80 protein-coding genes and 1 pseudogene (1 of these 81 running past the window's edge) are annotated in these 83,255 nt (G+C 64.2%); 48 read left to right on the top strand and 33 right to left on the bottom strand.

From position 1 onward, the window contains the following. The 9 genes from sppA to DT068_RS05265 form a co-directional block, all read right to left on the bottom strand. Window positions 1-608, bottom strand: the 5' portion of a protein-coding gene (sppA, locus tag DT068_RS05225; protein ID WP_119388716.1) for a signal peptide peptidase SppA. 343 nt of this gene lie to the left of the window's left edge; 608 of the gene's 951 nt are visible here — the first part of the coding sequence; it begins with the start codon at window positions 606-608; the stop codon falls past the left edge of the window. Window positions 609-722: 114 nt separating this feature from the next. Further along, window positions 723-2,441 carry a 30S ribosomal protein S1 gene (gene rpsA, locus DT068_RS05230; RefSeq protein ID WP_119388717.1) on the bottom strand — a complete coding sequence of 573 codons (1,719 nt, stop codon included), beginning with the start codon at window positions 2,439-2,441 and terminating at the stop codon, window positions 723-725. A 297-nt stretch (window positions 2,442-2,738) separates the two neighbouring features. Then, a complete protein-coding gene (locus DT068_RS05235) occupies window positions 2,739-3,539 on the bottom strand; it encodes a hypothetical protein (RefSeq protein ID WP_119388718.1) in 801 nt (266 codons plus the stop codon). Between the two features lie 169 nt (window positions 3,540-3,708). Next, entirely contained in the window at window positions 3,709-6,135 is a 2,427-nt protein-coding gene (gene gyrB, locus DT068_RS05240) for a DNA topoisomerase (ATP-hydrolyzing) subunit B (protein ID WP_119388823.1), read from the bottom strand. Between the two features lie 14 nt (window positions 6,136-6,149). Further along, window positions 6,150-7,289 (bottom strand): DNA replication/repair protein RecF, encoded by a 1,140-nt coding sequence (recF, locus tag DT068_RS05245; protein ID WP_119388719.1) that lies wholly within the window; start codon window positions 7,287-7,289, stop codon window positions 6,150-6,152. Between the two features lie 47 nt (window positions 7,290-7,336). Continuing rightward, on the bottom strand, window positions 7,337-8,449 hold the full coding sequence (dnaN, locus tag DT068_RS05250) for a DNA polymerase III subunit beta (protein WP_119388720.1): 1,113 nt from the start codon (window positions 8,447-8,449) through the stop codon (window positions 7,337-7,339). Between the two features lie 125 nt (window positions 8,450-8,574). After that, window positions 8,575-10,011, bottom strand: coding sequence for a chromosomal replication initiator protein DnaA (gene dnaA / locus DT068_RS05255; protein WP_119388721.1), 1,437 nt, complete (start codon window positions 10,009-10,011; stop codon window positions 8,575-8,577). Between the two features lie 607 nt (window positions 10,012-10,618). After that, the gene (gene rpsT / locus DT068_RS05260) at window positions 10,619-10,882 is read right to left on the bottom strand and encodes a 30S ribosomal protein S20 (RefSeq protein WP_119388722.1); all 264 of its coding nucleotides are present in this window, start codon (window positions 10,880-10,882) and stop codon (window positions 10,619-10,621) included. A gap of 130 nt (window positions 10,883-11,012) precedes the next feature. Beyond that, window positions 11,013-11,738, bottom strand: coding sequence for a hypothetical protein (locus DT068_RS05265; RefSeq protein WP_162914010.1), 726 nt, complete (start codon window positions 11,736-11,738; stop codon window positions 11,013-11,015). Window positions 11,739-11,923: 185 nt separating this feature from the next. Between DT068_RS05265 and DT068_RS05270 the strand changes: the two genes are divergently transcribed. After that, entirely contained in the window at window positions 11,924-13,240 is a 1,317-nt protein-coding gene (locus tag DT068_RS05270; RefSeq protein ID WP_119388724.1) for an Hsp70 family protein, read from the top strand. Then, window positions 13,237-13,989, top strand: coding sequence for a sulfite exporter TauE/SafE family protein (locus tag DT068_RS05275; RefSeq protein WP_368904442.1), 753 nt, complete (start codon window positions 13,237-13,239; stop codon window positions 13,987-13,989). The genes DT068_RS05270 and DT068_RS05275 overlap by 4 nt, the downstream gene beginning before the upstream one ends. A 61-nt stretch (window positions 13,990-14,050) precedes the next feature. Here DT068_RS05275 and DT068_RS05280 read toward each other — a convergent pair whose 3' ends face one another. Next, a complete protein-coding gene (locus DT068_RS05280) occupies window positions 14,051-14,824 on the bottom strand; it encodes an enoyl-CoA hydratase (RefSeq protein ID WP_119388726.1) in 774 nt (257 codons plus the stop codon). Window positions 14,825-14,866: 42 nt separating this feature from the next. Continuing rightward, on the bottom strand, window positions 14,867-15,760 hold the full coding sequence (mutM, locus tag DT068_RS05285; protein ID WP_119388727.1) for a bifunctional DNA-formamidopyrimidine glycosylase/DNA-(apurinic or apyrimidinic site) lyase: 894 nt from the start codon (window positions 15,758-15,760) through the stop codon (window positions 14,867-14,869). A 118-nt stretch (window positions 15,761-15,878) separates the two neighbouring features. Here mutM and ubiE point away from each other — a divergent pair, with 118 nt between their 5' ends. The 5 genes from ubiE to DT068_RS05310 are packed head-to-tail and all read left to right on the top strand — an operon-like array spanning window position 15,879 to window position 20,732. Next, window positions 15,879-16,643 carry a bifunctional demethylmenaquinone methyltransferase/2-methoxy-6-polyprenyl-1,4-benzoquinol methylase UbiE gene (ubiE, locus tag DT068_RS05290; protein WP_119388728.1) on the top strand — a complete coding sequence of 255 codons (765 nt, stop codon included), beginning with the start codon at window positions 15,879-15,881 and terminating at the stop codon, window positions 16,641-16,643. Next, window positions 16,643-18,205 carry a 2-polyprenylphenol 6-hydroxylase gene (gene ubiB, locus DT068_RS05295; protein WP_119388729.1) on the top strand — a complete coding sequence of 521 codons (1,563 nt, stop codon included), beginning with the start codon at window positions 16,643-16,645 and terminating at the stop codon, window positions 18,203-18,205. The genes ubiE and ubiB overlap by 1 nt, the downstream gene beginning before the upstream one ends. 39 nt (window positions 18,206-18,244) lie before the next feature. After that, a complete protein-coding gene (gene coaBC, locus DT068_RS05300; RefSeq protein WP_119388824.1) occupies window positions 18,245-19,492 on the top strand; it encodes a bifunctional phosphopantothenoylcysteine decarboxylase/phosphopantothenate--cysteine ligase CoaBC in 1,248 nt (415 codons plus the stop codon). Beyond that, the gene (dut, locus tag DT068_RS05305) at window positions 19,489-19,929 is read left to right on the top strand and encodes a dUTP diphosphatase (protein ID WP_119388730.1); all 441 of its coding nucleotides are present in this window, start codon (window positions 19,489-19,491) and stop codon (window positions 19,927-19,929) included. Before coaBC ends, dut begins: the two co-directional genes overlap by 4 nt. Beyond that, entirely contained in the window at window positions 19,929-20,732 is an 804-nt protein-coding gene (locus DT068_RS05310; RefSeq protein WP_119388731.1) for a HesA/MoeB/ThiF family protein, read from the top strand. The genes dut and DT068_RS05310 overlap by 1 nt, the downstream gene beginning before the upstream one ends. A gap of 259 nt (window positions 20,733-20,991) precedes the next feature. On the opposite strand, the gene grpE is transcribed toward DT068_RS05310, so the two are convergent. Then, window positions 20,992-21,543 carry a nucleotide exchange factor GrpE gene (gene grpE / locus DT068_RS05315; RefSeq protein ID WP_368904443.1) on the bottom strand — a complete coding sequence of 184 codons (552 nt, stop codon included), beginning with the start codon at window positions 21,541-21,543 and terminating at the stop codon, window positions 20,992-20,994. Between the two features lie 187 nt (window positions 21,544-21,730). Here grpE and DT068_RS05320 point away from each other — a divergent pair, with 187 nt between their 5' ends. Next, window positions 21,731-22,438: a glutathione S-transferase family protein gene (locus tag DT068_RS05320; protein WP_368904444.1), complete on the top strand. Its 708-nt coding sequence runs from the start codon at window positions 21,731-21,733 to the stop codon at window positions 22,436-22,438. Here DT068_RS05320 and DT068_RS05325 read toward each other — a convergent pair. The 3 genes from DT068_RS05325 to hrcA form a co-directional block, all read right to left on the bottom strand. Further along, complete coding sequence (locus DT068_RS05325) at window positions 22,395-23,300, bottom strand: LysR family transcriptional regulator (protein ID WP_119388825.1); 906 nt, start codon at window positions 23,298-23,300, stop codon at window positions 22,395-22,397. The two genes, DT068_RS05320 and DT068_RS05325, sit on opposite strands and share 44 nt — an antisense overlap. Window positions 23,301-23,521: 221 nt before the next feature. Beyond that, window positions 23,522-23,926: a GFA family protein gene (locus DT068_RS05330; RefSeq protein WP_119388734.1), complete on the bottom strand. Its 405-nt coding sequence runs from the start codon at window positions 23,924-23,926 to the stop codon at window positions 23,522-23,524. Next, complete coding sequence (hrcA, locus tag DT068_RS05335; protein WP_119388735.1) at window positions 23,923-25,014, bottom strand: heat-inducible transcriptional repressor HrcA; 1,092 nt, start codon at window positions 25,012-25,014, stop codon at window positions 23,923-23,925. The genes DT068_RS05330 and hrcA overlap by 4 nt, the downstream gene beginning before the upstream one ends. Before the next feature lie 112 nt (window positions 25,015-25,126). Between hrcA and DT068_RS28490 the strand changes: the two genes are divergently transcribed. The 6 genes and pseudogenes from DT068_RS28490 to hemW all read left to right on the top strand — a co-directional run bounded on the left by DT068_RS28490 (window position 25,127) and on the right by hemW (window position 30,473). Further along, window positions 25,127-26,326, top strand: coding sequence for a metallochaperone AztD (locus DT068_RS28490; protein ID WP_119388736.1), 1,200 nt, complete (start codon window positions 25,127-25,129; stop codon window positions 26,324-26,326). Between the two features lie 11 nt (window positions 26,327-26,337). Further along, window positions 26,338-27,552, top strand: coding sequence for a zinc metallochaperone GTPase ZigA (zigA, locus tag DT068_RS05345; RefSeq protein ID WP_119388826.1), 1,215 nt, complete (start codon window positions 26,338-26,340; stop codon window positions 27,550-27,552). Window positions 27,553-27,620: 68 nt separating this feature from the next. Further along, entirely contained in the window at window positions 27,621-28,334 is a 714-nt protein-coding gene (gene rph, locus DT068_RS05350; RefSeq protein ID WP_119388737.1) for a ribonuclease PH, read from the top strand. Then, window positions 28,331-28,696 (top strand): annotated as a pseudogene (locus DT068_RS28290) (VOC family protein); the annotation flags it as partial. The gene rph and the pseudogene DT068_RS28290, both read left to right, overlap by 4 nt. 33 nt (window positions 28,697-28,729) lie before the next feature. Beyond that, window positions 28,730-29,341, top strand: coding sequence for an RdgB/HAM1 family non-canonical purine NTP pyrophosphatase (gene rdgB / locus DT068_RS28295; RefSeq protein WP_368904462.1), 612 nt, complete (start codon window positions 28,730-28,732; stop codon window positions 29,339-29,341). Next, window positions 29,328-30,473: a radical SAM family heme chaperone HemW gene (hemW, locus tag DT068_RS05360; RefSeq protein WP_119388739.1), complete on the top strand. Its 1,146-nt coding sequence runs from the start codon at window positions 29,328-29,330 to the stop codon at window positions 30,471-30,473. Before rdgB ends, hemW begins: the two co-directional genes overlap by 14 nt. Before the next feature lie 135 nt (window positions 30,474-30,608). Here the strand turns inward: hemW and DT068_RS05365 are convergent, their stop codons facing one another. Further along, a complete protein-coding gene (locus DT068_RS05365) occupies window positions 30,609-31,751 on the bottom strand; it encodes a penicillin-binding protein activator (RefSeq protein ID WP_162914011.1) in 1,143 nt (380 codons plus the stop codon). Window positions 31,752-31,834: 83 nt separating this feature from the next. On the opposite strand from DT068_RS05365, the gene rsmI reads away from it, so the two are divergent. The 3 genes from rsmI to gshB are packed head-to-tail and all read left to right on the top strand — an operon-like array spanning window position 31,835 to window position 34,020. After that, the gene (gene rsmI / locus DT068_RS05370) at window positions 31,835-32,740 is read left to right on the top strand and encodes a 16S rRNA (cytidine(1402)-2'-O)-methyltransferase (protein WP_119388741.1); all 906 of its coding nucleotides are present in this window, start codon (window positions 31,835-31,837) and stop codon (window positions 32,738-32,740) included. Continuing rightward, complete coding sequence (locus DT068_RS05375; protein WP_119388742.1) at window positions 32,700-33,080, top strand: YraN family protein; 381 nt, start codon at window positions 32,700-32,702, stop codon at window positions 33,078-33,080. The genes rsmI and DT068_RS05375 overlap by 41 nt, the downstream gene beginning before the upstream one ends. Window position 33,081: 1 nt before the next feature. Then, window positions 33,082-34,020, top strand: coding sequence for a glutathione synthase (gshB, locus tag DT068_RS05380; RefSeq protein ID WP_119388743.1), 939 nt, complete (start codon window positions 33,082-33,084; stop codon window positions 34,018-34,020). A gap of 4 nt (window positions 34,021-34,024) precedes the next feature. On the opposite strand, the gene DT068_RS05385 is transcribed toward gshB, so the two are convergent. Next, complete coding sequence (locus tag DT068_RS05385) at window positions 34,025-34,312, bottom strand: hypothetical protein (RefSeq protein ID WP_119388744.1); 288 nt, start codon at window positions 34,310-34,312, stop codon at window positions 34,025-34,027. A gap of 136 nt (window positions 34,313-34,448) precedes the next feature. Here DT068_RS05385 and DT068_RS05390 point away from each other — a divergent pair, with 136 nt between their 5' ends. Beyond that, the gene (locus DT068_RS05390) at window positions 34,449-35,981 is read left to right on the top strand and encodes a YifB family Mg chelatase-like AAA ATPase (RefSeq protein ID WP_119388745.1); all 1,533 of its coding nucleotides are present in this window, start codon (window positions 34,449-34,451) and stop codon (window positions 35,979-35,981) included. Between the two features lie 136 nt (window positions 35,982-36,117). Here the strand turns inward: DT068_RS05390 and DT068_RS05395 are convergent, their stop codons facing one another. The 4 genes from DT068_RS05395 to DT068_RS05405 all read right to left on the bottom strand — a co-directional run bounded on the left by DT068_RS05395 (window position 36,118) and on the right by DT068_RS05405 (window position 38,695). Then, on the bottom strand, window positions 36,118-37,050 hold the full coding sequence (locus tag DT068_RS05395) for an ATP-grasp domain-containing protein (RefSeq protein ID WP_119388746.1): 933 nt from the start codon (window positions 37,048-37,050) through the stop codon (window positions 36,118-36,120). Continuing rightward, window positions 37,047-38,156, bottom strand: coding sequence for a glycosyltransferase (locus tag DT068_RS05400; RefSeq protein WP_119388747.1), 1,110 nt, complete (start codon window positions 38,154-38,156; stop codon window positions 37,047-37,049). Before DT068_RS05400 ends, DT068_RS05395 begins: the two co-directional genes overlap by 4 nt. Before the next feature lie 46 nt (window positions 38,157-38,202). After that, a complete protein-coding gene (locus tag DT068_RS27915) occupies window positions 38,203-38,352 on the bottom strand; it encodes a hypothetical protein (protein WP_162914012.1) in 150 nt (49 codons plus the stop codon). 67 nt (window positions 38,353-38,419) lie between these two features. Next, window positions 38,420-38,695, bottom strand: coding sequence for an HPr-rel-A system PqqD family peptide chaperone (locus DT068_RS05405; RefSeq protein ID WP_119388748.1), 276 nt, complete (start codon window positions 38,693-38,695; stop codon window positions 38,420-38,422). Between the two features lie 65 nt (window positions 38,696-38,760). Here DT068_RS05405 and DT068_RS05410 point away from each other — a divergent pair, with 65 nt between their 5' ends. After that, window positions 38,761-39,651, top strand: coding sequence for a glycosyltransferase family 10 domain-containing protein (locus tag DT068_RS05410; protein WP_119388749.1), 891 nt, complete (start codon window positions 38,761-38,763; stop codon window positions 39,649-39,651). A gap of 129 nt (window positions 39,652-39,780) precedes the next feature. Further along, on the top strand, window positions 39,781-40,506 hold the full coding sequence (locus DT068_RS05415) for an outer membrane protein (RefSeq protein ID WP_119388750.1): 726 nt from the start codon (window positions 39,781-39,783) through the stop codon (window positions 40,504-40,506). Between the two features lie 196 nt (window positions 40,507-40,702). On the opposite strand, the gene DT068_RS05420 is transcribed toward DT068_RS05415, so the two are convergent. Together DT068_RS05420 and DT068_RS05425 are read right to left on the bottom strand one after the other, a co-directional pair. After that, on the bottom strand, window positions 40,703-41,431 hold the full coding sequence (locus DT068_RS05420) for an outer membrane protein (protein ID WP_119388751.1): 729 nt from the start codon (window positions 41,429-41,431) through the stop codon (window positions 40,703-40,705). Window positions 41,432-41,598: 167 nt separating this feature from the next. Next, window positions 41,599-42,657, bottom strand: coding sequence for an alpha/beta hydrolase family protein (locus DT068_RS05425; protein ID WP_119388752.1), 1,059 nt, complete (start codon window positions 42,655-42,657; stop codon window positions 41,599-41,601). Window positions 42,658-42,779: 122 nt separating this feature from the next. On the opposite strand from DT068_RS05425, the gene DT068_RS05430 reads away from it, so the two are divergent. Further along, a complete protein-coding gene (locus tag DT068_RS05430; protein WP_119388827.1) occupies window positions 42,780-43,166 on the top strand; it encodes a ribose-phosphate pyrophosphokinase in 387 nt (128 codons plus the stop codon). A gap of 12 nt (window positions 43,167-43,178) precedes the next feature. Here DT068_RS05430 and DT068_RS05435 read toward each other — a convergent pair whose 3' ends face one another. After that, window positions 43,179-44,030: an EamA family transporter gene (locus DT068_RS05435; RefSeq protein WP_119388753.1), complete on the bottom strand. Its 852-nt coding sequence runs from the start codon at window positions 44,028-44,030 to the stop codon at window positions 43,179-43,181. Between the two features lie 85 nt (window positions 44,031-44,115). On the opposite strand from DT068_RS05435, the gene DT068_RS05440 reads away from it, so the two are divergent. The 3 genes from DT068_RS05440 (at window position 44,116) to olsB (ending at window position 47,626) form a co-directional block, all read left to right on the top strand. Continuing rightward, window positions 44,116-44,583, top strand: coding sequence for an Lrp/AsnC family transcriptional regulator (locus DT068_RS05440; RefSeq protein WP_119388754.1), 468 nt, complete (start codon window positions 44,116-44,118; stop codon window positions 44,581-44,583). 139 nt (window positions 44,584-44,722) lie between these two features. Continuing rightward, the gene (locus DT068_RS05445) at window positions 44,723-46,582 is read left to right on the top strand and encodes a response regulator (RefSeq protein WP_119388755.1); all 1,860 of its coding nucleotides are present in this window, start codon (window positions 44,723-44,725) and stop codon (window positions 46,580-46,582) included. A 153-nt stretch (window positions 46,583-46,735) separates the two neighbouring features. After that, complete coding sequence (gene olsB, locus DT068_RS05450; protein ID WP_119388756.1) at window positions 46,736-47,626, top strand: l-ornithine N(alpha)-acyltransferase; 891 nt, start codon at window positions 46,736-46,738, stop codon at window positions 47,624-47,626. Window positions 47,627-47,773: 147 nt separating this feature from the next. Here the strand turns inward: olsB and DT068_RS05455 are convergent, their stop codons facing one another. After that, on the bottom strand, window positions 47,774-50,050 hold the full coding sequence (locus DT068_RS05455; RefSeq protein ID WP_119388757.1) for an NADP-dependent malic enzyme: 2,277 nt from the start codon (window positions 50,048-50,050) through the stop codon (window positions 47,774-47,776). A 252-nt stretch (window positions 50,051-50,302) separates the two neighbouring features. On the opposite strand from DT068_RS05455, the gene mutS reads away from it, so the two are divergent. The 3 genes from mutS to murJ all read left to right on the top strand — a co-directional run bounded on the left by mutS (window position 50,303) and on the right by murJ (window position 57,421). After that, window positions 50,303-53,005, top strand: coding sequence for a DNA mismatch repair protein MutS (gene mutS, locus DT068_RS05460; protein WP_119388758.1), 2,703 nt, complete (start codon window positions 50,303-50,305; stop codon window positions 53,003-53,005). Further along, on the top strand, window positions 53,002-55,752 hold the full coding sequence (locus DT068_RS05465; protein WP_119388759.1) for a [protein-PII] uridylyltransferase: 2,751 nt from the start codon (window positions 53,002-53,004) through the stop codon (window positions 55,750-55,752). The genes mutS and DT068_RS05465 overlap by 4 nt, the downstream gene beginning before the upstream one ends. Before the next feature lie 88 nt (window positions 55,753-55,840). Beyond that, a complete protein-coding gene (murJ, locus tag DT068_RS05470) occupies window positions 55,841-57,421 on the top strand; it encodes a murein biosynthesis integral membrane protein MurJ (protein WP_119388760.1) in 1,581 nt (526 codons plus the stop codon). On the opposite strand, the gene DT068_RS05475 is transcribed toward murJ, so the two are convergent. Continuing rightward, a complete protein-coding gene (locus tag DT068_RS05475) occupies window positions 57,375-58,043 on the bottom strand; it encodes a GNAT family N-acetyltransferase (protein WP_368904450.1) in 669 nt (222 codons plus the stop codon). The genes murJ and DT068_RS05475 overlap by 47 nt on opposite strands. 91 nt (window positions 58,044-58,134) lie before the next feature. Between DT068_RS05475 and DT068_RS05480 the strand changes: the two genes are divergently transcribed. The 3 genes from DT068_RS05480 to DT068_RS05490 all read left to right on the top strand — a co-directional run bounded on the left by DT068_RS05480 (window position 58,135) and on the right by DT068_RS05490 (window position 60,762). Then, entirely contained in the window at window positions 58,135-59,013 is an 879-nt protein-coding gene (locus tag DT068_RS05480) for a LysR family transcriptional regulator (protein ID WP_119388761.1), read from the top strand. A 65-nt stretch (window positions 59,014-59,078) separates the two neighbouring features. Next, the gene (gene trpS, locus DT068_RS05485; RefSeq protein WP_119388762.1) at window positions 59,079-60,119 is read left to right on the top strand and encodes a tryptophan--tRNA ligase; all 1,041 of its coding nucleotides are present in this window, start codon (window positions 59,079-59,081) and stop codon (window positions 60,117-60,119) included. Between the two features lie 85 nt (window positions 60,120-60,204). Next, a complete protein-coding gene (locus DT068_RS05490; RefSeq protein WP_119388763.1) occupies window positions 60,205-60,762 on the top strand; it encodes a NifU family protein in 558 nt (185 codons plus the stop codon). Window position 60,763: 1 nt separating this feature from the next. Here the strand turns inward: DT068_RS05490 and DT068_RS05495 are convergent, their stop codons facing one another. Together DT068_RS05495 and DT068_RS05500 are read right to left on the bottom strand one after the other, a co-directional pair. Beyond that, a complete protein-coding gene (locus DT068_RS05495) occupies window positions 60,764-61,057 on the bottom strand; it encodes a type II toxin-antitoxin system RelE/ParE family toxin (protein ID WP_119388764.1) in 294 nt (97 codons plus the stop codon). After that, entirely contained in the window at window positions 61,054-61,362 is a 309-nt protein-coding gene (locus tag DT068_RS05500) for a type II toxin-antitoxin system RelB/DinJ family antitoxin (RefSeq protein WP_119388765.1), read from the bottom strand. The genes DT068_RS05495 and DT068_RS05500 overlap by 4 nt, the downstream gene beginning before the upstream one ends. Window positions 61,363-61,455: 93 nt before the next feature. Between DT068_RS05500 and tsaB the strand changes: the two genes are divergently transcribed. Further along, window positions 61,456-62,553: a tRNA (adenosine(37)-N6)-threonylcarbamoyltransferase complex dimerization subunit type 1 TsaB gene (gene tsaB, locus DT068_RS05505; RefSeq protein ID WP_119388766.1), complete on the top strand. Its 1,098-nt coding sequence runs from the start codon at window positions 61,456-61,458 to the stop codon at window positions 62,551-62,553. Continuing rightward, the gene (locus DT068_RS05510) at window positions 62,550-63,320 is read left to right on the top strand and encodes a lysophospholipid acyltransferase family protein (protein ID WP_368904451.1); all 771 of its coding nucleotides are present in this window, start codon (window positions 62,550-62,552) and stop codon (window positions 63,318-63,320) included. Before tsaB ends, DT068_RS05510 begins: the two co-directional genes overlap by 4 nt. Here DT068_RS05510 and DT068_RS05515 read toward each other — a convergent pair. Beyond that, complete coding sequence (locus DT068_RS05515; RefSeq protein WP_119388767.1) at window positions 63,300-63,905, bottom strand: TetR/AcrR family transcriptional regulator; 606 nt, start codon at window positions 63,903-63,905, stop codon at window positions 63,300-63,302. The two genes, DT068_RS05510 and DT068_RS05515, sit on opposite strands and share 21 nt — an antisense overlap. A gap of 99 nt (window positions 63,906-64,004) precedes the next feature. Between DT068_RS05515 and DT068_RS05520 the strand changes: the two genes are divergently transcribed. The 5 genes from DT068_RS05520 to DT068_RS05540 all read left to right on the top strand — a co-directional run bounded on the left by DT068_RS05520 (window position 64,005) and on the right by DT068_RS05540 (window position 68,875). After that, a complete protein-coding gene (locus DT068_RS05520) occupies window positions 64,005-64,973 on the top strand; it encodes a DMT family transporter (protein WP_119388830.1) in 969 nt (322 codons plus the stop codon). A 44-nt stretch (window positions 64,974-65,017) separates the two neighbouring features. Continuing rightward, complete coding sequence (gene miaB, locus DT068_RS05525) at window positions 65,018-66,349, top strand: tRNA (N6-isopentenyl adenosine(37)-C2)-methylthiotransferase MiaB (RefSeq protein WP_368904452.1); 1,332 nt, start codon at window positions 65,018-65,020, stop codon at window positions 66,347-66,349. Between the two features lie 101 nt (window positions 66,350-66,450). Next, on the top strand, window positions 66,451-67,428 hold the full coding sequence (locus tag DT068_RS05530; RefSeq protein ID WP_119388768.1) for a PhoH family protein: 978 nt from the start codon (window positions 66,451-66,453) through the stop codon (window positions 67,426-67,428). After that, the gene (gene ybeY, locus DT068_RS05535; RefSeq protein WP_119388769.1) at window positions 67,425-67,892 is read left to right on the top strand and encodes an rRNA maturation RNase YbeY; all 468 of its coding nucleotides are present in this window, start codon (window positions 67,425-67,427) and stop codon (window positions 67,890-67,892) included. Before DT068_RS05530 ends, ybeY begins: the two co-directional genes overlap by 4 nt. Beyond that, window positions 67,889-68,875: a hemolysin family protein gene (locus tag DT068_RS05540; protein WP_119388770.1), complete on the top strand. Its 987-nt coding sequence runs from the start codon at window positions 67,889-67,891 to the stop codon at window positions 68,873-68,875. Before ybeY ends, DT068_RS05540 begins: the two co-directional genes overlap by 4 nt. A 71-nt stretch (window positions 68,876-68,946) precedes the next feature. Here the strand turns inward: DT068_RS05540 and DT068_RS05545 are convergent, their stop codons facing one another. Beyond that, the gene (locus DT068_RS05545) at window positions 68,947-69,936 is read right to left on the bottom strand and encodes a 2-hydroxyacid dehydrogenase (RefSeq protein ID WP_119388832.1); all 990 of its coding nucleotides are present in this window, start codon (window positions 69,934-69,936) and stop codon (window positions 68,947-68,949) included. A 183-nt stretch (window positions 69,937-70,119) separates the two neighbouring features. Here DT068_RS05545 and DT068_RS05550 point away from each other — a divergent pair, with 183 nt between their 5' ends. After that, window positions 70,120-70,734, top strand: a complete 615-nt coding sequence (locus DT068_RS05550) for an SH3 domain-containing protein (protein WP_368904453.1) — start codon at window positions 70,120-70,122, stop codon at window positions 70,732-70,734. A 1-nt stretch (window position 70,735) separates the two neighbouring features. Here DT068_RS05550 and irrA read toward each other — a convergent pair whose 3' ends face one another. Beyond that, a complete protein-coding gene (irrA, locus tag DT068_RS05555) occupies window positions 70,736-71,146 on the bottom strand; it encodes an iron response transcriptional regulator IrrA (RefSeq protein WP_119388771.1) in 411 nt (136 codons plus the stop codon). A gap of 173 nt (window positions 71,147-71,319) precedes the next feature. On the opposite strand from irrA, the gene fabA reads away from it, so the two are divergent. The 4 genes from fabA (at window position 71,320) to DT068_RS05575 (ending at window position 76,147) form a co-directional block, all read left to right on the top strand. Then, a complete protein-coding gene (gene fabA / locus DT068_RS05560; RefSeq protein ID WP_119388772.1) occupies window positions 71,320-71,835 on the top strand; it encodes a 3-hydroxyacyl-[acyl-carrier-protein] dehydratase FabA in 516 nt (171 codons plus the stop codon). Between the two features lie 18 nt (window positions 71,836-71,853). Continuing rightward, window positions 71,854-73,071, top strand: a complete 1,218-nt coding sequence (gene fabB, locus DT068_RS05565; protein WP_119388773.1) for a beta-ketoacyl-ACP synthase I — start codon at window positions 71,854-71,856, stop codon at window positions 73,069-73,071. 82 nt (window positions 73,072-73,153) lie between these two features. Then, a complete protein-coding gene (gene fabI / locus DT068_RS05570) occupies window positions 73,154-73,972 on the top strand; it encodes an enoyl-ACP reductase FabI (protein WP_119388774.1) in 819 nt (272 codons plus the stop codon). 105 nt (window positions 73,973-74,077) lie between these two features. Further along, a complete protein-coding gene (locus tag DT068_RS05575; RefSeq protein WP_119388775.1) occupies window positions 74,078-76,147 on the top strand; it encodes an oxidoreductase in 2,070 nt (689 codons plus the stop codon). Here DT068_RS05575 and DT068_RS05580 read toward each other — a convergent pair whose 3' ends face one another. Next, window positions 76,148-76,750: an alpha-ketoglutarate-dependent dioxygenase AlkB family protein gene (locus DT068_RS05580; RefSeq protein WP_119388776.1), complete on the bottom strand. Its 603-nt coding sequence runs from the start codon at window positions 76,748-76,750 to the stop codon at window positions 76,148-76,150. A 250-nt stretch (window positions 76,751-77,000) separates the two neighbouring features. Between DT068_RS05580 and dnaK the strand changes: the two genes are divergently transcribed. Both dnaK and dnaJ read left to right on the top strand, forming a co-directional pair. Next, window positions 77,001-78,929, top strand: a complete 1,929-nt coding sequence (gene dnaK, locus DT068_RS05590) for a molecular chaperone DnaK (protein ID WP_119388778.1) — start codon at window positions 77,001-77,003, stop codon at window positions 78,927-78,929. 94 nt (window positions 78,930-79,023) lie between these two features. Continuing rightward, window positions 79,024-80,181, top strand: a complete 1,158-nt coding sequence (gene dnaJ, locus DT068_RS05595) for a molecular chaperone DnaJ (RefSeq protein WP_119388779.1) — start codon at window positions 79,024-79,026, stop codon at window positions 80,179-80,181. A gap of 82 nt (window positions 80,182-80,263) precedes the next feature. On the opposite strand, the gene DT068_RS05600 is transcribed toward dnaJ, so the two are convergent. Further along, window positions 80,264-81,031, bottom strand: a complete 768-nt coding sequence (locus DT068_RS05600; RefSeq protein ID WP_119388780.1) for a potassium channel family protein — start codon at window positions 81,029-81,031, stop codon at window positions 80,264-80,266. A 60-nt stretch (window positions 81,032-81,091) separates the two neighbouring features. Between DT068_RS05600 and DT068_RS05605 the strand changes: the two genes are divergently transcribed. From DT068_RS05605 to DT068_RS05620, 4 genes are read left to right on the top strand one after another with little or no spacing between them, the layout of a single operon-like run. After that, window positions 81,092-81,379: a DUF1330 domain-containing protein gene (locus tag DT068_RS05605; RefSeq protein WP_119388781.1), complete on the top strand. Its 288-nt coding sequence runs from the start codon at window positions 81,092-81,094 to the stop codon at window positions 81,377-81,379. Between the two features lie 2 nt (window positions 81,380-81,381). Continuing rightward, window positions 81,382-81,672 (top strand): DUF1330 domain-containing protein, encoded by a 291-nt coding sequence (locus DT068_RS05610; protein ID WP_119388782.1) that lies wholly within the window; start codon window positions 81,382-81,384, stop codon window positions 81,670-81,672. Further along, window positions 81,669-82,469 (top strand): 4-hydroxy-tetrahydrodipicolinate reductase, encoded by an 801-nt coding sequence (gene dapB / locus DT068_RS05615; protein ID WP_119388783.1) that lies wholly within the window; start codon window positions 81,669-81,671, stop codon window positions 82,467-82,469. Before DT068_RS05610 ends, dapB begins: the two co-directional genes overlap by 4 nt. Window positions 82,470-82,472: 3 nt before the next feature. Beyond that, a complete protein-coding gene (locus DT068_RS05620; RefSeq protein WP_119388784.1) occupies window positions 82,473-83,093 on the top strand; it encodes a 2,3-bisphosphoglycerate-dependent phosphoglycerate mutase in 621 nt (206 codons plus the stop codon). The last annotated feature ends 162 nt before the right edge of the window (window positions 83,094-83,255 follow it).

Raw genomic sequence — 83,255 nt, forward strand, 5'->3', positions numbered from 1 at the left:
AACCAGGCGAAGCTGTCCTGCACCATCTGGTTGGATACTTCCCGGGCCTTGTCGGAGAGGGGCTTGAAGGGCGACGGCTCGGCCTTGAGGTCGCCCGACTTGATTTCCTGCATCTGGACGCCGATCGTCTCGAGCAGCTTCGACACTTCGGCCCACTGGAAGATGACGCCGATCGAGCCGGTGATGGTGTTGCCGCGGGCGACGATATGGTCGGCGGCGATGGCGGTGATATAGCCGCCCGACGCCGCGACGGTGTCCATGACGGCGGCCACCGGCTTGTCCTTGGCGATCTTGCGGATCGCCTCATAGATCGCCTCGGAGCCCGCGGTGGTGCCGCCGGGGCTGTCGATGCGCACGATCAGGCCCTTCACATGGCCGGCCTTGGCGATGTCGTCGAGGAGATCGAGGGTCGGCTGGTCACCGGTGATGAGGCCGGTGATCCGGATCCTGGCGATATGGTCCTGGCGCTTCGAAAGGTCGAAGCCGCCGAAGCTCGCGGCCAGCGCCAGGAGCCCGCCGATGAAGAGAAGGATGGCCGCCACGCGCCAGAAGGTCAGGCGGCGCTTCAGCCGCCTCCGGTCGATGATGAGTTCAGCTTCGGTCGCCATCGCGCGAGGGTCCTCGTGAATATCGGTCAGAACCGGTTTTCGGACAGCCCGATGCGCAAATTAAGGCATGAAACGGAAGGGGCCGGGCGTTGCCGCCCGGCCCCTTTGTTGGGATCAGTTCTTGGACTCGGCGTCCTTCTTGGCCTTGTTGAGCGCGGCGCCGAGAATATCGCCCAGCGAGGCGCCCGAATCGGACGAGCCATACTGCGCCACCGCCGCCTTCTCATCGGCGATTTCCAGCGCCTTGATCGAGACGGTGATGCGGCGGGTCTTCGAGTCGATCTGGGTGACCTTGGCATCGACCTTCTCGCCGACCGCGAAGCGCTCGGGGCGCTGCTCGGACCGGTCGCGCGCCAGATCGGCGCGCTTGATATAGGCGGTCATCTCGGAGCCGGCGATCTTCACATTGAGGCCGTTCTCCTCGACGCCGACGACTTCGCAGGTGACCGTATCGCCCTTCTTGACGCCGGCCAGGCTCTCCATCGGATCGCCCGAGACCTGCTTGATGCCGAGCGAGATGCGCTCCTTCTCGATGTCGACATCGAGAACCTGGGCGCGCACGTGATCGCCCTTCTTGTAGTCCTTGATCGCGTCCTCGCCGGAGCGCTTCCAGTCGAGATCGGAGAGATGCACCATGCCGTCGACATCGCCGTCGAGGCCGACGAACAGGCCGAATTCGGTGATGTTCTTGATCTCGCCTTCGACGAGCGAGCCCGAGGGATGCTTCTCGGAGAAGCTCTCCCACGGATTCTGCTGCACCTGCTTGAGGCCGAGCGAAATGCGCCGCTTGGCCGGATCGACTTCGAGGACCTGCACCTGGATCTCTTCCGAGGTGGAGAGGATCTTGCCCGGATGCACGTTCTTCTTGGTCCAGCTCATTTCCGAGACATGGACGAGGCCTTCGATGCCGTCTTCCAGCTCGACGAACGCGCCGTAGTCGGTGATGTTGGTGACGCGGCCCTTGACCTTGGCGCCGATCGGGTATTTGGCGGCGACACCATCCCACGGATCCTTGTCGAGCTGCTTCATGCCGAGCGAGATGCGCTGCGTCTCGGGATTGATGCGGATGATCTGCACCTTGACCGTCTGGCCGACCGACAGCACGTCGGAGGGATGATTGACGCGCTTCCAGGCGATGTCGGTGACATGCAGCAGGCCGTCAATGCCGCCCAGATCGACGAACGCACCGTAGTCGGTGATGTTCTTGACCACGCCGTCGACCACCTGGCCTTCGGTGAGGTTCTGGACCAGCTCGGAGCGCTGCTCGGCGCGGGTCTCTTCCATGATGGCGCGGCGCGACACGACGATATTGCCGCGGCGGCGGTCCATCTTGAGGATCTGGAAGGGTTGCGTGACATTCATCAGCGCGCCCACATCGCGGATCGGACGGATATCGACCTGGCTGCCGGGCAGGAAGGCCACGGCGCCGCCGAGATCGACGGTGAAGCCGCCCTTGACGCGGCCGAAGATGACGCCGTCGACGCGCTCATTGTTGGTGGAGGACTGCTCGAGGCGGGTCCAGGCTTCCTCGCGGCGCGCCTTGTCGCGCGACAGCACGGCTTCGCCGAGCGCGTTCTCGATGCGCTCGAGATAGACTTCGACCTCGTCGCCGGTCTTGAGCGCCACATCCTTGCCGGGCTGCGAGAATTCCTTGAGGGCGATGCGGCCTTCGGTCTTGAGGCCCACATCGATGATCGCGAAGTCGTTTTCGACGGCGACGACGCGGCCCTTGACGACCGAGCCTTCGGCGGAGGTGCCGGTGCCGAAGCTTTCGGCAAGCAGGGCTTCGAAGTCGGCGCGGGTCGGATTGAGGGTATCGGCAGTTTTTGCCATGTGATCAGGTTTCCTGAGTAATCGAGGCTGGCCCACGGCTATGTCCGCAGGACCTCCCGCAAGGCGCCGTCACCAAAATAGGTGCCAGGCGGGCAAACCACGTCATTTCCGGCATACGGGGCCAACCAGGCTTTGGGCGCGAGTATGGTCCGGAAACAGTTAGGGGCGCTGCCGGTTCGACCGATGGCGCCCCGTGAGCGCGCCCGTCTAAGCGGGCGGCCTGGAACGGGGGGTCTATAGCGAAAGAGGGCCCCGGGGGCAAGCTTTCCCGGCATCTTTCTGGCCCGGCGGAATGCCCTATTTGGGGACATTCCGGCACTTCGTCGTCGTCTCGAAGAAGGGCGGATAGGCCAGCACGGTTTCGGTCGTGGTGCAGACGCGCTTCATGCATTGCGTCTTGAGGGCGGCCTGCCGGGCCTCTGTCTGCTGCCCGCTCTTCTTCAGCTGGCCGCCCATGCACCATTTGAAATGGGCGTTCCAGTCCTTGCTCCAGGCGCCGCCGGCAAAGTTGCATTTGCGGGCAAGATTCTCATTCTGCTGGGCGACGGCGGTGGCGGCATATTTGGCGCACTCATCCTTCATCTTCTGCTCACCGGCGGTCTTCTGTGCGGTGAAGCAGCCGGCCAGCTGCTGGTTGCGGCTGTTGTTCTCGGCAACGCGTTTTGCCGGTCCGGCCTTGAGGCACCAGCCGAAATGAGCGGCGAAATCCTCGGACCACGCGCCCCCCTTGAGGCCGCAGGCTTTCGCCTTGTTGGCTTTCTGCTGCTTGACGGCCTCGGCCGCATAGGCCTGGCAGGCCTCTTGGCTTTCCTGCGGTTTCTTCGCGCATTTGGCGAGCGCGGCCTTGCGGGCCTTGTCCTCGGCCGTGAGCTTCGCCATGGTCGCCGTCTGGCACCAGGCGAAATGCCCGTTGAGATTGGCAGACCACTGGCCGCCGGTGAAGCCGCACTTCATCTGGATATTCTGTTCCTGCTGGGCGACCGCCAGGGCGGCATAGGCCCCGCAATTGAGGTGCTGGGTGGCCTGGGCGTCTTGCGGAAGGGCGGCAAGCAACAGGATGCCCGCGCCGCCGAGCGAGCGCATATCCGGCCGATTCATGAATCATCCTAGCCCTGACCCGATGCGGTCTCGGCGAGGTGGAATGCCGGTGCGCCGGCTCAGTCAGGGTTCCGGCGGACTGCGGTGAGGAAGTTCACCTGAAGACGGCACCAGAAGCAGGCATCTTATACCAGAATTGCCGTCAGGTCATGATCCATCGGGCGGGGCCTTAAACGTCCAGATTGGCCACAGAGAGCGCATTCTCGCGGATGAAATCGCGCCGCGGCTCCACCACATCGCCCATCAGCTTGGTGAAGATGTCGTCCGCCTCATCGAGCTCGCTCACCTTGACCCTGAGCAGCGAGCGTACATTGGCGTCGAGCGTCGTCTCCCACAGCTGCTCGGGATTCATCTCGCCCAGCCCCTTGTAGCGCTGCATGCTGATGCCCTTGCGCCCGGCCGCGAACACCGCTTCCAGGAGGTCGATCGGCCCATGGATGGTCTTCTCGCCGTCCTTGCGGCGCAATTTGGCGGGCCTCGCATAGATGTCCTGCAGATGCGCCGCCTTCTTGTCGAGACGGATGGCATCGGCCGAGCCGATGAGCTTGGCATCGACCGACCAGCTTTCCTTGACGCCCCTGACCTCGCGGGCGAAGACGAGGCCGCCATCGGAGGTCGTGGCCCCCGTCCAGCCGCGCTCGGTCTCCTCGGCGATGGCATCGAGCCTTTTCGCGATATAGCTCGCCGCCGTCGTCGCATTGTCGACATGGGAGAGCACTTCCGGATTGAGGACGCCCGCGATCGCCGCCTGCTCGATCACGCTGCGCGAATAGCGCGAATGGAGCGCATCGAGGGCCGCCCTGACCGACAGCGCCTCTTCGACGATCTGGCGCAGGTCGGCGCCGCCGCGTTCGGCACCCGAGGCGAGCACGAGGCTCGAGCCTTCGAGCCCGGTATCGATGAGATAGTTCTCCAGCGCCTTGCCGTCCTTCAGATACTGCTCGGAGGAGCCGCGCTTCACCTTGTAGAGCGGCGGCTGCGCGATGAAGAGATGGCCGCGCTCGATGATCTCCGGCATCTGCCGGTAGAAGAAGGTGAGCAGCAGCGTGCGGATATGGGCGCCGTCGACATCGGCGTCCGTCATGATGATGATCTTGTGGTAGCGCAGCTTGTCGGGCGAGAATTCCTCGCGCCCGATGCCGGTGCCGAGCGCCGTGATGAGCGTGCCGATCTCGGCCGAGGACAGCATCTTGTCGAAGCGGGCGCGCTCGACATTGAGGATCTTGCCGCGCAGGGGCAGCACCGCCTGGTTCTCGCGGTTGCGCGCCTGCTTGGCGGAGCCGCCGGCCGAGTCGCCCTCGACGATGAAGAGTTCCGATTTGGCGGGATCGCGCTCCTGGCAGTCGGCGAGCTTGCCGGGAAGGGACGAGATATCGAGAGCGCCCTTGCGCCTCGTCAGCTCGCGCGCCTTGCGGGCTGCTTCGCGCGCGGCAGCCGCCTCCACCACCTTGCCGACGATCTGCCGGGCATCGCCCGGATGTTCCTCGAACCAGGAGGAGAGTTCTTCGCCGATCAGGCCTTCCACCACCGGGCGCACTTCCGAGGAGACGAGCTTGTCCTTTGTCTGCGAGGAGAATTTGGGATCGGGCACCTTGACCGAGAGCACGCAGGTGAGCCCTTCGCGCGCATCATCGCCGGTCAACGCCACCTTCTCCTTCTTGGCGATGCCGCTCGAGGTCGCATAGCCATTGATGACGCGGGTGAGGGCGCCGCGGAAGCCGGCCAGATGGGTACCGCCGTCGCGCTGCGGGATGTTGTTGGTGAAGCACAGCACATTCTCATGATAGCTGTCGTTCCACCACAAGGCGCATTCGACGGTGATGCCGTCCTTCTCGCCGCGCATCATGATCGGATCGGTGACGAGGGCCTGCTTGGTGCGGTCGAGATAGCGCACGAAGGCCTGGATACCGCCTTCATAGAAGAGCTCGACCTCCTTGGGCTCGACGCCGCGCCGGTCGGACAGCACGATGCGCACGCCCGAATTGAGGAAAGCGAGCTCGCGCAGGCGATGCTCGATGGTCGCATAGTCGAATTCGGTCTTGGTGAAGATCTCGGGCGAGGGCAGGAAGGTGACTTCGGTGCCGCGCTTGTCATGGCTGTCGCGCACCACCGCCAGCGGCGCATCGGCGACGCCGTTGGTGAAGCTCATCGCGTGCTCCTTGCCGGAGCGCCAGACGCGCAATTTGAGCCAGATCGAGAGCGCATTGACGACCGATACGCCGACGCCATGCAGGCCGCCCGACACCTTGTAGGAATTCTGGTCGAATTTGCCGCCGGCATGCAACTGGGTCATGATGACCTCGGCCGCCGAGACGCCTTCGCTCGGATGGATGTCGGTGGGTACGCCGCGGCCGTTGTCGGAAACGGTGCAGGAGCCATCGGCATTGAGCGCCACGATGACGCGGTCGCAGAAGCCGGCGAGCGCCTCGTCGACGGCATTGTCCACCACCTCATAGATCATGTGATGAAGGCCCGACCCGTCATCGGTATCGCCAATATACATGCCCGGGCGCTTGCGCACCGCATCAAGGCCTTTCAGCACCTTGATGGCGTCGGCGCCGTAATCCTCGGCCTGTTTCTTGATCGGATCAGCCATCATCGGATCAGCCATCACTGCCTCGTCACTATCCCTGCCTCCACATGGAGGAAATCTGCATCTTTGCCAAGCCCGTTGAAGAGGGCTTCATCCGTGCCCGTCATGAAGCTCTGGGCCCCCAGACTCTTGAGCGTTTCGAACAATCCCGCCCGCCTTTTCCGGTCAAGATGAGCCGCAACTTCGTCAAGAAGAAGGACGGGGGCGGCCCCGCTTTCCTCCTTGACGGAGGAGGCCTGGGCCAGGATCAGGCCGATCAGCAGGGCCTTCTGCTCGCCCGTCGAGCAGAGCGCCGCCGCCATGGATTTGGGCTCATGCGTCACCAGAAGATCGCTCCTGTGCGGACCCGAAAGCGTGCGTCCCGCCGCTTTGTCCAGGCCCCGCGATTCGAGGAGAAGTCTACGATATTCATCCTCCGCCTGCACAGCCGGCATGGCCTTGAGGCGGTCTTCGAGATCGCCCTGCAGGCTCAGGATACTGGCGGGAAAAGCACTCCCCTTAAGTAGGAATTTAATGTGGTTTTGCAAGGCCTGGACGGCGTGAAGGCGGGCCGCCGCTATGGCCGCCGCGGCCTCCGCCATCTGCGCCTCGAGGCCCGAAAGCCACACCCCGTCGGGGCGCATGTCCTCGAGCAGAAGATTGCGCTCGCGCATCAGCTTCTCGAAGACGAGCACGCGCGCGCCATGCTCGGCGTCATTGGCCGTGACGAGGCGGTCGAGGAAGCGGCGCCGGTCGGAAGCCGGTCCGGCGAACAGCCGGTCCATGGCGGGCGTCAGCCAGATGACCTTCATGTGATGGCTGAGGATTCCGGGGCTCTTCTGGGGCATGCCGTCAACCACCACTTGCCGGGTCTGGCTCGAGCCGTCGCCTTCCGGCATCCACTGCGTGCCGAGCCGCGTCTCGCCCTCGGGCGAGGCCACCTCTGCGGCGATGGCCCAGCCGCGAGTGGCGCCCTGGCGGGCCAGGTCCTCGAACAGGGCGCCGCGCAGCCCCCGCCCGGCGGCGAGCAGCGAGACGGCCTCGATGAGATTGGTCTTGCCGGCGCCATTGGCGCCGGTCAGCGCGACGAGACCCGGTCCCGGATCAAGCCTCAGCGCAGCGTAGTTGCGGAAATCGGTGAGCGTCAGGCGGGTGACGACGAAAGAGGACGAAGCCATTCACGCTTCTTATACTCTCTCCGGCCGCGCCGGGCGAGCGGGATCGCTCACACCCGCATCGGCATCAGCACATAGAGAGCCTGGTCGTCGGAGGGGTCGAGCACGATGGTGGGCGAGCCCGCATCGGCCAGCTGGAACCGCGCCGTATCGCTCTTGATCTGCGATGCGATGTCGAGGAGGTAGCGCGAATTGAAGCCGATATCGATCGGATCCGACTCGTAGCTGGCGGCGATCTCTTCCTCGGCCGAGCCTGAATCGGGATTATTGACGGTGAGCACCACGCGACCATCGCCGACATTGAGTTTAACCGCACGTCCCTTTTCGAAGGAAATGGTCGAGACCCGGTCGACGGCGCTGGAGAACAGCTTGGTGTCGACATCGAGCGTCTTGTCGTTGTTGCGCGGGATGACCCGCTCATAGTCCGGGAAGGTGCCGTCGATCAGCTTGGAGGTGAGGGTGAGCCCATTGAAGGAGAAGCGGATCTTGGAGGAGGACAGCGCGATCTCGATCTCGCCCTCATCGCTCTCGATCAGCTTGACGAGCTCCAGCACCGTCTTGCGCGGCACGATGATGCCCGGCATGCCCGTAGCGCCGGCGGGCAAGTCCACTTGCGCCCTGGCCAGGCGGTGACCGTCGGTCGCCACCGCTCTCAGCGTCTTGTTGGCGGCAACCTCATGCAGATAGATGCCGTTCAGGTAATAGCGGGTCTCTTCGGTCGAGATGGCGAAACGGGTCTTCTCGACGAGGCCCTTGAGCTCGGCCGCCGACAAGGTGAAGCGGTTGGCAAGCTCGCCGGCATTGAGATCGGGAAAGTCCTCCGGCGGCAGCGACTGCAGCGCGAAGCGCGAGCGTCCCGCCTTGATCGAGACGCGCCCCGTATCGGGGCCCTGGTCGAGCTCGAGCTGCGCGCCGTCGGGCAATTTGCGCACGATGTCGTAGAGCATGTGGGCGGCGACCGTCACCGCGCCCTCCTGAGCCACCTCGGCAGGAACCGTCTCGATGATCTCGATATCGAGGTCGGTGGCGGTAAGCTTGATCGCCTCGCCCTTGGCCTGGACCAGCACATTGGACAGGATCGGGATGGTATTGCGTCTTTCGACCACGCTTTGCACATGGTTGAGGGCCTTGAGAAAGGCCGATCGCTCGATAGTCACCCGCATAGTATCTTTGTCCTGTCTTCATCCAAGCGCGCGATCTGACGGAAAACCGGTACCCACTTTTCCTGATCGCGCGCTACCGCCCGGGCCGCAGACATTGACGCCTTTGCGGCCCGCGCGCAAGACCGTTACTGTTGTTCGATAAGCCTGATCAGGAGAGCGACTTCGCGGGCGAGCCGGTCGTCGCTTTTCATCAGTTCCTCGATCTTGCGCACCGCATGGAGCACGGTCGAATGGTCGCGGCCGCCGAAGCGCCGGCCGATTTCGGGCAGGGAGCGGGGGGTAAGCTTCTTCGCCAGATACATGCCGACCTGACGCGGCACCACCACCGAGCGGGCGCGGCGCGGCGACAGCAGATCGGCGCGCGCCACATTGTAGTGGCGCCCGATCACTTTCAGGATGTCGTCGATGCGCACCCGGCACTGGTCCGGATTGGCCGACATGTCGCGCAAGACCATGGCCGCGAGATCGACCGACAAGGGCGCATGCGAGAATTGCTGATGCGCGATGACGCGGTTGAGCGCCCCTTCGAGCTCGCGCCCGCCGCCCTGCACCTTGTTGGCGATGAATTCGACCACATCGGGATCGACGCGGATGAGGGGGTCGCGCTGGGCCACTTCGGTGAGGCGTCGCGCCAGGATCTCGCGCCTCAGATCGAGTTCCGGCAGCTCGATATCGACGACCAGGCCGCCCATCAGCCTGGAGCGCATGCGCTGGTCGATGGCGTCGAGCTGGGCCGGCGGCGCATCGGCGGCGATGACGATCTGGCGCTTGGCGTCCACCAGCGAGTTGAAGGTGTGGTAGAATTCCTGCGTCATCGACTTGCCCTGCAGGAACTGGAAGTCGTCGATGAGCAGCACGTCGATCGACTGGAAGAAATCCTTGAAGCCGATCGTGTCACGCGACCTGAGCGCGCCGATGAAATGATACATGAAGCGTTCGGCGGTGATGAACAGCACTTTGCGCTCGGGATGGCGCTCGCGCACCCGCCAGGCGATCGCGTTGAGGAGATGCGTCTTGCCGAGGCCTGCCGCCGAATGGATGAACAGCGGATTGAAGCTGACCGGCAGGCCTGGCTGCGATTCCGAAATGCGCTGGGCCGCCGCATGGGCCAGGCGGTTCGAGCCGCCGGTGATGAAGCTGTGGAAGGTCTGGTTGGGATCGAGCGGCGAGCCGCGCTCGCTGGTCGATTGATGCAGGACCTGGCTGGGTGGCGCCATATTGCCGCGATTGGCGGGTTCCGGCTGCTCGTCCTGCGGAATACGCCGGTCGGCGACGTCCTGTGGCCGCTGCGGCACGCCGCGCGTGCGTACTTTGACATGCACATTGTCGAGATGACCGAGCTCGGCTTCGCTCGCCTTCAGCAGCTTCTGGGCGTAGTGCGTCTCGATCCAGTTGCGCAGGAAGCGGGTAGGCACCGAAACCGCGAGGCGGCCATCGGTGCATTCCTCGGGCTCCATGCGGGCAAACCAGCTCGTATACAGGTCATCGCCCAGTTCCGCTTTGAGCCTTTGCGCAATTTTGTCCCAGCTCTGCTTGAGCCCGGTTGCCGCCGCATCTGTCATCACACCTAAACCCCTTCTTTTCTTGTACTCGAGCGATTAGCCGCGCTTTCGGCACGCAAACTCCCATCTTGCGGATCGACTGATCCGCAAGTTATGCTCCTTTCCGGCTCGAACGAACCTAAGGTGAACTAAAGCTAGAGAACTCGGTCACTCTTTGAGCCCCGCATGTGACCTTCACTGACTTACCCATCTACTTTGTGCCGCAGCCCCTCGGCAGCGCCCAAAGACCATACCCACAAGCCCTCGCGCGTGACAACTGAACTTGCTTGGCGTTCCGTATACGGATTTTTCTTTTGGTGCCGTGCGAGTTGTCGTTCGCGTCATGATGAGGGACGACAAGTAGTTGACTCGCATGCAGGATTCATTCGTCCGGCCGGTACAGATGCGAAAAAACCACAGTTGCCACAAAAATTCGATTCCGCCATTTTGGCCAAGGCGGTTTTGCCGGCCTCCATCTTCTTGCTCCCGCTCACTCCGCTAACGCCATGAAAGATAACGGAAATTATTGCGCCAACTTATCAGCTGACTGAACAAGAAAAACGGCGCGTCCGGGGATGTCCGGCGCGCCGCCTGTGGATGGCCGGGAAACCGGCCATATATCAGAACGTTACTTGATCGCTTTGACGCGCTTGGCGAGCCGCGACACTTTGCGTGCAGCCGCGTTCTTATGCAGCACGCCTTTTTGTGCACCGCGCATGAGCTGCGGCTCGGCCGCCTTCAGCGCTGCTTCCGCCGCGGCCTTGTCGCCGGACTTGAGTGCTTCCTCGACTTTACGCACGGACGAGCGCACCTGGCTGGTGCGGTTCTTGTTGATGACGGCACGGCGAGCTGCAACGCGTGTCGCCTTTTTCGCCGAACTGGTGTTCGCCATGAAATCACTTCCTGAAAGTTGAAACCGGTCGATATTGGTTCAATGCAAAATGCCGCTGGCTGCTGGAAAGCCCGCGGCTGCCTATCCCCTTCATCGGATGGGCGGCTTATAGTCGCCCGCAGCAGGCCCGTCAATTGCCGCTTCGCGCCGCCGCGAGGGCTGCGGCGAAGGCGGTTTTGAGGCCGGGATCGCTTTCAGCGCGCGTCATCCGCTCCAGCCGCCCCCTGATCGCCATATGGTCTTCAGCGCTGAGATGCGTCCGGATCATCGGATAATGCCGGGCCAGGGCCTGGGCGAGGGCAATGAGTTGATCGCTGGTGAAGGCGGGCGCTTCGGCGAGGGTATCGAGCGTGCCCTGGAGCGTGGTGGCGATGGCGCTGCTGCAGCATTTGCCGGCGCTCGCGTCCGAGAGGTCGAGAGCGGCCAGCCGGTCGATCAGATAGAGCCGGAAGATCTGGATCTGGGTGAGCTCGTTCTGGACATCATCGCCGAGCGCCACGGCATAGCCATAGCGGCCGCGGAACTCGCCGGTCGCCGACAGGATGGTCAGGATCTGCCGGCGCTTTTCGGCTTGCGCGAGCGGGCTTGCCATCAGGCTTTCGATATTGCGGCGATCGATCAGCCGGTCGAAATAGGCTTGCGTCTTGGGATTGCCGAGCCGCGGCAAGGTGATGGCGCCATTGTGGACGGCGAAGATCGCCTCGACATATTCCCCCGATGTCCACTGTCCATCCGCGGATAGACTTGGCGCGCCTTGCGGATTGGCGGCCGCGGGAAGGGGGCTCAGGGCAACCGCCACGCTCGTCGCCATCACGGCGGCAGCTCGTCTGACTCCTGCCGATCGAAGGGGGCCCATGTCCGCTCTCCAGCTCACCACCGGCAATTTAGCTCATTTCCGGGTGTGCCGCATCTCCCGCATTGCTCTCCCCGCTTTGTGTGCTATCTACGCGCCAATCCCAGTGCTCATCCCTGTCCCGCGCCGAGGCGAAGCTCAAACTTCGTTTCGCGACCGGGCCGCTGCCGCCCCTTAACGAGACTGTCATGCCAACTGCCCTTGATGACATTTCGATCGGCATAGATTTCGGCACGACCAATACGGTGGTGGCGCTGGCCGGGCCCGATGGCGAGGCCTCAGCCCTCCAGTTCGATCATGCCGGCATCGTGCACCGCACCTACAACACGGCCTTGTGCTTCTGGGAGGACCATGAGGGTGGGGGCTCGAGGCTCTCGGTCGCCGGTGGCCCCTGGGCCATCGAGCAGTTCCTGCAGGGTCTCGCCGCCCATCGTTTCATCCAGTCCTTCAAGACCTTCGCCGCCAGCTCGCTCTTCACGCAGACGCGCATCTTCCGGCAGACGTTCCGCTTCGAGGATCTCCTCGCCACGTTCCTGCGCGTGCTTTCGCGCAATGCCGGCCCGTCCTTCTCGCTTGCCGCCAGGACCGTCGTCATCGGCAGGCCGGTGCGCTTCGCCGGCGCCAGTCCCGATGACGATCTGGCGATGCGGCGCTATCGCTCGGGCTTCGGCGGGCTCGGCATCGCCAAGGGTCATTATGTCTATGAGCCGGTAGGGGCGGCTTTTTCCTTTGCCCGGCAATTGCGGCAGGACGCGACCGTGCTGGTCGCCGATTTCGGCGGCGGCACCAGCGACTTCTCGGTCCTGCGCTTCGAGAAGCGCGACGGGCATTTTCGCGCCCGGCCCCTCGGCCATGCCGGCATCGGCATTGCCGGTGATGCCTTCGACTACCGCATCATCGATCATGTCGTGTCGCCGCGCCTCGGCAAGGGGGCATCCTATCGCTCCTTCGGCAAGACCCTGACGATGCCGAACGGCTATTACGCGAATTTCGCCCGCTGGAATCAGCTTGCGGTGATGAAGACGTCGGGCGAGCTCAAGGAGCTCAGGCAACTGGCACGCCAGGCGGTCGATCCGGCGCCGCTGCTCGATCTCATCGATATCGTCGAAAACGACCTGGGATTTGCCCTCTATCGCGCGGTCACCGCGACCAAGATCGCGCTCTCCTCCGCCGAGCGGGCGCCATTCGATTTCCGCCACGGCGATCTCGTCATCGGTGAAACGATCACCCGGGGTGATTTCGAAACCTGGATCGCCGAGGATGTCGAGGCGATCGCGGCGACCGTCGACAAGGCGCTGGCCGATGCCGGGCTTGCCGCAAGTGAGATCGACAAGGTTTTCCTCACAGGGGGATCGTCTTTCATCCCGGCGATCTGGAAGGTGTTCGGCGCCCGCTTCGGCGAGGCGCGCCTGACCACGGGCGATCAGTTCGAATCCATTGCCTATGGGCTTGCCTTGATCGGGCGTTCGCCCGGTCTGGCCGACTGGACCGTGGGAGGCCAATGATGCTCGCCGGCGACGTGACCCTCGCGCACTATCTCCTGGTTGCGGCGGTTGCGTTCCTGGCTGCGATCATTGGCGGTGTGGCAGGTTATGGCACCGGTCTGCTGCTGCCGCCCATTTTGGTGCCGATCATCGGGCCGCAAGTGGTGGTTCCGGTGATCGCCGTCTCGGCGCTGATGACCAATGGCAGCCGGCTTCTTGCTTTCCACGCCTCCTTCGACAAGATACGCGCCATCACCATCACGCTGGCGGCTCTGCCCTTCTGCGCGCTGGGCGCCTGGCTCTATACGATGCTTTCGAGCGGCCATGTCGCCGTGCTGATTGGTGCGGTGCTTATTCTGCTCGTGCCGGTGCGCCGCATCCTGACCGGCCTTCATGGCCATCTGCCGCCCAAGGGTGTCGCCGCGGCGGGTGCCGCCTACGGGCTCCTCGTCGGCGGCACCACGGGATCGGGTGTCGTGCTGCTGTCGATCCTGCTCGCCGCCGGGCTTCAGGGTTCAGCCGTCATCGCCACCGATGCCGGCATCTCGCTCGTCCTTGGCGCCATCAAGACACTGGTCTTCCAGACGGCGGGCGTCCTGCCGCTTTCCTCATGGATCATGGCCGTGGTGATCGGCATCGCGGCACTGCCCGGCGCCTTCATCGCCAAGCGCCTGGCGCGGCATCTCTCGCTCAAGGCGCACACCAACATCCTCGATGCGGTGGTGATCCTGGGCGGCACGCTCCTCATCATTCAGGGGATGCGGCTCTGAAGCATCGGACCGAAAAGTGCGCAGCGGTTTTCGGATCACCCGATGCGCAAGAGAAAAAGCCTCACTTATGCCTGAAGGCGGGTTTGCGCTTCTCGATGAAGGCCGCCATGCCTTCCTTCTGATCCTCGGTGGCGAACATCGAATGGAACAGGCGGCGCTCGAAGCGCACGCCCTCGGCAAGCGTCGTCTCGAAGGCGCGATTGACCGCTTCCTTCGCCATCATGGCGATGGGCTGCGAGAAGGAGGCGATCTTCCTGGCAGCGGCGAGGGCTTCCTCGACGAGCTTGTCGGCCGGCACCACGCGTGAGGCGAGGCCGCAGCGTTCGGCTTCCGCCGCATCCATCATGCGGGCGGTGAGGATCATGTCCATCGCTTTCGCCTTGCCGACATAGCGGGCGAGGCGCTGGGTGCCGCCGGCACCCGGCATGACGCCGAGCTGGATTTCCGGCTGGCCGAATTTCGCCGTGTCGGCGGCGATGATGAAGTCGCACATCAGCGCAATCTCGCAGCCGCCGCCCAGCGCGAAGCCAGCCACCGCGGCGATGACCGGCTTCCTCTGCTGCGCCACGCGGTCCCAGCTCGCGAGGAAATCACCGAGATAGGCCTCCATATAGGATTTGGACGCCATCTCCTTGATATCGGCGCCGGCGGCAAAGGCTTTCTCGCTGCCGGTGATGACGATGGCGCCGATCTTCGGATCGCCATCGAATGCCGTGAGCGCCTCGCCGAGTTCACGGATAAGGGCCGCGTTCAGCGCATTGAGCGCTTGCGGCCGGTTGAGCCTGATGAGGCCCACCGCATCATGGGTTTCGACGATGATGTTCTCATAGGTCATGGCGTCTCTCGCTCGCAGCCGGACAGGGAAGCGAGAGATAGGCTATTTCTGGCACCGGGGACAATAGAAGGTCGAGCGGCCCGACTGCACGATGCGCCTGACGGTGCCGCCGCAGCGCTTCTTGCGGCATTTCTCGCCTTCCCGGTCGTAAACGGCGAAGACCTGCTGGAAGGAGCCTTTCTCGCCCTGTGGCTGGATGAAGTCCCGCAAGGTCGACCCGCCGGCAGCGATCGCCTCCTTAAGGATGGCGCGGATGTGACGCACCAGATCCTCGAGCCGCGGATCATAGCCCTTCTTCTTCACCAGGCTTCCGGCGCGCCTTTTGGGCGAAAGCCCTGCGCGGTGCAGCGCCTCGCAGACATAGATATTGCCGAGGCCGGCAATGAGCGTCTGGTCGAGGAGGGCTGCCTTGAGCGGCGCCTTCTTGCCCCTGAAGGCTTCCGCCAGATAGGGAGCATCGAATTCGTTGCCGAGAGGCTCGACGCCGATCCCGGCAAGGAGCTTGTGGCCCGCAAGACCCGTCTCGTCGATGAGATCCATGAGGCCGAAGCGCCGGGGATCGGTATAGACGATGCGCAAGCCATCCTCGCGCGTGAAGACGACATGGTCATGCGGGCCTTGGCCGCCATCAGGCGGCGTACTCTCGTCATAGAACTCACCGAGCGCCTGCATGCGGCCTTTGCCATCGATGATGGTGAAGCGACCTGACATGCCGAGATGCAGGATCAAAACGTCGCCGCCTTCCAGGTAAGCCAGGATATATTTGGCCCGCCGCATCAGGCGCAGCACCTGGCGTCCTTCGATGCGCCTGGCGAAATCGGCGGGGAAGGGAAAGCGCAAATTGGCGCGGGCGAGCCGCACCTGCGCGATGCGCTGCCCGGTGAGCACGGTTTCGAGGCCCCGCATCACGGTTTCGACTTCAGGAAGTTCTGGCATGGGCTGCTGCCGGGTCTGTTGGACGTTAACTCATGGCTTAAATAGGCTTTGTGCCGGATCATGTCAGTAGAGCTGTCGCCATGGCATTCGGAACCATCCTGTTCTATGGTCCGCCGCCATGACAGACACCCCCAAGGAAACCGCCCCTTTCGGCTTTCGCGATGTCGCGGAAGCGGAGAAACAGGGCCTTGTGAACGAGGTCTTCTCCAAGGTCGCGGAGCGCTATGATCAGATGAACGACCTCATGTCGGCGGGTCTCCACCGGCTGTGGAAGGACGATTTCGTCACGCTGCTGTCGCCGCCTAAGGGCCCTCGGGAGTTCAGCGTCATCGATGTCGCGGGCGGCACCGGCGACATCGCATTCCGCATCGCCCGGGCCGGAGGCTCCGGCACCCGCATCACCATTGCCGACATCTCGCCGGAAATGGTGGCGGAAGGCGCCAAGCGCGCCGATCAGGAGGGTTTTTCCGATCAATGCCGCTTTACCGTCGGCAATGCCGAGGCGCTGGCCTTCCCCGACAAGAGCTTCGATGCCTATACGATCGCTTTCGGCATCAGGAACGTCACCCATATCGACAAGGCGTTGAAGGAGGCGCACCGGGTGCTGAAGCCGGGCGGCAAGTTCCAGTGCCTCGAATTCTCCCATGTCGATGTGCCGGGCCTTGCTTCCGTCTATGACGCCTATTCCTTCACCGCCATTCCGGCCATCGGCAAGGTGGTAACGGGCGACGGCGCTCCCTATCGCTATCTGGTCGAGAGCATCCGCACTTTCCCGGATCAGGAGAAGTTCGAGACGATGATCCGGGAGGCGGGCTTCAGTCATGAAGGCCACCGGAATCTCTCGGGCGGCATTGTCGCCATCCATTGGGGTTGGCGCATCTGATGGGGTTTTTCGGTCACGTCTTCCGCCTTGCCCGTGCCGGTTGGGTGCTGGCGCGCCATGACGCCTTTCCTCCGCCCGAGGACGCAGCTTTGCTGCCCTTGGCCGCGCGTGTGGGCTTGCGCCTGGCGCGGCTTGTCGCCTCGAAATCACATGGTAACGGCAAGTTGAGCGGGGCGCTTGCCGAACTGGGGCCGAGCTATGTGAAGCTCGGCCAGTTCCTGGCGACGCGGCCCGATATGGTGGGCAGGGCGCGCGCCGCCGAACTGCGCTCGCTGCAGGATCGCTTGCCGCCCTTCGACATGGAAACGGCGCGCCGGACGATCAGGGCCAATCTCGGCCGCGGCGCGGATGAGATCTTCAGCGAGTTTGGTCCGCCGGTCGCCGCCGCCTCGATCGCGCAGGTCCACCGCGCCAAAACGCGCGAGGGCCGCGATGTGGCGGTGAAGATCCTGCGCCCCGGCATCGAGCAGCGCTTTGCCCGCGATCTGTCGGATTTCTTCTTCGCCGCGCGGATGATCGAAAGGATGAGCGCGCCGGCCCGCCGCCTGCGCCCGGTCGATGCCACCGAGACATTGGCGCAGTCGGTCAGGCTCGAGATGGATCTGCGCATGGAAGCCTCGGCCATGAAGGAGATGGCCGCCAATGTCGAGAATGACCCGGGGTTTCGCGTGCCCAAGGTCGAGTGGCCCTTGACCGCGAGACAGGTTCTCACCACCGACTGGATCGATGCGACGCCGCTCTCCGACATGGCGGCGCTGAAGGAACGCGGCCTCGATCTCGACCGTCTCGCCGACACGGTGATCCAGAGCTTCCTGAGACATGCCATTCGCGACGGCTTCTTTCATGCCGACATGCATCAGGGCAATCTCTTCGCCGATGCGCAAGGCAATCTCATCGCGGTCGATTTCGGTATCATGGGGAGACTTAACCCGAAGGAGCGCCTGTTCCTCGCCGAGATCCTCCATGGCTTCATCATCCGCGACTATGCCCGCGTCGCCCAGGTGCATTTCGATGCGGGCTATGTGCCGGCGCATCAGGACCCTGCCGTCTTCGCGCAGGCGCTGCGCGCCATCGGCGAGCCGATCATGGACCGTCCCGCCCAAGAGATCTCGATGGCGCGGCTCCTCACCCAGCTCTTCGAGGTGACCGGCCAGTTCGACATGGCGACCCAGCCGCAATTGCTGCTGCTGCAGAAGACCATGGTGGTGGTCGAAGGTGTGGCCCGCATGCTCAACCCGCATTTCAATATGTGGGTTGCGGCCGAGCCCGTGGTGCGCGACTGGATCGAGAAGAAGCTCGGGCCCCTGGGGCAGATCGAAGGGGCGGCGGAAGGTGCAGCCTCGCTCGGCCGCCTCTTTACCACCTTGCCCGAAATGCTGGGCCAGGCGCAGGCCGCCACCCATATGCTGGCCGACATGGCGAATGCCGGCGGCATCCGCCTCGACAAGGAGACGACCGAGGCGCTCGCCGCCGCCCAGGCCCGCCATTCGCGCGCGGGCCGCTATGCGCTCATCGCAGGGGCGCTCGCCTTGATTGCCATCGCCTTGAGCCTGATCTTTTGACAAATCCGTTCCGCGCGCTGATTGGGGTATAGTGACATGATGACAACACTGTCCGGCAGAAGCGTTCTTCTCATCATCGGGGGCGGCATCGCCGCCTATAAGAGCCTCGAGCTGATCAGGCTCTTGAAGCAGCGTCAGGCCAAGGTCACGGCGATCATGACCAAGGCCGCCGAGCAGTTCGTCACCCAGCTGTCGGTGGCGAGCCTGACGGCCGAGAAGGTCTATACCGATCTCTTCAGCCTGACCGATGAGGTCGAGATGGGCCATATCGAATTGTCGCGCTCGGCCGATCTTCTGGTCGTGGCGCCGGCGAGTGCCGATCTCATGGCCAAGATGGCGCAGGGCCTCGCCAATGACCTCGCCTCCACCACCTTGCTCGCGACCGACAAGAAGATCCTCATCGCGCCTGCCATGAATGTGCGCATGTGGCAGCATAAGGCGACCATGCGCAATCTCAGCGTCCTCAAGGCCGATGGCGTGCGCGTGATCGGTCCCAATGACGGCGAGATGGCCTGCGGCGAATATGGCCCGGGCCGCATGGCCGAGCCGGTCGAGATCCTGGCGGCGATCGAGGCGCATTTTGCCGGCAGCGCGCTGCCTCTGGCAGGTGGCGCCGCCACCACCCGTGCGCTCACCGGCCGCAAGGTGCTGATCACCGCCGGGCCGACCCATGAGCCGATCGATCCGGTGCGCTATATCGCCAACCGCTCTTCCGGCAAGCAGGGCTATGCGCTGGCTGAGGCCGCCGTGGCCTTGGGGGCCGAGACGGTCCTGGTTTCGGGTCCGGTCAATTTGCCCATTCCGCCCGGCGCTCAGATGATGCCGGTCGAGACGGCGGCCGAGATGCTTAAAGTCGTCGAGGCCGAGCTTCCCGCCGATATCGCGATCTTCGCTGCGGCCGTGGCCGACTGGCGCGTGGCGTCCACTGCCGATCAAAAGATCAAGAAGGGCTCGGGCGGCCTGCCCGACCTCAAGCTCGCCGAGAATCCCGATATCCTGAAGACCGTGGCGGGAGCCGCCAAGGCGAAGCGGCCGAAGCTGGTGGTGGGCTTTGCGGCCGAAACCGAGAATGTCATCGCCAATGCCAAGGCGAAGCTCGCCAAGAAAGGCTGCGACCTCATCGTCGCCAATGATGTGAGCGCCGAGAAGGGCGTCATGGGCGGCGACAGGAATACCGTCCATCTCGTCTCCGCATCGGGTGTCGAGAGCTGGCCCGAGCTCGACAAGAGCGAAGTGGCGCGCCGCCTGATGGAAGACTTCGCCCGCCGGCTCGGAGCAAAATCATGACCGACGTCGCCATTCTGCGCCTGCCGCATGCGGAAGGCCTGGCGCTTCCCGCCTATGAGAGCGAGCATGCCGCCGGCATGGATCTGCGCGCCGCCGAGGACGCGATCCTGCCGCCGGGCGGGCGCGCTTTGGTGGCGACCGGCTTTGCCATTGCGCTGCCGCACGGTTTCGAGGCGCAGGTGCGCCCGCGCTCAGGGTTAGCCGCCAAGCATGGCGTCACCGTGCTCAATGCGCCGGGAACGATCGATGCGGATTACCGTGGCGAGATCAAAGTCATTCTGGTCAATCACGGTGAAGCGGCCTTCGCCATCAAGCGCGGCGACCGCATCGCCCAGATGATCGTGGCGCCGGTGACGCGGATCAGGCTCAGCGAGCAGGCGAGCCTGTCGGACACCGCGCGGGGCGCAGGCGGCTTCGGCTCGACGGGTCGAACCTGATGAAGCTCTCGAGCGAGGAGCTGGAGCGCTATGCCCGGCATATCGTGCTGCAGGATGTGGGCGGACCCGGCCAGCAGAAGCTGAAACAGGCCAGGGTCCTGGTCATTGGCGCGGGCGGCCTGGGTGCTCCGGTGCTGCTCTACCTCGCCGCCGCCGGCATCGGCACGCTGGGCGTCGTCGACGATGATGACGTGTCGCTCTCCAATCTGCAGCGCCAGGTCATTCACGCCTCATCACGCATCGGCAGGCCCAAGACCGACAGCGCCGCCCAGACCCTCAACGATCTCAACCCGCATGTGAATGTGGTGGGCCACAGGACGCGCATCGACGCATCGAATGCCATCGACCTCATCGGCCAGTATGACATCGTCGCCGACGGCTCGGACAATTTCGCCACCCGCTTCCTGGTGAGCGATGCCTGCTATCTGGCGAGGAAGACGCTGGTCGCCGCCGCCGTCGGCCAGTTCGACGGCCAGCTCTCGACCTTCAAGCCGCATCTGAAGGACGCGGACGGCGTGCCTTGGCCCACCTATCGCTGCCTGCATCCCGAAGCGCCGCCGCCGGGCCTGGTGCCTGCCTGCGAGGAGGCGGGCGTCATGGGCGCGCTCACCGGCATCATCGGCTCCATCCAGGCGATGGAGGTGATGAAGGAGATTTTGGGCATCGGCGACAGCCTGGCCGGCAAGCTCTTCATGTATGACGCGCTTTCGGTGCGCGCCTATGTGACGGCGCTGCCGTGGAACCCCGACAATCCGCTCAACGGCCGCAACGCGACGATCAGGGATCTGTCGTCGCACCGATAGGGTGGACAAGTGGCCCCACCCCAAACCGTCATCCCGGCGAAAGCCGGGATCCATTGAAGCCTCTGCGGCGAGCAGAGCTCATCGCATTGCACGAATTTAGGAGATCCCGGCTTTCGCCGGGATGACGATACTGGGGATTGAAAGCGCGGTGACTTACCCCGTGGCTTGCCGCGTTTCCCGGCAAAGTGGAATCACTTTGCCGACAAGGAAACGCGCAAAATCTTTGCGAGAGCAAATCCTTATCGCCTAAGTCTTCAACTTAGGCGGGATTTGCTTTCGCGACGCCCACCAGCGCCGGGCGCAGTACCCGCTCGCCGATCTTGAAGCCGGCCTGCATCACCTGCACCACGGTGCCCGGCGGCTGCTCATTGGTCGGCACCTCGAACATCGCCTGGTGGAAATGCGGGTCGAATTTCTCGCCCATCGGGTCGACGCGCTTGATGTTATGGCGCTCGAACACATTGAGCAATTCGCGCTGGGTCATCTCGACGCCGGCGATCAGGTTCTTGACCGGCTCGGTCGCCTCTTTCAGATGGTCGGCCTCGGCGGTGGCGAGGGCGCGATCCATATTGTCGCTGACGCTCATGATGTCGCGGGCGAAATTGCTGGCGGCATAAAGCGTCGCCTCAGCCTTCTCGCGCTCGGTGCGCTTGCGCAGATTGTCCATCTCGGCGAGCGTGCGCAGAAGCTGATCCTTGAGCTTGCCCGCCTCTTCCTTCAGGCTCACGATTTCCGCATCGCGCGGATCGGTTTCGGCAAGGGTAACGGGATCGGCTTCCGGAACTTCCGGCGCCGCCGTCTCTTCAGCCATGGTTTCTTTACTCGCGTTCTGGGCCATAACGATACTGAACTCTCGGTCGGTGCAATGGGGTTTCGGGCCCGGATATCAGGGTTCGGGGCGGAAAAATCAAGTCTTTCCCGGAAGCGTCAAGGTCAACTGACAGGATCGGACATTTGGCTTCGCGATAGAGGGCAGAATGTCATTTGGGAGGAAGAAAATGCCCGCCAAACCCCCGCAGATGCGGCTTTATTCGGGACCTTTGAGCATGTTCGGCGCCAAGGCCCAGATCGCCGCCCTGGAGAAGGGCCTCGCCGTCGAGCTCGTCATGGTGCCCTTCGACATGGCGCGGCTCTATGAGCCGAAGCACCCCGACGTGCTGCGCATCAACCCCAAGAAGCAGGTTCCGGTCCTTATTCATGGTGAGGTCGAGATCTTCGATTCGAGCCAGATCTTCGAATATTTCGAGGATGTGCAGCCTGAGCCGGCGCTGTGGCCGGGGACGCCCGGGGCGCGCGCCAAAGCGCGTCTCCTCGAGCTCAAATCGGACGAGGTCTTCTTCCCGCCGGTGATCCGGCTCATGGGCCTCCAGGACAGGCCGGACGATCCTGCGGCGGTTGCCGCGCGCGAAGCCTGCGCTCTTTACTATGCCGGGATGGAACGCCATCTCGGCGATGTCGATCATCTGGCGGGCCCATATTCCTTCGCCGATATCGCCTTCTACATGGCGCAGCTTTTCGCCGCCCGCATGGGCGCGCCGATGACGCAGGCGACACCGAGGCTCATCGAATGGCGGTCGCGTATGACGGCGAGGCCGGCCGTGCGCGAGGTGGCGGGCGCGATGGCGCGCTTCCTCCTCTCGCATCAGCGGCCCTTGCCGGATTTCATGAAGCCGCTTGCCATGGCGGATGCGCGAATTCCGCGATGAGGAAATCGACGAAGGCGCGCACGCAGGGCGACAGAAGTCGCCGGCTCGGATAGACGATGGTGATCGGCGCGCCTTCCGGATGATTGTGCTCATCGAGCAGCATCCGCAGTCGCCCCGACCTTATATCCGGTCCGACCAGCAGCTCCGAGATGCGGATGATGCCCATGCCGGCAAGCGCCAGCCGGCGCAGCGCTTCGGTGCTGTCGGCGCGCACCGGGCTCTTGATGCGCAAGGTGCGGACGCCTTCGGGGCCTTCGAACTTCCACGTGTTCAGTTCGCCCCGCGTGGTGATGCCGAGGCAGATATGGCGCTCGAGATCGTCGGGCGATTGCGGCACGCCATGTCTTTCCAGATAGACGGGTGCCGCGCAGACCACCCGGCGGTTGGGCGCCAGCCGGCGCATGATGAGCCTCGAGTCCGCGCGCATGGTGACGCCGACCGCGACATCGACGCCTTCCGCGATGAGATCAATGATGGCATCGGTGAAGCTGAGCTCCATTTCGATCTGCGGATAGCCTTCGCGGAAGCGCGCCAGCAGGGGCACGAGGATTCGGTGGCCGAAGGCGCTGGGCAGGTTGATGCGCAGAAGGCCACGCGGCTCGGCGCCGGGCCGGATCGCCAGTTCCGCCTCCTCGATATCGGCAAGGATGCGGCGCGCCGCCTCGGCATAGGCGATGCCTTCCGCCGTGAGGCCGATGCGCCGCGTCGAGCGCTGCACCAGGCGGATGCCGAGCCGCTCCTCAAGACGCGCGATGATCTTGCTGACGGCGGAAGGGGCGAGGCCGAGCTTGCGGGCGGCGGCGGAGAAATCGCCTTCATCCACGACGGTGAGGAAGATTTCCATGCTTTCCGGTCGTTCCATGATCTGTTCCATTTCGTCACAAATAAATGGAACTAATAGCATATTATCATCTGTTCGGGAGAGAATAGGTTTTCTGGAGGTCAATCTCCGGAACTTGCACATGCAGGACCTGCGGCACTTCCCTTATCGAGACAGTCTGGAGCTCCATTTCTGGGCGCGAAGGGAGCGCAGCGCCGCGATGGCGGCCTGCTGCGGGCAGATCCTGGCCTGGCTCCTTAAGCTCAGTCGAGATGCTCGAGATCCGGCAGCCCGCCGAGATCGACCCAGCGATGCCGCCTGATGCCATAGACCGAGACGCGCGGTGCCGGAAACTTCGGATCGGCAAAGGCGCCGACCGCGACGGCGAAAACGCCCGGCACGCCGCTCAGCTCCCAATAGATGGTCGAGCCGCAATGCGGGCAGAAATTGAAGGTGACGGTGCCGCCGCTGTCGCCCTGGCGGGTGAAGGACCGGCTTACGCCCTCGATGCGCGTCACCGCCTCCCTGGCGAAACGCGCATTCATGCTGAAGGGCGCGCCGGTTCGCCTCTGGCAGTCGAGGCAATGGCAGATCGAGACGCGCAACGGCTCGCCCTCGCAGGTGACGCGCAATTGCCCGCAGGCGCAGGAGGCTTGCCGGCCTGTCACGTGATCAGCCGTCCGATGATGCGCGCCGTATAGTCGACCATCGGGATGATGCGGGCATAGTTCATCCGCGTCGGCCCGATGATGCCGAGCGCGCCCACGATCTTCTCCTCGCTGTTACGATAGGGCGCGACGATCAGGGATGAGCCCGACATCGAGAAGAGCTTGTTCTCGGCGCCGATGAAGATGCGCACCCCTTCGCCGGTCTCGGCTGAGCCCAGAAGCTGGATCAGGCCCTTCTTGTTCTCGAGATCGTCGAACAATTTCCGGATGCGCTCGAGGTCGTCGAAGGCGGTGAGGTTCTCGATGAGATTGCCCTGGCCCTTGACGATGAGCGTGCGGTCGTCGTCCTCGGTATTGCCCGACCAGGTGGCGACGCCATCGGCGATCACTCTTGCCGTGAGCTCGTCGAGCTCGGTCCGCAGCGTCGCGATCTCCTCCTGCATCAGGCGCTGCACTTCGGCGATCGTCTTGCCCTGCATGCGGGCCGAGAGATAGTTGGAGGCCCTGGTGAGCGAGGAGGGCGGCAGGCCCGCCGGCAGGTCGATGGCGCGGTTCTCGACGGTGCCGTCCTCGGCGACCAGGATGACGAGGCCGCGGCCGGGAGCGAGGCTCACAAATTCGATATGCTTGAGCCGCGCATTGCTCTTGGGCGCCACCACGAGGCCGGCGCAATGCGACAGGCCCGAGAGCAGCGTGGTCGCCTCGCCCAGCACCTCCTCGACCCGGCGCGAGCGGTTGGCCCCGGTCATCTGCGCATCGATGCGGGCGCGCTCTTCGGGCGAGATCGAGCCCACTTCGAGCAGCGCATCGACGAAGAAGCGCAGGCCCGCATTGGTGGGCATGCGCCCGGCGCTGGTATGGGGTGAATAGATGAGGCCCGAATCTTCGAGATCCATCATCACATTGCGCACCGAGGCCGGCGACAGGCTGGAGGGCAGGATGCGCGAGATGGTGCGCGAGCCCACGGGCTCGCCGGTGTCGAGATAGGTTTCGACAAGCCTGCGGAAGATATCGCGCGAGCGCTGGTCGAGTTGGGCCAACCCCTGGACGCGTTCGTCGATGAGGGGCTTCTGCGGATGGATGCTCATAGGTGGAATCTAGAAATCGTGAGGGGGGCGGTCAACTCAAGGGTCTTGCGCATCCAGGATAATCCAGTATTGTTATGTTATAACATTGCATAATTGAGAAGGAAGTGACCCGATGAAGCTGTCCCTGACGCGCCAACTCCTCGCCTGTGCCGGACTTCTGGCGTCTGCCGCAGCGCCTGGGCTTGCCGCCGAGCAGGACCATTGGCGGGTTTTCGTCGCCGATCACAGCGCCGCCACGGTGCGCGCCATCGACGTCGGGACCGGGGCTGTGCTCGCCACCATCAGCACGCTGGGACCGGCCGCCTTGCAGGCGAGCAAGAGCGGCAGGACGGTTTTCGCGGTCCAGTCGGATGCCGACCGCGTCTCCGCCATGGCGAGCGGTGTCGCCCTCGATGACCATGGCGACCACGGCGATCTCAAAGTGTCGCAGCCCTATCTGCTCAACGCCACCTCGAGGGGCGCGCGCCCCGTCCATTTCATCGAGCATGACGGCCAGATCGCCATTTTCCATGACGGCGACGGATCGGCCGCCATTGTCAGCGAGGCGCAATTCATCAAGGGCAAGCTGGCGCCGAGAGACGTGAAGACGGCAAGTCCGCATCACGGGCTCGCTGTGCCGCTGGGCGACAAAACACTGATCTCCATCCCGGATCCGCAAGACCCCGATGCGCTGCCCATCGGCATGCGCCTCCTCGACAAGGATGGCAAAATGCTTGCCGACCATGCCTGCCCGAGCCTTCATGGCGAGGCATCCTCGGGCCATCTCCTGGCGATCGCCTGCGCCAAGGGCCTGATTCTCGTCGACACGCAGAAGCAGGAGCCGCAGATCAGCTTCCTGCCCTATCCGCCGTCTCTGCCCGAAGGCAAGGCGACGACGCTCAGGGGCGCCGAGTCGCTGCGCTATTTCATCGGCAATTATGGGCCCGACGCGATCATCCTCATCGATGTCTCGGCCAGGGAACCGTTTCGTCTGATCAAGCTGCCATCGCGCCGCGTCGACTTCGCCATCGATCCGCGGAATTCCGAGCGCGTCTATGTCTTCACCGAGGACGGCTTCCTGCACCGCATCGACGCGATAAAGGGAGAGATCACGAGAAGCGCCAGGCTCACCGAGCCCTACAGCATGGATGGCCACTGGCGCGATCCGCGGCCGCGTCTCGCGGTGGCGGGCGAGGAGATCGTGGTGAGCGATCCGCTCGCCGGCGCCTTGCTCGTGGCCAATCCCGAGACGCTGGCCGAAAGCCGCCGCATCGAGACCGGCGGCATGCCCTATGGCCTCATCGCCATTGGCGGCGCCGGCGAAGTCCATTGACGGTGCTCATGATGCAGGACAAGCGCCTTCCCGTCACCGTGCTCTCGGGCTTCCTGGGCGCCGGCAAGACGACGCTCCTCAATCACATCCTCAACAATCGCGAAGGCCGGCGCGTCGCGGTGATCGTCAATGACATGGGCGAGGTCAATATCGATGCCGATCTCATCCGCGCCGGCGGCGGCGATCTCGCGCGCCGCGAGGAGAGGCTCGTCGAGATGACCAATGGCTGCATCTGCTGCACCTTGCGCGAGGATCTTCTGTCGGAGGTGCGCCGCCTGTGCGCGGAAGGGCGCTTCGACTATCTCCTCATCGAAGGAACCGGCATCGCCGAGCCGCTGCCCATTGCCGCCACCTTCGCCTTCCGCGACGAGGCGGGCTGCTCGCTCGCCGACGTGGCGCGCCTCGACACGATGGTGACGGTCGTCGATGCCGTCAATCTTCTTGGCCATTATTCAAGCCGCGATTTTCTGCGCGAGCGGGGGCAGGCGGCCGACGAGGGTGACATGCGCACCCTCGTCGATCTGCTTGTCGACCAGATCGAATTCGCCGATGTCGTGGTGATCAACAAGATCGCGGATGTGACGGCGGAGCAGCGCGATCACGTGCGCAAGATCGTGCGCGCCCTGAATGCCGATGCGCGCCTGATCGAGACGAGCTTCGCGCAGGTGGCGCTGGACGATGTCCTCGCCACGCATCGCTTCGATCATGACCGGGCCGAAGAGCATCCGCTCTGGTTCAAGGAGCTGCACGGGCATGCGGGCCATGTGCCGGAAAGCGAGGAATATGGCATTGCGAGCTTCGTCTATCGGGCGCGCCGCCCCTTCCATCCGGCGCGGTTCAATGGTTTCCTGGCGCGGACATGGCCAGGTCTCATCCGCGCCAAGGGTTTCTTTTGGCTGGCGACGCGCCCCGATTGGGTGGGCGAGATGAGCCTGGCCGGCTCGATCTGCCGGACCGAAGGGATGGGCTTCTGGTGGGCTGGGGTGCCTCAGGACCGTTGGCCCGATCATCCCGAATGGCGCGGGCAATTGCAGGCGCGCTGGGCGGAAGGCTGGGGCGACCGGCGCCAGGAGCTGGTCTTCATCGGCTCAGGCCTCGATGAAGGGGCGATGCGGACGGCGCTCGATGAATGCCTGATCGGGCCGCAGCAGCCTATGCGTTTTCGCCCCGCGGATTATCGCGATCTCAGGGATCCGTTCCCGAAATGGCGGCGTAGCGCGGCGTGAAACGGCATCTGTTCATCCGTCAAGGGAGCCGCTAGAACCTCCCCCATTCAATCGAATGAGGAGTGACTATGCGGCCGTCCGGGCGGAAGCCCCAAGAATTGCGTAAAGTGAGTTTCGAGCGCGGCTTTTCCAAGCATGCGGAAGGTTCCTGCCTCGTGCGCTTCGGCGACACCCATGTGATGTGCCTGGCGACCGTCGAGGAGAAGGTGCCGCCCTGGCTGAAAGGCGCCGGCAAGGGCTGGGTCACGGCCGAATATGGCATGCTGCCGCGCGCCACCGGCGAGCGCATGCGCCGCGAGGCCACGCAGGGCAAGCAGTCGGGCCGCACCCAGGAGATCCAGCGCCTGATCGGCCGCTCGCTGCGCGCCGTGGTCGATCTCGTCGGCCTCGGCGAAAAGCAGATCACGCTCGATTGCGATGTCATCCAGGCCGATGGCGGCACCCGCACCGCCGCCATCACCGGCAGCTGGATCGCGCTCCACGACGCGCTCAGATGGATGGAAGCGCGCGAGATGTTCAAGGCCAACCCGTTGCGCGACCATGTCGCTGCCATCTCCTGCGGCATCCACAATGGCGCGGTGGTGCTAGATCTCGATTATGACGAGGACTCGACCGCCGAGACCGACGCCAATTTCGTCATGACCGGTCAAGGCGGTATCGTCGAGGTGCAGGGCACGGCGGAAGGCGAGCCCTTCTCGCAGGAGCGCTTCCTCGAGCTCATGGCGCTGGCGAAGGCCGGCATCGGCGAATTGGTGGCGCTGCAGAAGCAGGCGGTCGCATGAAGGCGAAAGCCATCCTCGAGACCATCCTCTATGGCGAGGACATTGCTGCCTTGCGCCGGTTCTATGAAGGACTGCTCGGGCTCAAGGTGCGCCGCGAGCTCGAAGGCCAGTTCGTCTTCTTCCATTGCGGCGAGAGCATGCTGCTCGTCTTCAATCCGGCCGTCTCGGCGGTGAAGCCAAAATCCTTCATCTCGGCGCCGCCGCATGGCGCCAAGGGCGCGGGCCATGTCTGTTTCTCCGCTACGGCTGAGGAGCTCGATCGATGGCGCGACCATCTCGCCGGCCACGGCATCGGACTTGAAGCCGATTTCGAATGGCCGGGCGGCGGGCGCTCGATCTATTGCCGCGACCCCGCCGGCAATTCGGTCGAATTCGCCGAGCCCCGCATCTGGGGCCTGGAGCGCCGGAGTTTGCGCAATCAGAAGCTCGTCGTTGCCTCGCATAATCCCGGCAAGATCAGGGAGATCGGCGAGCTTCTGGGACCCTATGGCGTCGAGGCTGTTTCGGCCGGAAGCCTGGGCCTGTCCGAGCCCGAGGAGACCGGCACCACTTTCGAGGCCAATGCGCAGCTCAAATCCGAAGCGTCGGCGCGAGGCTCGGGTCTCGTGGCACTGGCCGATGATTCAGGCCTCTGTGTCGATGCCCTGAATGGCGATCCCGGCCTCCATTCGGCGCGCTGGGCCGGCCCCTCCAGGGACTTCGCCCTCGCCATGCGCAATGTCGAGGAGAAGCTGCAGGCCCAAGGCGCCACATCACCTTCCCTGCGCAGGGCGCATTTCGTCAGCGTGCTCTCCGTCGCCTGGCCCGATGGCCATGTCGAGAATTTCCGCGGCGAGGTGTATGGCACGCTGGTCTGGCCGCCGCGCGGCAGCTACGGCTTCGGTTATGATCCGATGTTCCTGCCCGACGGCCATGAGCAGACCTTCGGTGAAATGGATCCCGACGCCAAGCATGCGATCTCGCACCGCGCCGTGGCGTTCCGGAAGCTTGTCGATGCGCTCTTCTGAACCAGGCTTCGGCGTCTATGTGCACTGGCCCTTCTGCAAGGCCAAATGCCCCTATTGCGATTTCAACTCGCATGTGCGCCATGCGCCGGTCGATGCGATGTCCTTCGCCGAAGGACTGGTGCGCGAGCTTTCCTGGTTCGGCGAGCGAACGCAGAAGCGCGAGGTGGCGAGCATCTTCTTCGGCGGCGGCACACCCTCCTTGATGCCGCCCGCGGCAGTGGCCCATGTGCTGGATGCAATAGCGAAACTGTGGCCGCTGTCGCCCGAGGCCGAGGTGACGCTCGAAGCCAACCCGACCAGCGTCGAGGCCGGAAATTTCGCTGGCTATCGTTCGGCCGGCGTCAACCGCGTCTCGGTTGGCGTCCAGGCGCTCGATGCGGAGGACCTCAAGGCGCTGGGCCGCCAGCATTCGGTCGAGGAAGCGCTCGCCGCTTTCCGCCTGGCGGCCAGGATCTTTCCGCGCGTCTCCTTCGATCTCATCTATGCGCGCCCCGGCCAGACGCGCGAGGCCTGGACGGCCGAGCTTGCCCGCGCGCTCGCCGAGCAGCAGGGGCATATGTCGCTCTACCAGCTCACCATCGAGGAGGGCACCCGCTATGCCGATCTTTACGCGGCGGGGAAGCTCATCGTGCCCGACGAGGAGACGGGCGCCGATCTTTACGACATCACCCAGGAGCTCACCGCGCAAGCGGGATTGAACGCCTATGAAGTGTCGAACCATGCCTTGCCCGGCCATGAATCGCGCCACAACCTGATCTACTGGCGCTATGGCGACTATGCGGGCGTCGGCCCCGGTGCCCATAGCCGCATCGGCCAGGGCTCGGACCGTTTCGCCTTGTCGACCGAGCGGCATCCCGAAACCTGGCGCGCCCGGGTCGCAGCCGACGGTCATGCTGTTGTCGAGGAGACACGCATCGAGACCGCCGACCAGGCTGCCGAATATCTGCTGATGGGCCTGCGCATCGCCGACGGCATCGACCTTGCGCGCTATCGCCAGTTGTCGGGGCGCAGCCCCGCGCATCTGGCCGAGCTCACCGAGATGGGCCTCGTCAGCTTGCGCGGCGACCGCCTGATCGCGACCCATGCCGGACGCCGCGTGCTCAATGCGGTGATCTCGCAGCTGGCGGCGTGATTGGCCGTCGGTTTCAGGGAAAGAACAGGGATTGCAGGGCAGAAAATGCCCACCCCGGCGTTATCAAAGGGTCGGCGTTTGGGAGCAGGGAATTCGAAGGGAGTTCGCCTGTCCAGCCCGCAACGCGATGCGCCGCTAGTACCCCGCCCCGAATCGGCTGGGAGCTTGCGCCACCACTTCCGGTCCGCTGGGCGTCATCTGCAGGATCGACAGGCCGCGTTCGATGAGGCCGTTCGAGCGGAAGCGGAAGAGGCCGTTCTGGCCCTGGAAGCCGCCGCTGCTGGTGATCGCCGCCGAGGAGAAGTCGCCGCTGCGGGCAAGCCCTGCGGCGAGGCTCACCGCATCATAGGCGAGGCTCGCGATGCGCGGCGGCCTCGAGCCATAGACACCGGAATATTTGCTGTTGAAGCGCTCGACCATGTCGGGCGCAACACCCGCATACCAGCCGCCCTGCGCGATCGGTGTGGCGCGCGTGACACTATCGTCCCACAGGCCGGTGCCGAGGATCGTCACCCTTTGCGGCGTGATGCCGTTCTGCTCGAGAGCGCCGCTCAGCGCGCGCAAGGCCTCGCCGCCTTCCGGGATGAGGAGCGCATCGATGCCGCGTGACGTGTCGTTCACATCCTGGGCGATGCGCTGTGCTGCGGCGGTGCTTGACTGGCCGCGCGCATAGGGCTGGCTCGCCGCGATCTGGACGCCGCTCGAGCCCGCCGAGCGGTTGAGGGCGGCCTGGACATTGCTGCCATATTGCGTCTGCGGATAGAGCAGCGCCACGCTGCGCTTGCCCTGAGAAGCCGCATAGCGCACCACATTCGCCACTTCCTCTTCCGGCAGGAAGCTCATGAGATAGGTGCCCTGGCCCGCGACGCTGCTGGCCGAGGAGAAGGCGATGATATTGGCGCGGCCCTGGACGGCGGTCTTGACCGCCTGGACCTCGGGCGCCAGCAGCGGACCCAATATGAGCTCGGCCCCCTCATTGAGGGCGGCCTGGGCGGCCGCCTGCGCGGTGCCGGCGGAGCCGCCCGAATCCTTGGTGATGAGCGTGACGCCGGACCCGCCCATGTCGGTCAGGGCCAGCTCGGCCGCCTGCTTCATCGCCTGGGCGATGCGCTTGGTCTCGCCCGAGGCCGAGAGCGGCAGCAGCAGCGCGATCTTGCGCCCGCTCGCCGCCTGCCGGGTGAGCTGCTCGCCCTTGACGCCGGCGTCGTTGAACATGTCGCCCATCTTGGAGGAGGTGCAGGCGGCCAGCATCAGGGCGAGGAAACCCATGAGCAGCATTCGCCACTGCCACAAGCCGCGCTGAGGCGCTATTGTCGCCGCCATAGAGTCACTCAGTCCCGTCAATGTCCCCAACTCCACCCATGTCCACAAAGCCGCCGGCCGGCCGCCGATATACCATAAAAGGGGTCGTCTTCGAGGCCGAAAGCCTGGCGCCCGGCCTCCATGTGACGGCGACGCCGATTGGTCATCTTGCCGACATTTCGTTAAGGGCGGTTAACGCGCTGGCCGCGGCGGACGAGATCCTATGCGAAGACACGCGCGTCACCGGGAAACTGCTCCATCGCTATGGCATTACAACCAGGCTTGTTCCCTATCATGATCATAATGCGGCGAAACTGCGGCCCCGCATTCTGGCGGCGCTGGCCGACGGCAAGGCACTGGTCCTGGTGAGCGATGCCGGGACCCCGCTCATCTCCGATCCCGGCTTCAAGCTCGCCCGCGCCGTCATCGCCGAAGGCCTGTCGCTGCATGTCATTCCGGGGGCTTCCGCTCCCCTGGCAGCGCTCACGCTCTCGGGCCTTCCCTCCGACCGCTTCATGTTCGCGGGCTTCCTGCCGGAAAAGCAGGGTGAGCGGCGGCGCCTGCTTGAAGCGCTCAAGGCCGTGCCCTCGACGCTCATCTTCTTCGAGAGTCCGCATCGCATCGTCGCGTCGCTTTGCGATATCGCCGATCTGTTGGTCGGGCGCGACGTGGCGGTGACGCGCGAATTGACCAAGCTGCATGAGGAGGCGCTGCGCGGACCGGCGGCGGAGATTGCCGCGGTGCTCGAGGCGCGCGAGGCGATCAAGGGCGAGATCACGCTGGTCGTGGCGCCGCCGGGCGAGGCGGCCCCACCCGCGGCCGAGGACATCGACAAGGCGCTGCTCGATGCTTCCACGCATTTGCCGGCAGGCCAGGCCGCCGCCGAGATCGCCCATCGCTTCGGCCTCGCCAAGAGGGATCTCTATGCCCGCCTCCTCGCGCTCAAAGACAAGACGGCGCAATGAGCGGCGCGGCCGCTGGGCCGAGCGCCTGGCGGAAGCGAGCTTGCGCCTCAAGGGCTATCGCCTGCTGGCGCGCCGCTTCAAATCGGGCCCGGGCGAGGTCGACCTCATCATGCGCAGGGGCGAGGTCACCGCCTTCATCGAGGTGAAGGTGAGGGCCAATGCCGACCTCGCCATCGCGGCGGTGAGCGATTTCCAGATCCGCCGCATCGCCGCGGCGGCGCGCATCTGGATGGCGAAGGACCCCAGGGCCGCCTTGGGCATCTGCCGCTTTGACATCGTCGCGGTCTCCCCCTACCAGTGGCCGCGCCATATCCCCAATGCCTTCACCGTGGAAGACTGAAATGAAGCTTCGTGTTGCCGTGCAGATGGATCCGATCGAGAGCATCGATATTGCGGGCGATTCGTCCTTCGCCATCATGCTCGAGGCGCAACAGCGCGGATATGAGCTCTTCTATTACCAACCCAGGGGACTGGCGCTGAAAGGCAGGACGCTGTTCGCCACCGGCCATCCCATCGCCTTGCGCGACGAGAAGGGCAACCATGTCACGCTGGGCAAGGAGGAGCGCGTCGATCTCGGCGCCTTCGATGTGGTGCATATGCGCCAGGATCCGCCCTTCGACATGAACTACATCACCATCACCCATATGCTGGAGCATATCCATCCGAAGACCCTGGTGGTGAACGACCCGAAGGAGGTGCGCAACGCGCCGGAAAAGCTCTATGTGGTGGAATTCGCCGATCTGATGCCCCCGACGCTGATCACCCGCGATCCGCGCGAGCTTGCGGATTTCCGCAAGGAGCATGGTGAGATCATCCTCAAGCCCCTTTACGGCAATGGCGGCGCCGGCGTCTTCCGGCTCGCCGGCGAGGACCAGAATTTCGGCTCGCTGGTCGAGCTGTTCACCCAGAACTTCCGCGAGCCCTTCATCGCGCAGCGTTATCTTCCCGAAGTGCGCAAGGGCGACAAGCGCATCATCCTGGTCGATGGCGAGATTGCCGGCGCCATCAACCGCGTGCCGGCGGCGAATGAGAACCGCTCCAACATGCATGTGGGCGGCAAGGCCGAGCCCACCGAGCTGACCAGGCGCGAGCGCGAGATGTGCGAGCGTCTGGGCCCCGACTTCAAGAAGCGCGGCCTCATCTTCGTCGGCATCGACGTGATCGGCGACTATCTGACCGAGATCAATGTCACCTCGCCGACCGGCATCCGGCAGGTGAAGCGCTTCGGCGGGCCGGATATCGCCGCGCTGATATGGGATGCGATCGAGGCGAAGCGGTGATCACCTAGTCAGGGTGTCTTTCGCGAGCTTTTTCAGACGCGAAGCTGGCACGCGCCTTGGCGTCGGTTCTCAGGCCTCTCAACGCGCACCATTGCACAAAGCTTTCGGGCTCGAGGTCAATTCTCTCGATCAGATGTCCTTCCTCCCGCATGCGATGCTCGACCTTTCGAACTGAGCTTCGCCATTCTTCGTAGGTGTCGTGAAGGGCATGCGCATCAGCAAATATGGCTTTGAGCGCCACCCAATCTTTGCGTTTGAACCAGGGAATGCCGATGATCAACCCGACCGCCATTCTGTGTAATTAATTTCCGGAGAGATTGCCCAGCCGCGACTGAATAGGCCAGAGGCATTTGGTTGATGTTCCCGAAACGTTCTTGACGATTGACCTGACCTCGGGATAGACTTCTTGCAGCTCAACGGGGGCTCCCATGACGGCGCATGCAACGACGGTCGCCTTCCAGGGCATCGAGGCTGTGCCGGTCGATGTCCAGGCCCAGTTTTTGTCGGGCCAGGTGCAGTTCAACATCGTTGGGCTCGCCGACAAGGCGGTGGTGGAAAGCCGCGAGCGGGTGCGTGCGGCGCTCTTTGCGGTCGGCCTGGCGCTCCCCGGCAAGCGGCTTGCCGTCAATCTGTCGCCTGCTGACCTGCCCAAGGAAGGCAGCCATTACGACCTCCCCATCGCGCTGGCCGTTCTCGCGGCACTGGGCGTGCTGCCGCAGGATTTCCTCAACCGCTATGTCGTGATCGGCGAGATGGGCCTCGATGGCGCATTGGGCGCCGTCACCGGGGCGCTGCCGGCGGCGATCGCCGCCCATTCCCGCGGCCTCGGCCTCATCTGCCCGAAAGCCTGCGGGCCGGAAGCCGCCTGGGCCGGCGATGAGCTCGATCTCCTGGCGCCCCACACCATCATCCAGATCCTCAATCATGTGAAGGGCGCCCAGATCCTGGCGCGCCCGAAGCCCGGCATCGCCGAGGACGGGGTGAAGCTTCCCGATCTCAAGGACATCAAGGGCCAGGAAGCGGCCAAGCGGGCGCTCGAAGTGGCGGCGGCCGGCGGCCATCACATGCTGATGGTGGGTCCTCCCGGCGCCGGCAAATCCATGCTGGCGCAGCGCCTGCCCTCGATCCTGCCGCCCATGGATGCGCGCGAGATGCTGGAAGCGAGCATGATCGCCTCGCTCGCGGGCGAGCTTGCCGAAGGCAAGGTGACGAGGAAGCGGCCTTTCCGCTCGCCGCATCATTCGGCCAGCATGCCCGCACTTGTCGGCGGCGGCCTCAAGGCGAAGCCGGGCGAGATTTCGCTGAGCCATCACGGCGTCCTCTTTCTCGATGAGCTGCCTGAATTCCAGCCGCGCGTGCTCGACGCCTTGCGCCAGCCCCTGGAGACGGGCGACACGCAGGTGGCGCGGGCCAATTATCACGTCACCTATCCGGCGCGCTTCCAGCTCGTCGCCGCGATGAACCCCTGCAAATGCGGCATGGCGGGCGAGCCCGGCCATGTCTGCCGCAAGGGGCCGCGCTGCGCCGGCGATTATCAGGGCCGCCTGTCGGGCCCGCTCATCGACCGTCTCGATATCCAGATCGAATTGGGCGCGGTGCGCGCCGCCGATCTGGCGCGCCCGCCGCCGCAGGAAGGCAGCGCCGAAGTGGCGGAACGCGTGGCCAAGGCCCGCGATCGCCAGCGGGCACGCTTCGCAAAACTGGGCCATGCGCGGATCGCGACCAATTCGCAAGCCGACGGTGCACTTCTCGAAGAGATCGCGCGGCCCGACGATCAGGGTCTACGCATCCTGCAGGAGGCGTCGGAAGCGATGATGCTGTCGGCGCGCGGCTATCACCGCGTGCTGCGCGTGGCGCGCACCCTCGCCGATCTCGACGGCGAAGAGCGCATCGGCCGTCTCCATATCGTCGAGGCGCTGAGCTACCGCCAGAAGCTGGCGGCGTTCCGACAGGCGGCGTGATTCGCGGCGTGATTCATGGTGAAGTCAGATCAATATTCCACCTGCCGCCGGAAGTCGATTCCACCGTGGACAATACGGGATCCAGCACATGGCGGATCCTCGAGGTCGAACTTCCACCGCCCGACGAGATCCCGGCTCATTCCGCCTCGGCCCGCGTGCGCTCGACGAGAAGGCGGGCGCAGAGGCGGAAGGCATCGAAATAGGCCGACAGATCGTCGGTGCCGAGCCGGTCCTTGTACATCTGCGCGTTCTTGCTGGAGAACATCCAGGTGCCGCCGCCCGGATTGATTTCGAGAAGATGAAGCCCGCCCTCCTTGTCGCGCAGAATATCACAGGCCTGCAGCGCCACCTCCGGCATGGCTTCATAGGCCTTGGCCGCAAAGGCCAGCATGTCGGGCTCCTCGGTGACATGGGCCGTCATGTCGGGCGGCGCCGGCAGGAAATCAGGCACTGCGAACGGCCCGATCCTCCCGGCGAGCGCCAGAGGCTTCGTCGCGCGGCGCAGATAGCTGAAGATCGGCGCGCCGAAGAGCGTGAGCACGCGGCAGCTCATCGCATGGCCGCAATCGATATAGGCCTGCGCCACCATCGGCGCACGGCGGCCGGGATGGTCTTTCGGATAGTCTTCCGGCGGCCGGTAACGCACACTCTCCGTCAGGTGCAATTCGATTCCCTGGCCCCAGGCGGCATAGGCGTAGGATGCCTTCACGATCGTATGAGGCCCGTAGTCTTCCGGCGACAATGTCGTGCCGGGGCGGATCTCCTCGAAGCGCGGCACGCGCATGCCGCCGGCGGCGAGCTTCTGCATCTCGACGAGCTTGGACATCGGTTGCCCGGCATAGACCTTGCCGCGCGCCGGCGCGAAGGCGAGCAGCCTGATCGGCGAGAAGACGAGGCTCGGCCGCGCCGCCGCTTTCTTGCGCGTATAAGATGAGGGCATCTCGTTCGAGACGATGAACACTTCGATATCGGGCGCCAGTTCTTCGACATGGCGCTTGATCGTCTCGAAGTCGGCGATCGCCTGCCATCCCGCGCTATGGACAAGGACGAGATGGAAATTGGCCGTCATGGAACAGCGCTCGCGGCGAGCGCCTTGGCCCTTATGCGGTAAGAGAGATTATCGGGCGCGAAGCGCGCGGCCTTCTCGAACCAGGCTGCGGCCTCGGCATGCCGGCCGAGGCGCAGCGCCGCAACCGCCGCCAGCTCGCAGGCCTGCTCTTCGAAGATACGGCGATCGAAGGCCAGCATCCGATCGGTGAGCGCGTCGGGATCGATGGCGGCAAGGCGCCGCGCGATGGCGAACGCTTCTTCCGGCCGGCCGGTGGCAAGAAGCGCGCGGCCGTGCACGAAAACGAGGGCGTGGTCCTCCGGCACGCGCGCCAGCCCGTCCGTGATAAGCGCCAGCGGATCTTCGCCTTCCTCGATCGCGCGACGCGCCAGGAACTGTATGATCAGGCTGGCGGCGGCATGCTGCTTGTCGGAAGGCCGGCGTTGGGCGGCGGCGAGGCCGGCGAGCGCCGCGGTTTTGGCTTCTTCCGGGCGGCCCATCGCCGCCTGCGTCTCGGCGAGATGCTGCCACAGATAGGCGCGGTCGGGATCGGCGCGCACCGCCTCTTCGAGGAGTACCCGGTTACGTGCATGCTTATGCGCCTGCGCGCCATCATATCCCAGATGATCCAGCTCGACCTCGGTCTGCTGGATGGCAGGGCCCTCGCGGGCGCTGATCGCGCGGATGATGGGCTCGACCGTCTCGTGGATGCGGCCTTCGAAGCGCAGGCGCGGATCGCTGCGGAACAGCCGCCATTCGCGATAGCGCGTATAGCCTGTCTTTGGCCTGAAACGCACGAGGCCGGCAAGCGCGCCGGCGTCGATGTAATCGCCGAGCGCGCCGCCGGACGGCAAATTCAGGCGCTCATCGGCATCGATATAGAGCACCCATTGGGTGCGCACCGCATCGAGGCCCTTGTTGCGCGCGGCGGCGAAGTCGCCCGTCCATGGATGATGCAGCAGCCGGACACCGGCGGTGCTGTTGGCGATATCGATCGTTGCATCGCGCGAGCCGGTGTCGACGATGACGATCTCATCGACGCGCCCCGCGAGCGAGGCCAAGCAACCCGGCAGGAAATGCTGCTCGTCACGCACGATCATGGCGGCGCAGACGCTCACCCGGGTCATGGCGCGCCCCGCCGCATCATGGGGCGGTCGCTGTGCTCGGAAATCTTCAGCCGTTGCCGGTCGAGGCCATCTGATCGATCGGCTTCACATCGTCGAGCGCGTAGGAGAGGATCTTCGGCGCTTCATACCTGGCGCCGGCAAGTGCCGCCACTTTCTTCAGCGCATCCGGCATCGCGTTGGTGGAAATGACAGCCATGTCACAGCCCTTCTCTGCCTCGGGTCCATCCCTGCGACGCTACTTGTAATTACGGCGCCGTGGACTGTCAACGCACGGCCTCGATGAGTCCCTCGGCGCGGAGGGAGGCGAGACAGGCTTCGACATCGGTCTTGGGAGGAGTCGCGAGGCCGAAGGCGGTGGCAAGTACCGAGGCGATGGCGTCGGCGTCATGCGCGCCATCGCAGAGTTCGAAGACCGCCGCAGCGGTAGGGTTCAGAAAGTGGACCTTTCCGCGTGCGCCGTCGCTGACGAAATAGCCGTCTTCGATCTCATCGCGGATAAGCCCGCCGATACGGCGGTAGAACGGTTCAGCTTTCGTCATACGGCGAAATTCTTATCGCCTTGCCCGTGATTGAGCAATTGCGCGCCGCTCGCTAGGTTCTCACGATGCTGATCCTGATCCACGATTCGATGGGCGGGAACCTGCCCAAGGCGCCATACCCGCCGGAAGTGGAGATCACCATCGACCGGGCGCGCCTCGCCGAGGCGGATGTCGTGATCTTTCATCTTCCCGACTGGAGGCAGGGCCAGATGATCGTCAGGTCCGAATGGGACTGGCGGTTCCCTTTCGAGAAACGGCCGGGGCAGCGGTGGGTCGGCTGGTCGATGGAATGCGATGAACATTACCCTTGGTCGCGCAATATCAGGTTCATGCGCCATTTCGATTTGACAATGACCTACCGGCTCACCTCGGACGCGCCGGTGACCTATGTGATCCCGAGTATGATGGTCGAGGCCTTCCGCCGCCCGCCACTTGAGAAGTACCAGCCGGTCCTGGCCGCGTCTTTCGTGTCGAGCCGGTTCGACCATAGTGGACGCCAGGCCTATTTGCGGGAACTGGGACGGCATATGACGATCGATTCCTATGGCACTTTCATGCGCAACCGCGTCCTGCCCGATGATCGCGGCATCCCGTCCAAGCTCGCCGCCATTGCACATTACCGCTTCACCATCGCTTTCGAGAACGCCTGCAGCCGGGACTATGTCACTGAGAAGTTCTTCGAGCCCCTGCAGGCCGGTTCCGTGCCGGTCTATCTCGGGGCGCCGAATATCGAGGATTTCGCCCCTGGCGAAAATTGCTTCATTAGTGCGGCCGACTTTCCGGACCCGGGGAAATTGGCCGCATTTCTCAAGGAGCTGGCAGCGGATGAAGCCGCCTATTCGGCCTATTTCGCTTGGCGACAAGAACCCTTTCGCCAGAGCTTCAAGAGGCTCCTGGACCTGGAGGCCGAGCCCTGGCTGTACCGGATGTGCCGGGCGCTTCGGACGCTCCGATGAGGATGCGAACAGTGCCTTTAATGTTACACCGTCGATACAATCGCCCCGATCCATCCCCCGGCACTTGACGGTTCCCGACCGTATCGTCAGAGTGCCTGCGAGGAATCGGGGGCCTCCAGGGGACTTTTCATGGTCAATAAGTTTATTTTGACAGGCGCCGGTGTCCTTCTGGTGAGCGCCAGCATGAACGCCGCTCGAGCCGCCGATATCTCCGAGCCCGGAGTCTATGACTGGACCGGGCCGTTCATCGGTTTGCAGGGCGGCTACGCCTGGGGCAACAACGATACATCGACCGAGAACTCGGAGAATGGTCCGCCACCCTTCGAGTTTGAAGAGGACAGCGGTTCCTTGGATCTCGATGGCTTCGTCGGCGGGCTTCATGCCGGATACAATTGGCAGTCGGATAGCCTGATCCTCGGCGTCGTGGGCGATATCGAATACGCCGACATGAAGGGCGATACCGAAGTCTCGATCAACGACTTCGCACTTTCGGATCTCGATGGTGAGATCGACTGGCTGGGCTCACTCAGGCTGCGCGTCGGCTTCGCGGCTGATCGTGCGCTCTTATATGCAACGGGCGGCCTTGCGGTTGGCGGCGCCGAGCTCTCGATCGACAACAATATCTCGGACACGAACGCCGACAACCAGGAAACCAAATGGGGCTGGACGATCGGCGGCGGTGTTGAATATGCCGTCACCGACGCGCTGAGCGCGTTCCTCGAATATCGCTATACCGATCTCGGCAAGATCGAAGTCGAGCTCGACCTTCCCGAAGGCCAGAGGGAAAGCGAGGCCGACCTGGAATTTCATGCCGTTCGCGCCGGTCTGAGCTGGCATTTCGGCAATTCGATGTAAAAGCGGCGAGTGCCATGCGCGGACATGGCCTCCATAAAGTGTGACCAGCCTTTTCGGTTCAGCAACAAAGGCTGGAGCATTTCCCATTCAAACTCGGTCAGACCATATCGTCGGTGCGGTATGGCACCCCCCTTCGGAGCTTGGACCATCTCTCGGTCATTTGCCTGCCGTTTGCGAGTATACGACCCAGGTCAGGCTAGAAATGGAAATTGATGCCCGCCTTCACGACATTCAGGCTGTTGCTGAAGCGTACATTATTCCCGTCCAGGTTCGTCACCGAGGTGTTCTCGAAGTCGCTATAATTATACTCGACGAAAGTCGACAGGGAATCGCTGAAGGCAAATTCGATGCCGCCTCCCACCACATAGCCCAGCAGCGTCTTCGAAAATGATGCAAGGTCCGAGGGATCCACCACGCCGCCAAAATCCAGATCACCCGCGGATTGTTCGATCTCGGCTATGGCCAAGCCGCCCTTCGCATAGAGCAAGACCCGGTCAGCCGCAAATCCGAGGCGACCGGCAAGTGCGCCCTGGAAGCCATATTCGACGCTGGCATGATCGTCATCAACGATGCCGTTCGAGTTCTCACCCACAAACACGACAGATGACTCATCCGTGAAATTATAGGCAATTTCCGCCTCGACGCCAAAGACGAGAGCATTCACCTGCCAATTGTAGCCAACGTCGAGGCCTCCCACAAAACCATCGGGGTCGAGGTCAAACGTCAAGCCTTCCGCTCCTTCGTCAAAGAAGCCACTTCCGCGATCAGAAGCATCTGAATCACCAAACGCGTAGCCGCCAAAAGCGCCGATATACGGCCCAGACCAGTCATGAGGTGAAGAAGCAACAGGGTCCGCAGCGAGCCCAGCACCCGACAAAGCCACCAAAACAATCGTTGATGATGCCGCCAGCAGGAATACTCTCATTGCCCGACTTCTCCCGTTGCTCGGCCAAAGCTTACCTGAAACAAAATCTGCCGGTAGGGCAAATAGCCGGTGAGGCGCGGTTTCGTCCGTCCTGTTGCCGAAATATCACTTAGCGTAAGGTATGAGCTGCCCCGGAAGCTGGCGGCCTTCCGCCGGGCAGCGTCAGGTCATTTCTCCGGCAGCGATTTTCCCAGAAATGCAGTGATCATCCGGACAGTCTCCTCATGGATCGCCTGCCGCCCGCGCGTCCCACCGTCCCTGCAGACGAACTCTTCGCCGGGAGCTTCTTCCCGGATGATCTCGACGGCGCCAGGCTTGCAGATCTGCATGAAGCTGAAATGCAGCGAGTCGGCGATCTCTTCATAGGGCGATGTCGCCTTCGGAAGATGTTGCGCGATATAGCGGGAATCCTCGTTGGTCGCGGCGATCTGGCCTTGGGTAGCGGTGGCCTTGTCGACATCGGCGCCGGCGGCGATCACCAGGAAGGGAACGCGCATACGGGCGAGGCTTTCGAGTGTGAAGCCGCGCGCGGGTCCCAGATCGAGCGTCACCGCCGCGCCGATCCTCTGGTCGCTCAGATCGCCGCGCAGCGTCTCGGTGGCGCCGGCGCTTTGCCCGAGGCCGAGCTCGGCGAAGACCTTGCAGGCGACGGCCCCGAAGCGCTTGTCGCAATCGGGCATGATGAGATCGGCATCGAAACGGGCGCCCGCGATCTCGGCGGCGGTCCAGCCGCCGAGCGAATGGCCGATCGCGGCGATGCGGTCGCGGGCGATGCCGCCGGCAAGCTGCGGATCGGCGATGAGCGCGTCGATGCTGCGGCTGAGGTCGCGCGGCCTTTCCCACAGCCGCGCCGCCTTGGCGGGATCGCGGTCGCGGAATGTGGTGCCGGGATGATCGGGTACGGCGACGACATAGCCTTTCTGCGCCAGGGCACCCGCGAGCCAGCTCAGATTGCGCCAGCTCCCGCCATAGCCATGCGACAGGACGATGAGAGGATGCGCATCCTGTTGGGGAACCGCGTCCTTGATGGCGGCGACACCATAGAAGACGCCATTCTCGGCGACATTGACCAGGGGCCCTGCAGCATCGGTCGGGTACCACAGCGCCACATGCAAAGGCCGGCTGGCATCGGCGACGGTGATTTCCTTGAATCCGATCTGGTCGCCAGCCAGGACGGCGGTGGCCGAAAGGACCGTGGTGAGGAGGGTGGCAGCAAATTTCAGCATGAGGGTCTCCGGTGGATGGGATGACCTGTCCTGCCCGAGAGTCTGGTGCTTGCGAGACCTCGAACGCGATCGAGGACCTGTGGCGCCGCCTCTTACAATGCTAGTTTGCCGCGATGGGCCGGATGCGAGACAGTCACAGCTCCTTCGACGAGATTCCCGGCACGCCGCTCAGCGATGTCAAAGCGGTGCGGGCCCTCCTGATCGCGGCCGCGCGCGAGCACCGCGAGATGAGCTATTCGGAGCTGCTGATGGAGCTCGGCCATCGCTTCACCCGCCCCAAGATGCGGGCTCTGTGCCGTGCTCTCGATACGATCGATGAGACCGGCCGCGATGCGGGTGAGCCCGAGCTCGCGGCCCTGGTGGTGCGTGAATCGGACCGTTTGCCGGGTCAGGGCTGGTGGGTCGGGAAGGTCAATCGCCTGGGCTATGAAGGCCCCTGGACCGGCAAGGAGGCGCTCGCTTTCGTGAGGAGCCGGCAGCAGCTCGCTTTCGATCACTGGAGCAAATGAGCAAGAGATCGCTCAAGCCTCGACCTCCGCCGGCCGGTGCAGGCCGACGCCCAGGATGACGAGGATGATGCCGGCCATATCAAGCGGACCTGGAATCTGCCGCAGCACGAGGGCGCCCGTCACCGCGGCAATGGCCGGCAGCAAGGTCAGCATCAATGCGAAGCTGGCGCGCGGCAGCCGCGCCATGGCGAGCTGATCGCAAATATAGGGAATGACGGAAGAGGAAATGCCGACCCCGATGCCGGCCAGGATGAGGAGTGGATGGGCGAGGAGCCGCGTCGCCTCGCCGAGGCCGAAGGGTAGTGCTGCGATGAAGGCGATGGCCATGGCAGCCCCCAGCCGCTCTATGCCGGAAGCGCCGCCCTGCCGCGCCAGCCTGTGTCCGACGATCACATAGAGCGCGAAGAGAAGCGCATTGGCGAAAGCGAGGCCAAGCCCGATCAGGTCGCTCGAATACTGAAAGCCGATCAGCAGCAGGACGCCCGTGACGGCAAGGCCAAGGGCGAGAAGGTTGCGCGCCGAGCGCAGGCCCAGAAGCGCCACCGCGATGGTGGCGGCGAATTCGATCGCGGCGACAGTGGCGAGCGGCAGCTGGTCGATCGCCAGATAGAAGCAGCCATTCATCGCGGCGAGGATGAGGCCCATCAGCAGGATCAGCCGGCGCGCCCCGGGCTCCGCTTCGGCGAGTGTCCGCCATGGTCTGATCCACAGGCTGAAAATGAGGGCGGCCGAGGCGATGCGCAGCCATGCGACGCCCAAGGGTGACATCTGGGCGAAAAGCAGCACGGCGAAGGAGGGGCCCAGATAATGGAACAGGGCGCTCACCAGGAAATAGGCATGGGGCGGCGGGGTGGCGGCTTTCATGTCCGGAGAATGCCCGGATATCCGGCGAAAACGACTGATATATCCAGGTATCTATGATAGTATGTCAGGCAATTGAGGTTTGAAAATGAAGAATAGCCGAAGAATCGCAAGTGCTGCTCTTGACGCCGCCGACCGCCGGATCCTCGGCGCTCTTGCCGACAATGCCCGCATCTCGCAGGCCGATCTCGGCCGCCTGCTCGGCATGTCGGCGCAAAGTGCGGCCGATCGCCTGCGCCGGCTCGAGGATCTGGGCGTGATTGCGGGCTTCACCGCGACGCTCGATCCCGCGGCCCTGGGCCTTGCCGTCGGCGCCTATATCCGCATCCGCCCCGCCATGGGCGAATTGCCACGCGTCGCCGGCCTTCTCGCCGATATGCCGGAGATCGTCGAATGCGACCGCATCACCGGCGATGACTGCTTCATCGCCAAGGTCTTCGTGGCCGGGATCGAGGATCTCGAGCGTGTCATCGACCGGCTCATTCCCTATGCGCAGACCAATACCTCGATCATCCAGTCCTCACCGGTGCGCCGCCGCGCGCCCGGATTTTCCTGATCGGCGCGCGCCCCGGCTGGCGCGCTTGTTGCAAATTTACCCTTTATTGACTCTCATTTGAGCCGGTAGGCATTTCCTAATGCGCCTATGCGATCTAAATGATTAACAGGCGTCAGAACGATAAAGCGGCAGGCCCTTCATGGAGTCTACCCGAGGACAGGATCGACCACCCGAGCACGGCGCGGCCCCCACCGCGGCGCTCGCCGCCTTGGCCGAACCGGGCATCCGCTTCAGTCCGCTGCAATTCGCGCTCGGCACGCTCATGGCGGCGGCGGGCCTCGTCTTCTGCGTCCATCTGATCTTCGGTCCGGCCGGACTGGCCAAAGCCTGGTGGCCGCTCGGCCTGTTCTTCACTCTGGTGATCGCCATCGCCGTCTATTTCGGCAAGCGCGCCTCCGACCGGCGGCGCGAGAATGTCGAGGCGGTGCTCAACGGCCTGCAGCAGGCGCGTGCCGAGGCCGAGGCCGCCAACCAGGCCAAGAGCCGCTTCCTGGCCGCCACCAGCCATGAGATCCGCACGCCGATGAACGGCATCATCGGCATGAACAGCCTTTTGCTCGACACCGATCTCAATCCCGAGCAGCGCAACTATGCGGGCGCCGTCGATGCTTCGGCGCGCTCGCTGCTGTCGATCATCGACGAGATACTCGATATCTCCAAGATCGAATCGGGCCGCGTCGCGCTGACGCCGGACTGGATCGATCCCCTGGTTCTCGCCGAAAGCGTGACGGAGCTTCTGGCTCCCCGCGCCCATGCCAAGGGCATCGAGATCACCTGCTCGGCGGCACCCGGCCTGCCGCCGCGCATCCTGGTGGATGAGTTGCGCTTCCGCCAGATCCTGCTCAATCTCGCCGGCAACGCCATCAAGTTCACCGAAGCCGGCGGCGTCGCGATCACGCTTTCCACAGGCCCCTGCGACGGCGATTCGGAGCAGATCAATTTCATCGCCGAGATCGCCGACAGCGGCATCGGCATGACGGCCGAGGAGCAATCGCGCATCTTCGAGGAATTCACGCAGGCCCGCCAGGACACGGCGCGCCGTTTCGGCGGCACCGGCCTGGGCCTCTCGATCTCGCGCAATCTCGCCCTTGGCATGGGCGGCGCGATCACGGTGACGAGCGAGCGCGGCAAGGGATCGCTGTTCCGCGTCACCTTGCCTTGCGTCGGCGTGCGCAATGAGGGACCGTCCGATCCGCTGAAAGGCCGCATCTATGAGCTCGCTCTGCCGCCCGGGCCGACGCTCGTCAGCCTCGAGACGACGCTCGCCGGGCTTGGCGCCACGACCCGCCAGGTCGCGACCGAGGCCGCCTTGCGCCAGGCCTTGCGCAAGCCGCACTCCGCCAGTGGCCTCATTTGCGATTCTTCCCATTCGGCGACGCTCGCCGTGTGGCGCGCCGCCCATGAGCGCAAACGCCCGACCGGCAAGCCCGTCTTCATCCTCCTCCAGGCGGAAGAGCGCCGCGCCTTGCGCGATTTCCTCGAGCCGCCATTCGCGGGCTACCTGCTCAAGCCGCTCCGGCGTTCGACCTTGCTGCGCCAGCTCGTCCAGAGCGACGACCAGACGATCGCCTCGGCCGTCAGCGATCTGCGCCGCATGGCATCGACCAAGAAGGAGATGCCGCATCTCACGGTCCTGCTGGCCGAGGACAATCCGGTCAATGCGCTGCTGACCCGCACCTTGCTCGAAAAGTCGAGCCACTCCGTCCATCACGTGACCAACGGGAAGGGCGTGCTCGATTATATTGCCGCGGGCGGCCGTCCCGACCTCATCATCATGGACGTGCGGATGCCGGAGCTTGACGGGCTCGCCACGGCGCGCCTGCTCAGGGCGGGCCCCGCGCCCGACATTCCGATTCTCGCTCTGACCGCCAATGCCAGCGCCGCCGACCAGGCCGAATGCCTCGCGGCCGGCATGAACGGCCATATGGCGAAGCCTTTCGACCGCCAGGATCTCGACGAAGCCATCGCCCTGCTGACGGCGCGCCGTCCCGCCGCTTGACCGAGCGGGAAGCGCATTTTTCTCAACAACTTGTAATGTTTGTGCGCCATGACCTTATGGCGATAAGGTGAATGGGACGAACTTTCCTTGTCCGCCGGTCTGTGGCACTGTGGCCCTCGCCGGCGACGGGCCGGTTTGCGGAGGCAGGGCTTGATGTCCGTATCTTCTCTAGCGCCTCGCCCCCGCGGTGGGGCGCCAAGGCGCGAGGAAATCGTCCCGGGATTCGTCCTCGGCAGCAAGGCTGACCTGACCGTCAGACTGGCCGATGGCGCGGTCGATATCGATGCCGCCCAGCATCTGCGCTATCGCGTCTTCTACGAGGAGCTGGAAGCGAGGCCCGATGCCCAGGCCCAGGCGACGCGGCGCGATGCGGACCGCTATGATGCGATCTGCGATCATCTGCTCGTGGTGCGCAAGGGCCTGGCTGTCGGGCCCGATGAGATACGCGTCGCCGATGGCGAGGTGGTCGGCACCTATCGCCTGCTGCGGCAATCGGTGGCCGAGCGCACCGGCGGCTTCTATACCCAGGACGAGTTCGACATCGCTCCTTTGATCGCCCGCCATAGCGGGCTCAAATTTCTCGAGCTGGGCCGCTCCTGCGTCCTCAAGCCCTATCGCACCAAGCCGGTGGTCGAGCTTCTGTGGCAGGGCATCTGGAATTATGTCCGCCTCTATGATCTCGACGTGATGCTGGGCTGCGCCAGCCTGGAAGGCACCGATCCCGCCCATCACGCCATGGCCTTGAGCTTCATGGCGCAGAACTCCGCCGCCCCCGCCGAATGGCAGGTGAGCGCGCTGCCGGAGCGCCGGATCGAGATGAATCTGATGCCGCCGGCCAAGGTCGATGCCAAGCGCGCGCTGCGCATGCTGCCGCCGCTCATCAAGGGCTATTTGCGGATCGGCTGCTATGTCGGCGAAGGCGCGGTGATCGACCGCCAGTTCAACACCATCGACGTGCTGATCATCCTGCCCGTCTCGCAGATCAACCCGCGCTACTTCTCCTATTTCGGGCAGCCGGGCGACGATCCCCTGGCGCAGTTGTAATACGAGCACTGGCCCGAATGTATCAAACTTATTTCGTCATCCCGGCGAAAGCCGGGACCCAATCAATAAGACAAGCCGGGCGGCGCTTCGGATGCGTCACCAATTAACTGGGTCCCGGCTTTCGCCGGGATGACGGAGATTGGCGGCCTATCGGTTGATATCGTAAGCGGCGATCGCCGCCAGATTGACGATGTCGGTCGCGGTCGCCGACATGGAGGCGATCTGCACCGGCTTGTCGAGGCCGGTGAGCAGGGGACCTACGACGGTGACGCCGCCCAGCTGCTGCAGCATCTTGGTTGAGATCGACGCCGAATGCGCCGCCGGCATGACCAGCACATTGGCGGGGCCGGTGAGACGGCAGAACGGGTAGAGCGCCATCGCCTCGCGCGACAGCGCGACGTCGGCGCCCATCTCGCCATCATACTCGAAATCGACATTGCGCTTGTCGAGGATGGTCACCGCCTTGCGCACATATTCCGAGCGCTCGCCCCTGGGATAGCCAAAGGTCGAATAGGAAAGCAAGGCGACCTTGGGCTCATAGCCGAAACGGCGCGCGACGCCGGCGGCTTCCTGCGCGATATCGGCCAGTTCCTCCGCCGAGGGCAATTCATGGATGGATGTGTCGGCGATGAACACGGTGCGCCCGCGCACCAGCGCCATGGAGACGCCGATCGGCTTGTGTCCCGGGCGGTTGTCGATGGCGCGCCTGACATTGTCGATGGCGACGGAGAAGTTGCGTGTCAGGCCGGTCACCACCGCGTCGGCGTCGTTCAGCGCCAGCATGCAGGCGGCGAACACATTGCGGTCGTTGTTGACGAGGCGCTGGCAGTCGCGGAACAGGAAGCCGTTGCGCTGCAGGCGTTCATAGAGATAGTTCGCATAATCGACATTGCGCTCGGAGAGCCTGGCATTGGTGATCTGCACACTCTCATGCAGCTCGACCGCATTGGCCTTGAGCGCCTCTTCGATGTGGGCCTCGCGGCCGATGAGGATGGGCGTGCCGAGGCCGTTATTGGCGAAGCTGTTGGCGGCGCGGATCATGCGGTCTTCCTCGCCTTCAGCGAAGACCACGCGCTTCGGATTGGAGCGCACATGCTCGAAGATGTTCTGCAGCGTGCCGGCAATCGGATTGAGGCGGGCCGAGAGCTCGTCGGCATAGGCGTCGAGATCGGCGATGTGCTTGCGCGCCACGCCCGAATCCATCGCCGCACGCGCCACCGCGACCGGAATGCGCGAGATGAGGCGCGGATCGAACGGCACCGGGATCAGGTAGCCCGGGCCGAATTGCAGGCGCGAGCCATGATAGGCGGCCGCCACCTCGTCCGGCACTTCCTCGCGCGCCAGCGCCGCCAGCGCTTCCGCCGCCGCGATCTTCATCTCGTCGTTGATGGTGCGGGCCCGCACATCGAGGGCGCCGCGGAAGATATAGGGGAAGCCCAGCACATTGTTGACCTGGTTCGGATAGTCGGAGCGCCCGGTCGCCATGATGGCATCGCTCCTCACCGTGGCCACGTCCTCGGGCGCGATCTCGGGATCGGGATTGGCCATGGCGAAGATGATCGGGTTCTTCGCCATGCTCTGCACCATCTTCGGCGTCAGCGCCCCGGCGGCGGAAAGGCCCAGGAACACATCGGCACCCTCCATGGCCTCGGCGAGCGTGCGTGCCTTGGTCTCGATCGCATGCGCCGATTTCCACTGGTTCATGCCCTCGCTGCGGCCCTTGTAGACGACGCCTTTCGAATCCGCGAGTATGACGTTCTGCGGCGGCACGCCCATCGACTTGATGAGCTCGATGCAGGCGATGGCGGCAGCGCCCGCGCCATTGCAGACGAGCTTGACGTTCTTGATGTCGCGCTTGGTGATGGCGAGCGCGTTGATGAGGGCGGCGGCCGAGATGATCGCGGTGCCGTGCTGGTCGTCATGGAACACCGGTATGTCCATGAGCTCGCGCAATTTCTGCTCGATGATGAAGCATTCCGGCGCCTTGATGTCCTCCAGATTGATGCCGCCGAAGGACGGTCCCAGATAGCGCACCGCGCCGATGAACTCGTTGACGTCCTTGGTGTCGACCTCGAGGTCGATCGAGTCCACATCGGCGAAGCGCTTGAACAGCACAGCCTTGCCTTCCATCACCGGCTTGGAGGCGAGGGGGCCGAGATCGCCCAGGCCCAGAATGGCGGTGCCGTTGGTAATGACCGCGACGAGATTGCCCTTGGCCGTATAGTCATAGGCGGTGTCGGGATCCTCGGCGATCTTGCGCACCGGCACGGCCACACCCGGGCTGTAGGCTAGCGAGAGATCGCGCTGGGTCGCCATCGGCTTGGTCGGGTTGATTTCCAGTTTCCCCGGCTTGCCGCGCTGATGGAAAAGCAGTGCTTCCTGTTCGGTGAAGCTCGGCCGGGCGGCCCGTTTCTCAGTGCTCATGTAATCCCCATTTTTAGGCGGCTGACACTAGAGGCTGCTACCGCCGATCTCAAGGTCATTGATTCCGCCGCAACTTGTCGTAACTAGTGTGCGAACGCGAAGTTCCTGCTATTCAGGCCGCATGTATTTCAGGAACTTCGCGTTCAAAAGCACACTAGAATCATTAGATTCGCTGGTGTCCCTTTGGTTCGCAAGTTCGCTCAGAGGGGCCGCCACGAGCAGGCGAACTTGCGAACCGGGACACCAGCCCCGATGAACGACATGAATGCCCCCCGGGATGCTGTCGCGGCGACACCGATGATGGCCCAGTATCTCGAGATCAAGGCGGCCCATCCGGGCTGCCTGCTGTTCTACCGCATGGGGGATTTCTACGAATTGTTCTTCGCCGACGCGGAAGCCGCTTCCCGTACGCTCGGCATCGCGCTCACCAAGCGCGGCCGGCACCAGGGCGAGGATATCCCGATGTGCGGCGTGCCGGTGCATTCCTCCGACCAGTATCTCGAAAGGCTGATCCGCGCCGGCCATCGCGTCGCCATTTGCGAGCAGATGGAAGATCCGGCCGAGGCCAAGAAGCGCGGCTCCAAATCCGTGGTCCGCCGCGACGTCATCCGCCTCATCACGCCGGGCACGCTCACCGAGGACACGCTCCTCAAGGGGGCCAGGAACAATTTCATCGCAAGCCTCGCACGGGTCAAGGCGGATTCGAGCCTGGCGCTCGCCTTCGCCGATATCTCCTCGGGCGAGCTCGTCGTCATGCCGGTCGCGGCGGAGCGGCTTTCCGCCGATCTCGCGGGACTCGAGCCCGGCGAGATCATCTATCCGGACGGCCTGGCGGAAGCGGGCATGGCGGCGCTCGAAGCGAGTGGTGCCGCGCTCACGCCCTTGCCGGCGAGCCGCTTCGACAGCGCCGAGGCCGAGCGGCGTCTCAGGAGTCATTTCGGCGTGTCGGCGCTGGAGGGCTTTGGCGCCTTCACGCGCGCCGAAGTCTCCGCCCTGGGGACGCTGCTCGATTACGTGCTTCTGACCCAGGTGGGGCGCGTGCCGGTGCTCAGAGCCCCCAGGCGCGACGAGCCTGCCGATCAGATGATCATCGATCAGGCCACCCGGCTCAATCTCGAGCTGACCCGCAGCCTCGCCGGCGACAGCGGCACGAGTCTCCTGGCGACGCTCGATCGCACCGTCACCGCGGTGGGCGCCAGGCTCCTGGCGCGAAGGCTCGCGGCACCCCTCACCGATCCGCAGGCGATCGCCGCGCGGCTCGATTCGGTCGGCTATTTCGCCGAGACGCGCGACCTGCGCGAGGAATTGCGCAAGAGCCTGCGCCAGTTTCCCGATATCGAGCGCGCTCTGTCGCGCCTGGCGCTGGCTCGTGGCGGTCCGCGCGATCTGGCCGCCATCCGCGACGGGCTCGCGGCGGCGCAAAGGCTCGATGAGCGTCTGCGCGATCCGCAAGGGCTTGCAGCACTCCCGGCCGAATTGGCGGCGGCGCAGTCGGTCCTGGCGGATGGGCCGCAGGAGCTCTTCGCCGATCTCGCCGCGGTGCTGGGCGATGAGCTGCCGCTCAATGCGCGCGATGGCGGCTTCGTCAGGGCAGGCTTCGCATCCGAGCTCGACGGCAATCGGCAATTGCGCGACGAAACGAAGAAGGTCATCGCGCAATTGCAGGCGGACTACGCTTCCGAGACCGGCATCAGGTCGCTCAAGATCAGGCACAACAACGTTCTGGGTTATTTCATCGAGGTGACGGCGCAGAATGCGGGGCCGCTTCAGGCGCCACCCCACAACGCGAAGTTCTTCCACCGCCAGACGATCGCCAGCGCCGTGCGCTTCGTCACCCAGGAACTGTCCAGCCTCGAGGAGCGCATCGCATCGGCCGCCAATCGCGCTCTGGCGCTCGAGCTCGAGATTTTCGAGCGGCTGTGCGCCGCGGTCAAGGATCAGTCGCAGCGCCTATCGGCGATCGCCGAGGCGATCGCGCGCGTCGATGTCGCGACCGCGCTGGCCGAATTGAGCGCCAGGCGCAATTATGTGCGCCCCGTTGTCGATCGCTCCTTGCGCGTCGATATCGAGCAGGGCCGCCATCCGGTGGTCGAAGCCATGCTGGCGCAATCGGGCGGAGCGCCCTTCGTCGCCAATGATCTCACCTTGGCCGGCGACGACAAGCGCATCTGGCTCCTCACCGGGCCGAACATGGCCGGCAAATCGACCTTCCTGCGCCAGAACGCGCTCATCGTCATCATGGCGCAGATGGGGTCCTTCGTGCCGGCCAAATCGGCGCATCTCGGCATAGTCGACCGCCTGTTCAGCCGCGTCGGCGCCGCCGATGACCTGGCGCGCGGGCGCTCGACCTTCATGGTCGAGATGGTCGAGACGGCCGCCATCCTCAACCAGGCGACCGAGCGCTCCTTCGTCATTCTCGATGAGATCGGGCGCGGCACCGCCACCTTCGACGGGCTCTCGATCGCCTGGGCGGCGGTCGAGCATCTGCATGAGATCAACCGTGCCCGCGCCCTCTTCGCCACCCACTATCACGAGCTCACCGCGCTGGCCGGCAGGCTTGCCGGCGTCGCCAATGCCACCGTCAAGGTGCGCGAATGGCAGGGCGATGTGGTGTTCCTGCATGAGGTGGCGCCGGGCGTCGCCGACCGTTCCTATGGCATCCAGGTGGCAAAGCTCGCCGGCCTTCCCGCGCCCGTGATCGCGCGCGCTTCCGAGGTCTTGAGCATTCTCGAAAAGAAGGACGAGCCGGGGACGGGGGCGGATTCGCTGTTCGCCGACCTGCCGCTGTTCTCGGTGGCGCGCCCGCGCGCGGCAGCGCCGCCCGCCGCGGCAGGGCCGAGCGATGTCGAGAAGCGCCTTGCCGGGATATCACCCGATGAATTGTCGCCGCGCGATGCCCTGGCCCTGCTCTATGAGCTGCGCGCTATGCTGGCGCAGCAGCGGCAGCCGCAATGACGCAAGCCGCAAAGCCCGGGGCTCTGGTGGATGGCGCGGCGCTGCGCGCCCGCCTCGCAACGCTTGCGCCCGGCACCGACCTGCGCAAGCGCGTCGTCGATATCCTGAAAGAGACGATCGCCGCAGCGCGCACCGAGGCCGAGCGCCGCCTGATGGCCGACGGCCGGGGCACGCAATGCGCCATGCTGCTGTCCGCGGCCCAGGACGAGGTCATCCATTCGCTCTTCGACTTCGCCGTGAGAAAGCTCTACCGCGCCTCCAACCCCTCCGAGGCCGAACGCATCACCGTCGTCGCGGTCGGCGGCTATGGCCGCGGCACCCTGGCGCCCGGCTCCGACATCGATCTGCTCTTCCTCCTGCCCTACAAGCAGACCGGCTGGAGCGAGAGCGTCATCGAGTTCATCCTCTATGCGCTGTGGGATGCGCGCCTCAAGGTCGGCCATGCCACCAGGAGCGTCGATGACTGCATCAGGCTGGCGCAATCGGATTCGACCATCCTCACCTCCATCCTCGAGGCGCGCTTCATTTGCGGCGAGCCGTCGCTGTTCGAGACGCTGACCAAGCGCTTCCGCAAGGAGATCGTCGCCAAGAGCGCCAAGACTTTCGTGGCGAGTAAGCTCTCGGAGCGCGACGAGCGGCATTTCAAGGCGGGCGAGAGCCGCTATCTCGTCGAGCCCGATGTGAAGAACGGCAAGGGGGGCTTGCGCGACCTTCACACGCTGTTCTGGATCGCCAAGTTCCTGTCCGGCGCCAATTCGACCAGGGAGCTCGCCGAGAAGGGCGTATTTACCCGCGAGGAGCTGGCCCTTTTCGAGAAGAGCGAGGATTTCCTCTGGGCGGTGCGCTGCCATCTGCATTTTGTCGCCAAGCGCGCCGAGGACCGGTTGAGCTTCGACCGCCAGCCCGATCTCGCCGAGCGTCTGGGCTACAAGGCGCATGGCGGCTTGAAGCATGTCGAGCGCTTCATGAAGCACTATTTCCTCGTCGCCAAGGATGTCGGCGACCTGACCCGCATCTTCTCGGCGTCCCTCGAAACCCGCCAGATGAAGGCGACGCCGGTCTTCGGCCGGGTGCTGGGCCGCTTTTCCACGCGGCGCTCGGGGTTGATCGAGGGGGCGCATGATTTCCGCATCGAGGCCAATCGGCTGACCATCGCCGATGAGGGCGTGCTGGTCGCCAAGCCGGTGAACATGATCCGGCTCTTCGCCCTTGCCGCCGAGCGCGACCTCGAGATCCATCCCGATGCGCTCAAGGCGGTCAGGCGCAATCTGGCGCGCATCGACAAGCAGGTGCGCGCCGACCCCGCGGCCAATGCGCTGTTCCTCGGCATGCTGACCGAAGCGCGCGATCCCGAGACGGCGCTGCGAAGGATGAACGAGGCGGGCGTGCTCGGCCGCTTCATCCCGGAATTCGGCAAGATCGTCGCGATGATGCAGTTCAACATGTATCATCACTACACGGTCGACGAGCACCTGATCCGCGCCGTCGGCATCCTGGCGGCGCTCGAGCGCGGCCGCTTCTCCAACGACCATCCGCTGTCGACCGAGATCTTCCCCACCGTGTCGAGCCGGCGTGTGCTCTATGTCGCGGTGCTGCTGCACGACATCGCCAAGGGCCGCAAGGAGAGCCATTCGATCGCCGGCGAGCGGGTGGCGAAGACCCTGTGCCCGCGCCTCGGCCTCACCGCGCCCGAGACCGAGACCGTAGCCTGGCTGATCCGCTACCATCTCCTGATGAGCGAGACCGCCCAGATGCGCGATCTCAACGACTTCAAGACCATTCTCGATTTCGCCAATGTCGTGCAATCGCCCGAGCGCCTGAAGCTTCTGCTCATCCTCACCGTCGCCGACATCCGCGCCGTCGGCCCTTCCGCCTGGAACGGCTGGAAGGGCCAGCTGCTGCGCACGCTGTATTTCGAGACCGAGCCCGTTTTGTCGGGCGGCCACACCAGCATCTCGCGCAAGGAACGCGTCGCCGAGGCGCAGGCGAAATTCTTCGCCCATTATCCCGACTGGACGGCGGAGCAGAAGACGGCCTATGCGGCGCGCCACTATGATCCCTACTGGCTCAATGTCGACACCGACCGGCAGGTGGCGCATGAGAAGCTGATGGCGCGCGCCAGGGCGCAGGGCGAGCCGGTGGCGACCGAGGTCAGGACGGACGAGTTCACCGCCATCACCGAGCTGACCATCCATGCGCCCGATCATCCGCGCTTCCTGGCGCTGATCACCGGCGCCTGCGCCGCCGCCAATGCCAATATCGCCGGCGCCCAGATCTTCACCACCGCCGATGGTCTGGCGCTCGACACCATTCTCATCCAGCGCCAGTTCGCCAACAGCGAGGATGAGCGCCGCCGCGCCGAGCGGGTGGCGGCGCTGGTCCGCCAGGTGCTGAAAGGCGAGGTCAGGATCAAGGACCTGATCGCCAAGGTGCAGCACCCGGAAGCCCGCCTGCAGGCCTTCACCATCGCGCCGCGCGTCATCATCGATAACGACTCGTCCAACCTGTTTACCGTCATCGAGGTCAACGGCCTCGATCGCGTCGGCTTCCTCTACGACCTGACCGAGGCGCTCTATCACCTCAATCTCAATATCGGCTCGGCCCATATCACCACCTATGGCGAGCGCGTCATCGACGTCTTCTATGTGACCGACCTGACCGGCGCCAAGATCGTGAGCGCCGCCCGCAGTGCCCAGATCGAGCGCCAGCTTTTGGCCGTACTTGCCGAGCAGAAGGTCAGCGCATGACCGGGAAAGGCGGATGCCGGCTTTCCGTCAAGATCTTGCGGAAGATGAGAGCCTTGCCGGAATCCGAACAGCAAAATAGAACCTCTGCATGACCCTCCTCAAATCGGCCGCGACCGTGGGCGGGCTCACTTTGGTGAGCCGGGTGGCGGGCTTCATCCGCGACATTCTCACCGCTTCCGTCCTCGGCACCGGCCCCGTGGCGCAGGCCTTCGTCGTCGCCTTCCGCTTCCCCAACCTGTTCCGCTCGCTCTTCGCCGAGGGCGCCTTCAATTCGGCCTTCGTGCCGATGTTCGCCAAGAAGCTGGAAGGCGGCGGCGAGGCCGAGGCGCGCAGCTTTGCCGAGGACATCTTCGCGGTGATGTTCGCCTGGCTCCTGTTCTTTACCGCCGTCGCCCAGATCGCCATGCCGCTCCTCATGTATGTGATCGCCCCCGGCTTCGCCGGCGATGCGGACAAGTTCGATCTGTCGGTGGCGCTTACCCGTATCGCCTTTCCCTATCTCCTGTTCATGTCGCTGACCGCGCTGCAGTCGGGCGTGCTCAACAGCCTGCGCCGTTTCGTGGCGGCGGCCTGCGCGCCGATCCTGCTCAATCTGGTGATGATCGCGACCTTGCTTCTCGTGCGCTATATGGGCTGGGGTGAGAGTGCCGCGACCGGCTATGCGCTGGTCTGGGGCGTGTGCGTGGCGGGGATTGTCCAGTTCCTTCTGCTCTATATCGCCTGCAGCCGCGCCAATATGCGCATGCGGCTCAAATGGCCCAAGTTGACGCCGGACGCCAGGCGGCTCATTCGGCTCGGCATACCGGGCGTCGTTGCCGGCGGCATCACGCAGGTGAATATCCTCATCGCCACCATGATCGCGACGACCATCGATCGCGCCGTTTCCTATCTCTACTACGCCGACCGCGTCTACCAGCTGCCGCTCGGCGTCGTCGGCGTCGCCATCGGCGTGGTGCTGCTGCCCGAGATGTCGCGCAAATTGCGCGCCGGCGACGAAGCGGGGGCGCTGCTGAGCCAGAACCGGTCGCTCGAATTCGCGCTGTTCCTGACGCTGCCGGCGACCATCGCCCTGATCGCCATTCCCTTCGCCATCGTCAATGTGTGCTTCGAGCATGGCGTGTTCACCAGGAGCGATTCGATCGCCACGTCCTATGCGCTCGCCGCCTTCGCCGCGGGCCTGCCGGCCTTCGTCATCAACAAGGTCTTCTCGCCCGGCTTCTTCGCCCGCGAGGACACGAAGCGGCCGATGATGTTCGCCATCACCTCGGTCGTGATCAATGTCGTCTCGAGCCTCATCCTGTCGCGTTTCATCGGTCATGTCGGCATCGCCGTGTCGACGGCGCTTGCCGCCTGGGTCAATGCGACATTGCTCGGCGTGACGCTGGCCCGCCGCGGCCATTTCACCGCCGACGAGCGCTTGCGCCGTCGTCTGCCGCGCATCATCGCGGCGAGCCTCGTGATGGGCGCCATGCTCCTCGGCGCGTTCTACTATTCGGCTCCGATCTTCACCGACAGTCATCCGCTGTGGCTGCGCGCCCTGGTGCTGCTCGGCCTCGTCGCCCTGGGAAGTCTCGGTTATTTCCTTCTTGCCCATCTCTTCGGCGCGATGAAGCTCAGCGAGATCAGGAAGATGATGCGCCGCGGGCCGGCGCCAAATGGCGCTGCATGAGCACGGTGTCTACCCACTGATCGTGCTTGAAGCCGACGTCGCGCAGCGTTCCCACCAGTTGGAAGCCGAGCTTCTCATGCAACGCGATCGAGGCGCGGTTGCCGCTGTTGCCGATGATGGCGATCATTTGCCGCCAGGGGCCCTTCTCGCATTCGGCGATGAGGGCGGAAAGAAGCGCCCGCCCGATGCCCTGGCCTGAGCAGTCCTTCGCCACATAGACCGAATTCTCGATGGTGAAGCGATAGGCCGAGCGGGTGCGGTAGGGCCCGGCATAGCTGTAGCCGACGATCCCGTCGGGGCGTTCGGCGACGAGATAGGGGAAGGACTGGCTCTTGAGGGTGCGAAACCGGCTGCGCATCTCATCGACACTGGGCGGGGCCTCCTCGAAGGAGGCAAGTCCGTGGCTGACGTGATCGCCATAGATGCGCTGCACGCCCTCCATGTCGGTTTCCTGGGCGGGCCGCAGGGTGAATGTCGGGATGGAACGCTCCATGGTGAAAGGGTCGATACCGATATCGATGAGATGATGGGGCTCGAGTTCGCGCAAGAGTGCATTTTGCCGCCAGCGCGAACGGGCCGAGCCCGAGACATAGTGCCAGGCTTCGGTGCGGAATTCTCTCATATGGCGGCGAATGTCCATGGGCGGGAAAATCGCGCAGCATTTGCCCAAAGTAAAATTTATAGTAATAATGCGAAGAATAAGGAAAACTTTGATGCAAAGACCGAGCCTCGCCCAGCTGCAGACGCTCGCGGAAGTCGCAGGCAGCGGCAGCTTTCTCGCCGCCGCCGGCAGGCTCGGCCTCACCCAGCCGGCGGTCAGCTTGCGTATCCGCGAGCTGGAGCAGGCATTGGGCGTGAGACTCATCGAGCGGGTCGGCCGCAAGGCCACGCCGACCACCGCGGGCAGGATCCTGGTGGGCTATGTGAAACAGATCGACGCGACCCTTGACGAGGCACTGCGCTCGCTCGCCGAGCAGAGCGGCAGCGTGTCAGGCCAGGTGCGTCTCGGCACCGGCGCCACTGCCTGCATTTATTTGCTGCCCCCCGTCCTCAGGGCGGTGAAAAGCCGATACCCCCTGATCGACATCGCGGTGCATACCGGCAACTCCGGCGAGACCCTCAAGGCTCTGCAGGCCAACGAGCTCGATGTCGCGGTCGTCACTTTGCCCGCACCGGGCCGCGGCTTCTCCGTCAAAGTCCTGATCGAGGAGGAGATGGTGGCGGCCTTTGCCGCCGACGCGTTGCCGGCGGAGAAGGTCACGCCCGATTTCCTCGCCCGCCAGTCCATGATCCTGCTCTATGAGCCGGCCGGCAATTCCCGCCGCGTCATCGACGAGTGGTTCCGGGCGGGAGGCGAGCTGGCGAGGCCCGGCATGGAGCTCGGCAATATCGAGGCGATCAAGAAGATGGTCGGTGCCGGCCTCGGCTTGAGCATCATCCCCAGGATGGCGGCGGATGATGACGGGCTTGCGGTCAAGAGTCTCACGCCCCGCCTTCATCGCCGCATAGGCATGGTGCTGCGCCGCGACAAGGTTCCCGATGCGGCACTCAGAGCCGTCATCAAGGCGCTCGCCGGGCTTGCCGCAAGCTGACCGGCGGGGCCTTCACTTGCCGTGGTTTTACGGGCATAAGCAGCCCGGCTTTGAGGGAACAGAGAATGACCGCTTCGACACTTCGCGTCTTTTCAGGCATGCAGCCGACGCAGAATCTGCATCTCGGCAACTATCTGGGCGCCATGGTCAACTGGATCCGGATGCAGGAGACGCATGAATGCATCTATTGCGTGGTCGACCTGCATGCGATCACCCTGTGGCAGGAGCCGAAGGACCTCAGGAAGCATATCCGCGACGTGACGGCGTCCTATCTCGCTTGCGGCCTCGATCCCAGGCGCTCGATCATCTTCAACCAGAGCCAGGTCGCTGAGCATGCGGAGCTCGCCTGGGTGCTGAACTGCGTGGCCAGGCTCGGCTGGCTCAACCGCATGACCCAGTTCAAGGAGAAAGCGGGCAAGGACAAGGAAGCGGCCTCGGTCGGCCTCTATGACTATCCCGTGCTGATGGCGGCCGACATCCTGCTCTATCACGCCACCCATGTGCCGGTGGGCGATGACCAGAAGCAGCATCTCGAGCTTGCCCGCGACATCGCCCAGAAGTTCAATATCGACTTTGCCGATGAGATATCGGCGGCGGGCTACAATGACGGCTTCTTCCCCTTGCCCGAGCCCTTCATCACAGGTCCCGCGACCCGCGTCATGAGCCTGCGCGACGGCACCAAGAAGATGTCGAAATCCGATCCTTCCGATCTCTCGCGCATCAACCTCATCGATGATGCCGACACCATCGCCAGGAAGTTCAAGAAGGCCAAGACCGATCCCGATCCGCTGCCGGGCGAGGTCCAGGGCCTCAAGGGCAGGCCCGAGGCCGAGAATCTCGTCGGCATCTATGCCGCCCTGTCGGGCAAGACGGCGGCCGACGTGCTCACGGAATATGGCGGATCGCAATTCTCCGCCTTCAAGCCGGCGCTGATCGACCTGGCGGTGGCGAAATTGAGCCCGATCGCCGCCGAAAAGCGTAGGCTGGAGGAAGATCCTTCCTATATTGATGGCGTGCTTGCCGATGGCGCAGCCAGGGCCCGGGTGCTGGCCCAGCCGATCTATCGCAAGGTGAAGGAGATTGTGGGCTTCGTGTCGGCCTCCTGATCGCACCTTGGGGATTTGACACAGCTTAAAATCATTCTAAATTAAGGCGGTGAGCGGCTCCTCAGCCCTCGAAAGGATTTACCCCATGTTCATCCAGACCGAAGCCACCCCGAACCCGGCCACGCTGAAATTCATTCCAGGCAAGCCCGTCTTGCCGGGATCGACCCGCGACTACCGCTCCGCCGATGAAGCGGCCGAATCGCCTTTGGCCGAACGCCTGTTCTCGATCAAGGGCGTGTCGGGCGTGTTCCTGGGCCAGGATTTCGTCACCGTCACCAAGAAGGACGGCGAATGGCAGCATCTGAAGCCTGCCATTCTGGGCCTCATCATGGAGCACTATCTGGCCGACGCGCCGGTGCTCGCCAGGCCCGCCGCGGGCGACCTCCCGGTGAGCGAGGATTTCGACGAGGCCGACAAGGAGATCGTCGTCACCATCAAGGAATTGCTGGATACGCGCGTGCGCCCGGCGGTGGCCCAGGACGGCGGCGATATCACCTTCCACGGCTATCACGACGGCGTCGTCTTCCTGAATATGAAGGGCTCCTGCTCGGGCTGCCCGAGCTCGACCGCGACGCTCAAGCACGGCATCGAGAATCTGCTGCGCCATTTCATCCCGGAAGTGACCGAGGTCCGCCCGGTCTGATTCAGTTGGATTCAATCTCGTCCGGCCATATCTGCGCGCCATGGACAACGCGCAGAATGCGGACCGTATCTCCAATCGCGACATAGGCGGCAATAAAGGGCGTTCGTGGAATGACCAACTCCCGTGTGCCGGAGATGCGCCCCGGCCGGCCGCTATCCGGGAATTCCAGCAGACGCCGCGCTGCGAGAACGATCCGCTCATCGATATGAGCCGCAGCGGCGGGATTGTCGGCTTCGATATAGGCGAAAATGCTCTCACGGTCGGCAAGCGAAAGTCGCGACCAGACCAGTCTCACTGCTTGTTGCTCTCTGCCCTGCGCAGAGCCGCTGCTCGCCTTGCCGCAAAAAGCTCTTCGGCTTCGGCATCGGAAATGTCCGGACCCGTATCTTCCAGGGCCTGCATGACCTTGGCCCGGAACCACGCATCATGAGCTTCACTTGTGCTGATCAGTTCGAGCGGAAGAGCACCTTCATTCGCGGTTCTGGTCAAAAGAATGCGGACGGCGTCGGAAACCGTGAGGCCCATATTCTCGAGCACGACCGTTGCGCGCTCTTTCACGTCTGCATCGATCCGGGTCTGCACCAGGGCATTGGCGGTCATGGGCATGTCTCCAACTTGCATTCCTGGAATGTAATGCAATTGAATGACAAAATCCAGTTCCCCTTTCCCGAATGATGCTCTAAACGGCGCCGCATGCTTCTGGCTTTCGACACGTCCATGGCGGCCTGCTCGGTGGCGGTTTATGACCCTGCCTCGGGCCGCCTTGTAGCCGGCCGCTTCGCTGTGATGGAGCGCGGCCATGCCGATGCGCTGGCGCCGATGATCAGGGAAGTGATGGCGGAGGCGGGCGTCGCCTTTGCCGATCTCAAGCGGATCGGTGTCACCCGAGGCCCCGGCACCTTCACCGGCGTTCGGACCGGCATCGCCATGGCGCGCGGATTGGCGCTCGCCCTTGAGGTGAAGATCGCCGCCATCGATACGCTCACCGCCATTGCGGCCAATGCGCCGGACGCGGCACCTCTGGTCATCGCCGCCGATGCGCGCCGCGATGAGGTCTATTTTCTTAGGAGTCCCGATGCCGCGCCCGTCGTCTTGCCGGTGGCGGAAGCCGTCCATCGCCTGCCGCCGGAACGCGGCTTCGTGCTGGGCAGCGGAGCCGAGGCTTTGATGGCCATGGCACCGCCGGACCGGCTGGTTCGCCTCACAGTGGGCGACATGCCCGATGCCCGCAATTTCGCCAGGCTGTGCGCCGCGCATCCGCCGGCGAGCGCGCCACCGGAGCCCCTCTATTTGCGCCCTCCCGATGCCAGGCCGCAGCATCAAGGCGTGACGCCGCCCTCCGCGCTCGCCATCCGCGCCGCAACGGTCGGCGAGGCGCCGGTGCTGAGCGCGCTCCATGCGGAGTGCTTCGACAATGCGTGGAGTGCCACCGAACTGGCCAAGCTCATGGCCATGCCGGGAGCGGCCGCCTATCTGGCGATCGACGGCGATGAGCCGGTGGCCTTCCTGCTGGCGCGCCAGGCGGCGGGCGAGGCCGAGATCCTCACCATCGGGACGCGCCCTTTCGCCCGCCGTCGTGGTATAGCCAGAAAACTCATGTCTCATCTCGCCGATGATTTGCGCGCCGCCGGCTCATCGCGGCTCTTCATCGAAGTGGCCGCCGGCAACGCGGCGGCGCGCGCGCTCTATCAGACGGAGGGTTTCGCCGTGACGGGTGCGCGCAAGGCCTATTACGAAAGACCGGGCGGGCGGCGCGAGGATGCCGTGGTGATGATGAAGGCGATCGCATGACGGCACTGCGCGCAGGCATCAAGCTCCTCGGCTTCATCGCCATGACGCTGCCCGGCCTGCCGGTGCAGCGCGCGCTGATTGCCTTTTCCGAAAAGGGCGCCCGGCGTTTTCCCCATCTCTATCATCGCGCCGTCACGCGCTGGCTCGATATCAGGCTCAATATCGTTGGCGAGCCGGTGGCGGGCCGCGCCTGCCTCATCGCGTCGAATCATGTTTCCTGGATCGACATCACGGTCTTGAGCGCGCTGACGCCGCTCTCCTTCATCGCCAAGAAGGAGGTCAACTCCTGGCCGGGCTTCGGCACACTCGCGAGATTGCAGCGCACCGTCTTCATCGACCGCGACCGGCGCCAGGGCACCGGCGCGTCGCGCGATGAGATGCAGGAGCGGCTGAAGGCCGGCGAGACCCTGGTGCTCTTCGCCGAAGGCACATCGAGTGACGGCTTTCGCGTGCTGCCCTTCAAGAGCGCCTATTTTGCCGCCGCCGAAAGCGCCGATGTCGTGGTGCAGCCGGTGACATTGGCCTATCGCGGTCATTGGGGCGTGCCGATGATGCGCCGCCGCCGTCCCTTCTATGCCTGGTATGGCGATATGGATATGGGCCCGCATCTCTGGCAGGCGCTGGCGCAGGGGCCGATCGAGGTCGATGTCATCTGCCACGAGCCTTTGACGCTGGCCGAGGCCGGCAACCGCAAGCTGCTGGCCAAACAGGCGGAAGACGCGGTGCGCAAGGGGCTGGTCGAGGCTCTATCCGGCGCGCGCGCCTGATTTCCACTTCCTTCTGTCGGCGTTCCTGATCAGGAGCGCCGCCGCCTCGGCGGCCGATGCGGCATAGCCGGGGTCCCGGTGAATGAGGATCTGGGCGACGGCGCCATCGAAGAGAATCATGATCTGCCGGGCAAGCTCCGCCGCATCGGCAATTGCGTCCGCCCTCAGGATATCCGCGAGCCAGCCTTCGAAGCTCTTCTTGTGCCTGGCCGCAATGAGGCGGGTCGGATGGCCCGGCAGATTGGCGAATTCGGCCGCGGCGCGCAGGAAGCTGCATCCGCGCCATTGCCGGTCCTGGCAGCTCTTTGCGAGATGCTCGAAGACGCGCCGCACCCGCAGCGCGGCGGGCTCTCCGGCCTTGGGCAGCAAGGCTTGATAGCGGCCGAGAGTGGGCTGGTCGCGTCCGTCCAGATAGGCGGCGATCAGGTCGTCCTTGGTCTTGAAGTGATAGTAGAGCGTGCGCTTCGTCACGCCGGCAGCGAGCGCGATGGCATCGACGCCGACGGCGCGGATGCCCTGATTGTAGAACAGCGCATCCGCCGCCGCGATGAGCTTCTGGCGGGTTTTGGTCGAGTCCTTGGGCATTCCGCATGTATACCGACTAGTAAGTATACATTCCAGAATATCCGGCGAAACTGGATCCGATCGGGCCGGCGACATTAGCCGGCGGAATCGGGAGTGCCCGTGAATAGCGAAGCAAATGGCCGGCGGGACAATGTTCCTCTCGGCATCGTTGTCATCGTCCTGACGGTCTTCGCCATGGCGAGCGCCGATGCGGTGATCAAATATGTGAGCGCCACCTTCACCTTGTGGCAGATCTATGTCGTGCGCTCGCTCATCGTCATGCCGATGATCATGGCCCTCATGACCTTGGGGCCGCGGCAGGCCTTTGCGGCCAGAGCCATATTCGGCTGGCCGTTTCTGCGCGGCCTGATGCTCGCTTTCATGTATGTCGCGATCTATGCGGCGATGCCGGTGCTGAGCCTCGCCACCATCGCCGCGTCGCTCTATACGGCGCCGCTGTTCATCGCCGTCCTGTCGCCGCTCCTGATGGGCGAGAAGGTCGGCCTGTGGCGCTGGGCTGCGGTGGTGCTGGGTTTTCTCGGCGTGCTGACCATCTTGAGGCCCGGGGCCGACAGTTTCTCGCTTCTGGCGTTGATCCCCGTTGTGGCCGCCGTGCTTTACGCCCTCGCGGCGATTGTGACGCGCACCAAATGCGCCACGGCGCCGCCAGCCGTGCTGGCGCTCGCCCTCAACCTCGCCCTTCTGCTGGTAGGCGTCCTGGCGACGGCGTTCCTTGCCATATGGCATCCAGGCGGGAGCCGGACATCTCACTACCCGTTTCTCTTCGGCCATTGGACAGCGATGGGACTGCGCGAATATGGGATCATCGCCATCCTCGCATGCCTGATGGTGGCCATCAGCCTGGGCCTCGCCAAGGCCTATCAATCGGCGCCGCCATCGGTCATAGCCACCTTCGACTACAGCTATCTGCTGTTCTCGGTGTTCTGGGGCTTTATCCTGTTTGGCGATGTTCCCGATGTCCCGGCCGTCGCCGGCATGCTGATGATCGCCGCGGCCGGACTTGTGGTCATCCGGCAGCAAGGCCAGCCGCGGGGCCGGTCTTTCCAGCCCGGTTCACAGGTCCCTTGAAATGGTCTAGATCACGGCCCGCTTGTCCTGCAGGAAAGAGGCGCGTGAAGAAGGTCCACATCAAGTCCTATGGTTGTCAGATGAATGTCTATGACAGCCAGCGCATGGGCGATCTCCTGGTGCCGCTGGGCTATGAGGCCGCGAGCGGGCCGGAGGATGCCGACCTGATCATCCTCAATACCTGCCATATCCGCGAGAAGGCGGCCGAGAAGGTCTATTCCGAGCTCGGCAAGTTGCGCCATCTGAAAGAGAGCCGCAGCCGCGCCGGCGAAGCACCGGTGATCGCGGTCGCAGGCTGCGTGGCGCAGGCCGAGGGCGAGGAGATCGTGCGCCGCGCCAAGGGGGTCGATCTCGTCTTCGGCCCGCAGACCTATCACCGCCTGCCTGAGCTTCTCAAATCTCGTGCCGAAACCGGCCGGCCCGTCATCGAGACCGAGTTCCCGGCCGAGGACAAGTTCGATCACCTGGCGCGGACGAAAGTGAAGCGCGGCGTCACCGCCTTCCTCACTGTCCAGGAGGGCTGCGACAAGTTCTGCACCTTCTGCGTCGTGCCTTACACGCGCGGCAGTGAATTCTCGCGGCCCGTGGCGCAGATCGAGGCCGAGGCGCGCGCCCTTGTCGAGGCGGGCGTGCGCGAGATCACACTTCTCGGCCAGAATGTGAATGCCTATCATGGCGCCGGATTGGACGGCGAGACCTGGTCGCTGGCGCGTCTCATCACACATCTGTCACGCATCGATGGTATCGAGCGTTTGCGTTTCACCACTTCGCACCCGCGTGACATGTCGGATGATCTGATCGCCGCCCATGCCGAGAACCCCAAACTGATGCCTTATCTGCATCTGCCCATCCAGGCGGGAAGCGACCGCATCCTCAAGGAAATGAACCGGGGCCATCGCTCGGAAGATTATCTGAAGTTGATAGCCCGCATCCGCCAAGCCAGGCCCGATATCGCTTTGTCGGGGGATTTCATTGTCGGCTTTCCGGGCGAGACCGAGGCCGATTTCGCAGCGACGCTCGCGATCGTTCGCGAGGTCTTCTATGCCGGCGCTTTTTCCTTCAAATATTCCCCGCGCCCCGGGACGCCCGCTGCCGCGATGGCGGGTCAGGTTCCCGAGGAGGTCAAATCCGATCGCCTGGCGCGCCTGCAACACCTTCTGGGGACGCAGCAGAAAGCGTTCAATGAGGCCTGCAAGGGCCGCAATATGCCCATTCTGCTGGAGAAACCGGGCCGCCATGACGGCCAGCTGATCGGCCGTTCACCCTATCTGCAAAGCGTATATATTGACGCTGGGACACATGCTATTGGGGACATGGTGAACGTGACCATTGATGCAGTTGGATCGAACAGCCTTTCGGCCCATATTCATCCCTAGATGCCAGTGATTCTCCCATCCCGAACCCAGACCGAAGGAGCTGCCTCTCTTTGAGTTCGCGCGCCAATGCCCGTGACGCAGCCGGTTCCAGATCCGGCGCCATGGCGGAAGATCGAGACATCACCACCCTGGTTTTCGACGACAATCGTTTGCTGGCGCCTCTGTTCGGCGAGCATGACGAGCATCTGGCGCTGATCGAGCATCGTCTCGGCGTCGACATCACGCCGCGCGGCAACCGCATTTCGGTCAAGGGGCCGCAGGTCGCGCGCGACAACGCCCAGATGGTCCTGACGACGCTCTATGAGCGCGTGCGCCGCGGCCTCGAGGTCACGCGCGGCGATGTCGAGGGCGCCATCCGGATGAATCTGTCATCGAGCGGCGATGCCGCCGCCGATGAATCCTCCGTCCGCACCAGGCGCAAGCTGGTGACGCCGAGGACGCCGATGCAGAAGGCCTATGTCACGGCCATCCGCAAGAACGAGCTCGTCTTCGGCACCGGACCCGCCGGCACCGGCAAGACCTATCTCGCTGTCGCCTGCGCCGCCGCCGCGCTCATGAATGGCGAGGTCGACCGCATCGTCCTGTCGCGCCCCGCGGTGGAAGCGGGCGAACGCCTGGGCTTCCTGCCGGGCGACATGAAGGAGAAGGTCGATCCCTATCTGCGCCCGCTCTATGATGCGCTTTATGACGTGATGCCGGCACCCCTGGTGCAGAAGGGTCTCGCCGAGAATACGATCGAGATCGCGCCGCTCGCTTTCATGCGCGGCCGCACGCTGGCTTCGGCCTTCATCATCCTGGATGAGGCGCAGAACACCACGCCGCAGCAGATGAAGATGTTCCTGACCCGGCTCGGCGAAGGCAGCCGCATGGTGGTGACGGGAGATCCTTCGCAGATCGACCTGCCGTCGGGCGTGAGCTCGGGTCTCGATGACGCGCTCGCCATCCTCAAATCGGTCGAAGGCATTTCCCATATCGCCTTCACCGCCGCCGACATCGTGCGCCACGCGCTCGTCGGCCGCATCGTCTCGGCCTATGACAAGCACAGCCAGAAGGCGTCCCGCAATCGCGGCGCAAAATGATTGCCGTCATCGACATCGCCGATGACGCGTGGAAGCGCGTCGCGGATCTGGAAGCGCTGACCGACCGCGCCATCCGCGCCACTTTGAGACAGGTGGGGGCTGAGGAGAATGTCGAGATCGACCTGCTCTTTGCCAGCGACGCCGAGGCCGCTAAACTGAACAGTGAATGGCGCCGCAAGGACTATGCTCCCAATATATTGTCCTTTCCGGCGCCCCGGGGGCATGATCTGCCCCCCGGAGAACCAAAGCCGCTTGGCGATCTCGTCCTGGCATCGGGGACGGTGGCTCGCGAAGCGTTAGAACAAGGAAAGCCTTTGACGTCGCATCTGACCCATCTCATCGTCCATGGAACCCTGCACCTCCTGGGCTTCGACCATATTGCCCAGGCGGAGGCCGAGCGCATGGAGGCCGCCGAGATCGCTATTTTGGCCGGGCTCGGCCTGCCGGACCCCTATCTGATATGAGCGACCCTGCTCCCTCTCCCAAGCCCGACAGCCTGCTCGCCAGGCTGAAGGGCCTGTTCTCCAGCGAACGTGACGCGACATTGCGGCAGAGCCTCGAGGGCGTCATCGCCAGCCACGATGCGCAGAACCCGGCCGCTATGCTGGGCGCCGAAGCGAAGTCGATGATGCTCAATCTCATCAAATTCGCCGATCTGCGCGTCGATGACGTGATGGTGCCGCGCGCCGACATCGTGGCGATCGAGGCGTCGCTCTCGACGCGCGAGCTGCTCGCGCGCTTCATCGACGCCAACCATTCGCGCATGCCGGTCTATCGCGAAAGCCTCGATGATCTCTCCGGCATGATCCACATCAAGGATCTGGTGCGCTGGCTGGCCCAGAAGGGCGCCAAGGCGCGGCGCAAGAAGGGTGCCAGGGAGGCAGCTTTTGCCGGCCTGTCGCTGACCGAGACCGATCTCGCCACCGAGGTCCATGCGCTCGGCATCACGCGCGAGGTCCTGTTCGTGCCGCCCTCGATGCCGGCCGGCGATCTCCTCATCAAGATGCAGTCGACCCACATCCACATGGCGATCGTGGTCGACGAGTATGGCGGCACCGACGGGCTCGTCTCGATCGAGGATCTGGTCGAGCAGATCGTCGGCGATATATCGGACGAGCATGATTCCGACGAGCAGCTGATCGTCAGCAATGCCGACGGCTCCTTCACCGCCTCCGCCCGCGCCGATCTCGAGGAGCTCGAGAAGCTCCTGAATGTCGATTTCCTGCCCGAGGAGCGCGATGAGGAAACCGACACGCTGGGCGGTCTGATCTTCTCGATGTTCGGTCGTGTGCCGGTGCGTGGCGAGTTGCTGCGCCACGATAGCGGGATCGAGTTCGAGGTTCTTGAAGCCGATCCGCGCCGCGTCAAGCGCGTGAAGATCCGGGCACCGCTGCCTCAGGCGCCGGCCGGACCCGAAGCAGCGTTATCGGAAGACAAGTCCGGTTGACAGAAGCTGCCGGCGACAGCACCGCCACAACCGGATTGTGGCGAAGGGGATGAGGTTTTCCAGACCGGGCGTCACAGCATGGAGGGCAGCACGCGGTCGGGCGGCTTGTGTCCGTCGACCCAGGTCTTGATGTTGATGATGACCTTCTCACCCATGTCGATGCGGCCTTCGATGGTGGCCGAGCCCATATGCGGCAGGAGCACGGCGCGCTTGGCCTTGAGGAGGCGCGGATTGACGGCGGGCTCATGCTCGAACACATCGAGACCGGCACCGCCGAGCTCGCCCGCTTCCAGCATGCGCGCCAGCGCATTCTCGTCGATCACTTCGCCCCGCGCCGTGTTGACGATGATCGCATCCTTGCGCATGAGCTTGAGGCGGCGCGCCGACAGGAGGTGATAGGTGGCGGGCGTGTGCGGGCAGTTGACCGAGACGATGTCCATGCGTGCCAGCATCTGGTCGAGGCTTTCCCAATAGGTCGCGTCGAGCTCCTCGGCGATCTTGGCGTGAACGGGCTTGCGGTTGTGATAGTGGATCTGGAGCCCGAAGGCCTTGGCGCGCCGCGCCACCGCCTGGCCGATGCGGCCCATGCCGATGATGCCGAGCCGCTTGCCCCAGATGCGGTGGCCGAGCATCCAGGTCGGCGACCAGCCTTGCCAGCTGTTGTCCGGGCCGATGACGGCCGCCCCTTCGGTAAGGCGCCGGGCCACGGCCATGATGAGGGCCATCGTCATGTCGGCGGTGTCCTCGGTGAGGACACCCGGCGTGTTGGTCACGGTGATGCCGCGCGCCACTGCCGTCTCGACATCGATATTGTCGACGCCGGTGCCGAAATTGGCGATGAGCTTGAGCTGATCGCCCGCCTGGCCGATCACCGCCTTGTCGATGCGGTCGGTGACGGTGGGCACCAGCACTTCGGCCTGCTTGACCGCTTCGATGAGTTCCGCCCGGCTGAAGGCATGATCGTCTGAATTGAGCCGGGCGTTGAACAGTTCCATCATCCGGGTCTCGACCACGTCGGGAAGCTTGCGGGTGACGATGACCAGGGGTTTGCGCTTGGACATAAAATGTAACTCCGCGAGGCCGGCCATTGAGATAATCTTAACCTTGCATAGCCAAGGCTAGCCAAAGGGTTTATATTACCGTTATCCGGCTCGTGTAGACGACCCTGTGGTGTCTAGCAAAGGGCATGGCAAAGACAAGGCCTGGAGCCGGGGACGGCCATGCATCGACCGAGGGGAATGCATATGGTCCAATCAGCCGCGACGCGGCGCAGAATCGGGTCGGCGATTCTGGGGTTTGCCTGTATCGCCATCGCCGTGGCCACGGCATGGTCGCTGATGGCTGGGCAATCGACAGGCTCTGGGGCGATCGCCAAGGCGGCGGCCGACATCACTGGCTCGACCGGGTCGGTCGACCGGGCCGTCGGGCCTTCCGGCCTGCCCTTGCCGCGATTCGTTTCCCTGAAGGCCGACAAGATCAATGTGCGGCGCGGCCCCTCGAGCGAGCACCAGGTCGCCTGGGTCTTCCAGCGTAAGGGTCTACCGGTCGAGATCACCGCCGAATTCGAGAACTGGCGGCGCATCCGTGACAGCGACGGCGATGAGGGCTGGGTCTATCAGAGCATGCTGTCGGGCAAGCGCATGGCGCTGGTGGCGCCCTGGCGCAAGCAGGAAGCGGTGCCCCTCTACAGTTCGCCGAGCGCGACTTCGAGCCTGGTCGCCATGGTCAAGGCCGGGGTCGTCGCGGCCCTGGAAGACTGCACCGGCGACTGGTGCAGCGTGAATGCCTCGGGCTACGAGGGCTGGATGGCCCAGCCGATGATCTGGGGCGCCTATCCGGGCGAGCAGCTCGATAAATAAACTAGCTTTGCCGCGCCTTGAGCCGGACGATGATGTCGATCCGGCCCACTTCCATGCCGGGTGGCGGCTCGGGCAGGCCCTTGATGGTGAGGTTGTCGGAGGCGATGTCGAACAACCGTCCCTCGCGCTCGACATAATAGTGATAGTGATTGGACGTATTGGTGTCGAAATAGGTGCGATCGCCCTCGATGGCCACTTCCCTGAGGAGGCCCGCGCCAGTGAACTGGTTGAGGGTATTGTAGACGGTCGCCAGCGAAACGGGCACGCGCGCGGCCACCGCCTCGGCATGCAGCTGCTCGGCCGTGACATGCCGGTCGCCTGCGCCGAACAGGATCTCGGCCAGCGCCAGGCGTTGCCGTGTCGGGCGCAAGCCCGCCCCGCGCAACCGGGTAGCAACAGTCTCGGAATTCATCAACGTTCCTTCAAAATCACCTGCCGGAAGTATAGCGAATTTCGGCCGGGGCCTGCAATGGTGCCGAAAATGGGTATTTTGGTGGCCGAACCCTTCGCCTTTAAAGCTGGGGATCGGTATGTTAGGAAGCTGTTCGCGGATGTCACATGACGGGGAGCGGAATAGCGGAACAGATGGCCGAACGGAAATCGCGTTTTCTTTACGATGAGTTGATCGCCTGCGCCCGCGGCGACCTGTTTGGCCCGGGCAATGCCCAGTTGCCGTTGCCGCCGATGCTCATGTTCGACCGCATCACCCATATTTCCGATGCGGGCGGGGAATTCGGCAAAGGCCAGATTGTCGCAGAGCTGGACGTCAAGCCCGATCTCTGGTTCTTCCCGCCGCATTTCCCGGGCGATCCCGTCATGCCCGGCTGCCTGGGCCTCGACGCCCTGTGGCAGATGCTGGGCTTCTTCATGGGCTGGCTGGGAGCACCCGGCAAGGGCCGGGCCTTGGGTGTCGGCGAGGTGAAGTTCACCGGCATGGTCGTCCCCACCGTCAAGAAGGTCGAGTATGTGGTCAATCTGAAGCGCGTCATTCTGCGCAAGCTCAATCTCGGCATTGCCGATGGACTTCTCAAGGCGGATGGAGAGACTATCTATACAGCGGCCGATCTGCGCGTCGGTCTGTTCAAGCCCGTTCAGGCCTGAAGGAGGCACAAGACCATTATGCGCCGTGTCGTCGTCACCGGTATTGGTATCGTTTCGAGCATTGGCAACAATGCCCAGGAAGTCGTGGCTTCGCTGAGGGAAGCCAAATCCGGCATCGTCACGGCGGCAGACTATGTGAAGCTCGGCTTTCGCTGCCAGGTCCATGGCGCCCCCACGCTCGATCTCGAAAGCTCGGTCGACCGCCGCGTGCGCCGCTTCATGGGCGATGGTGCGGCCTGGAACTGGGTGGCGATGCGCCAGGCCATCACCGATTCGGGTCTTGAGGAAAGTGACGTCAAGAACGAGCGCACCGGCATCATCATGGGCTCGGGCGGCCCATCGACGCGCACCATCGTGACGGCCGCCGACACGGCGCGCGAAAAGGGCCCGAAGCGGGTCGGTCCCTTTGCGGTGCCGGCCGCCATGTCGAGCACCAACTCGGCGACGCTCGCCACCCCCTTCGGCATCAAGGGCGTCAATTATTCCATCTCCTCCGCCTGCGCCACCTCGGCCCATTGCATCGGCAACTCCGCCGAGCTCATCCAGTGGGGCAAGCAGGACATCATGTTCGCCGGCGGCGGCGAGGAGCTCGACTGGACCTTGTCGGTGCTTTTCGACGCCATGGGCGCCATGTCGACGAAATTCAACGCGACGCCCGGCAAGGCGTCCCGCGCCTATGACAAGAACCGCGACGGCTTCGTCATTGCCGGCGGCGCCGGCACGGTGGTGCTGGAAGAGCTCGAGCATGCCAAGGCGCGCGGCGCCAAGATCTATGGCGAGATCGTCGGCTATGGCGCCACGTCCGACGGCTATGACATGGTCCAGCCCTCGGGCGAGGGCGCGGCGCGCTGCATGCGCCTGGCGCTCGCCACCGTGAAGGAGAAGGTCGACTATATCAATCCGCATGCCACCTCGACGCCGATCGGCGACAAGAAGGAGATCGAGGCCATTCGCGAGGTCTTCGGCAAGAACATCCCGGCGATCTCCGGCACCAAGTCGCTGACCGGCCATTCGCTGGGGGCGACGGGCGTGCAGGAGGCCATCTATTGCCTCCTGATGATGAAGAACGGCTTCATCTGCGAGAGCGCCAATATCGAGGAGCTCGACCCGGAATTCGCCGACATCCCCATCATGCGCAAGCGCCGGGACGATGTGGAGATCAATGTGGCGATTTCGAACAGCTTCGGCTTCGGGGGCACCAACGCGACGCTGGCCTTGCAGCGCTACAACGGATAGCGCGCGACGACAGAATAAGATCAGGCGGACAATCTAGGGCCTCGGCCGGGCAGCCGGAGCGATCGGGAGCAAAAGGGGAGTGATGACAAACGGGTTGATGAAGGGCCGGCGCGGCCTCATCATGGGGGTGGCGAATGATCATTCGATCGCCTGGGGGATCGCCAAGGCGCTGCATGCGCAAGGGGCCGAGCTCGCCTTCACCTATCAGGGCGAGGCCTTCGGCCGGCGCGTGAAGCCGCTGGCCGAGACGGTCGGCTCGAAGCTGGTATTGCCTTGCGATGTCGAGAACAGCGCCACGGTGGACGAGGCGCTCGCCGCCATCGCCAAGGCATGGCGGTCGATCGATTTCGTCGTGCATGCCATCGCCTTTTCCGACAAGGCCGAGCTCAAGGGCAAATATGCCGATACGAGCCGCGAGAATTTCGTGCGCACGATGATCATCTCGTGCTTTTCCTTCACCGAGATCACCCGCAAGGCGGCCGCCCTTATGCCGAATGGTGGTTCGCTGGTGACGCTCACTTATGGCGGCTCGGTCCGGGTGATGCCGAACTACAATGTGATGGGCGTGGCCAAGGCGGCGCTCGAATCCTCGGTGCGCTATCTTGCCGCCGATTACGGCCCGCAAGGCATCAGGGTGAATGCGATCTCGGCCGGCCCGATGCGCACGCTGGCCGGCGCCGGCATCGGTGATGCGCGCGCCATGTTCAGCTTCCAGAAGCGGCACTCGCCCTTGCGCCGCACCGTGACGCTCGAAGAAGTGGGGGGTGCCGCCCTCTATCTGCTCTCGCCTCTGTCGGGCGGCGTCACCGGCGAGATCCATTATGTGGATTCAGGCTACAACATCATCTCGACCCCGCGTCCGGAAGACCTGAAGCGCGCTTTCGAGGAAGGCGACGACTGATCAGGTCCGTTATCCGCCCTAATCCCTGCGAATGAAAACAATAAGCTCGCATCTCGCCGGAACTGGCATAAATCCAGGCCAGCCAACCGGAAGAGGCCAGCGAGCATGCGTGATCCGCGCTACGATATCTTGTTCGAGCCCCAGCGCATCGGGCCGGTGACCGCCAGGAACCGTTTCTACCAGGTGCCGCACTGCAATGGCGGCGGCTATCGCGATCCCTCGGCCGCGGCGGAGATGCGCCGCACCAAGTCGGAAGGCGGCTGGGGCGTGATCTTCACCGAGCAGACCGAGCTCCACCACACCTCCGAGATCACGCCTTTCATCGAGCTCAGGCTCTGGGACGACGCCGATATGCCGATGCTCCACCGGATGGCGGATGCCATGCACCATCATGGCGCGCTGGCCGGCATCCAGCTCGCTTATTCCGGCATCAACGGCCCCAATCTCTACACCAAGGAAGTGCCGCGCGGTCCCTCCGCGCTGCCGATCCGCACCTTCACCAATGATCCGGTTCAGGCGCGCGCCATGGATCTCGAGGATATCCGCGACCTGCGCCGCTGGCACCGTATCGCCTTCAGGCGCGCGAAAGCGGCGGGCTTCGACTTGGTCTGCCTCTATGGCGCGCATGGCTTCGGCATCATCCAGCATTTCCTGTCGCGGGCCACCAATCAGCGAGGCGATGAATATGGCGGCTCGCTCGCCAACCGGGCGCGGCTGATGCGCGAGCTGGTGGCGGAGGCCAAGGATGCGATCGGTGACAGCTGCGCCGTCACCTTGCGGCTGTCGCTCGACGAGATGATCGGCGAGCTGGGCTTCGCCAATGCGGAGCTGCGCGATCTGATCGAGATGCATGCGGAGCTTCCCGATCTGTGGGACCTGGCCCATGGCGCCTGGGAGGACTGTTCCGGCCCGTCGCGCTTCAAGGACGAGGCGGCGCAGGAAGACCTCGTCCACGGCATCAGGAGGCTCACCTCGAAACCCATTGTCGGCGTCGGCCGCTTCACCTCGCCCGACGTGATGGTGCGGATGATCAAATCGGGCACGCTCGATTTCATCGGCTGCGCCAGGCCTTCGATCGCCGATCCCTTCCTGCCGAAGAAGATCGAGGAAGGGCGCATCGACGACATCCGCGAATGCATCGGCTGCAACATCTGCATCACCGGCGACATGACCATGTCGATCTCGCGCTGCACGCAGAACCCGACCTTCATGGAGGAGTGGCGCAAGGGCTGGCACCCGGAACGCATCGCGGCAAAGGGTGTCAGTGAGAGCGTCCTCATCGTGGGGGCGGGGCCGGCCGGCCTCGAGGCGGCCCGCGCTCTGGGCGAGCGCGGCTACAAGGTGGCGCTCGCGGAAGCGGGCACCGAACTCGGCGGGCGGGTTGCCAGGGAATGCAAGCTGCCCGGCCTTTCGGCCTGGGGACGGGTGCGCGACTACCGGGCCTACCAGCTGTCGCGGATGGCGAATGTCGAGACCTATTTCGACAGCCGTCTCACCGCCGATGACGTCCTGTCCTTCGGCTTCGAGAATATCGCCGTGGCGACAGGAGCGGCCTGGCGCCGCGACGGCGTGGCGCGCGCCCATGTGGTGGCAATGCCGATCGATCCCGTGATGCCGCTCTTCACGCCCGATGATCTGATGGCGGGCCGGTTGCCGAAGGGCCGGGTCGTTCTCTTCGATGACGATCACTATTACATGGGCGGCGTCCTTGCCGAGCTTCTGGCGGCGACGGGCGCCAGGGTTACACTGGTGACGTCCTCCGCCTATGTGTCCGACTGGGCGCGCAACACGCTCGAGCAGGGCGCCATTCATCGAAGGCTTGCAGGCCTCGGCGTCGAGATCGTGCTCAACCGGACCGTGACCCGGGTCGTGGCGGGCGGCGTTGCCACTGCCTGCGCCTATACGGGCCGTGAGCTCGATCTCGTCGCTGATGCGGTGGTGCTGGTGACCTCGCGGCTGGCCGAGGACAGCCTGTGGCAAGCGCTCAGAGCGCGGCAGGAGGAATGGGCCGGGAATGGTATCCGCAGCATCAAGGTCATTGGCGATGCCGAGGCGCCGGGACCCATCGCCTGGGCAACCTATGCCGGCCATCGTTTCGCGCGGGAGCTCGATATGCCCGATATCGGCGATGCGCTGCCTTTCCGCCGCGAAGTGGCGGCGCTCGCAGCGGATTGATCAGGGCCTCTTCACACGGCGCAAAGTGAGGTTGATGCGTCCGCCCTCCCTGAGCAGCGTCGATGTGCCGGTGAGCACGCGGTCGATGCCGTGATAGCGCAGCCGCGATGCGCCCCCCATCACCAGCACATCGCCCGAGGCGAGCTTGAGCGTCTCGGTCTTGCCCGAGCGCTCGGTTCCGCCGATCCGGAAGATGGCCGTGTCGCCGAGCGAGATCGAGACGACCGGGGCTGAGAAATCCTCTTCGTCCTCGTCGCGATGGAGGCCCATTTTGGCCCCCTCGCGGTAGTGATTGACCAGGCAGGCCTCGGGCTCATGCGGATAGCCTGAGACCTTGCTCCAGACCTCCATGACCACGGCAGGGATCGCCGGCCAGGGCTCGCCCGTCTCGGGATGCCGGGCCTGATAGCGATAGCCAGCCCGATCCGACACCCAGCCCAGCTGGCCCAGATTGCTCATCCGGACCGTGAAAGGCCGGCCGCTTCGCGGCATCACCGGCGTGTAGAAGGGCGCCTTGGCCAGGCATTCTCCCAGGACAGCGACCAATGTCTCTTGCGCCGCCCTGTCGAAATAGGACGGCAGGTATTTGAGTCCGTTGCTCATGCAGCCGGAGATCCTGATCTTTGCCAAGCCTGGCGGCCACCCGGAAGCCGCTCTGGAACCGGCATTTTTCCCTTCACTGAAACTTGATAGGGCCGATTTCCAACCTTATATAGCCCCCGAACGCCGGATTCACCCCGCCCGACAGGGAGGTCCGGTCAAACGTAAATTGGGGACCCGCACCCCCACTGAGTCCGGGGCGGAAGTGCCGGATAGGGCTTCCACCAGGGTCTGCCACCAGGAGGTTTTGTAAATGGGAAAAGTCATCGGGATCGACCTTGGAACGACCAATTCCTGCGTCGCCGTGATCGAGGGCAAGAACCCCAAGGTCATCGAGAACGCGGAAGGCTCGCGCACCACCCCCTCGATCGTCGCCTTCAATGCCGACAATGAGCAGCTCGTCGGCCAGCCGGCCAAGCGCCAGGCCGTCACCAACCCGGAGAACACCTTCTTCGCCATCAAGCGCCTGATCGGCCGGCGCTGGAACGACCCGATGGTCGAGAAGGACAAGAAGCTCGTCCCCTATTCGATCGTGAAGGCGGACAATGGCGATGCGTGGGTCGAAGCCCGCGGCCAGAAATACGCGCCCTCGCAGATCTCGGCCTATATCCTCCAGAAGATGAAGGAGACGGCCGAGCGCTATCTGGGCGAGCCCGTCACCCAGGCGGTCATCACCGTTCCCGCTTATTTCAACGACAGCCAGCGCCAGGCGACCAAGGACGCCGGCAAGATCGCCGGCCTCGAAGTTCTGCGCATCATCAATGAGCCGACCGCGGCGGCCCTCGCCTATGGCCTCGACAAGAAGGAAGCCGGCACCATCGCGGTCTATGACCTGGGCGGCGGCACCTTCGACATCTCGGTGCTCGAGATCGGCGATGGCGTCTTCGAGGTGAAGTCGACCAATGGCGACACGTTCCTCGGCGGCGAGGACTTCGACATGCGCATCGTCGATTATCTCGCGGAAGAGTTCAAGAAGGAGCAGGGCATCGACCTGCGCAAGGACAAGCTCGCCTTGCAGCGCCTGAAGGAAGCCGCCGAGAAGGCCAAGATCGAGCTCTCGTCCTCGACCCAGACCGAGATCAACCTGCCCTTCATCACCGCCGACCAGACCGGGCCGAAGCATCTCACCTTGAAGCTGACGCGCGCCAAGCTCGAAGCGCTTGTGGATGACCTCATCCAGAAGACGGTCGAGCCCTGCCGCCAGGCCTTGAAGGATGCCGGCATCACCGCCGGCAATATCGACGAGGTCGTCCTCGTCGGCGGCATGACCCGCATGCCGAAGGTCATCGAGACGGTGAAGCAGTTCTTCGGCAAGGAGCCGCATAAGGGCGTCAATCCGGATGAGGTCGTGGCCATGGGTGCCGCGATCCAGGCCGGTGTCCTCAAGGGCGAAGTGAAGGACGTTCTCCTTCTCGACGTGACGCCTCTGTCGCTCGGCATCGAGACCTTGGGCGGCGTGTTCACCCGCCTCATCGAGCGCAACACCACGATCCCGACCAAGAAGAGCCAGGTCTTCTCGACGGCTGACGACAATCAGACCGCCGTGACGATCCGCGTCTTCCAGGGCGAGCGTGAGATGGCGGCCGATAACAAGCTCCTGGGCCAGTTCGACCTCATGGGCCTGCCGCCGGCGCCGCGCGGCATGCCGCAGATCGAGGTCACTTTCGACATCGACGCCAATGGCATCGTCAATGTGTCGGCCAAGGACAAGGCGACCAACAAGGAGCAGCAGATCCGCATCCAGGCCTCCGGCGGTCTTTCCGACGCGGAAGTCGAGAAGATGGTCAAGGACGCCGAGGCCAATGCCGCCGAGGACAAGAAGCGCAAGGATCTGGTCGAGGCCAAGAACCATGGCGAGAGCCTGATCCATTCGACGCAGAAGTCGCTCGCCGAGCATGGTGACAAGGTCTCCGCCGCCGACAAGTCGACGATCGAGGCCGCCATTGCCGATCTCAAATCGGCGATGGAAGGCGAGGACGCCGAGGCGATCAAGGAAAAGACCAACGCCTTGGCGCAGTCCGCCATGAAGCTCGGCGAGGCGATCTACAAGGCGCAGAGCGCGCAGCAGCCGGGCGGCGACGCCGGCGCTGATGCGGGCGCTGCCGGCAAGGATGGCGCTGACGATGTCGTCGATGCCGACTTCACCGAGGTCAAGGACGACGACGACAAGAAGTCGGCCTGATAGAGATGGCCTGTAACGGTCCAGGCATCCTTCTCCCCGCTTGCGCGGGGAGAAGGTGCTTTTTTAGGGCCGGGTGAGGGACGGACGGGTCAGCATGGCCAAGCGCGATTATTATGAAGTCCTGGGGGTCCAGAAAGGCGCCGACGACAAGGAGCTGAAGAGCGCCTATCGCAAGCTCGCCAAGCAGCTCCACCCCGATGCCAATCCGGGCGACAAGACGGCCGAGCACAAATTCAAGGAGATCACCGAAGCCTATGACGTCCTGAAGGACCCGCAGAAGAAGGCGGCCTATGACCGCTTCGGCCATGCGGCCTTCGAAGGCGGCATGGGCGGGCGCCCGGGCGGCGGTCCGGGCTTCGGTCCCGAATTCACCTCCTCGATGTCGGATATTTTCGAGGACCTGTTCGGCGAGTTCATGGGCGGTGGCCGTGGCCGGGGCGCCGGGCGCGGCAGGGGCTCGGCGGCGGCGCGGGGCTCGGATCTGCGCTACAATATGGAAATCAGCCTCACCGAGGCCTTCACCGGCAAGACCGCGCAGATCAGGGTGCCGACGGCGACCCAATGCGAGGTCTGCAAGGGCTCGGGCGCCAAGCCCGGCTCCCATCCCAAGACCTGCGGCACCTGCGGCGGCCAGGGCGCGGTCAGGGCCTCCCAGGGCTTCTTCACCGTCGAGCGCACCTGCCCCACCTGCCATGGCAGCGGCCAGGTGATTTCCGACCCTTGCGGCAATTGCGCCGGCCAGGGCCGCATCACCCGCGAGCGCACCTTGTCGGTGAATATCCCGGCCGGCGTCGAGGACGGCACCCGCATCAGGCTTGCCGGCGAGGGCGAGGCGGGGTTGCGCGGCGGCTCGGCGGGCGATCTCTATATCTTCCTCTCCGTGCGTCCGCATGAATTCTTCCAGCGCGACGGCGCCGATCTATTCTGCAAGGTGCCGGTGTCGATGATCGCGGCCTCGCTCGGCGGCGATATCGAAGTGCCGACCATCGACGGCAAGAAGGCGCGCGTGTCGATCCCGGAAGGGGCGCAGACCGGCAAGCAGTTCCGCCTCAAGGGCAAGGGCATGCCGATCCTGAGATCCAACCAGATGGGCGACATGTATATCCAGGTGACGGTCGAGACGCCGGTCAACCTGTCGCGCCGGCAGCGCGAGCTCCTGAAGGAATTCGAGAATGAAGCGCGCAACAACTCGCCCGAGTCCGAGGGCTTCTTCGCCAAGGCGCGTGCCTTCTGGGAAGGCTTCGGATCTTAAGCCTTCTCCATCCGTCATCCCGGCGAAAGCCGCGGCTTGCGCCGGGATGACGGAGTGTGGGGTTGTCGGCGATGAATGACTGCTAAACAGCACCTTCATCCTCGATATGAAGGACGCGCCCGCAATGCTTGCAATGGACGGCATCGGCGTCGTGGCGCAGCAAGCCGCAATCGGGGCATTTGTGCTCGACCTTGTGCGGCCGGATCAGGATCTGGATAAGGCGCAGGAACAATGACACGCCGAAGATCATGATGAGGACCGCGAGCATGCGGCCCCAATGGCCCTGCAAGGTGATGTCGCCGAAGCCGGTGGTGGTCAGCGTCGAGACGGTGAAATAGAGCGCATCGGCATAGTTGGTGATGTGCTCGTTGATGCCCCGCTGGCTCTCATAGACGATCCCCGTGGTGACGAAGATGAACAGGCCCAGATTGAGGGCGGCCATCACCGTCTGCTCGTTCTGGCGGAACAGCGTGGAATCGCGCCGCATGCGGCTCAGCACCATAGGCGAGCGCATGACGCGCAGGACCCTGACCACGCGCAGGAAGGCGAGGCCCTCGCCGGCGAACGGTGCCAGTAGCGAGGCGATGACCACGATATCGGCGAGATTGGCCGGGTTCATGAGATCGCCGAGGCGGTTGCGGCTGATCCAGAAGCGGGCGATGAAATCGGCGAGGATGAGGAGCCCGATGACGATGTCGATCACCCCGATGACGGGCGAGCGCTGAAGGAAGGACGAGACGATCAGGAACACGATGGTCGCGATATCGAAGGAGATGAGGCCGTAGCGGAAGCGATGCGCCCCGGCACTTCCGCCTTCATAGAGCTCCCTGACGATATTTTTCAGTGCCATTGACCGTTCCGGTCCTTTCACTTAACGAGGCTTCTCCAAGCCCATGCCAGGAGAGGCAGAATGCCCAAGGCCTATTGGATTGCGCAAGTCACCGTGTCCAATCCCGACCAGTACAAGTTCTACGCCGAGGCGGCCCCGCTCGCCTTCGCCAAATATGGCGCCCGGATCCTGGCGCGCGGCGGGCGCTCCGGCCAGATGGAAGGCGAAGGCCGTCCGCGCAATGTGGTGATCGAGTTCCCGTCCTATGACGATGCGATCGCCTGCTACAATTCGCCCGAATATCAGTCTGCCAAGGCCAGGCGCAAAGGCGCGGGCGAGGCGAATATCGTCATTGTCGAGGGTGTCTGAGCATGGCCAAGGGCTATTGGATGGTGCGCGTCACGGTGAATGACCCTGAGCGCTACAAGGACTATGTCGCCGCCAACAAGGCGGCGCTCGAGAAATATGGCGCGAAGTTCATCGTGCGCGGCGGCAATTATGAGGTGGTGAAGGGCAATTCGCGCGAACGCCACGTGATCCTCGAATTCGAGTCTTTCGCCACCGCCAGAGCGTGCTTCTTCTCACCCGAATATCAGGCGGCGCTCGCCATCTTCAAGACCTGCGCGGAGAGCGATGTGATCATTGTCGAGGGCGTGTCATGAAGATCGCCATAGCCGGCGCCTCGGGCCGCATGGGCCGGGTCCTGACCCGCATTGTGCATGAGACGCAAGGTCTCGAGATCGCGGGCGGCCTTGAGCCCAAGGGCTCGCCCGCTGTCGGCGCCGATATGGGCGAGCTTGGCGGCATTGGGGCCTTGGGCGTCAGGATTACGGATGACCCGCTGCCGCTTTTCACCAAGATCGAGGGTCTGATCGACTTCACCGTGCCCAAGGCGACGCTGGCGCTGGCCGAGCTGTCGGCGCAGGCCCGCATCGTCCATGTGATCGGCACGACCGGCATCGACAAGGATGGCGATGAGAAGATCAGGGCCGCGGCGCGCCATGCCCGCATCGTGAAATCGGGCAATATGAGCCTGGGCGTGAACCTGCTGGCCGCGCTGGTGAAGAAGGTTGCGGCAAGCCTGGGCGAGGATTTCGACATCGAGATCCTCGAAATGCATCACAAGCACAAGATCGATGCGCCCTCCGGCACGGCATTGCTGCTGGGCCAGGCGGCCGCCGAGGGCCGCAAGATCGAGCTGGCGAAATCCTCCGTGCGCTCGCGCGACGGCCATACCGGTGCGCGCCCGCAGGGCCATATCGGCTTCGCCACTTTGCGCGGCGGCAGCGTGGTGGGCGAGCATACGGTGATGTTTTCAGGGCCCGATGAGCGCATCGAGCTCACCCACAAGGCCGCGAGCCGCGAGATCTTTGCGCGGGGCGCGGTGCGCGCCGCTCTGTGGGCCAAGGACAAGAAACCCGGCCTCTATTCGATGGCCGATGTATTGGAGCTGGAGTAGTCGATGGATCGCATACTGGTGCTTGTCCGCCACGGGCAGAGCGAGTGGAATCTGAAGAACCTGTTCACCGGCTGGAAGGACGTGGACCTGACCGAGAAGGGCATTGCCGAGGCGAAATCGGCGGGCGGGCGGCTGAAGAAGAAGGGGCTCAAATTCGACGTCGCCTATACCAGCGTGTTGAAGCGCGCCCAGCGCACCCTCGATCTGATGCTCGACGAGCTGGGTCAGAAGGGGCTTGAGACCCACAGGGACCAGGCTCTCAATGAGCGCGACTATGGCGACCTCACCGGCCTCAACAAGGACGATGCGCGCAAGAAATGGGGCGAGGAGCAGGTCCATATCTGGCGCCGCTCCTATGATGTGCAGCCGCCCGGCGGCGAAAGTCTGCGCGACACGCTGGCGCGCGCGCTGCCCTATTACATGAAGCACATCCAGCCGGACGTCCTGTCGGGCAGGAGCGTGCTGGTCTCGGCCCACGGCAATTCGCTGCGCGCCCTCATCATGGCGATCGAGGGGCTGACACCGGAGCAGATCCTGAAGCGCGAGCTCGATACCGGCGTGCCGGTCTTCTACCGGCTCAAGGCCGACTCGCGTCCCGAGACCATCGAAATCCTCAAAGACTGATTACGCCGCCAGGGCAAATCCCGCCAAAGTTGAAGACTTTGGTGAGTCGTCCGTGAAGAACTTCCAAGCCATTGATTGGGATTCGATTTTCGGAAGAAGGCCGGCATTGAGTTTGCATGCTTTGGGGGGTTGAGGCCTCAAAAGCTTGCAATTTCGTTTTTG

It is taken from the genome of Taklimakanibacter lacteus (genome assembly GCA_003576695.1).
In the GTDB taxonomy this organism is placed as follows: domain Bacteria; phylum Pseudomonadota; class Alphaproteobacteria; order Rhizobiales; family Aestuariivirgaceae; genus Taklimakanibacter; species Taklimakanibacter lacteus.

Bases quoted from the DNA above. Each gene is read 5' to 3' on its own strand.
- DT068_RS05605 (WP_119388781.1), top strand. From the start codon at position 81,092: ATGCCCAAGGCCTATTGGATTGCGCAAGTCACCGTGTCCAATCCCGAC.
- DT068_RS05280 (WP_119388726.1), bottom strand. From the start codon at position 14,824: ATGACCTATGAGAACATCATCGTCGAAACCCATGATGCGGTGGGCCTC.
- hemW (WP_119388739.1), top strand. From the start codon at position 29,328: ATGCGCTCTTCTGAACCAGGCTTCGGCGTCTATGTGCACTGGCCCTTC.
- DT068_RS05550 (WP_368904453.1), top strand. From the start codon at position 70,120: ATGGTCCAATCAGCCGCGACGCGGCGCAGAATCGGGTCGGCGATTCTG.
- fabA (WP_119388772.1), top strand. From the start codon at position 71,320: ATGGCCGAACGGAAATCGCGTTTTCTTTACGATGAGTTGATCGCCTGC.
- DT068_RS05580 (WP_119388776.1), bottom strand. From the start codon at position 76,750: ATGAGCAACGGACTCAAATACCTGCCGTCCTATTTCGACAGGGCGGCG.
- DT068_RS05385 (WP_119388744.1), bottom strand. From the start codon at position 34,312: ATGGCGGTCGGGTTGATCATCGGCATTCCCTGGTTCAAACGCAAAGAT.
- rsmI (WP_119388741.1), top strand. From the start codon at position 31,835: ATGTCCACAAAGCCGCCGGCCGGCCGCCGATATACCATAAAAGGGGTC.
- dnaN (WP_119388720.1), bottom strand. From the start codon at position 8,449: ATGCGGGTGACTATCGAGCGATCGGCCTTTCTCAAGGCCCTCAACCAT.
- DT068_RS05455 (WP_119388757.1), bottom strand. From the start codon at position 50,050: ATGAGCACTGAGAAACGGGCCGCCCGGCCGAGCTTCACCGAACAGGAA.
- DT068_RS05545 (WP_119388832.1), bottom strand. From the start codon at position 69,936: ATGTCCAAGCGCAAACCCCTGGTCATCGTCACCCGCAAGCTTCCCGAC.
- rph (WP_119388737.1), top strand. From the start codon at position 27,621: ATGCGGCCGTCCGGGCGGAAGCCCCAAGAATTGCGTAAAGTGAGTTTC.
- coaBC (WP_119388824.1), top strand. From the start codon at position 18,245: ATGACAACACTGTCCGGCAGAAGCGTTCTTCTCATCATCGGGGGCGGC.
- grpE (WP_368904443.1), bottom strand. From the start codon at position 21,543: ATGGCTGAAGAGACGGCGGCGCCGGAAGTTCCGGAAGCCGATCCCGTT.
- rpsT (WP_119388722.1), bottom strand. From the start codon at position 10,882: ATGGCGAACACCAGTTCGGCGAAAAAGGCGACACGCGTTGCAGCTCGC.
- rpsA (WP_119388717.1), bottom strand. From the start codon at position 2,441: ATGGCAAAAACTGCCGATACCCTCAATCCGACCCGCGCCGACTTCGAA.
- zigA (WP_119388826.1), top strand. From the start codon at position 26,338: ATGCAGGACAAGCGCCTTCCCGTCACCGTGCTCTCGGGCTTCCTGGGC.
- DT068_RS05610 (WP_119388782.1), top strand. From the start codon at position 81,382: ATGGCCAAGGGCTATTGGATGGTGCGCGTCACGGTGAATGACCCTGAG.
- DT068_RS05270 (WP_119388724.1), top strand. From the start codon at position 11,924: ATGCCAACTGCCCTTGATGACATTTCGATCGGCATAGATTTCGGCACG.
- mutS (WP_119388758.1), top strand. From the start codon at position 50,303: ATGAACGACATGAATGCCCCCCGGGATGCTGTCGCGGCGACACCGATG.
- DT068_RS27915 (WP_162914012.1), bottom strand. From the start codon at position 38,352: ATGGCTGTCATTTCCACCAACGCGATGCCGGATGCGCTGAAGAAAGTG.
- olsB (WP_119388756.1), top strand. From the start codon at position 46,736: ATGTCCGTATCTTCTCTAGCGCCTCGCCCCCGCGGTGGGGCGCCAAGG.
- DT068_RS05400 (WP_119388747.1), bottom strand. From the start codon at position 38,156: ATGACCCGGGTGAGCGTCTGCGCCGCCATGATCGTGCGTGACGAGCAG.
- ybeY (WP_119388769.1), top strand. From the start codon at position 67,425: ATGATTGCCGTCATCGACATCGCCGATGACGCGTGGAAGCGCGTCGCG.
- DT068_RS05575 (WP_119388775.1), top strand. From the start codon at position 74,078: ATGCGTGATCCGCGCTACGATATCTTGTTCGAGCCCCAGCGCATCGGG.
- DT068_RS05320 (WP_368904444.1), top strand. From the start codon at position 21,731: ATGCCCGCCAAACCCCCGCAGATGCGGCTTTATTCGGGACCTTTGAGC.
- irrA (WP_119388771.1), bottom strand. From the start codon at position 71,146: ATGAATTCCGAGACTGTTGCTACCCGGTTGCGCGGGGCGGGCTTGCGC.
- dnaK (WP_119388778.1), top strand. From the start codon at position 77,001: ATGGGAAAAGTCATCGGGATCGACCTTGGAACGACCAATTCCTGCGTC.
- DT068_RS05275 (WP_368904442.1), top strand. From the start codon at position 13,237: ATGATGCTCGCCGGCGACGTGACCCTCGCGCACTATCTCCTGGTTGCG.
- dnaJ (WP_119388779.1), top strand. From the start codon at position 79,024: ATGGCCAAGCGCGATTATTATGAAGTCCTGGGGGTCCAGAAAGGCGCC.
- tsaB (WP_119388766.1), top strand. From the start codon at position 61,456: ATGCTTCTGGCTTTCGACACGTCCATGGCGGCCTGCTCGGTGGCGGTT.
- DT068_RS05475 (WP_368904450.1), bottom strand. From the start codon at position 58,043: ATGAGAGAATTCCGCACCGAAGCCTGGCACTATGTCTCGGGCTCGGCC.
- DT068_RS05515 (WP_119388767.1), bottom strand. From the start codon at position 63,905: ATGCCCAAGGACTCGACCAAAACCCGCCAGAAGCTCATCGCGGCGGCG.
- DT068_RS05310 (WP_119388731.1), top strand. From the start codon at position 19,929: ATGAAGCTCTCGAGCGAGGAGCTGGAGCGCTATGCCCGGCATATCGTG.
- DT068_RS05420 (WP_119388751.1), bottom strand. From the start codon at position 41,431: ATGAGAGTATTCCTGCTGGCGGCATCATCAACGATTGTTTTGGTGGCT.
- DT068_RS05395 (WP_119388746.1), bottom strand. From the start codon at position 37,050: ATGACGGCCAATTTCCATCTCGTCCTTGTCCATAGCGCGGGATGGCAG.
- DT068_RS05620 (WP_119388784.1), top strand. From the start codon at position 82,473: ATGGATCGCATACTGGTGCTTGTCCGCCACGGGCAGAGCGAGTGGAAT.
- DT068_RS28490 (WP_119388736.1), top strand. From the start codon at position 25,127: ATGAAGCTGTCCCTGACGCGCCAACTCCTCGCCTGTGCCGGACTTCTG.
- murJ (WP_119388760.1), top strand. From the start codon at position 55,841: ATGACCCTCCTCAAATCGGCCGCGACCGTGGGCGGGCTCACTTTGGTG.
- DT068_RS05390 (WP_119388745.1), top strand. From the start codon at position 34,449: ATGACGGCGCATGCAACGACGGTCGCCTTCCAGGGCATCGAGGCTGTG.
- DT068_RS05430 (WP_119388827.1), top strand. From the start codon at position 42,780: ATGCGAGACAGTCACAGCTCCTTCGACGAGATTCCCGGCACGCCGCTC.
- DT068_RS05440 (WP_119388754.1), top strand. From the start codon at position 44,116: ATGAAGAATAGCCGAAGAATCGCAAGTGCTGCTCTTGACGCCGCCGAC.
- dut (WP_119388730.1), top strand. From the start codon at position 19,489: ATGACCGACGTCGCCATTCTGCGCCTGCCGCATGCGGAAGGCCTGGCG.
- fabB (WP_119388773.1), top strand. From the start codon at position 71,854: ATGCGCCGTGTCGTCGTCACCGGTATTGGTATCGTTTCGAGCATTGGC.
- dnaA (WP_119388721.1), bottom strand. From the start codon at position 10,011: ATGACAGATGCGGCGGCAACCGGGCTCAAGCAGAGCTGGGACAAAATT.
- DT068_RS05425 (WP_119388752.1), bottom strand. From the start codon at position 42,657: ATGCTGAAATTTGCTGCCACCCTCCTCACCACGGTCCTTTCGGCCACC.
- gshB (WP_119388743.1), top strand. From the start codon at position 33,082: ATGAAGCTTCGTGTTGCCGTGCAGATGGATCCGATCGAGAGCATCGAT.
- DT068_RS05265 (WP_162914010.1), bottom strand. From the start codon at position 11,738: ATGGGCCCCCTTCGATCGGCAGGAGTCAGACGAGCTGCCGCCGTGATG.
- trpS (WP_119388762.1), top strand. From the start codon at position 59,079: ATGACCGCTTCGACACTTCGCGTCTTTTCAGGCATGCAGCCGACGCAG.
- DT068_RS05445 (WP_119388755.1), top strand. From the start codon at position 44,723: ATGGAGTCTACCCGAGGACAGGATCGACCACCCGAGCACGGCGCGGCC.
- ubiB (WP_119388729.1), top strand. From the start codon at position 16,643: ATGGGGTTTTTCGGTCACGTCTTCCGCCTTGCCCGTGCCGGTTGGGTG.
- DT068_RS05415 (WP_119388750.1), top strand. From the start codon at position 39,781: ATGGTCAATAAGTTTATTTTGACAGGCGCCGGTGTCCTTCTGGTGAGC.
- dapB (WP_119388783.1), top strand. From the start codon at position 81,669: ATGAAGATCGCCATAGCCGGCGCCTCGGGCCGCATGGGCCGGGTCCTG.
- DT068_RS05510 (WP_368904451.1), top strand. From the start codon at position 62,550: ATGACGGCACTGCGCGCAGGCATCAAGCTCCTCGGCTTCATCGCCATG.
- DT068_RS05530 (WP_119388768.1), top strand. From the start codon at position 66,451: ATGGCGGAAGATCGAGACATCACCACCCTGGTTTTCGACGACAATCGT.
- DT068_RS05480 (WP_119388761.1), top strand. From the start codon at position 58,135: ATGCAAAGACCGAGCCTCGCCCAGCTGCAGACGCTCGCGGAAGTCGCA.
- DT068_RS05490 (WP_119388763.1), top strand. From the start codon at position 60,205: ATGTTCATCCAGACCGAAGCCACCCCGAACCCGGCCACGCTGAAATTC.
- DT068_RS05405 (WP_119388748.1), bottom strand. From the start codon at position 38,695: ATGACGAAAGCTGAACCGTTCTACCGCCGTATCGGCGGGCTTATCCGC.
- DT068_RS05325 (WP_119388825.1), bottom strand. From the start codon at position 23,300: ATGGAACGACCGGAAAGCATGGAAATCTTCCTCACCGTCGTGGATGAA.
- DT068_RS05465 (WP_119388759.1), top strand. From the start codon at position 53,002: ATGACGCAAGCCGCAAAGCCCGGGGCTCTGGTGGATGGCGCGGCGCTG.
- DT068_RS05500 (WP_119388765.1), bottom strand. From the start codon at position 61,362: ATGACCGCCAATGCCCTGGTGCAGACCCGGATCGATGCAGACGTGAAA.
- DT068_RS05600 (WP_119388780.1), bottom strand. From the start codon at position 81,031: ATGGCACTGAAAAATATCGTCAGGGAGCTCTATGAAGGCGGAAGTGCC.
- DT068_RS05410 (WP_119388749.1), top strand. From the start codon at position 38,761: ATGCTGATCCTGATCCACGATTCGATGGGCGGGAACCTGCCCAAGGCG.
- DT068_RS05435 (WP_119388753.1), bottom strand. From the start codon at position 44,030: ATGAAAGCCGCCACCCCGCCGCCCCATGCCTATTTCCTGGTGAGCGCC.
- DT068_RS05365 (WP_162914011.1), bottom strand. From the start codon at position 31,751: ATGCTGCTCATGGGTTTCCTCGCCCTGATGCTGGCCGCCTGCACCTCC.
- DT068_RS05235 (WP_119388718.1), bottom strand. From the start codon at position 3,539: ATGAATCGGCCGGATATGCGCTCGCTCGGCGGCGCGGGCATCCTGTTG.
- mutM (WP_119388727.1), bottom strand. From the start codon at position 15,760: ATGCCAGAACTTCCTGAAGTCGAAACCGTGATGCGGGGCCTCGAAACC.
- ubiE (WP_119388728.1), top strand. From the start codon at position 15,879: ATGACAGACACCCCCAAGGAAACCGCCCCTTTCGGCTTTCGCGATGTC.
- DT068_RS05540 (WP_119388770.1), top strand. From the start codon at position 67,889: ATGAGCGACCCTGCTCCCTCTCCCAAGCCCGACAGCCTGCTCGCCAGG.
- fabI (WP_119388774.1), top strand. From the start codon at position 73,154: ATGACAAACGGGTTGATGAAGGGCCGGCGCGGCCTCATCATGGGGGTG.
- DT068_RS05375 (WP_119388742.1), top strand. From the start codon at position 32,700: ATGCCCGCCTCCTCGCGCTCAAAGACAAGACGGCGCAATGAGCGGCGC.
- recF (WP_119388719.1), bottom strand. From the start codon at position 7,289: ATGGCTTCGTCCTCTTTCGTCGTCACCCGCCTGACGCTCACCGATTTC.
- hrcA (WP_119388735.1), bottom strand. From the start codon at position 25,014: ATGAGCATCCATCCGCAGAAGCCCCTCATCGACGAACGCGTCCAGGGG.
- gyrB (WP_119388823.1), bottom strand. From the start codon at position 6,135: ATGGCTGATCCGATCAAGAAACAGGCCGAGGATTACGGCGCCGACGCC.